This is a genomic window from Nocardia sp. NPDC087230, assembly GCF_044744725.1.
Lineage (GTDB): Bacteria > Actinomycetota > Actinomycetes > Mycobacteriales > Mycobacteriaceae > Nocardia > Nocardia canadensis.
Window position 1 is genome coordinate 56,468 of sequence record NZ_JBIUYV010000010.1, and the last position, 115,343, is coordinate 171,810.

Here is a 115,343-nt window from a genome sequence, read left to right on the forward strand (position 1 = left end):
TGTTCCAGTGCCAGCGAATCCACTTGCGCACCGGCGAATCCCGGGTAGTAGCGGAAGCTGTCGCCGTCGGCGATCGCGGTGGTGAGCGGTTCGTCCAGCGGCGCGGTCTGCATCATCTGCAACCGCACCCGGCGCACCGGCAGCTCGCCGGCCAGTTCGCGGGTGAGCCCGGAGTGGGCGGCGCCGGGGCAGTGCACCACCAGGTCGGCCTGGTGGCGGCGGCCGTGATCGTCGACGACGACGGCGCCGGATCCGGTGTCGAGGACCGAGCGGGCCTCGGTGCCCTCGTGGAAGGCGTAGCGGCCGCTGCCCGCCATATGGGCGCGCAACGCGGGCAGCGCCTGGCGTGATTCCACCGCGGCGTCGGTCGAGCAGTGCAGTCCGGCGAGGTATTTGCCGCGCAGCGCCGGATTGAGCACACGCACCTGGTCGGGGTCGAGCAGGGTGAAGCCGCGCGCCGGTGCGGTGGCGCCCGCGGCGGCCGCCTCGGCGACGGCCAGCTCGGCGGGCGTGCGCACCAGCGTGATCGAGCCGGCGGGACGGAAGCCGACGCCGGCCACCCGGCCACCGATCTCCTCCCACAGCTCCCGCGAGCGCAGGGTCAGCTCCAGCTCCCCCGCCGCCCGGCCGGACACCCAGACCAGGCCGAAGTTGCGCACGGTCGCGCCGCGCGCCTCGCGTTCGCGTTCGAGCTGGACGACCTCGTGGCCACGGGCGATCGCCGCCCAGGCGTGTGCGGTGCCGAGTATCCCTCCACCGATGATGACCAATCGCATGTCAGCGATGATGGCAAATGGTCTAGACCGATAGGTGTTGGCTGCGAGAACGGCAGGTTAAGTTTTGGTATAGACCAATCGAGTAGGCTAGCGGGCATGGAGACACCGCACACGACGCGCGTTCCGAAGGTGTTCCTGGTTCGCACCGAAATCGACGCCATCCTGGCCGATCTCGACGAAGGCGACCCGGTGCCGTCCGAACGCGACCTCGCCACCCGGTTCGGCGTCGCCCGCGAGACGGTGCGCCAAGCCCTGCGAGAGCTGCTGGTGGAGGGCAGGATTCGGCGGCGCGGGCGTGGCACGGTGGTCTCCCGCCCCAAGCTGACCCAGCCGCTGTCGCTGCGCTCCTACACCGAGGGCGCGATCAGTCTCGGCCGCACCCCGGGCCGCATCCTGGTCACCTGGGAGGACGTCGCCGCCGACGCGGAGACCGCCGCCGACCTGGAACTGGAGCCGGGCACGCACGTGATGCACCTGGAACGCGTGCTGCTCGCCGACGGTGAACGCATCGGGCTGGAGAGCACGTACCTGCCACTGCACCGCTTCGGCGGCCTGCGTGGCAGCTACGACCCGACGACGTCGCTGTACGCCGCGATCCGCGCCACCGGCGTGGAACTCGCCGGTGCGCGGGAACGCATCGAAACCGTACTGGCAGCGCCCAGAGAAGCGGGCCTGCTCGAATGCACAACGGCGTTGCCGATGTTGCTGTTGCATCGACGCAGCGTCGATGCCGACGGCGCACCCATCGAACGGGTGCGCTCGCTGTACCGGGGTGACCGCGTCGCCTTCGAGGCGAGGCTGTCACCCGAGCACGAGTAGCCCGTTACTGCTCGGGCAGCCGTCGCCGTCCGCCCGCCACATCGGTGACCAGGTCGGTATAGCCGTCGACGAGTTCGGCGAGGTGGTACCAGTGCTTGTGCGTGCTGTCGCTGCGCGCGCCGTCGAGATCGATGGCCTGGTTCGCGTCGACCCAGCTGCGCGCCATCCGGTCGACCACCGCACCGAGGCTCTCGGTGTGCAGTGACGCGCCGTTGCGGTGCAACGGGATCTCCTGGACGATCCAGTCGTTGATGTCGTCGACGAGTTCGCTGCGACGGCAATCGATTTCGGCGATCAGCGCGGCGTCGCGCACCTGTGCTCGCCGTTCGTGCAGTTCAGCCAGTGCGTGCGCCGACCGCAACAATTCTCGATCTTGAAAACGCCTGCCCTGGAATGCGCACAACAATTGCGGCGCAGTCGGCAGTACCCCCATCACCGGCGCGCTCATCGCAACGCCCCGAATTCACCCGACACCCAAGATTTGTGTACCAACATGATTGGCTCTCGATTCGGTTATCCCGGTCTTCTGTTCGGATTGCTCGCAACCAGGCTAACTGGATCATGCTCGCTCACACTGCGAAACGCAAGATTGCGTTGTCAGCCTTGCGGTAAAGCCGCCCTGACAGAACCGATGGTCACATCCGCACGGCGGCACCGGTTTACGGCGTGTCCGCACGCACGCCGACCTTCGGCTATGCGTCGGAGGCATCGTTCTCGGCCGATCGCGTGACATCGGCGCCGCACAGCGCAATAATGCGATTCACGAAGCGCGCCACAGGCGAAGGGGAACCATGGCAGGCAAGCGCACGACACTGACCGTCCGACTACGCCGGCTCGCCGCGATGTTGCGCGAGTTGCGCGAAACGGCGGGTCTGAGCAAGGAAGATGTCAGCGCTCGCACCGGCATCAACGTGACCACGCTCTATCGCATCGAAATGGCGCAGGCCCGCCCGCAACGCCGCACTCTCGGCGCGATGCTCGACCTGTACCAGGTCACCGAGAAAACGCGAGAAGAAGCGCTCAGCCTGCTCAGCGACGCGCTGAAACCCGGTATGTCGCACGCCTACGAAGGCGCGGTATCCGACGTCTACGCCACCTACATCAACTTCGAGGCGGAAGCCCTGTCGGCCCGCCAGTACCAGACCTCGACGGTGCCCGGCCTGCTGCAGACCTACGAGTACGCGGCCGCCGTCATCGATACCTCCATGCCCCGCCTCGACGCCGCGACCATGGAGAGCCGCGCCAAGGCCAGGATGGACCGCGCGGTCAACCTGTCCAAGGAGGATCCGCTCGAACTGTGGGTCGTGATGGACGAGGCGGCCATCCGCAGGGTCGTCGGCGGGCCCGCCGTGATGGCCGGGCAGCTCGACCGGCTGATCACCGAGACCAAGCGCAAGAACGTGATCCTGCAGATCCTGCCGTTCGACGCGGGCGCCCACCCCGGCATGGCCGGCTCGTTCACCCTGCTCGACTTCCGCAACCCGGTCGACCCCGAACTGGTGTACGTGGAGAGCCTGGCGATCGACACCCTCGTCGAGGGCCATTCCGAGATCCGCCGGTTCGGCGTGATCTTCGACCAGCTGCGCGCGATGGCGCTGAGCCCGCGCGATTCGGCCCTGCTGCTCGCCGACGCGCGCGCCGCGATCGCTCAGTAGCGACTGGCGCGCCGGAACCCGACCGCGGCCGGTAACGCGAACACCGCGATCGCGCCCAGCGACCAGGCCAGCGTCGCCAGCAGCGGGCCCCGCACCGGTCCGCCCAGCGCGAGTCCGCGCATGGTGTCGATCGCGTGGGTGAGCGGATTGTGCTCGACCAGCGGACGCGCCCAGCCGGGATAGGCCCGCAGCGGGACGAACCCGGTGCTGAAGAACATCAGCAGCGACGAGCCCAGCGAGATGACCTCGACCAGCGCGGTTTTCGACGTATGCACCGCCAGCGCGGTGACCATGGTGGCGAAACCGAGACCGTAGAGCAGCGGGATCGCGAACAGGGCGAGGGCGGCGAGCGGCCCCTGGGTGAAGCGGAAACCGAGCACGGTTCCGACAGCGAAGATGGCCAGCGTGCTCAGCGCGATGCGCGCGCACTCGGCCACCACCCGCGACAGCAGGCCCGAGGCACGGTGCACCGGCAGCACCCAGAACCGCGCCAGCAGACCCTCGTCACGCTCCCGGCCCAGGGTCACCGCACCGGCGAGCGACCCCGACATCACCCCGACCAGCGCGAGCATCGGCGCCGAGCCGTAGAGCGCGTCGGCGTCGGCGAAGGCCGAGACCTGGGTGCCCAGCACCGAGTTCAGCATCACCAGCAGCAGCGACGGGAACACCAGCGCCTGCATGACGGTCAGCGGGTCCCGATACCACCGCAACAGCAGGCGCTTGGTCTGGATCGAGGTCTGCGGCAGCAGCATCCGCAGCGATTCGGTGCGCCGGGTGACCATCGGCAGGGCGGCGATGCCGGTCATCCGCGCCGCCGGACCGCGCGCAGCCAGGCCAGGGCACCGCACCCGAGCAGCATCCCCAACGCCCAGGCCAGGCCGGGGCCGAGCGTGGCGAGGTCGACCGTGCCCGCGTCGCCGGTGGAATCGCCCGCCAGCGCCCGCAATCCGGTGACGAACTGCGAGACCGGCTGATTGCGGGCGTAACCCTGGATCCAGCCGGGGAACTGGCTCGCCGGGGCGAAGCCGGTGGAGACCATGCCCAGGATCAGCTGGGGCAGCACCAGGATCTGAGTGGTGGCTTCCGGACTCGTCGTCACGCTGCCGAGCAGATCGGCGCCGCAGCACAGCGCGAGCGCGATCAGCAGCGACAAACCGACGAAACCGACGGTATGCCACCAGGCTCCGTGGAAACGGAAACCGACCAGCGCGCCACTGACCAGGGCGGCGGTCACCGCGACCACCGACCGCTGGGTCGCGGCGGTCATCCTGGCCGCGAACGGCACCCACCGCGGCATCGGCAGCGTGGCCAACCGCAGGTCGAGACCGTCGCGGGCATCGGTGGCCGAGCGGAAGGCGGCGGCGATGGCACAAAACGACACCGCCTGCAGGACGATCATCGGCATCAGGAACTGCGCGTAGCTGCTCAGCCCGTGCCCGTACTCGCTCATGACCAGGTTCAGCGGCACGTAGAAGCCGAGGGTGAAGACCACCGGCGCGAGAATCGCGGTGAGGATCTCCCCGGTCCGCCAGGACGGCCGGATCAGGCGCAGCGACAGCACCCACCATTGAGTGAACGCCGAGCTCGGTGGCCGGTCCCGGCGCATGATCACCGGGTCGGCCGATATCCGCACCCTCCCATCATGAGTGATCCCGTCGGCGGGCGCCGGGGATCCGGGCGCGGTCAGCATGCCGTGCGCCCAGCCGCGGCGGCCGTCGCGAGGACGCGGGCGAGATCGGGCAGCAGGTCGGGGGCGGTCAGCTCGTCCGGAGTGGCGTCGAGCACGAAGCCGGTCACCGCGCCCTCGACATAGCGGTGCCAGTTCCGTACCACGGCTTCGGGAGTCGGCCGTGCGGTACCGTCGGGCTCGCGACCCGCGACACCGACGATGAGGTCACCGGTCAGCACCGAAGGGTGGTGGCCCGCCACCATCCGGGCCGCCGCGTCGGCCGCCTCGGTCAGGCGATCCAGATCGGCGCCGGTCAGTTCTACGGTGCCCGCCAGCGCCCGGACGAGGACCGCGGCGGTCTCCTCGGGCGACAGGCCTGCGGTGTCGGCCTCGACAGCGAGCAGCGGGCCGAAGCGGTACACGAACTCCCCGGCCGTCGCCCGCGGTGGCGGGACGGCCTCGCACGCGGCGGGGTCGGCGTGGAGCACGACGACGTCGACGTGTTCCCCGGCCGCACGCAGCAGCACCGCGATCTCGTGGGCGACGAAACCGCCTGCCGACCAGCCGAGCAGCTGATACGGGCCGTGCGGGGCGATCCCCCGGATCTCGGCGACGGCGCGGGTGGCGGATTCGCGGACGGTGCGCGGCGCCGCGGTCGTGACCGGCGCCTGGATCCCGTAGACGGGGACGCGCGGATCCAGGTGGTCGAGCAGGCCGGCGTAGCTCCAGGCCAAGCCCGCCTCGCCGGCCAGACAGAACAGTGGGGCGCCGTCGACGTGCGGGCCGAGTGGCCGGATCGGCACCATCGACGCAAGGGCCGACGCCCCGGCACGCCGGTCGTCGAAGATGGGCACCGCCGGACACGATTCGGGTTCGTCCGGCGCCCAGACGCAGCCCGGCCGGGTGCCGAAGGGATCGGCGGGAGAGCTCACAACAAAGGATACGTCGTACGAAACCGTCTCCGGCCCACCAGTTTCGGGGGCATCCACCGACCGCTGCCGACCGTACTCAGTGGCACCACGAGCCACGAACGGAACCGATCGCCTACCGGACGCTCGCGGTGTCCGGTAGGCGATCAGGCGAAAGATCTACTGCACGCGCAGGCTGCCGAACAGGCCGTCCTTCTCGTCCTCGGGGCCCGCGGTGAAGTACAGCGCGTTGGCGTCGCCGAGGCTCTCGCCGTTGCCGAACATCAGCGCCCACAGCCCGGCGATCTCGACCGGCTCGGCGTCGCCGTCGCGCAGATAGTCGACGAAGGTGCCGGTGGTGTCGTCGTAGGCCAGCACGCGCCCGAGGCCACCGAAGTTGCCGATCAGCAGCTTGCCCGAGAGCGCGCCGAAGTTCGACGGCGCGATCGCCACGCCCCAGGGCGCGTTGAGCCTGCCGCCGTCGTCGACGATCCGCACGAGCTTGCCCGCGGCGTCGAACTCGGCGACCTTGCCCTTGTCCGGCTTGCCGTTGGCGGCCTTGTCGGCCTCGGCGTCGAGAGATTCCTCCTCGGCCTTGTCGAAGGCCTTGGGGTCCTTCTCGTCCGGCTGGGTGATGGCATAGGACACGAACACCCGGCTGCCCAGGGTGGTGATGTTGAACGGGGCCGGGTCGCCCGGCTTGGCCTTCTTGCCCTTCTCGGGGGTGGCCGGGTCGATCAGGTCACCGGTGGCGAAGGGGTTGGCGAAGCCGGTGGTCGCCACCGGCTGCCAGAACTTGTCGAAGGTGCGGACCTGCGGGTCGGCGCCGAAGTCGGCGGCGAGCAGCTTGTCACCGGACGGCGAGAGCGCGATCCCGAAGAACGCCATGCCCTGCGCCGAACCGTCGAACACCTGGTTCGCGCCGCCGTCGCGGCGCACGATCGCGCCGTCGGGCGCCTGTTCGGTCCAGGCCGAGATCTTGCCGGAGTCGGTGGCGAAGATGAACCGCGACGAACCGCCGAGCGGGACCGGCGTGCCGTCGACATCCACCCACTGGTCGCGCACCGCGAACAGGTCGGAGGTGATCGGGGCCGGGTTGAACGCCACGCCGGTGACCTTGCCGACGCTCTTGTCCGAGGTGTCGGCGTCGGCGCCGGGTACCCCGACGAGCTTGAGCTGATCCTGGAACAGCTTCTGCAGTTTCGGATCCGAAGAGGCGTGCACGTCACCGACGAACTGGTAGGACTTGCCGCCCGCGCCGACCCAGAAGTGCCCGCCCGCGCCCTTGGGGCGATCGGCCAGGCCCCAGGCGTTGACCAGGTCGGGGAAGGTGAACTGGGCGTGGTAGGAATCCTTGTTGGCGGCCAGGTTCGTCTGGCTGTACCGGTTCCCGTCCAGCGCGGCCACATCGTCGCCGGCCTGCTCGGAGCTCGAGCACGCGGCCGCCAGTAGCAGGGCCGCACCGAGAACCACACCTCGCACCAGCCCGGACCGTACCCCGCGGGTACCCCTCACATGTCCGTTCACGTTCTTTCCTTTCGACCTCCGCCGGACGGCGTTCAGGCGAGGCTGACCTTAGCCTGACCCGAGCCCCGGCGTGCCGTGACCGTCTCCTCCAGGGCAGGTCTAGGCTGTCGCCCGTGGTCGAACCCTCCGCCCCCGTCGCCCCTCATCCCGACATCGCCGCCCTGGCCCCGCTGCTCGGCAGCTGGCGCGGACGCGGCCACGGCGAGTACCCGACCATCGAATCCTTCGACTACGTCGAGGAGATCACCTTCGGACATCTCGGCAGGCCGTTCCTCACCTACCGGCAGCGCACGAAGGCCGCCTCCGACGGCAGGCCGCTGCACGCCGAGACCGGCTATCTGCGTTGCCCCGCGCCCGGCCGGGTCGAGCTCGTGCTCGCCCACCCCACCGGCATCACCGAGATCTGCGAGGGCACGATCACCGAAACCGTCGACGGAATCCGCCTCGAATTGAACTCGACGAATATCGGGCTGAGCGGTTCGGCGAAACCGGTTACCGCCCTCGGCCGCTCTTTCCACGTGACCGGAGACACGATCGACTACACGTTGCGAATGGCCGCCGTCGGCGAATCCCTGCAGCACCATCTGGCTGCGACTCTGCAACGCACGTAACATCCTTCGAATTCGGTAATTTACCTCACCAGGGGCGCTGAACTGCGGATTTCGCCTATCGATACCGCGCATTCACCTTTTCATCACGGTCGCGTACCGATTGTGTTCGAACACGCCCGCACATAACGCAACAATTGTGTGTCGCTTGCCTAGGTCTGTTGTTACCCGCGCGGCGGCCGATCTACGGTTCAAGCACCAGCAAACCAACAGACAATCGAAAGGCTGCCCGGGAGAGCACGTCGAAACCCTGAACGAGGGAGACGAAACCATGAGGCGTTCCACCCTGATCTTGACCACTGCCGGGATGATTCTGGGCGGCGCGGCCGCCATCGACCTCCTCGACGGCGCGGGCACCCATGCCGCACCCGAGCCCATTGCCGGGTACAACGTCGTGCACAACACGGCCACTGCCCATTCCGAGAGCAGTTCACTCGCGGTGGTGCGGGGCCTGCTGGCGACCGAGAACGCCGGCGGACCCGGCCACACCGCTGCGGCGCCCGTTCAGTAACCCGGCGGCAGCGCGGCGAACATGTCGCGGGTGACGGCGACCGCGTTGTCGGAGCTGCCACCCTTGACCAGCAGGGTCGCGAAGGCCATGTCCCCGCGGTACCCGACGAACCACGAGTGCGATCCGCCGTCGACCTCGGCTTCGCCGGTCTTGCCGTACACCTCGCCCTGGTCCCTGATCCGTTCGGCGGTGCCGCCCGTGACGACCATGCGCATCATCGTGCGCAGTCCGTCGACCACGTTCCGGTCGATCGCGGGCCGGTCACCGTCGATCCGGGTCGGCCTGCCCGCGATCAGATACGGCACCGGTGCCGAGCCCTGCGCGACCGTCGCCGCCATCACGGCCATGCCGAACGGGCTCACCACGACCCGGCCCTGTCCGATGCCGTCCTCGGCGCGCTGGACGAGTCCCTCGGCGGGCGGCACCGAACCCGACATCGTCGGCAGGCCCTCCACGGTGTAGTCCTGGCCGATGCCGAGCCGGGCCGCGGCGTCGGTCAGCGCGGTGCTGTCCAGCCTGCTGGCCAGCCGGGCGAAGGTGGTGTTGCACGAGCGCTCGTAGGCGGTGGCCATCGGCACGTCGCCGACGGAGAAGAGGTTGTAGTTGGGGATGGTGCGCTCGCCGATGGTGGTGTGGCTCGGACACGGCAGCACGGTCTCGGGCGTGGCGATGCCCGCCGCCATCGCGGCCGAGGCGGTCACCGTCTTGAAGATCGAGCCCGGCGGATACTGACCGCTGGTGGCGACGGGGCCGTCCCGATCGGCCGCCTTGTTCTGGGCCACCGCGAGGATCGCCCCGGTCGACGGACGCAGCACCACCATCATCGTCTGCTCGGTGCGCAGGTCGACCGCGTGCTGCGCGGAGTTCTGCACGAACCGGTCGATGCTCAGCGCGAACGAGGGCGCCGGCTGCGCCGCGACCTCGTGCAGCACATCGAGATCGGCGCCGTTGGCATTGCGGGTCACCACGCTCCACCCCGCCTTGCCGTCGACCTCGGCGATCACCGTCTTGCGCACCTGGGTGAGCAGATCGGGCGCGAACTTGCGGTCGGTGGGCACCATGTCCCACTCCTGGGTCAGGGTGACACCGGGCAGCCCGATCAGTTCGCCGCCGATGGTCTCGGCCTCGTACTCGGTCAGCAGGATCACCGTGGAGGGCCCACCGGATCGGCGGGCCGCGTCCAGGATCGACTGCGGGGTGTAGGCAACCGGATCGATCCGGCTCAGCGCCGCGGCCAAGGCGCCGGCGACCCGATCCGGCTCGGTGGCCGCGGCCGGGTCGAACCGCACCCGCGACACCTTGCCCGGCACCAGCACATCGCTGCCCGCCGACTCGTTGACCCGCGCGCGCGGCGCCGGCGCGGTGCGCAGTTCCAGCGTCTGGGTGTCGCCGAGCTTCGGATGGATGTCGGCGGAGGTCCAGCGCACCAGCCACCGACCGCCGGTGCGGCCCATCTGCAACTCGCCGGTGTATGTCCACTGGCGGCCCTTGGGCAAGGTCCAGGCGTAGGTGTAGTCGACGGTGGCCGTGTCACCACTGACGCGCGCGTCGCCGGTGCGGATCTCGAGCTTCTCGGCCTGCAGCGCCTGCCACGCCGAAGTCAGTGCGGCCGTGGCCTTCTCGGGAGCGGTGGTGAGCTCGGCGGCCGCGGCGAGATCGCGGTCGGCCAGCGCCTCGGCGAAGGCGTCGGCGGCGGGTACCGGTCCCTGCGGGCCTGCGGAGCAGGCGGTGGCCGCCACCGCGAGGGCTGCCACCGCGAACGTGGTTACCATCCGTGTCCTCATCGGCACCGATGGTAGCGGCGACCGGGCAGCAAACCCCGGATGACGGCGCCGTACACGCCCGGATTTCAGTCGACGAGCACCGTGGCGAAGGTCGCGATCTGACGGAAACCCACACGGCTGTAGGCACGTCGGGCGATCCGGTTGTAGTCGTTGACGTACAGGCTGGCCGTACGCCCTGTCGCGACAACGGCATTCGCGACCGTCGCGGTGCCCGCGGTGCCGACGCCCGCCCCGCGGAAGTCCGGATGCACCCACACGCCCTGGATCTGGCCGGTGCGCCGCGACAACGCGCCGATCTCGGCCTTGTAGACGACCTCGCCGTCCTCGAAACGTGCCCAGGCCCTGCCGGATTCGATCAGGCTCTGGATTCGCCGCCGGTAGCCACGGCCGCCGTCGCCCGCGCGCGGGTCGACGCCGACCTCCTCGATGAACATGGCGATCGCGGCGGTCAGGTAGCGGTCGATCTCGTCGGGCCGCACCCGGCGCACCCCCGCGTCCGGGCGGGCCAGCGCGGGCGCGCCGAGCGCGAGCAGCGGCTGATCGGCGCGCAGTTCCCTGGCCGGACCCCACTTGGGCAGCAGCAGCTCCCACAGCGGCAGAGCCAGCTCCTGTCGGCCGACCACCGAGGAACACACCCGCGGCCAGCGCGCCGCCCGCTCGGCGAACGCGCGTAAGGCCTGCTGGTCACCGCGCAGCGGCACCAGATTCGCCCCGGAGAAGCAGAGGGAGTCCGCGGGACCGCCCCGGCTCCACAGCTCACCGAGCCCGGAGCGCGCGTCGAGCCCGAACTCCTGGACCCGGGCCGCGATCATGCACGAGGCCACCGGGTCGGAGTCGAGCACACGCAGCACCTCGCCCAGATCTCGCACGGACACCGGGCGCGCGGGAGGGGTTTTGGACCGTCGCGTCGGCTCCAGCAGACTCCGCACGGCACCAGCCTGCCACGAAAGCACGCGCAGTGGTACGGGTCCGCCGAATCCGACGTCCGACCGTGAGCGACGGAGCTCAGCCCACGGTGACGACCGGCTCACCGCCCGGCTGCTCGCCCATCTCCTCGGCAATGCGCATCGCCTCTTCGATCAGGGTTTCCACGATCTGCGCCTCCGGCACGGTCTTGATGACCTCGCCCTTGACGAAGATCTGGCCCTTGCCGTTGCCCGACGCGACACCGAGGTCGGCCTCGCGCGCCTCACCGGGCCCGTTCACGACGCAGCCCATCACGGCGACGCGCAGCGGCACCTCGAGGCCGTCCAGGCCCGCGGCGACCGCGTCGGCGAGGGTGTACACGTCGACCTGGGCGCGACCGCACGACGGGCAGGACACGATCTCGAGCTTGCGCGGGCGCAGGTTCAGCGACTGCAGGATCTGGCCGCCGACCTTCACCTCCTCGGCGGGCGGGGCCGACAGCGAGACCCGGATGGTGTCGCCGATGCCCTCGCTGAGCAGCGCGCCGAAGGCCACCGCGGACTTGATCGTGCCCTGGAACGCCGGGCCGGCCTCGGTGACGCCGAGGTGCAGCGGGTAGTCGCTGCGCGCGGCCAGCTGCCGGTACGCCTCCACCATGATCACCGGGTCGTTGTGCTTGACCGAGATCTTGATGTCGCCGAAGCCGTGGTCCTCGAACAGGCTCGCCTCCCACAGCGCCGACTCGACCAGCGCCTCGGGGGTGGCCTTGCCGTACTTCTCCAGCATCCGCTTGTCCAGCGAACCGGCGTTGACGCCGATGCGGATCGGGATGCCCGCGGCGCCCGCGGCCTTGGCGACCTCGCCGACCCGGCCGTCGAATTCCTTGATGTTGCCCGGGTTCACCCGGACCGCGGCGCAGCCGGCGTCGATCGCGGCGAAGATGTAGCGCGGCTGGAAGTGGATGTCGGCGATCACCGGGATCTGCGACTTCTTCGCGATCGTGGCGAGGGCGTCGGCGTCCTCCTGGCGCGGGCACGCCACCCGGACGATGTCGCAGCCCGACGCGGTCAGCTCGGCGATCTGCTGCAGCGTCGCGTTGATGTCGTGGGTCTTGGTGGTGGTCATCGACTGCACCGAGATCGGCGAGTCACTGCCAACGCCGACATTGCCCACCTTCAGCTGGCGGGTCTTGCGCCGGGGTGCGAGAACAGCAGCGGGGGCGGCGGGCATCCCCAATCCGATTGTGCTGGTCACGTTCGGCTGCCTTCTTTCGTACGTTTCGTGGATTCGACCGGGGGTGGTGCTGCCGAGCTTAGTCGCGCGGGGTTGCCGCACGCCCTGTGAGGGGCACGACAGCGGTTCGGAGCGATCAGGGCAGACGGATCGGATTGACGATGTCGGCGGCCAGGGTCAGCAGCATGAACGCACCACCGATCACGACCGCCACATACGTCACCGGGAGCAGCTTGAGGTAGTCCACCGGACCGGCCGGGGCCTTGCCGCGCCAGGACCGGATGGTGTCCCTGATCTTCTCGTAGAGCACGACCGCGATGTGCCCGCCGTCCAGCGGCAGCAGCGGCAGCAGGTTGAACGCGCCCAGGAAGAAGTTCAGGCTGGCCAAGACCATGATGAACATGCCCCACAGGCCGCGCTCGGCGGTCTCGCCGCCGATGCGGCTGGCGCCGTAGACGCTGACCGGGGTCTCCGGATCGCGCTCACCGCCGGTGACCGCCTCCCACAGCGCCGTCACCTTCTGCGGCATCTTGGCCAGCGACTTGACCGTCTCGACGAAGAAGTCACCGGTGAACGAGATGGTCGCCGGAATCGCGGCGATCGGGCCGTACTGCTGGGGCTCGGCGTAGTCGGGGCCGACGCCGACCGCGCTGACCTCCCGGCTCGGGCCTTCCTTCGGATAGCGCACGGTGCGCTCCGGCGTCACCGGAACGGTCAGCGTCCGGCCGTCGCGTTCGATCGTGTAGGTGAAGGTGCCGGTCTGCTTCTGCGTCTCGGCCTGGAACTGCGCCCACGTGGTCACGGGCACGCCGTTGACGGCGGTCACCACGTCGCCGCGCCGCAGCCCGGCGCGCTGGGCGGGACCGTCACCGGCGCACGGCTGCATCGTCTGATCGGGATTCTGCTGCGCGACGCAGCTCATCGAGCCCAGCGCGGTGGCCGGGGGCTGCTCGAGCTGCGGCAGGCCCCAACCGACGGCCAGGACCACCAGCAGGATGAACCCGAGCAGGAAGTTCATCGCGATGCCGCCGAACATCACCACCAGGCGCTTCCAGGTCGACTGGCGATACATCGCCCGCTCGACCTCCTCGGCCTCGAGTTCGTCGAGCGCGGTCATGCCCGCGATATCGCAGAAGCCACCCAGCGGCAGCGCCTTGAGGCCGTATTCGGTCTCACCGCGACGGAACGAGAACACCTTGGGCCCGAAGCCGATGAAGTACCGGCGCACCTTCATGCCGGTGGCCTGCGCCGCCCACATGTGCCCGCATTCGTGCAGCGCGATCGAGATCGTGATACCGAGGGCGAACAGTGCGAACCCCAGCGCGAATACCATCTGGCCTCTTTCTCTGGCGGCTGGCGCCGCGGGTTTTCGGCCTCGTGACCTCGCGTCCGAGCAGCGATACTGCGCCTGCGGCGTTCCGTCTCGCTACTCGGACGCGAGGCGGCCGAAAACGTGGTGGTCAGTTCGTCGGTCAGGTCCTGTCAGGACGCGACGATGGTGGCGGCGTACCGACGTGCCCAGCGGTCGGCCGCGAGGACGTCGTCCAGGGTATCGGGTTCCGCGTGCCAGCGATCGGCGGCCTCTACCGCCTGTGTGACGGTGCGCACGATCGCCGGGAAGGTGATCTTGCCGTCGAGGAACGCCTGCACCGCGACCTCGTTGGCGGCGTTGTAGACGGCGGTGACGCTGCCGCCCGCCTCGCCGGCCTGCCTGGCCAGGCGCACGGCGGGAAAGACCTCGTCGTCGACCGGTTCGAAGGTCCAGGTGGACGCGGTGCCGAAATCACAGGCGGCCGCCGCGCCGGGGACCCGGTCGGGCCAGCCCAGGGCCAGGGCGATCGGCAGCTTCATGTCCGGCGGGCTGGCCTGGGCGAGGGTCGAGCCGTCGGTGAAGGTGACCATCGAGTGCACGATCGACTGCGGGTGCACCGTGACATCGATGCGGTCGTAGGGCACCCCGAACAGCAGGTGGGTCTCGATCAGTTCCAGGCCCTTGTTCACCAGCGACGCCGAGTTGAGGGTGTTCATCGGGCCCATCGACCAGGTCGGATGGGTCTTGGCCTCGCTGGGGTTCACCGATTCGAGCATCTCGGCGGTCCAGCCACGGAACGGCCCGCCCGACGCGGTGAGGACCAGCCGGGCGACCTCGTCGGCCCGGCCGCCGCGCAGGCACTGCGCGAGGGCGGAGTGCTCGGAGTCGACCGGGACGATCTGGCCGGGCGCGGCCGCGCGGGTCACCAGGGATCCACCGGCGACCAGGGATTCCTTGTTGGCCAGCGCCAGCCGGGTGCCCGCTTCCAGGGTGGCCAGGGTGGGGCCGAGACCGAGCGCACCGACCAGCGCGTTGAGCACCACGTCGGCCTCGGTGCGGCGCACGAGTTCGGTGGCCGCGTCGGGGCCGCCGAGTTCGAGGTCGAGCGACTGGGCGGCGGCGGGATCGGCGACGGCGACATTGCGGGTGCCGACGGCCGCCATCTGCTCGGCGAGCAACGCGGGATTGCCGCCGCGGGCGGCGAGGCCGACCACCTCGAAGCGGTCGGGGTTGGCGGCGATCACCTCGAGCGCCTGGGTACCGATCGAGCCGGTACTGCCCAGGAGCAGCACCTTCACCCGGTCGGTGGACGTGGACTGGCCGTGTGCGGCACGGGTAGCTGGGTGGGACACGGCCCCATTGTGGCAGGGCTGCTGGCTACGACGGACGGTCGTATGCCACGATATGCTCACTCGCCCAACCAGAACTCGAGCCCTAAGGAGCGATCGTGGCCGCCACGGACCTCGAATCAGTCAGCACCGAGCGCGCCGTCGCCACCAGCGTCGATCCCGCCGAGGTGCCCTCGGCCGCGTGGGGCTGGAGCGGTGAGTCGCGCAAGACCTTCCGCATCGCGGCCTGGGTCGTCGTGGTGATCCTGCTCGGCATGACCTTCGGCAACCACCAGGGCCACATCGAGGACATCTTCCTCATCGGCCTGGCCGGCCTGATCGCGGTGATCCTGGTCATCGACTCGCTGACCCAGCGCATCCCGCGCTAGCTTCCGACTTCACCGACAACGCCTGCGGCAGCGACTTTCTCGCGCCGCGGGCGTTGTCGTGTGCGCGGTGTCAGCGGCCGCGCCGCGCGCCGGTCTTGCGCCCCTTGCCCCCACGAGCGGGTTGCTGCTTGGCCGTCGGCTTCTTCGCGGCGCTCTTGCGCGCGGGCGCGGCCGCCGCCCGCCGTGCCGGCTCCGCCGCGACCGCGCCGCGCGAGCTGTTCGCCGACCGGCCGCGCACGATCCCGACGAACTCCTCGAGCAGTTCGCTGTCGCTGCCCGCGGGCCAGGCCAGCGCGATCTCGGTGAATTCGGTGTCGCTGACCGGCCGGTAGACCAGGTCGCGCCGGTGATGCAGCCGCGCGATCGACTGCGGCACGATCGTCGCGCCGCCGACCGCGGCGACCAGCGCGAGGGTGTCGGCGGCCTGATCGAGATCGGTGCCGTCCTGCAGCCGCTCCTCGGCCAGGTCGGCGGGCGTGATGGTCTCCAGCAGCGAGAGCGCGTCGTCCTTCTGGACGACCGCGACCGGGGTCTCCTGCCACAGCGGGATCGCATTCATCACGGTCCGGTCGATCGGCAGCCGGACGAAGCACAGGTCGACGCGCCCCTCGCGCAGCGCGCTCTCCTGCTCCCCCTGCGCGACCCCGACGACCTCGAGCGGATGGTCCGGCAACCGGTCACCCCAGATCCGCGCCCATTTCGACACGGTGACACCGGGTACGAACCCGACCCGCAGGCTCGCGGGCGCTTCCGGTTTCTGCTCCCGCTCGGCCTGCTCCTGCGCACTGATCAGCGCCCTGGCATGGTTCAGCAGCGCCGCGCCGTCCTCGGTCAGCTGGGTCGGCGACGCCCCCGGCACGAACACCCTGGTACCGAGCTCGTGCTCCAGCTCGATGACGGTGGCGCTCAGGCTCTGCCGGGAGATCCGCAGGCCCTTCGCGGCCCGGGCGAAGTGCAGTTCCTCGGCGACCGCGACGAAGCGACGCAGCCGGGCGAGGTCGATGGAGTCGGCGGCGGTGACATCGAAGTCGCTCATTCTGACCAGAATATGGCACCCGCCGGGCGGCCCCGACCACCGATCACAGGTTCGACAGCACCCACAGCACGGCGATGATCGACCCGACGACGGCGATCAGGATCAGGAAGGTGGTCAGCACCGAGCCCCACCCGCTGCGCGACGGCGCCGGATACGGCATCGGCGGCGGCACCGGGCGCTGCCACCCGGGCGGCGCGACCGGGCGCGGTGCGACGGGCTGGTACGGGGGTACCGGCGGACGGTTCACCGGGTACGGCACCCCCGACCCGCTGACCGGGCTCATCGGCGCCATCCCGACGAACGGCTGCGGATGGGCACCGGAGGTCGGCCGCACCGTCGCCGCGCCACCGGTGCCGGTGCGCAGCGCCCGCTGCACGGCGTCGACGAATTCCTCGCAGGAGGAGAACCGGTCGGCGGGTCGTTTGGCGAGCGCGCGGGCCATCACGGCATCGAGCACCGGCGGCAGCCCGGCGCGGCGCGGGCTGACCGGCGGGGGCGGTGCCTGCAGATGCCCGGTGATGACGGCGGCCGGGCTGGGCGCCTCGTACGGCGCGGTCCCGGTCAGCAGCGAGTACAGCGTGCAGGCCAGCGAGTACTGGTCGGCGCGATGGTCGAGCGGGACGCCGGTGAGCTGTTCGGGCGCGGCGTAGGCGAGCGTGGCGGTGAACGATCCCGTCTCGGTGAGGTGACCGGAATCGTCTCGCAGCCGGGCGATCCCGAAATCGGTGAGGTACACCCGCTCCTGGCTGTTGGATCGGGCCAGCAGGATATTGGCCGGCTTCACATCTCGGTGCAGGACGCCCGCGCGATGCGCGTAGTCGAGCGCGGCGGCGGTCTCGCCGATGATCTGCACCGCCCGGTCCGGCGGCAGCGACCGCGGATCCAGCATGGACGCGTCGACCCCGTCGATGTACTGCATGCTGATCCACAGCTGATCGCCCTCGACGCCGCGGTCGAACACGGTCACGATGTTCGGGTGGTCGAGCTGGGCCACCAGATCGGCCTCCCGCTCGAATCTGGCCCGGATCTCCTTGTCGGAGTACAGCTCCTGGTTCAGCAGCTTGAGCGCGGTCCAGCGCGGCAGCCGGGGATGCCGGGCCAGATACACCGACCCCATCCCACCGCGGCCCAGCTGCCGGTCGATCGTGTATCCGGCGAATACCGTCCCGTCAGAAACCACTCTGACCCCCGAATCTCGCTCGTCGTCCGACGGGTGTGGACCCTACCAAACACCGTTCGCCGCGGTACGGGGTCGCGCGGACACCGGGGTCAGCCGAGCGGGAAGCCCGCGACGTCGGCGATCAGCGTCGGCATGTTCTTCTCCACCGTGTTGCCCGCGAAGGGGGTGTCGTCGGAGCCGCGATAGAACAGCAGCACCCAGCGCGCTCGGGCAGGTTCGGCGAAGGTCGACACGATCGCGGAGCCGACGTACCGGCCGCCGCTGGACCGTTCCCGGCGGTCGTCGGTGCGGGTGCCGGTGGTCGCCTGGCCGTGGTCCTTCGTCTGCTGCCGGAATCGGCCGACGACGTCGGCGGCGGCCTGGGCCGTGGGATAGGTGAAGAACGCGTAGTGGGTGTCACCGACGAAATTGTCGGCGCAGTTCCACTTCGCCTGGTAGCCGTCGAACGTCTTCATCCACTCCTCGCCGTACTTCGACGCCGTGAGGCGGCCCGAGCACAGCCGATCACCGATGACCCGGCCGCTGCTGTACCCGTCGGGCAGCATCTGCGGGAACGCCGCGTGCAGCGCGTCCATGTCCTGGTGTCCGGCGGAGCGGTGCAGGGCGTCGGCGAGCGGGGAGCTGTCGTCTTGCCACACCCAGTAGGTCGCGCCGAGGATCAGGGCCAGCACCGCGAGCAGGACCACCGGCGTCCAGTTGCGCCGTCGCGGCACCGGCCTCGGCCGCCCGGGATAGGGCGCGGGGGCCGCGAACGGTGGCGGGTACCCCGGAGAGCGTTGCGGCACAGCGGGATGCGGCAACGGTGGATGCGCGAACTGCGGCACCGACTGCCCCGCGAACACGGTCGGCTGTGCCCCGGTGCCGCTGAGCGCGCGCCGCGCGGCCGCGACGAACTCCGCGCAGGAGTCGAAACGGTCGGACGGCCGCTTGGCCAGCGCGCGAGCGAGCACGGTGTCCAGCGCGACGGGCAGATCGGGCCGGTGCGCCCGCAGCGACGGCGGCGGCGATTGGAGGTGGCCCTGGATGACCAGCACCGGATTCGTCGCCTCGAACGGAGCGACGCCGGTGAGCATCGAATACAGCGTGCACGCCAGCGAGTACTGATCGGCGCGATGATCCAGATACGCACCGGTCAGCTGTTCGGGCGAGGCGTAGGCGAGCGTGGCGGTGAAGGTGCCGGTCTGGGTCAGGTGGTGCACATCGTCGCGGGGCCGGGCGATCCCGAAGTCGGTCAGCAACACCCGCTCCCGGCCGTCGGTGTCGGCCAGCAGAATATTGGCGGGCTTGACGTCGCGGTGCAGCACGCCGTTGCGGTGCGCGTGATCGAGGGCCGCCGCGGTGCCCTCCACGATGTGCAGCGCCCGCTCGACCGCCACCGGATGTTCGATGGTCGCCGCGTCGACCCCGTCGACGAACTGCATGCTGATCCACAGCCGTCCGTCATCGACACCCCGGTCGTAGACCGTGACGATGTTCGGATGCTCCAACTGCGCCGCCAGATCTGCTTCCCGCTCGAACCTGGCCCGAATCTCGGTGTCGGCGAACAACTCCGCGTTCAGCAGCTTCAGCGCGATCTGCCGGGGCAACCGCGGATGCCGCGCGAGATACACCGATCCCATTCCGCCACGGCCGAGTTGGCGCTCGATGGTGTATCCGGCGAAGATCGCCCCCTCGGAAATCACTGCCTGCCCCCGAATCTCCCGCGTCGATCGACGCGTCAGGACCCTACCAAAACCCGGATTCGAGGCCGACGGGTCGACTCGGCGCTCGGTATTCGGATCACAGTGACGCCTTGGCCAGACGCGCCGCGAGATCGTCGAGCCACCGCTGGTTGTCGCCCTTGGCGGCCGTTCGGTCCGGCCGCCGGTGCGCATCCCGCCGGTCGGCCACCCTCAACCTAGCGCCTGACCACGCGGGATCGGACATCGTGGCGCGGCGGTCGGCGGGTGCCGCGAGATCGCCCTCCGGCGATGCCGGACGACGCTCAGTCTTCGACGCGCACACCCATCGACCGGGCCGTTCCGGCGACGATCCGCATCGCCGCCTCGACGTCGGTCGTGTTCAGGTCGGGCAGTTTGCGGAGTGCGATGCGCCGCAACTGTTCCCGGGTGAGGGCGCCCACCGGTGTGTGGCCGGGCCGGGGTGAGCCGGGTTTGCCGAGTGCCGCGCGGATCAGCGAGGCCGTCGGCGGCGTCTTGAGCCGCATGGTCCAGCGTTTGCGGGCATCGATCGTGATGACGGCGGGGATGATCTCCCCGCGCCGATCGGCCGTCGCCGCGTCGTAGCGGCGTTTGACTTCGAACGGCGGGATGCCGGTGGGGCCGAGCATCTTGCCGAGAACCATGAGGGAGGCATTGCCCGCCTCGAGTTCGAGAGTGACTGTGACAGAGGCTGTTCCGCGCGCCATAGTCAACGATCTCGGATGCGGGCCTCGTTCCGGTTCCGTGCCGATAACGCCTGGGCCGCAACGTGATCGGCACTCCGCCGACAACCCGGTGGCCGGCCTCGGCACGGGCCCGGATCCCGCGGTGCGGCCGGACCGAAGGTGCCCGGGTCTCACCGATGGCGGCGCTGCCGGTCCGGCACGACGAGGCCGATGCCCGTCCGTTGTGACTTCGCGACCGGCACGCGCCCGTGTTCGAGTCGCCCCGCGCGCCGCGGCCTGTCAGGCTGGAGCCGTGAAGCGTGATGTGTCCGCGAGCATGGAGATCACGGTCCACGCCGACGCGGTGCTGCAGTGGCAGATCGCCGTCGCCCGGCAACCCGGCCTCGATCTGATCGAATCCATGACGTGCGTACTCGACGGCGAGTACGTCACGCCCCGCGAGGTGATCGGCCCGCACCATTCCCGCCTCCACGTGCTCGACGCGCAGGCAGGCACGCTGCGGCTGGACTACCAGGCGACGGTGTTCGGCACCGCGATCCCCGCACCGGCCACCGACTACGAGATCGCGCTGTACCGGCGGCCCAGCCGCTACGCCGAGTCGGACAAGCTGCTCGGCTACGCTGCCGCCGAATTCGGTTACGGCATCGTCGATCCGGACATGGCCGCTCGGGTGGCGGCGTGGGTCGGCAGGCGGATCTCCTATGTCCCGGGCAGCAGCGCTCCGATCGACGGCGCGGTGGAGACCCTGCTGTCGGGCACCGGCGTCTGCCGCGACTTCTCCCACCTGGTGGTCGCGCTACTGCGCGCGGTCGGCGTCCCGGCCCGCGTGGCGGCGGTCTACGCCCCCGGCTGCGTGCCGATGGACTTCCACGCCGTCGCCGAGGCCTACGTCGACGGCGCGTGGCGCGCGCTCGACCCGACCTGCCTGGCGCCACGCTCGAGCCTGGTCCGCATCGCCACCGGGCGCGACGCCTCCGACATCGCCTTCCTGGACAACCACGGCGGCGACATCACGCTCAACACGCTGACCGTGAACGCCTTCGTCGACGGCCCACTGCCCTACGACGACTTCACCCAGCCGATCGGCATCGAGTAGTGGATCAGCCCTCGGCGGCGAGCTGGCCGCAGGCGGCCGCGATCTCCTGGCCGCGGGTGTCGCGCACCGTGCACGAGACGCCCTGGGCGATCACCCGGCGCACGAACTCGCGCTCGACCGGCTTCGGGCTGGCGTCCCACTCGCTGCCCGGGGTCGGGTTGAGCGGGATCAGGTTCACGTGCACGAGCGGGCCGAGGGCCTTGTGCAGCTTCTTGCCGAGCATGTCCGCCCGCCACGGCTGATCGTTGACGTCGCGGATCAGCGCGTATTCGATCGACACCCGGCGCCCGGACTTGTCCGCGTAGTACCGAGCGGCGTCGAGCACTTCGGCGATCGACCAGCGGTTGTTCACCGGCACCAGGGTGTCGCGCAGCTCGTCGTCGGGGGTGTGCAGCGACACCGCCAGCCGCACCGACATGTCCTCGTCGGCCAGCTTGCGGATCGCGGGCGCCAGGCCGACGGTCGACACCGTCACCGAGCGCTGCGAGATGCCCAGACCGTCGGGCGCGGGCGAGGTGATCCGGCGGACCGCGTTCACCACGCGCTTGTAGTTGGCCAGCGGCTCGCCCATTCCCATGAACACGATGTTGGACAGCCGGCCCGGACCGCCGTGGACCTCACCGTCGCGCAGCGCGGCGGCCGCGGCGCGCACCTGGTCGACGATCTCGGCGGTCGACAGGTTGCGCGTCAGCCCGGCCTGGCCGGTCGCGCAGAACGGGCACGCCATGCCGCAGCCCGCCTGGCTGGAGATGCACAGCGTATTGCGGTCGGGATAGCGCATGAGCACGCTCTCGAGCAGGGTGCCGTCGTGGGCGCGCCAGAGCGTCTTGCGGGTGTCGCCCTCGTCGCAGGCGAGGTGGCGGACCACCGACAGCAGCGGCGGGAACAGCGTCTCGCCGACCTTCGCGCGCACGTCGGCGGGCAGATCGGTCATCAGCGCCGGGTCGGCCTGCAACCTGCCGTAGTACTGCCGGGCCAGCTGATCGGCGCGGAACTTCGGCAGTCCCAGCTCCTGCACCGCGACCTTGCGTTCGTCCGCGTCGAGGTCGGCGAGGTGACGCGGGGGCATCCCGCGACGCGGGGCATCGAACACGAGGGGCAGGGAGGTGGCCATAATTCCACCATTGTCCCAAACGCGGCAACGGCCCCGGTGGGCGGGCCGCCACGCCGAACGTCGTTATCGAGAAGATGCGTGCACGGGTGATAGCTGTCGGCAATGATCGAACCATGTCCACCAATGCCGAATCAGGGTCGTCACCGGCCGCGCCCGAGCCCGCGGCGCCGACGAGCGAGCAGACCGACACCACTCCGCACCGCAAGGACACGCAGGCTCCGGCCAAGCGCGTCACCCCGAAGGGTGTGCACGGCTCACGCACCGGCTACACCTGGATCGGCCTGCTCGCCGCCGCGATCATCGGCATCGTCCTGCTGATCTTCATCATCCAGAACCTGGACCAGGCGCAGGTCAACCTGCTGTTCTGGGACTTCTCGCTGCCGCTGGGCATCACCGTGCTGCTCTCGGTGATCGCGGGCGCGCTGGTGATGGGACTCGTCGGCGGGGTGCGGATCCTGCAGCTGCGCCACGCCGCGAAGAAGCCCTGACGCTCAGAGCAGCGCGCTGAGCACCAGCCAGGACACGAACGCCGAGGGCAGCATCGAGTCGAGGCGATCCATGATGCCGCCGTGGCCGGGCAGCATCGTGCCCATGTCCTTGATGCCGAGTTCGCGCTTGATCTGCGACTCGATCAGGTCGCCGCAGGTCGCCACGACCACCAAGCCGATACCGAGCACGACGCCGATCATCGAGTTCGCCTCGAGCAGCAGCGTGACGGTCAGCAGACCACCGATGACGCTGAACACCAGCGAACCGCAGAACCCCTCCCACGACTTCTTGGGGCTGATCGCGGGAACCATCGGATGCCTGCCGAACAGCACGCCGGCGACATAGCCGCCGACATCGGAGCACACGACCAGGATCATGAACGTCAGCACCCGCAGGTTGCCGTCGGGTTCGAGCAGCAGCAGTGTCGAGAACGCGGCGAGCAGCGGGATCCAGGTGAGGGTGAACAGGGTGATCGCGGTGTCGCGCAGGAAGTTCTTGGGCGCGGTGCTCAACCCGTGGTCGAACAGCCGCCACACCATGCAGACCAGCGCTGTCGCGGCGAACGCGCCGACCACGCCTTGGGCGCCCCACGGCCAGCCCAGCCAGAACACCGCCTGGCCGCCGACCAGCAGCGGGATCCGCGGGACCAGGACGTCGGCCTCGCGCAGTCGCTTGGCGACCTCCCAGGTCGCCACGCCGACCGCCGCGCCCGCCACCCCGATGAACACCTTGGGGACGAACAGCAGGATCGCGATGAGCGACAGGCCGAGGCCGAGGCCGACCGCCAGCGCCGCGGGCAGGTTACGACCCGCGCGCGACGTCGGCGCCTGCGGCTCGGCAGGCGCCACGTCGTCCGGTGTGCCTGCCGCCGCGGCGGTCTCCTCGACCCGGTCCGGCATCGGCTCCGGTGCCGCTCCGGTGGCGGCGGCGTCTTCGGCCACGATTGTCCCGTCGCTCAACTCGTCGTTCCGTTCATCCCCCGCACGAGCGGGACTGGCGAGATCTGCGCTCAGACCTCGAGCAGTTCGGCTTCCTTGTGCTTGACCAGCTCATCGATCTGGCCCACGTACTTGGCGGTGGTCTTGTCGAGCTCCTTCTCGGCGCGCCCGACCTCGTCCTCACCCGCCTCGCCATCCTTCTGGATCCGGCCGAGTTCGTCCATCGCCTTGCGCCGGACGTTGCGAATCGAGACCTTGGCGTCCTCGCCCTTGCCCTTGGCCATCTTGACCATCTCGCGGCGACGTTCCTCGGTGAGCTGCGGCACCGTGATGCGCAGGATGTCACCGTTGTTGGTCGGGTTCACGCCCAGGTCGGAGTTGCGGATCGCGTTCTCGATCGGGCCGAGCTGGCTCTGCTCGTAGGGCTTGATCACCACCATGCGCGGCTCCGGCACGGTGATGCTCGACATCTGGGTGATCGGCGTCAGCGACCCGTAGTAATCGACCACGACACGGGCGAACATGCCCGGGTTGGCGCGGCCGGTGCGGATGGTTCCGAGGTCGTCCTTCGCCACCGAGACGGCCTTCTCCATCTTCTCCTCGGCATCGAAGAGCGCTTCATCAATCACGACCGGTTCCTCCACAGCGTCGTCATCGTCATCTTCCGCGGTTGCGGGATCAGGACCGAACCAAGGTGCCGATGTGCTCACCGGCGACTGCGCGGGCAATGTTGCCCTTGGTCAACAGATTGAACACCAGAATCGGCATCTGGTTGTCCATGCACAAGCTGAAGGCGGTCGCATCGGCCACCTTCAGCCCCTTCTCGATCACTTCCTTGTGGGTGATCTCGGTGAACATGCTCGCGTTCTCGTCGACGCGGGGGTCGGCGTCGAAGACGCCGTCGACGGCCTTGGCCATCAGCACCACGTCGGCGCCGATCTCGAGCGCGCGCTGGGCGGCGGTGGTGTCGGTGGAGAAGTAGGGCATGCCCATGCCCGCACCGAAGATCACGACGCGGCCCTTCTCCAGGTGCCGCTTGGCCCGCAGCGGGAGGTACGGCTCGGCGACCTGCCCCATGGTGATGGCGGTCTGCACACGCGTGTCCACCCCCTGCTGCTGCAGGAAGTCCTGCAGCGCAAGGCTGTTCATCACGGTGCCGAGCATGCCCATGTAGTCCGAGCGGGCGCGTTCCATGCCGCGCTCCTCCAGCTCGGCGCCGCGGAAGAAGTTGCCGCCACCGATCACCACGGCCACCTGCACGCCGGTCTCGACGATCTCGGCGATCTGCTCGGCCACGGTCTGCACGACATCCGGGTCGAGGCCGACCCCGCCGCCACCGAACATCTCCCCACCCAGCTTCAGCAGCACCCGGTTGTATCCAGGGCGGTCGGTACCCGGGTCGGTCATGGGTGTTCGTCTCCTTCGGCAAGGTCGATATGGGTCGAACTGCGGGCACGCGAATCGGCCACACAGCAAGGCGAAGCGGCATCCATCCTGCCTTATCCGGTTCGCGTCACCGCACAAGACCCCCTTGCGCAACGCGGAGACCCCGGAACCAGGGGCAGGTGCCGTCAGGAATCGGCAAGAGCCCCTCGGGGGCAGACGGACGCTGCTCCCGAGGGGCTCTCGTTCAGGCGGATCAGGCCTGGCCGACCTCGAAGCGGGCGAAGCGGGTCAGGGTGACACCGGCCTCGTCCAGAAGGGCCTTGACGGTCTTCTTCGAGTCGGTGACCGACGCCTGCTCGAGCAGGACGACGTCCTTGAAGAAGCCGTTGACGCGACCCTCGGTGATCTTCGGCAGCGCGGCCTCCGGCTTGCCCTCTTCGCGGGCGGTGGCCTCGGCGACGCGACGCTCGTTCTCGACCAGCTCGGCCGGAACCTCGTCACGGGTGACGTAGCGGGCCTTGAGCGCGGCGACCTGCATGGCGGCGGCGCGGGCGGCCTCGGCGGCGGCATCGCCTTCACCGGTGTACTCGACCAGCACGCCGACGGCGGGCGGCAGGTCCGACGCACGCTTGTGCAGGTAGGTGGCGACCGGGCCCTCGAAGGAGATGACGCGACGCAGTTCCAGCTTCTCGCCGATCTTGGCGGCCAGCGCCTGCACGGCCTCGTCGACGGTGCCGTTGTCGAGCTTGAGCGCCTTGAGGGCGTCGAGGTCGGCCGGCTTGCCTGCGGCGGCAGCGGTGACGACGGCCTCGGCCAGCTCCTGGAACTCCGCGTTCTTGGCGACGAAGTCGGTCTCGGAGTTGATCTCGACCATGACGCCGTCCTTGGCGATGACCAGGCCCTCGGCGGTCGCGCGCTCGGCGCGCTTGCCGACATCCTTGGCGCCCTTGATGCGCAGCACCTCGACGGCCTTGTCGAAATCGCCGTCGGACTCGGCCAGCGCGTTCTTGCAGTCCATCATGCCGGAGCCGGTGAGCTCGCGGAGCCGCTTCACGTCAGCAGCGGTGTAGTTCGCCATCGGGGGCGAGCCTCCTCGTGTGTGGGGTGCTTGGGTGTTTACACCACCTTGCCGACCGCTTCTGAATTCAGAAGGGCCGGCAAGGTGAACGTAGAGCTACCGATCAGCTCAGAAGTCGGCCGGGGTGTGCTGCGCCGGGTCGGCCTTGACCTCGGCCTCGGCCTCGGCGGGCGTCTCGACGGCAGCTTCGGCGGCCGGGGTCGCCTGAGCCAGCAGCTCCTGCTCCCACTCGGCGAGCGGCTCACCGGCGCCGGCCTCGGGCTTCGCGTCGCCGGAAGCCTGGCCCGCGCGGGCCTGCACGCCCTCGGCCACCGCGGAGGCGACGACCTTGGTGAGCAGAGCGGCGGAACGGATCGCGTCGTCGTTACCCGGGATCGGGTAGTCGACCAGGTCGGGATCGCAGTTGGTGTCCAGGATCGCGATGACCGGGATGTTCAGCTTGCGCGCCTCGCCGACGGCGATGTGCTCCTTGTTGGTGTCGACGACCCAGATGGCCGAAGGCACCTTGGCCATGTCGCGGATACCACCGAGGGTGCGGTCCAGCTTGGTCATCTCACGCGTCAGCATGAGGATTTCCTTCTTGGTGCGACCCTCGAAGCCACCGGTCTGCTCCATGGCCTCGAGCTCCTTCAGGCGCTGCAGGCGCTTGTGGACGGTCGAGAAGTTGGTGAGCATGCCACCCAGCCAGCGCTGGTTGACGTAGGGCATCCCGACGCGAGTCGCCTCGGCCGCGATCGACTCCTGGGCCTGCTTCTTGGTGCCGACGAAGAGAACAGTGCCACCGTGGGCGACGGTCTCCTTGACGAACTCGTAGGCCTTGTCGATGTAGGTCAGCGTCTGCTGCAGGTCGATGATGTAGATGCCGTTGCGGTCGGTGAAGATGAACCGCTTCATCTTCGGGTTCCACCGACGAGTCTGGTGCCCGAAGTGCGCGCCGCTGTCGAGCAGCTGCTTCATAGTTACGACAGCCATAGCTCCCGTATCTCTCTTTCGTTGCCGGTTGACGCAGCCGATCGGCGATCGACTGCCCTGGCGCCACCGAAACCGCCGGACCCAGGTCTGCGAGACCGGGACCAGCCGACGATTCCACTGTTCATCCGTTGGAGAACTCGCGCGAACATGCCCTCACGGACTGCCTGCGTATGCGAGCGGCGACCGGATGGACGAGCACGGGTGGCGCGCGAAGTCGGTTCCTGCTGTGCCCAGCACAAACCGCGTTGATCAGTCTACGCGGAGCGGGGCCAGGCCCGAAATCGCCCCCTGACAGCGCCCGCCGAAACAGGTGGTGAAGTGCGCGGTATCCACATCCGGCGAGGTTGTCCCCAGTTGCCGGATCGGAGGTCTGCCCGGGGTGATCTCCCCCGAGAGTAGGGGCATGAACACCTTCCCACGAACCCTGATCTCCACGATTCCGCTGCTCTGCGCCACGGGGGTGCTGGCGGCGCCCGCCGCGGCGCATCCCGGTGCGGAAACGCCCGTCACCCCGGTGTGTGGCGCGGCCGCCGTCGCACCCGAGCGGCACGGGGCGGCGGCGCCTCCGCGTGGTGACGCGCCGCCCGCGCCGGTGCCGGTTCGGGTGACCGTGCGCGATCTGACGACCGCTGCGGGCCCGGCCGGTGATCGCGGGCGGGCGGCGCCCGTGGAGGTGCAGATCGTCGTGCGAGGCGGTGGATCGGCGGCGGAGTTGCCCGCCGCGCTGCGCGATCTGGTGCAGACGTTGATCACGCCACAGCGTGTGCCCGCGCCGCGACCGCATCGTTGAGCTGGTGCGAGCCCCATGCCTGGTGGCGTCTGTCGTCGGAGAGCCAGCGGTGCTGCCGGTTCCGAGTCGGTCGAGCGCTCGACCGAGCCGGGGTGCCCGAGCACATCGCTCGCCCCGGGCGAACCTCCGGGCAGGCGCGAGTTTCGGGTTACCGCGACGCGTGCGGGCGGTGGCGGTCGTCTGTGCGGCGGTGATGGTGGCGGGGCCGGCCTGCGGTGGCGCACCGGCCGCCGGGGCCGAGCAGGGGATGTTCGGGTGGCCGCTGCGGCCGCGGCCGACGGTGGAACGGCGGTTCGACAAGCCGGTGCGGAACTGGCTGCCGGGTCATCGCGGGGTCGATCTGGCGGGCAGCGAGGGACAGCCGGTGCTGGCGGCCGGGGACGGCATCGTCGTGTTCGCCGGTGTGGTGGCGGACAAGCCGGTGGTGTCCATCGACCATCCCGGTGGACTGCGCACCACCTACGAACCGGTGCGGGCACACATCGCCGTGGGGAGCCGGGTGAGCAGGGGCACGCCGATCGGGACCCTGGTGGCCGGACACGAGGGGTGTCCGGCCACCGCGTGCCTGCACTGGGGTGCGCGCCGGGAAGCGAGCGAGCACGCGCGGCGCGAGTACATCGATCCGCTGGGTCTGCTGCACGAGGTGCCGGTCCGGTTGAAACCGCTGGCACCCGCGCTGTGACGAACCACTCGGCCGCACCGGGTTCATCGCGCCCGAACGCGGGACGACAATCGGGGTGTGCCAAAGGAATCAGCGCCCTTCACCTACCCCGAGGTGGGTGCCACCCGTGGCACCTTCCCCGCGGGCTACGACCGGTTCGAGCTGCGGCGCCCGATCGGCCACGGCCGCGCACTGTTCGACCGGACCGCCACCCACATCCTCGCGTTCGGGATCCAGAAGGGCGCCGGTGTCTTCCATCGATCCGATACCGACACCGCGGTGGCGGGAACGGAATTGACGGTGCGCATCGGTCTCGGCCCGGTCGGCATCGTCGCGCCGTGCCGGGTCGTCTACGTGCTGGACGACCCGAACCGCCGCGGCTTCGCCTACGGCACCCTGCCCGGGCATCCCGAGATCGGCGAGGAACTGTTCGCCGTCGAATACGACCCCACCGACGACACGGTGTACGGCCTGGTCACAGCGTTCTCCCGCCCGGGCGCCTGGTACGTGGCGGTCGGCGGACCGGTCGTCCGGCTGATCCAACGCTGGTTCGCCCATCGCTACCTGAAAACCTTGCCTACCAGCGACTGAGCATCACAGCCCGCGCTCGGTGCCGACTTTGTGCCCGCGCTCGGCGCGCGACACGAGGAGATCCACGGCACGGTCGCTCTCGAACGCCCTCGCCCACGAGATCCGTCTCGCTGATCAGTCGATCAGTCCGGTGACCAGCACCCCGGCGACCCCGATGAGCGCCATCATCGCGACAGCGACGGCGGTGGCGGTCACGACATGTCGCCCGGCCTCCACCCGGCCCTGATGGAGCGCGCGACCTCGGAACCATCCGAGAAAGCTCAGCAGCAGGGAGACTGCCGCGGCAACCATCGGCAGCGCGTTCGTCGGCCACCCGTCCGCCGTGACCTCATGGGCGAACAGCAACGCACAGCCGGCTGCGCCCAGGGAAGTCCGCCGCCAGGCCAGTGCCGTGCGTTCCATCGCCAAAGTCGGGGGCGTCACGACAGCAGCACCGCCAGGCAGGCGAGTGCGGCGACGACAGCGACTCCGACCGACAGCACGGGGACCAGGACGGTTCCCGGTAGTGGTCGTCCGGTGCGCATCGCGACGTCTATCCGCTGCCAGTGTCGGAACGCTCCCAGCGCTACCGCGAAGGACATCACCAGGCAGCTCACGGCGATGATGCCGCCGAGTCCGGCCAGGCGGAGCGGCTGGACCAGTGTGTGCACGGCGACGCCACCGGCGAGCAGACCGAGCGCCGTGCGTACCCAGGCCAGGAATGTCCGCTCATTGGCGAGGGTGAATCGATAGTCGAGTTCCTCTTCCCCGTCCTCGGATTCACCCCCGACATCGGGCAATGCCATCGCCGACCACCTCCGAACCCCATCTTGCCGTGCGCGCGCCTACCGGCCGGGCAACGCGCCGACCGCTTCACCTTGGCACCGACCGGGCCGATCGCGACGTGGCGAACTCACCCGTCATCGCGCCAGGTCGTGCAGGCCGGCGAGCGCGCAAGGCCAGGGATCGTCGGCTGGCAAACCGCAGGGCGGACTACCGCACGCCGGGAATCGCCTACTCGCACGGCAGTCGCTCGCCAGTGAGCGTGGGCCTGCGCGACCTCGCCTGCGTTCAGGCGCGGGGATGGGCCTGGTCGTGGACTCGTTTGAGGCGTTCCACGGAGACGTGCGTGTAGAGCTGGGTGGTGGCCATGCTGGCGTGACCGAGGAGTTCCTGGACGACGCGCAGGTCGGCGCCGCCCTCGAGCAGGTGGGTGGCGGCGGTGTGGCGCAGGCCGTGCGGGCCCATGTCCGGAGCACCGGGGATCGCCGAGACGACCTCGTGGACGACGGTGCGGGCCTGGCGCTGGTCCAGGCGGCGGCCGCGCTGACCGAGCAGCAGTGCCCGGCCGGAGTGCTCGTTGGCCAGGGACGGTCGGCCCGCACGGAGCCAGGCGTCGAGTGCGGTGTCGGCGGGGCCGCCGAAGGGCACCGAGCGTTCCTTGTTGCCCTTCCCCAGGACGCGCACGAGAGCACGCTCCCGGTCGATGTCGTCGATGTCGAGGCCGCACAGCTCGCTGACCCGAATGCCGGTGGCGTACAGCATCTCGACGATCAGCCGGTCCCGTAGCGCCATCGGGTCCTGCTGGGCTGCCCCTGATTCCGCCGCGTCCATCGCCTGCACGGCCTGCCTCTGCGCCAGGACCGCGGGCAGTACCCGGTGTGCCTTCGGCGCCCGCAACCGCAGACCCGGGTCGATGGGCAGGCGTCCGGTCTCGGTGAGCCAGGCAGTGAAAGTCCGTGCGGCAGAGGCGCGCCGCGACAGTGTCGTCCGCGCCGCGCCCGACGCCGCCAGCTCGGCCAACCACGACCGCAACAGCGACAGATCCAGTTCCCGCACCGACGAATCCGCCGACCGCGCGTACAGATGTTCCAGCAACGACCGTACGTCCCCGACGTAGGCCCGCACCGTATGCGCCGACCGATTCCGCCCCAACCGCAGATGCCGCCCGAACTCCGTGAGCAGCGCGGTCAGGTCGTCGGGCAACACATCCATTCCCCCACCGTCGCCCGTCCAGCCACCCCACGCAACCCACCACGCCGCGCGACCCAGACCCTCGACCATCCCCGCTCACCGGATACGCACGTGGCGCGGCGCACCGCACGTAGTCTCGCGCTGACTGCCTGCGGTCCGATTGCACAGCGGTCTCCTCGCCGGCAGCGCCCCGTATGTCGCCCCGGCACTCCGTACTTCCGCCCCGGCTCATCCGCGGCACCGGCACCGCGCAGCTCAGGCAGCGTGCGGCACGGTCCCCGGTGCGATCACTATGCGCGGCAACAGCCTGGCAATAGGTGAGATTCCCCCGCGTCGCGCGGCGTGCGGGTGAGGGAGGCGTGTTTGCGGGGCGGAAGGGGCGTGTTTGCGGGGTAAGCCGTAGGTCGGGAGTTCGGCCTGGTCGGAATCCGGTACGCCGCAGTTTCCGTCGCCGAGGGCCACACGAGCCGACCAGGGGCGCACTGCATCGACTGCATGGACGTCTGCGGCCGACACGACCGACTACGCGGACGACCGCGACCGGCTGCGGCTGACGCGCGGGGGACGCGATCTGCGGACACGGTGATCTCGTCTGGTGCGCGAGAGGACGCGATCCGCGCACCCGGCTGTCACGGTGCCGTTGCGCCGTTACATCGCACCGGCGCACAGGGTCTCGGTTGGCGTGCGCCGGTCGAGGCCCCTTCATCTCGACCCCCGGCCTCGGGTGCGGAACCAGCCGTCGGAATCGCACCCGACCAACTCGGCGAGTTCCAGGCCGACCAGGACAGCGCGGACCGTCGCGACGTCGAGGCCGGATTGGTGGGCCAGGTCCACGGGGAGGCGGGAGCCGATGGCGGGGAGGGCCGCGTAGACGTCGGCTTCGGCGCCACGCAGGTGAGCGGCAGGGTCGGGGGTGTCATCGGTGACGGGGAAGCGGAGGGGGCCCGCCTCGTCGATGACGTCTTCGGCGCGGGTGACGAGCACGGCTTCGCCCTCGCGGATCATGCGGTGGCAGCCGACCGAGGACGCGGACCCGACGGGGCCGGGGACCGCCATCGCGGGGCGGCCGAGACGGCGGGCCCATTTCACGGTGTTGCGGGCGCCGCTGCGCAGGCCGGCTTCGACGACGAGGACGCCGTCACCGAGAGTGGCGATGAGCCGGTTGCGGGCCAGGAATCGATGCTTCTGGGCGGTGGTGCCCGGCGGATATTCGCTCAGGACCAGGCCGGTCTCGGCGATGGCGGACAGCAGGCGGTCGTGCTGGGCGGGGTAGGGCCGGTCGACACCACAGGCCAGCACGGCCACGGTCGGGCCGCCGACGGCGAGGGCCGCGCGGTGCGCCGCCGCGTCGATGCCGAAGGCCGCGCCCGAGACGATGGTCCAACCGCGCCCGGCCAGGTCGCAGGCGATCTCGCTCGCCACCTGCACCCCGTAGCCGCTGCTGCAGCGCGAACCGACCACGGCGACAGCGCGTTCGGACGCCGTCCGCAGCGAGAGCGGGCCGCGTGCCCACAGCACCAGCGGCACCGCGCCCTCGCGGTCACGCTCGCTGTCGAGCTGGTCGAGGCCCAGCATCCGCCAGCCGGGCCACTCGTCGTCGTCGGGGGTGATGACCCGCCCGCCCAGCCGCTGTATCGCCGCCAGATCGTCGGCCGCCGTGTCGATCTCCCGCCGAGCCGCCGTCGGGCCACGCAATGCCTCGGGCAGTTCGCATTCGCGCACGGCCCGCGCCGCCTCGCACACCCCGACCGAGGCGATCAGCGCCGACAACGGCGCGCACGGCCCCTGTACCACCCGCGACAGGTATACCCAGGCGAGTCTGCGCTCGTCGACGTCCAACGCCACCGGTGAATTACCGGCCGCCGCGGCACGCGGCCCACTCACTGGGCGCCTCGCTGCCGGAAGTTCAAGGCCGACAGCACGTCCTGCACGCTCGGGATCTCCCCGCAGCGCAGGTCGCAGATCGTCCACGCGACCCGGATCGCCCGATCCGCGCCTCGGGCCGACATCCGCCCCAGCCGCAAGGCCGTCTCGATGGGTGCGATCGACTCCCGAGGCAACCGGAAGCGCTGCCGCAGAACATGTCCCGGCACCTCGGCATTGGTGGCCCAGCCGTCGGCGCTCCAGCGTTGCAGGGCCAGCCCACGGGCCCGAGCGACCCGCGCGGCGACACCGGCGCTGCTCTCGACCTGCGCGTCACCGAACGTCGCTCCCGCCTGACCGTGCATCTGCACCCAGATATCGATGCGATCCAGCAGCGGCCCGGACAGCTTGCCCAGGTAGCGCCGCCGGGCCAGCGGCGCGCAGATGCAGTCGACGTCGCGAGCCGGCGCGCACGGGCAGGGATTGGCCGCGAGCACAAGCTGGAATCGGGCCGGGTAGCGCGCGACACCGTCGCGCCGGGCGATCCGCACCTCGCCTTCCTCGAGCGGAGTGCGCAGTGCCTCCAGCACTTTCGTGCCGATCTCCGCGCATTCGTCGAGGAACAGCACCCCGCGATGTGCCCGGCTCACCGCGCCCGGCCGAGCCATGCCGGAACCACCGCCGATCATGGCGGTGACCGAGGTCGAGTGATGCGGGGCGACGAACGGGGCCAGCGTCATCAGCGGCTGTTCGGCCGACAGCGAACCCGCCATCGAGTGGATCGCGGTGACCTCCAGCGATTCAGCCTCCGACAGGGGTGGCAGCAGACCTGGCAGGCGTTGCGCCAGCATCGTTTTGCCGATCCCGGGCGGCCCGGTCAGCAACAGGTGGTGGCCGCCGGCCGCCGCGACCTCCAATGCCCAGCGGGCCTCGTCCTGACCGACGACATCGCTCAGGTCGCCGCTGGGCGCCTGCGCCCCGGGGACCCTCCCGTCCGGTTCCAGCAGACTGCCTTCACCGCGCAACCAGGCGACCACCGCGCGCAGACTGACCGCGCCGAGCACCTCGATTCCCTCGACAAGCCCGGCCTCGGCCACCGCCGCCGCGGGCACCACCACCGTCGGCACGCCCGCGGTGCGCGCGGCGATCACCGCGGGCAGCACCCCGCGCACCCGTCGCACCCGGCCGTCGAGGGCCAGCTCGCCCAGCAGCACGGTCTTGGCCAGCCGCTCCCCCGGCACCGCACCGGACGCGTCCAGGACCGACACCGCCAGCGCCAGGTCGTAGACGCTGCCCACCTTCGGCAGCGTGGCCGGGGACAAGGCCAGGATCACCCGGCCGTCGGGCCACTTCTCCCCCGTGTTGGCGACCGCCGCGCGCACCCGATTGCGCGATTCCTGCAGCGCCGTGTCGGGCAGGCCGACCAGGTTCACCGAGGGCAGGCCCTGGCCGATATCGGCCTCGATCTCGACCAGTTGACCGTCGACCCCGGTCACCGCCACCGACAACGCGCGACCGAGCGCCATCAGAAGGCTCCGGCCAGGTGGTCGATGACGGGCCGGTGTCCGCGCGGGACCAGCACCGACACCACGTCGAACCGGATCCGCCGCCACGGGCCCTGCTGCTCGGCCAGCCAGAGCAGCGCGAGCCGACGGATCCGCTGCTGTTTGCTGAAGGTGACCGATTCGGCCGGGGTGCCGAACCCCAGGCCCGACCGCGTCTTGACCTCGACGAACGCCGTGACCGTCGGGTCCTGGACGATCAGATCCAGTTCGCCGTAGCGGCATCGCCAGTTGCGGGCGACGATCTCCATCCCCGACTCACGCAAGAACTGCGCGGCGAGCTTCTCCCCGTATGCGCCGAGCGCCTGTTTGTCTGCCACGGGTCGAAGCATGACGATCGACTCCGTCGCGCCCGGTCCGGTGACCTGGGCGAACAACAACTCTGTGGACAACCGCCGACCTGTGGACAACCAGGCCGGCGGTGCGCCGCCTACTCCGGCAGGCGCAGGTCCGGCTTCTCCAGTTCTTCGATGTTCACGTCCTTGAACGTGATCACTCGCACGTGCTTGACGAAGCGCGCCGGACGGTACATGTCCCACACCCACGCATCGCTCATCCGCACTTCGAAGTAGACCTCGCCGTCGGCGTTCTGCGGCCGCAATTCGACAGAATTGGCCAGGTAGAAGCGACGTTCGGTCTCCACCACGTACGAGAACTGGCCGACGATGTCCTTGTACTCGCGGTACAGCGACAGTTCCATCTCGGTTTCGTACTTCTCGAGGTCCTCAGCACTCATCGGGTGGGCCGTCCTCCTTCTAGCAGCGCCGCGTTCATAGTGGACATCATCGCGCATGCGCGGCACGAGTAGCCACTCGGCTACCGCCGGGCACCTCGAGTTCGCGCACATTGCGCCAGGACCGGCGATGTTCGGTGCTCGGTCCGAGCTGCCGGAGCGCGGCGGTGTGCTCGGGCGTGTTGTAGCCCTTGTGCGCCGCGAAACCGTACCCGGGCAGCTGCCCGTCGAGCTCGACCATCATCCGGTCCCTGGTCACCTTGGCCAGAATGCTGGCCGCGGCGATGCATGCCGCGGTGGCGTCGCCGCCGATGACCGGCAGCGACGGCGCGGGCAGCCCGGGGACCTTGAAGCCGTCGGTCAGGATGTAGCCGGGCGTGCGGCCCAGCCCCGCGACGGCCCGGCGCATCCCCTCGATATTGGCGACGTGGATCCCGATCGAGTCGATCTCCCATGCCGGCACCACGACGACGCTGTAGGCCAGCGCCAACCGCTGGACGACCGGGAACAGCTCCTCACGGGCCGCCTCCGTGAGTTTCTTGGAGTCGTCGAGGCCCGACAGCTTGTCGTAGGCCTTGGGCGCCAGCAGGCACGCGGCGACCACCAGCGGTCCGGCGCACGGGCCGCGGCCCGCCTCGTCGACACCGGCCACCGGGCCGAGGCCGCCGCGGATGAGCGCCGCCTCGAGCGTGCGCAGGCCCCCGGCCCGGCGCATCACCACCCGCGGCGGCCAGTTGGTCCGATCCTGCCCCACAGTTCGATTGTCCCCGTGTCTCGTCGCGTGTCAGTTTTCCTGCGCGTTCTGCGTCTTCACCGGCCCCATCCGGCTCGGCGGCCAGATCTTGAACACCGTCTTGCCGCGCACGTTGTCCACTGGCACGGTGCCCTGCAGATCGTCGCTGACGTGGGCGCGCGAATCGGCCGACTCGTTGCGGTTGTCGCCCATCACCCACAGGTTGCCCTCGGGCACCTTCACCGGGCCGAACACCCGGCCCGCCGGGTAGACCGCGTTGGGGCGGTCGGTGAACCAGGGGTAGTCCTTCTTGATGTACGGCTCGTCGAGCGGCTTGCCGTCGACCATCACCCGGCCCTGCGGATCACAGCACTGCACGGTCTGCCCGCCGACGGCGATGACGCGCTTGACCAGATCGTTCTCGTCCGGCGGGACCAGCCCGAAGTAGGACAGGAAGTTCTGCAGCCCGCGCACGACCGTGTTGTCGGAGCGGACCGACTTGTAGTGCCCGTTCCACGACGGCGGGCCGACGAAGACCACGACGTCGCCGGGGCCGGGATCGGAACCGTAGTAACTGATCTTCTCGACATAGATGCGGTCGCCGATCAGCAGCGTGTTCTCCATCGACTGCGACGGAATCACATACGGCCGTCCGACGAAAGTCACCATCAGCGCGGCGATCACAGCCGCGATCACGATCAGAATCGGCAGCTCCTGCCAGAACGGTCGCTGCTTCTTGTCGCCGCGCTTGCGCTCGCGCCGCCCACCTTCGTCGCCCGAATCGGACACCGACACCGACCCACTTTCGTCTGCCACGCCGAACAGAGTAGCCCGGCGCCCCGACCGAAGTCGGAGCGCCGGGCTACCGGAAAATTCTGTGCTGCGAACAGCTACCGCGAGATCAGCGCTTTTCCTTGATCTTGGCGGCCTTACCGCGCAGATCGCGCAGGTAGTACAGCTTGGCGCGACGCACGTCACCGCGGGTCACGACATCGATGTGGTCGATGTTGGGGCTGTGCACCGGGAAGGTGCGCTCGACACCGACACCGAAGGACACCTTGCGGACCGTGAAGGTCTCGCCGATGCCGCCGCCCTGACGCCGGATCACGACGCCCTTGAAGACCTGGATGCGCTCCTTCGAGCCTTCGATGACCTTCACGTGCACGTTCAGGGTGTCGCCCGGACGGAAATCGGGGACATCGCTACGCAGCGACTTCTCGTCGACGAAGTCAAGGGTGTTCATTTTCCACCTTTTCGGATTCTTTGCGCGAACAGAGGAACCTGGCGGCACTGACGCGCTCGACCGGTTCATGCTCAGAACAGGAGTGCTCACGGACACAACTCGGCCGAGGCAACCGGTTCATTGTGCCAGACCAGGCACTCCGGACTGAAATCGGGCGACCCCGGTCACTCGCCCGCGGTGGTGTCGGCCGTGGCCTCGGCCCGGCTGCGCGGGAGCAGATGGGGATGGGGCGGCGGTGCGGGCGGTGCCGCGACCACCCGGCGCGCGAGCTCGGCTTCGGCCGCCGTCTTGGCGTGCTCGACATCGGGCTTGCCCGCGATCAGGTCCTGGATGAAGATCTTCGCGCGGATCACCGGGCGCCGATAGCGCCGTTCCCTGGCGATGGCCCGGTTCATGGTCTTGTGCCGGTTGCCGTAGCGCCAGCGCGCCCACGGCGCGCCCGGCCTGCTGAGCCGGATCGCGCCGATCAGCAGCAGCGGGGTGAAGAACATGCCGAACAGGCCCGTCCAGATCTTGCCCTTGGCGATCACCACCGCCGCCAGTCCCAGATTCAGCAGCAGGGTGCCCAGGACCGCGATGCGGACGCCGATGCCGCGCGACTGCCGGAAGTCGTCGTAGTCGAGGAAGGTCGCCGGTTGCACGCCGAGCAGCAGCAGGCCGGTCACCGCGAGGGCGACGAAGACCGCGTCGACCGAGGTGCGGCCCTGCTCCTCCCAGTAGACGTCACGCAGGTAGAAGATCAGCGCGAACTCGTCGAGCACCAGCGCCGCGCCGACCCCGAACAGGGCGGCGAGCACGCTGGAGGTGACCTGGGTGGAGTCCTCGGCGGTGGCGATCAGCCCGATGCCGGTCAGCAGCACCGTGATGACGCCGAAGACCATGTGGTGGATGTGGGTGTCGCCGGCTTTGACATTGCCCGGCCACCAGCGCACGTTGGCCCGGATCATCCGCACGCTGATCCGGATGACCACGAAACCGAGGATGAACCCCAGCAGGAAGCACAACAGGGGCAGGCGGCCGTGCGCGATCACATCGTCTTCGAGCCACCGTCGCATGCCGCCCGCCCTGTCGTCGAGTTACTTGCCGCCGAATCCCGCCCGGCGCAGCGCGTCGGCCATCGATCCGCTCGGCTCGGCCGCGGGCTTGCGCTGGTTGCCGCCACGCCCCTGTGGGGCCTGGCCACGTCCCTGCGCCTGTCCACGATCCGAGCCCTGACCACGGCCGCCCTGCGGACGACCCTGACCACGGCCCTGGCCGCGCGGTGCGCCGCCACCACGATTGTCCCCCTGGGCCGGCTTTCCGGGCTCGTCGTCGAGCCGCAAACTCAGCCCGATGCGCTGGCGGGCGACGTCGACCTCCAGCACCTTGACCTTCACGACGTCACCGGACTTGACCACCTCACGCGGGTCCTTGACGAAGGTGTGCGACATGGCCGAGACGTGCACGAGACCGTCCTGGTGCACGCCGACGTCGACGAACGCGCCGAACGCGGCCACATTGGTGACGACGCCTTCGAGCACCATCCCCGGTTTCAGGTCGGCGACCTTCTCCACGCCCGCGGCGAACTCGGCGGTCTTGAACTCCGGTCGCGGGTCGCGGCCGGGCTTCTCCAGCTCGGCGATGATGTCGCTGACGGTGGGCACACCGAACTTCTCGTCGGTGAAGTCGGCGGGCCGCAGCGCGCGCAGGGTGCCGGTGTTGCCGATGATCTCGGCCATCGGGCGGCCGGTGTGCTCGAGGATGCGGCGCACCACCGGGTAGGCCTCGGGGTGCACGGCGGAGGTGTCGAGCGGGTCGTCGCCGCCGCGGATGCGCAGGAAGCCCGCGCACTGTTCGAAGGCCTTGGGGCCGAGCCGGGGCACCTCGAGCAGCGCGGTCCGGCTGCGGAAGGGGCCGTTCTGGTCGCGGTGGGCCACAATGCTTTCCGCGACCGAGCCGGAGACACCAGACACGCGCGAGAGCAGCGGCACCGAGGCCGTGTTGACGTCGACGCCGACCGCGTTCACCGCGTCCTCGACCACCGCGCCCAGCGAACGGGCCAGCAGCGTCTCCGAGACGTCGTGCTGGTACTGGCCGACACCGATCGACTTGGGATCGATCTTCACCAGCTCGGCCAGCGGGTCCTGCAGGCGGCGGGCGATGGAGACCGCGCCGCGCAGCGACACGTCCATGTCGGGCAGTTCGGCCGAGGCGTAGGCCGAGGCCGAGTACACCGAGGCGCCCGCCTCCGACACCACGATCTTGGTCGGTTTGTTCTCGGGGATGCGCGAGATCAGTTCGGTGGCCAGGGCATCGGTCTCGCGCGAGGCGGTGCCGTTGCCGATGGCGATGAGCTCCACGCCGAACCGGGCGACCAGCGCGGCGAGCACGGCCAGCGACTTCTCGGTCTGGCCCTGCGGCTTGTGCGGGTAGATGACCTCGGTCGCCACGGCCTTGCCGGTCGAGTCGACCACCGCGACCTTCACGCCGGTGCGGTAGCCGGGGTCCAGGCCCATGGTGGTGCGGGTGCCCGCCGGTGCGGCCAGCAGCAGGTCGCGCAGGTTCGCGGCGAACACGTCCACCGCGTCCTTCTCGGCGGCCTGGCGCAACCGCATCCTGGTGTCGATGCCGAGGCTCACCTGCAGCTTGGTGCGCCAGGCCCAGCGCACGGTGTCGAGCAGCCAGGAGTCGGCCGGGCGGCCCTGGTCGGCGATGCCGAAGGCGACGGCGATGCGGCCCTCGTAGATCGTGCGCTCGCCCGGCGCGGGCTCCTCGGTGTCGGGCTCGAGGTGCAGGGTGAGCACCTCTTCCTTCTCGCCGCGCAGCAGCGCGAGGATCCGGTGCGAGGGCAGCTTGTGGAACGGCTCGCTGAATTCGAAGTAGTCGGCGAACTTGGCGCCCGCTTCCTCCTTGCCCGCGCGGACGGTCGAGGTGACCTGACCGCGGTTCCACATCAGGTCACGCAGCTCGCCGACCAGGTCGGCGTCCTCGGCGAAGCGCTCGACCAGGATCGCGCGGGCGCCCTCGAGCTGTTCGGCGGTGTAGCCGGCCGGATCGGTGGTCGGGTCGCCGATCAGCGCGTCGGCCACCGGCTCGTGCCCGGCCTCACGCGCGATCTGCGCCTTGGTGCGGCGCTTGGGCTTGTACGGCAGGTAGATGTCCTCGAGGCGGGCCTTGGTCTCGGCGAGCATGATCTGCTGATGCAGCGCCGGGTCGAGTTTGCCCTGGCCCCGGATGGATTCGATGATCGCGCCGCGCCGCTCGTCGAGCTCGCGCAGGTAGCCGAGCCGTTCGTCGAGCTGACGCAACTGGGCATCGTCGAGGCCGCCGGTGACCTCCTTGCGGTAGCGCGCGATGAACGGCACCGTCGAACCGCCGTCGAGCAGTTCGACGGCGGCGCGGACCTGGGTCTCGCGCACCCCCAGTTCGTCGGCGATCCGCCTGCCCACGCTGGCGAGGATGGTCGTGCTGTCGGTCGGAGTGCCGTTCGACGTCGAACGGGCGGTCTCGGGCGCTGTCGTCACGACCGCAGAGACTACAGCGCTTCCCCGACACCCGGCCGACTCCCAGGTCAGCGGACCGTCGTCACCTCGGCCTCGTTCGCGGGACGATCCAGCGGTGTATCGGTGCGCTCGCGCAGGAACTTGTCGAACATCGCGGCGACATAGGTGCGCACGAGAAACGCCATCCGATCAGGGTCGATGGTGCCGATGTACCGCGCGGCGAGCGGCCGGGCCGATCCGGGCACCAACCACGGCATGTCGGTGAAGTCGTAGTGGGCCGAATTCGCAATGGCGAGATGGCGTTTCCAACCGGTCGCGGACCGCCAGAAGGCGTCGAGCGAGGGATTGGCGTCGCCGACCTCCTCGATCTGGCTGCTGGTCAGCACCAGCGTCGGTCGGTCGACGCCCTCGGTCACCGCGCGGCCGAAGGCCTCGTCCACCCCGAGCTGGCCGTCCAGATCGACGGCCGCGTCGATGCGCCGGTCCTCGTACATGGCCTCCACCGCGGTGTAGCCACCGGAGGAATGGCCGACGGCACCGACCCGGCCGAGGTCGAGCACCCGGCCCAGATCCGAAGGCAGAGCGTCCCGCTCGGCATCCGGGTTCTCCCCGCTCGCGAGAAGGGTGAGGCTGTCGAGGACGAGGCGGACGTCGAGCAATCTGGCCTCGATGTACTTCGCGCGGATGGCGGTGTCGAAACCGTTCGGCGCGGGCGCGGGGCGCACGATCCGGCCGCCGGGAAACTCGACGGCGGGCCCGGTTTCGTAGGTGTGGTCGACGGTCACGACGACGTAGCCGCGGGAGGCGAGGTCCTCGGCGAGACCGGTCCCGAGGATCCGCGAGACGCCCGCGCCCGGCGTGTACAGCACGACCGGGTAGCTGTCGCCGGTCCGCGCGGGCGCCCCGCGAGCGGCATGGGTCAGCGCGCCGGGGAGATCGATGCCCAGCGTCTGCTCCAGCCCGGGAATCAGCTCGGTCGAGACGTAGTGCCCGCGCGGGTACCGGTCCACCTCCGTCGCCGGATAGAACACCGAGACCATCAGTTCCCTGGCCACGTCGGGCGCGAACGGATCGGGCCGATCCGCGTCTGCCAGATGCAGGGTGGTCGTCCCCACCGGGAACGCACCGGTCGGGCTCGGCAGCACCGCGATCCCCGGGTCGGCGCCCGCGGTTCCCGCACTCGCCGCGACCAGCGCGCAGACCGACATCGCTACCATCGTCGCTCGACGGATCACCGTCTCCCCCACCATCATCGGAGAACCCCGGCTCCCCCGGCGATTCGCCGGACACGCTATCAGCCGGTCGTGCATCCGGCGGCGTGTCACGTCATCTGCCGGGAGAGGCGGGGTCCGGTCGATCAGCCGAGGATGTCCCTGGCCAGCTCGCGCATCTCGGCTTTGCGGATCTTGCCGGTGACCGTCATCGGGAACTCATCGACGACATGGACGTAGCGCGGGATCTTGTAGTGGGCCAGGCGGCCGGTGCAGAAGGCCCGGACTGCGGCGGCGTCGAGCAGCGGCGCGCCCTCGCGCAGCCGGAGCCAGACCATCAATTCCTCGCCGTACTTGTCGTCGGGGACGCCGATCACCTGGGCGTCGACGACGTCGGGGTGGGTGTAGAGGAATTCCTCGATTTCGCGGGGGTAGATGTTCTCGCCGCCGCGGATCACCATGTCCTTGATCCGGCCGGTGACCGAGAGGTAGCCGTCGTCGTCCATGACGCCGATGTCGCCGGTGTGCATCCACCGGGCCGCGTCGATCGCCTCGGCGGTCTTGTCGGGCTGGTCCCAGTAGCCGAGCATCACCGAGTAGCCGCGGGTGCACAGTTCGCCCGCCTCGCCGCGCGGCAGGGTGCGTCCGGTCGCCGGGTCGACCACCTTCACCTCGAGGTGCGGCCCGACCCGGCCGACGGTGGCGGTGCGGCGCTCGATGCTGTCGTCGCTGCGGGTCTGGGTGGACACCGGCGAGGTCTCGGTCATGCCGTAACAGATGGACACCTCGGCCATCCCGAGCTGGTCGATGACCCGTTTCATCACCTCCACCGGGCACGGCGAGCCCGCCATGATGCCGGTGCGCAGGCTCGACAGATCCGGGGTGGCACCGGCGTCGAGCTCGGCCAGCATCGCGATGAACATCGTCGGGACGCCGTAGAGCGAGGTGCAGCGCTCGGCGGCGACGGCGGCCAGGGTCGCCGCCGGGTCGAACGCGGGCGCCGGGATCACCACGGCCGCACCGTGCGAGGTGGCCGCGAGATTGCCCATGACCATGCCGAAGCAGTGGTAGTACGGCACCGGCACGCAGATCCGGTCGAGCTCGGTGTAGCCGCACAGTTCGCCGACGAAGAAGCCGTTGTTGAGGATGTTGTGGTGGCTGAGCGTGGCGCCCTTCGGGAAACCCGTGGTGCCCGAGGTGTATTGGATATTGATCGGGTCGTCGGCCGACAGCGTCGCGGCGATGCCGGCCAGACGCGCGGCATCGGGTTCGGTGGCCGCGACCCGCTGCCACTGCGGCCGCCCGAGGATGAGCACCTGCTCCAGATCGGGACAATTCGGCCGGACCTCGTCGATCATCGCCACATAGTCCGAGGTCTTGAACTCCGGCGCCGCGATCAGCTGGCGGATACCCGCCTGCCGCAGCACGTACTCGAGTTCGCTGGTGCGATAGGCGGGGTTGATATTGACCAGCACCGCGCCCAGTTTCGCCGTGGCGTACTGCACTAGGAACCACTCCGCGCAGTTGGGCGCCCAGATCCCGACCCGGTCGCCGGCGCCGATGCCGAGGTCGGCCAGACCGGTCGCCACGGCGTCGACGGCGACGCCGAGTTCGCGGTAGGTCCAGCGCCGTCCGGTCGGGCGGTCGATCAGCGCGTCGCGGTCCGGGTGGGCGGCCACGGTGCGATCGAGGTTCGCGCCGATGGTGTCGCCGAGCAACGGGGTGTCGGCCAAGCCGTGGGCGTAGCTCAGTTCGGGCATCAGCGGGTCTCCTTGCCGCGCAGCAGGAAACGCTGCACCTTGCCACTCGGTGTCTTGGGCAGGCTCGCCACGTAGTGGACCTGCCGGGGGTAGGCGTGCGCCGCGAACTTGTCCTTGACCAGCCGCTGCAGTTCGGCGGTCAGCTCGTCGTCCCCGGTCGCGCCGTCACGCAGCACGACGAACGCTTCGAGGACCTCGCCGCGCAGCTCGTCGGGCATGCCGACGACGGCGGCCTCGGCGACCTGATCGTGCAGCACCAGCACGCTCTCGACCTCGAACGGGCCGATCCGGTAGCCGGCCATGATGATCACGTCGTCGTCGCGGGAGCTGAAATGGAAGAAGCCGTCGATGTCGCGGGCGCCGACGTCACCGGTGAGGTACCAGCGGCCGTCGGCGGTGAACCGGCTCGCGGTGCGTTCGGGGGCGTCGAGGTAACCGAGGAACCACAGCAGCGGGCTGTGATCGGTGTCGATGGCGACCCGGCCGATCTCGCCGGGCGCGGCCTCGACATCGGCGTCGTCGGACAGGACCGCGCAGGTCCAGCCGGGCAGCTGGGTGCCCATCGACCCGAGCGGGGCGGGCCGGTCGACGTCGGGATGCCAGGCATGACAGATGACCATGCCGTGCTCGGTCTGGCCGTAGTGATCGCGCACCGCGACCCCGAGCGCCCGCTCCGACCAGGCGACGACATCGGGGGTGAGCGGTTCGCCCGCCGACGACGCCCGGCGCAGCGTGATCCCCTCGGGGACGGCGCCCGCGCGCAGCGCCCGGTAGACCGTCGGCGCGGCGGCGAAGTTGGTGACGCCGAAGCGGCGCAGGACGTCGACGGTGAGCGGAGCCGAGAAACCGGCGTGCAGCAGCAGGCTGCGGGTGCCGGTCGCCAGCGGGGCCAGGATCGCGTAGTAGAGCCCGTACGCCCAGCCCGGGTCGGCGGCGTTCCAGTAGACGTCCTCGGGCCGCACGTCCAGGGCGAACTCCTGGTAGGCGTGGAACGACGCCAGCGATCGCACGGGGATCGGGACGCCCTTGGGGGTGCCGGTGGTGCCGCTGGTGAACAGCTGGACCAGCAGGCCGTCACCCCCGACGGCCACCGGGACCGCGCGCGGGTCGTCGGCTCGGTGCGCGGCGAGCAGGTCGGCGAAACGCAGCGCCCCGGGGACATCGGTCTCGCCGACGATGATCGTGCGGCGATCCGGATCGGCGGGGATGTCGGCGCTCACGGCCAGCTTCGCCGCCTGGTCGGCGTCGGCGACGACCACCTTCGTGCGGCTGGCCGCGAGCCGGAAGCCGATCGCGGGCGGCGCGAAGGCGGTGAACAGCGGAACGTGCACCGCGCCGCGCCGCCAGATGCCGAGCAGCGCCACGACCAGATCGGCGGACTTGGCCATCAGTGTCGCGACCCGGTCGCCCGGCTCGACACCGAGCTCGGCCAGCGCCGCGGCGAAGCGGGCCGATCGTTCCCGCAGTTCGCCGTAGGTCAGATCGTGCGCACTCAGATCGGACTCGACGACGGTGAACGCGATCCGCTCGGCCGGATGGCGATCACACAGCAGGTCGGCCGCGGTGGCCTCGGGTCCGTCGTAACACTCGAGCAGGTCGCGCACCCGCGCGTCCAGGTCGGTACTCATCGCAGTTCTCCTCAACACCTGGACCGGGCCGCCAGGTCTTGTCCTAGAATGTGGCACACCTCACGTTCGCCACTACCCCCGAAAAGGGGTGACCGATGCCGGCCACTGCTCTGTTGCGCCCCCGCGACGGCGATGCCCTGCGCGCGGAGATCCGCTGGGTGGCGCGCCGGGCGGACGTCCCGGTGATCTTCGGCGGCGCGGTCGACGAGGACGCCCTGCTGCTCACCGAGTTCGTCGGCACCGTCACCACGGGGCTCCGCGGCCTCACGGTGCTGCGCACGTCCGGGCTCGGCGGCCAGGCTATGGACCTGCGCAGGCCCGCCTCGGTGGCCGACTATCGCGGCGCTTCCACCATCACCCACCACTACGACGGCCCGGTATGCGGCGAGGGGCTGCGCTCGGTGGTCGCGGTGCCGGTCGTGGTGGACGACCGGCCGCGCGCGGTGCTGTACGCGGCCACCCGGGGCGCCGGCCCGATCGGCGATCGCACGACCGAGGTGATCCTGCAGTCGAGCAGACGGCTGGCCGCCGAGATCGCGGTGCGCGACGAGGTGGACCGGCGGGTCAGGATGCTCGCGCTCACGGCGCCCACCCCTGCCGCCGCTCCGGCGGTCACCGAGGAACTGCGCGAGATCCACGCCGAGCTGCGGGCTCTGGCGGCGGCCAGCGGCGACGCGGGGGTGCGTGCGCAACTGTCCGGGGTGTGCGATCGGCTGACGGGAGTGCTGGCGGGTGAGTCGGCGGCGGAGGTGCCCCGGCTGTCGCGACGCGAACTCGACGTCCTCGCCCAGATCGCGCTCGGCTGCACGAATCAGGAAGCGGCGCTGCGGCTCTCACTGGGTGCCGAGACCGTCAAGAGCTATCTGCGGCAGGCGATGACCAAACTCGACGCGCGAACTCGGCACGAAGCGGTGGCGCTGGCTCGGCGCCACGGACTGCTGCCCTGATGTGTGATCGGTCACCCTCGCGGCCGTCCTGACGGCCGGTGCGCGCACCCGCGATCGACGATGCCGCCGAGTACGTCCCCCGGCCCGGGGCTCGCGTCCGGGACGCTTCGGTCCGGGCCGGGCCTCGAATCCTCCAGGGCCGCACGGTCTGTACTGGGCACATGGGCGGCACGGCCGGAGCACACCGCCCGATCGGCCGAGTACCGTTGCGCCGGAAGCCGTTCCGGATGGAACGAGCAATCCTCGCCCTGGACGATGACACAACGAATTACCCCTGCGGATACCCGAATATCTTTGGGACAAAACAATCTCGACGTCGATCCGGCCCGGTAGCGTCGGTCCGATGACGGAGCCTTTCCAATTGGCCGGCGTCTCGCTGGACTGTGACGACCCCGAAACCCTCGCCCGCTTCTATCTCGGGCTGCTCGGTGGCCGCGTGCTGTGGAACGACGTCCACAGCGTCGGAATCCGGCTCCCCTCGGGACTGACGGTCGCCGCGCAACGGGTCGAGGACTACTACCCGCCGCAGTGGCCGGGCAGCGCCGCCGTGCAGCTGGAGCTGGCCGCCGATGCCGACCTGGATCTGTGCGAACAGCACGCGATGGCGATAGGCGCCAAACCAGCTCCGGTGCAACAGGATCCGCGCTGGCGTGTCCTGCTCGACCCGGCGGGGCACCCGTTCTGTATCACCACCCGGGTGGTGCCCGCCTAGCGCGGGAGTTCCGGCTCCGGGAGCAGATCCGGCCTGCGGTCGCGGGTGCGTTCCAGCGCCTGCTCGTGCCGCCAGGCGGCCACCTTGGCGTGATCGCCGGAGAGCAGGATCGGCGGCACGTCCAGGCCGCGCCAGGACACCGGGCGGGTGTAGCTGGGACCCTCGAGCAGTCCGTCGGAGAACGAATCCTCCTGGTGGGACTGCTGATTGCCGAGCACGCCGGGGATCAAGCGCACCACGGCCTCGGTCATCACCAGCACGGCCGCCTCGCCGCCGATGAGCACGTAGTCGCCGATGCTCACCTCCTCGACGCGCACGCGACGGGCGGCGTCGTCGAAGACGCGCTGGTCGATGCCCTCGTAGCGGCCACACGCGAAGACGAGGTGGCGCTCGGTGGACCAGCGCTGCGCGGTGGCCTGGGTGAACGGCACGCCCGCGGGCGTGGGCACGACGAGCAGGGCGTCGTCGGGGCAGACCGCGTCCAGCGCGTCACCCCAGACGGTGGGCTTCATGACCATGCCGGGACCGCCGCCGTAGGGCGAATCGTCGACCGACTTGTGCACGTCGTGCGTCCAGTCACGCAGGTCGTGCACACCGATCGAGATCAGGCCCTTGTCGACGGCCTTGCCGAGCAGCGCGGTACGCAGCGGCTCGAGGTACTCCGGGAAGATCGTGACGACGTCGAGTTGCACGAATTACTCCGGATCGAGCAGGCCCTCGGGCGGATCGATGACCACCAGTCCATCGGCGATCGACACGGTCGGCACGATGGCGGTGACGAAGGGAATGAGAATCTCGCGGCCGTCGTCGGCGGCGCGCACCGACAGCAGTTCGCCCGCGGCCGAATGCAGCACTTCGGTGACCTCGCCGACGACGGTGCCGTCGGTGAGCTCGACCCGCAGGCCCTCGAGCTCGTGGTCGTAGAAGGCGTCCTCGTCCTCGGACGGGGGCAGCGATTCGCTGTCGACGACGAAGAGCATGCCGCGCAGCGCGTCGGCCGCGGTGCGGTCGGCGACGCCGTCGACGAAGACCAGAAGCCGGCCCGAGTGCTCTCGGGCCGACTTCACGGTGTAGTCGCGGGTCGCCGCGGATTTCGGCATCCGGCCGTGCAGGGTGGCACCGGGGGCGAACCGGAGTTCCGGCTCGTCGGTGCGCACCTCGACGACGAGTTCGCCGCGCACGCCGTGCGACTTGGCGACCCTACCTACGACGAGTTCCATCTAGGCGTCGGTGTCGACCACGTCGACCCGGATACCACGGCCACCGATGCCGGCGACCAGGGTGCGCAGCGCGGTCGCGGTACGACCACCGCGTCCGATCACCTTGCCGAGGTCCTCGGGGTGGACGTGCACCTCGACGGTGCGCCCGCGCCGGCCGGTGATCAGCTCGACGCGGACGTCATCGGGGTTGGCGACGATGCCACGAACCAGATGTTCGACGGCATCGGCAACAACGGCAGTCATTACTCGGCAGCCTCAGCGGCGGGGGCCTCGGCGGCCTCCTCGTCCTTCTTGGCGGCCTTCTTCTTGGGGGTGACGGCCTCGGCGACGGGCTCGTTGTCGGCGGCGGCCAGCGCGGCGTTGAACAGGTCCAGCTTGGACGGCTTGGCGGCCTTCACCTTGAGGGTGCCCTCGGTGCCCGGCAGGCCCTTGAACTTCTGCCAGTCGCCGGTGATCTCCAGCAGACGCTGCACGGACTCGGTCGGCTGCGCGCCGACGGACAGCCAGTACGCGACGCGATCGGCATCGATCTCGATCAGCGAAGGCTCTTCCTTCGGGTGGTACTTGCCGATGGCCTCGATGGCCCGGCCGTCACGACGGGTACGGGCGTCGGCGACAACCACGCGGTACTGCGGGTTGCGGATCTTGCCCAGGCGGGTGAGCTTGATGCGAACAGCCATGCTGATCTGCCTCTTTCAGTAGTTTGGTCACCACGCGATTCGGCGACCCGCATGGTCTGCGGGTCCGGTTTCGCGCATGAAGTGCGTGACCGCCGCGCGGTACGTGACCGGAGACGGGCTGACACTGTCCAGGAAGGACGGTTGTTCATTGTGCCAGACCGGCCCACCCCGCTCGAAATCGGCCGTTCCCGCCACCGGTCAGCGGTGGCCGGTCACCGGGTTCGGGGTTTTGACGACCAGACCGCGCAGGACGACCCAGTCGGGGTCGGTGAGCGCGGCCGGAGTGGTGCGGGGGTCGTCGGAGTAGACGACGAAGTCGGCGGGAGCGCCTTCCGCGATGCCGGGGCGACCCAGCCAGGCGCGGGCGTTCCAGGACGCGGCGCCCAGGGCCTCGTGGGGCGACAGACCCGCACCGCCCAGGGCGGCGATCTCGTCGGCGATGCGGCCGTGGCGGATGGAACCGCCCGCGTCGGTGCCCGCGTAGATGGGCACCCCCGCCTCGTGGGCGTTGCCGACCGTGTCGCGGACGCGGCGGTGCAGGTCGCGCATGTGGGCGGCGTAGACGGGGAACTTGCCCGCGCTGTCGGCGATGCCGGGGAAGGTGTCGATATTGATCAGGGTGGGGACCAGGGCGGTGCCGTGGGCGAGCATCAGCTCGATGGTGTCGTCGGTGATGCCGGTGCCGTGCTCGAGGCAGTCGATGCCCGCGTTGATCAGGCCGGGCAGAGCGTCCTCACCGAAGACGTGGGCGGTGACGCGGGCGCCGTTGGCGTGGGCGGCGTCGATCGCCTGCTTCAGGATGTCGTCGCTCCACAGCGGGCGCAGGTCGCCGACGGAGCGGTCGATCCAGTCGCCCACGATCTTGACCCAGCCGTCGCCGAAGCGGGCCTGCTCGGCGACGATCTCCGGCAGGTCGCGTTCGTCGTCGAGCTCGATGCCCAGTTCGCGGATGTAGCGCTTGGGGCGCGCGATGTGGCGGCCCGCGCGGATGATGCGCGGGAGCTCGGCGTGCTCGTCGATGAAGCGGGTGTCGATCGGCGAGCCCGCGTCGCGCAGCAGCAGCGCACCGGCGTCGCGCTCGGTCTCGGCCTGGTCGATCGCGCCCTCGCGGGTCTCGTCGCCGCCGCCGTAGCGGATGCCGACGTGACAGTGGGCGTCGACCAGGCCGGGCACGATCCAGCCGGTGCGGCACAAGGTTTCGGCCCCGGCGACCGGCTCGAAGGTGACGGACCCGTCGACGACCCACAGGTCGCGCTCCTCGTCCCCGGGGAGAACCACACCACGCAGATGCACACGAACCTCCAGACGTCGGCCTGGCCCCCAACCTACCGCTCGGGGGCGGCCGAGGCACTCGCCTCGGGCGCGAGCCCGCTGCCGGTGACTAGCGGCCGAGCGGTTCGTCGAGGAAGACCGTCACCGCGACGATCCGCGGCTCGTCGGCCGCGAAGTCGACGAAGGCCACCCCCTGCGCGGTGCCGATCCGCACACTCGCGCTGACCGTGCGCCCGGCGGCGATCATCTTGTCCCACCGGATGTCTCGCGCGAGCTCGGCGAACCCGGCCGCGTCGACCGGCCGCCCGGCAGGCAGTTCCACCGCCGCCCTGGCCCCGAGCAGGTCCCGCACGCCCGCCGGGTCGCCCGCGGCGGCGGCGCCGAACAGCCTGCCGACGACGCGCTTGCCCGTCGCGCCCACGCCGCGCAGGCCGCGCAGCATGCCCATCGCACCGCCGACGCCCAGCTCGGAGACCAGTTGCGGACCGAGCTTAGTCCCGGCCAGCACCCCGGCCGGGCCGGTGGCCAGCAGCCGCCGGATCATCACCGCCAGCTCCCAGTGCGCGGCCAGGCGCGCGATCCGCCAGCCGTCGGCCGACTCGATCAGGTCGTAGCGCAGGTGCATGGGCACGGTGACGGTGGCGCCGGTCGACATGGTGGTCTCGATGTGCAGGTCGCGCACCACCGTGCGCCCGGCGACCAGGTCGCGCTCGACCCGGAAGGCGATGGTGTTCGGAGCGATGAAGACGTTGTAGAACCGCGAGATCGCCTCGCGGCCGATGTGTTCGCGCGCGCCGTACGGATCGTGCACCGCGGCGTTGTCGACGAACAGGCCGACCCAGGCGTCCTTGTCGTGCGCGGCCACCGCGCGCGGTGAGGCCTGCACGGCCGCCAGCAGGTCTTCCGCGGTCCGATCCAACGGCATGTAGGTCCTCCATAGTCGCGCTGCCCCTGCCCGATCCATGATAGAACGTGTTCTAGTTTTGCGTCGGCGATCGTGCCCGGCGCTCTGTTGGACAAAGGAATCTCGATGGACTGGTACACCGGGAACGCCACCTACGACACGGTGCTGGCCATCGCCTTCGCCTTCGCCGCGTTCGTGATCGTGGGCGGACTGTTCGCGCAGAGTCCCTACGGCCGTTTCGCCTCGACCTCGATCGGCTTCAATCTCAACCCCAAGCTCGGCTGGTGGCTGATGGAACTGCCCGCAACCGTGGTGTTCGCGGTGTTCTACCTCGGCGGGCCCGACCGTTTCGAGCCGGTGCCGCTGGTGCTGGCGGCGATCTGGCTGCTGCACTACGGCAATCGCGGCTGGTTCTTCCCGCTCTCCATCCGGCAGGTGCCGGGCAAGAAGAGCAGCTTCAACTTCTCGGTGGTCGCGGCCGGGGTGTTCGTCACCGCGTTGCACGGCTACCTCAACGGCGCGTTCTTCAGCCACGACTACAAGAACCAGTACGGCACCGCCTGGCTCACCGACCCGCGCTTCCTGATCGGGCTCGTGGTGTACCTGTGCGGCTTCGGCCTGCTGGTCCGGTCGGAGGCGATCGTGCGCAACCTGCGCGACAAGAACAACCCCGGCGCCGCCGAGTACCGCATCCCGCACGGCGGCGGCTTCCGTTTCGTCAGCAGCCCGGCCTACCTGGGCGAACTGATCGCCTGGGCCGGGTTCGCGCTACTCACCTGGTCGCTGGCCGGCGTGGCCATCTTCCTGATCACCGCGGGCAACCTGGTGCCGCGCGCCTTCGCGACGCACCGCTGGTACCGGGAGAAGTTCGTCGACTACCCCCCGACCCGCAAAGCCCTGATCCCCGGCGTGATCTGACAACTCCCCCCGCACAACCCGACCTCGAGGAGGGTTCGCCGCGCAGCGGCGGTCGCGGCCGTCCCCCCCCCCCCCCGCCCGGGGGGCCCCCCCCCCCGCGCCCCCCCCCCCCGCCGCGCCGCGGGGCCGAACGGGGCGCGCCCCGCACGCCCCCCCCCGCAAACCCCAACCCCCTGGCGGGGGGGGGGCTCTGCGGCGGTCGCGGCCGTCCCGCCGATCAGCGGCAGTTGCGCAAGCGACGAAGGAGCAAGCAACTGCCGCCGATCGGCGGGACAGAAGGGGCCGCGACTCGAGCGCACCAGCGCTCGAATTACACAGCTCAGTTCTTGGGGAACTTCAGCTGCGACAGGTCGATACCTTCCAGACCGGGCGGCAGCTGGTCCAGGCCGGGCGGCATCTGCGACAGGTCCATGCCCGGCGGCAGACCGGGCATCCCGGCGGGCATACCGGGGAAACCACCGCGCATCTTCGGCGGGGTCGGGCCGCGACCACCCTTCTTGCCCTTCTTGCCCTTCTTGTTGTTGCCGCGGCGCGCGCCGGGCAGGCCCATCTGACGGCCCATCATGGCCATCATCTTCTTGGCCTCGAAGAAGCGGTCGACGAGCTGGTTGACCTCGGAGACCTGCACGCCCGAGCCGTTGGCGATGCGCAGGCGGCGGGAGGCGTTGATGATCTTCGGGTTGTCGCGCTCGGCGGGGGTCATGCCGCGGATGATGGCCTGCACGCGGTCGAGCTGCTTGTCGTCGACCTGGGCGAGCACGTCCTTCATCTGACCGGCGCCCGGCAGCATGCCGAGCAGGTTGCCGATCGGGCCCATCTTGCGGATGGCCAGCATTTGATCGAGGAAGTCCTCGAGGGTGAGCTCGCCGCTGCCGATCTTGCGGGCGGTCTCCTCGGCCTGCTGGGCGTCGTAGACCTGCTCGGCCTGCTCGATCAGGGTGAGCACGTCACCCATGCCGAGAATGCGCGAGGCCATCCGGTCCGGGTGGAAGACGTCGAAGTCCTCGAGCTTCTCACCGGTGGAGGCGAACATGATCGGCGAACCGGTCACGTTGCGGACCGACAGCGCGGCACCACCGCGCGCGTCGCCGTCGAGCTTGGTGAGCACGACACCGGTGAAGCCGACACCGTCGCGGAACGCCTCGGCGGTGCTGACCGCGTCCTGACCGATCATCGCGTCGAGCACGAACAGGGTCTCGTCGGGCTGCACGGCGTCGCGGATGCCCGCGGCCTGGCGCATCAGCTCGGCGTCGATACCGAGACGGCCCGCGGTGTCGACGATGACCACGTCGTGCTGCTTGGCCTTGGCCTCCTCGACACCGGCGCGGGCGACGCCGACCGGGTCGGCCGCGGAGATGCCGAGCGGGTTCTCGCCGCCGCCCACGGAGGTGCCGGGATGCGGGGCGAACACGGGCACGCCCGCGCGCTCACCGACGACCTGCAGCTGGGTGACCGCGCCGGGACGCTGGAGGTCACAGGCGACCAGCAGCGGCTGATGACCCTGGCCCTTGAGCCATTTGGCGAGCTTGCCGGCGAGGGTGGTCTTACCGGCACCCTGCAAGCCGGCCAGCATGATGACCGTCGGCGGATTCTTGGCGAGATTGAGCCTGCGGGTCTCCCCGCCGAGGATGCCGACGAGCTCCTCGTTGACGATCTTGACGACCTGCTGCGCCGGGTTCAGCGCCGCGGAGACCTCGGCGCCCTTGGCGCGTTCCTTGACGTTGGCGATGAAGCCGCGCACCACGGGCAGCGCGACGTCGGCTTCCAGGAGGGCGAGGCGGATCTCGCGCGCCGTGGCGTCGATGTCGGCCGGTGACAGACGCCCCTTACCGCGCAGATCCTGCAGTGCACCGGTAAGCCGGTCGGACAGGGATTCGAACACCGATCGCGCTCCTGATCTGAAAGGGACGTCTATTGCCCTCCCAGGGTAATGGGTGTTATTCCCGGTGCCGCACGTGCGGTGGCGCGGTGCGCCGCAATTCGTGGTTTTCGATGTTCACCAGGTACACCGCCTCCCGCCCGGTGAGACCCAGTTCACGCGAGAGCGCCTCGATCCGCGCCCACTCGGCATCGGGACTGTCGACGTGCCGGGCGGTCGTGGAGGCGATGGTCATCGCCGCCAGGGCCTGGGCGCCGGTGAGTGTGCGCCCCGGTAGCCACGAAACCACCCACAGGTCACCGCCGACGCAGCGCGCGATATGCGTGGTCGCGTCACTGGTCATCATCGATGCGGAAACGACTTCGATAGCCACGGATCTGCTCCCCTCGAACGAGTGACAGCCAGACCTCTCGAATGCTATAGGTCTGATCTCGACTGATCGGGCAACGCCGACCGTTGACGGGCAACCTGATAGCAATCGGTGGTGAAACCGTGTCCTGACTGTCTCAGTCGGCGCTCGCCTCCGCGGGCGGCGGGGGCGCCGGGAGCGGCACCACGTCCAGGACCGCCTTCTCGATGCGGTCACGCAGCTGCGGGCTGTCGGCGTCACCCAGATCGAGACAGAAGGCGTCGACCACGGCCGACCCCATCGTGACGACCTTGGCCCAGCGGACATTCACCCCAGCCGTGGCGAAGGTGCCCGCCAACCTGCTGAGCAGGCCCACCCGGTCTTCGGCGCGCAGTTCGAGAATCACCAGTCCCGGCGTGCTGGTGGCCGACCAGATCATCCGCGGCTGAGCGCGGGCATAGCGGCCCGGTCCGGCGGCGACCGCCTCGGCCTCGCGCTTGGCGAGCACCTCGGGCAGGTTCAGCGCGCCGGTGGTGGCCCGGATCAGCTCCTGGCGCAGCAGGCCCGCGTCCGGTGGGTCACCGAACTTCGGCGTCACCACGAAGGTGTTGATCGCCGACTCCCCCGCGCTGCCGAGCGAGGCCGACAGCACCCGCAGCGAGTGCAGGGCCAGCACACCCGCGGCGTCGGAGAGCAGGCCGGGCTCGTCGGGCGCGATGACGTTCACCAGGTAGGTGTGCTTGCCCTCGCCCGGTGTGAGGGTGACGTGCACGCCGCCCGCCCGCGCCTTCTCCAGCAGCTCCGGGTCGATCGGTTCCGGCTGCGGCAGCGGCTCCCCCGCCATCACCAGCTTGCAGCGCCGCACCAGGTCACCGATGAGCGAGGCCTTCCAGTCACCCCAGACACCGGGGCCGGTGGCCATCGAGTCGGCCTCGGCGAGCGCGTGCAGCAGTTCGAGCAGACCGACGTCACCGCCGAGCGCGTCGGCGACGAACCGGACGGTCTCCGGATCGGCCAGGTCACGCCGGGTCGCGGTGTCGGGCAGCAGCAGATGGTGGCGCACGATCGCGCTGAGCGTGCGCACGTCCGAGGGCCACAGGCCGAGCCTGCGGCCGATGTGGGTGGCCAGTTCGGCGCCGACGACGCTGTGATCACCCGCCCGGCCCTTGCCGATGTCGTGCAGCAGCGCGCCGAGCGCGAGCAGATCCGGCCGGGCCACCCTGGTGCTGAGCGCGCCCGCGTAGGCGACGGTCTCCATCAGGTGCCGGTCGACGGTCCAGGTGTGCAGGGCGTCGCGCGGCGGCAGGTCACGGACCGCGCCCCACTCGGGGAACAGCCTGCCCCACAGGCCGGTTCGATCCAGCGCCTCGACCGCGTCGATGCTGCCGCGGCCGGCGCCGAGCAGGACCAGCAGGTCGTTGAGCGCGTCCTTGGGCCACGGCTCGCGCAGTTCCGGCGCGTCCTCGGAGAGCCGGTTGAGCGTGGTCGCCGACATCGGCAGCCCGGTCTGCGCCGAGGCGGCGGCGACCCGCAGGATCAGGCCGGGATCGCGCTGTGGCCGCGCGTCCCTGGCCAGCACCACCTCGCCGGAATGCTCGACCACCCCCTCATCGAGTGGTCGGCGCACCGGCATCCGGCGCAGCCTGGCCAGGCCGCGGCGCGGCAGCGCGTTGGCCGCGGTGCGCAGGCCGACATCGGTCGAGTAGCTCACCGTGCGGGCCGAATCGCTCAGCGTGCGGGCCAGATCGAACCGATCGCCGATGCGTAGCGCGGCGCCGATCTCGTCGGCGTCCTGGGCGCGCAGCTGGTCGCGGGCGCGACCGGCGACGCGGTGCAGTTCGGTGCGCACGTCGAGCAGCCTGCGATGGGCCTGCTTCAGGCCGCCGCCGGGGACCTCGGGGCCCAGCCCCGGCATGGCGTCGGTCAGCTGGGCGATGGCAAGCGCGTCGAGCAGCTGGATATCGCGCAGGCCGCCCCGGCCGTTCTTGAGGTCGGGCTCGGCGCGGTGAGCGATCTCGCCGCTGCGCTGCCAGCGCGCGGTGGTCTGGGCGATCAGTTCGTCGAAGCGGGACCGGATGCCGGTCCGCCACTCCCGGCGCACTCCGCCGATGAGCAGATTGGACAGGTCCTCGTCACCGACGATGTGGCGGGCCTCGAGCAGGCCGAGCGCGGCGACCATGTCGTCGGCGGCCACCCGCAGCGCCTGCGGCACGGTGCGGACACTGTGATCGAGCTTGATGTGGGCGTCCCACAGCGGATACCAGAGCTGATCGGCGACCTCCGACACCACGGCCGGGTCGACGTCGTCGTGCAGCAGCACCAGATCCAGATCGGAGAACGGCAGCATCTCGCGACGGCCGAGGCCGCCGACCGCGACGACGGCCAGGCCGCTGTCGGCGGTGATGCCCAGTTCGTTGCCCTTGCTGGTGAGCCACAGTTCGAACAGGTCGACCAGGGCCGCGCGCAGCGATTCCGGATCGAGCCGGGGATTTCGGGGCCCCGCCCCGTCGAGCAGCTGTGCTCTGGCCTTGACCAGGTCGGCCGCCCCGTTGTTCTGAATACCGCCGTTCTGTTGTGCCACAGTCCCACCGCCATTCATGCGGGCGGCCCCGCCCCGACCGGGTCGTACCGGTGGGAGCGGGGCCGCCGCTCGATCGTTTACAACCGTGCGTCGCTACCGAATTACAGAGCGTCGCTTCCGCGTTCGCCGGTGCGGACCCGGATGATGGTGTCCACCGGGGTCACCCACACCTTGCCGTCACCGATCTTCCCGGTGCGCGAGGCCTCGACGATCACCTCGACGACCTTCTCGACCGACGCGTCGTCGACGACGACCTCGACACGAACCTTCGGAACGAAGTCCACCGAGTACTCCGCACCGCGGTAGACCTCGGTGTGGCCCTTCTGCCGGCCGTATCCCTGGACTTCGCTGACGGTCATGCCGAGCACGCCTGCCTGCTCCAGCCCGGTCTTCACGTCTTCGAGCGTGAACGGTTTGACGATTGCCGTAACCAGTTTCATGTTCGTCATGCCTCCTTGACGAGCGAGCGTGCCGTGCCACCCACAGCAGCGAAATCGTAAGCGGTTTCCGCGTGCTCGGACTCGTCCAGGCCCGCCGCCTCGGACTCCTCGCTCGCGCGCAGGCCGATGGTGAACTTGATCGCGTACGCGATCACGGCCGTCACGACCAGCGAGTAGGCCAGGACGGTGAAGGCACCGACAGCCTGCAGCTTCAACTGCTCGACTCCACCACCGTAGAACAGACCCTCGACAGCTGCGGGAGCTTCGGCCGTGGCGACCAGGCCGACCATCAGGGTGCCGACCAGACCACCGACCAGGTGGACGCCGACGACGTCGAGCGAGTCGTCGAAGCCGAAGCGGAACTTCAGGCCGACGGCCAGGGCGCACAGCGCGCCGGAGACGACACCGATGGCCAGCGCGCCGACGACGTTCACCGAGGAACAGGCCGGGGTGATCGCGACCAGACCGGCGACGATGCCCGAGGCCGCGCCGAGGGAGGTCGGGTGACCGTCACGGATCTTCTCCACCAGCAGCCAGGCGAGCATCGCGGCCGCGGTGGCGATGGTGGTGGTGAGGAAGGTGGCACCGGCGATACCGTTGGAGCCGACCGCCGAACCCGCGTTGAAGCCGTACCAGCCGAACCACAGCAGACCGGCGCCGAGCATGACGAACGGCAGGTTGTGCGGACGGAACGGGGACTTCGGCCAGCCCTTGCGCTTACCGAGGATCAGGCACAGGACCAGACCGGCCGCACCGGCGTTGATGTGCACAGCGGTACCACCGGCGAAGTCGATCGCCTTGAGGTTGGTCGCGATCCAGCCGCCGTTCTCGGCGGTGATGCCGTCGAAGGCGAAGACCCAGTGCGCGACGGGGAAGTAGACGATGGTGGCCCAAATTCCGGCAAAGACGAGCCACGAACCGAACTTCAGGCGGTCGGCGACCGCACCCGAGATGAGGGCGACCGTGATGATCGCGAACATGAGCTGGAAGGCGACGAAGACCGACAGCGGGATGGTGCCCGCGAGCGGGATCCCCGCCGGCGTCGCCGGGTCGGTGGTGGCCAGGTACTGGCCGCCGAACACGCCCTTCAGGCCGAAGTACTGGAGCGGGTCACCGAAGAAGTTGCCCTTGTCTTCGCCGAATGCCACTGAGAAGCCGTAGAGACACCACAGGATGGTCACCAGACCCATCGCGGAGATGCTCATCATGATCATGTTCAGCACGTTCTTGCCACGGACCATACCGCCGTAGAAAAACGCCAAGCCCGGCGTCATCAGCAGCACGAGTGCTGACGCGGTCAGCAACCATGCAGTGTCACCGGCATCGGGTGCGCCGATTACGGGAAATGCCACCTTGTGTTCCTCCTCATCTCGGGCCCTGCCGATGACGGCAAAAGGACCTGTACAGAAGGGTCGCCACTCGGTGTTTCATCCGTTGAGCTGTGGTGTTTCACCTGAGTGAACGGATAGCGCGGTTGTGTTGCTTCCACGTTTCGTGCGGTTGGCCACCACTTGTCGCCTCACGGTGAGACCGGTACGAGTGTGCGGTTCGCCCGGCGTTCGCGTGGGGAGGCGGGCACGGCGTTTCCCCTGGAAAACAGCGATGCCCGCCCGATCGCTGGATCGGGCGGGCATCGCCGGCTGACTACGCGGCGCCGCCGAGCAGCGCGTCGACGAAGGCACCGGGCTCGAACGGCGCCAGATCGTCGGCGCCCTCGCCCAGACCGACGAGCTTCACCGGCACGCCCAGCTCGTGCTGCACCTGGAACACGATGCCGCCCTTGGCGGTGCCGTCCAGCTTGGTCAGCACGACGCCGGTGATGTCGACGACATCGGCGAAGACCCGCGCCTGCATCAGGCCGTTCTGGCCGACGGTCGAGTCGAGCACCAGCAGGACCTCGTCGACCTCGGCCTTCTTCTCCACGACGCGCTTGACCTTGCCCAGCTCGTCCATCAGGCCGGTCTTGGTGTGCAGGCGACCCGCGGTATCGATCAGGACCGCGTCGACCCCGCGATCGATGCCGGCGGTGACCGCGTCGAAGGCGACGGCGGCCGGGTCGGCGGCTTCCTTGCCACGCACGGTCTCGGCGCCGACCCGCTCGCCCCAGGTCTGTAGCTGATCGGCGGCGGCGGCGCGGAAGGTGTCGGCGGCGCCGAGCAGCACCCGGCGGCCGTCGGCGACGAGCACCCGGGCCAGCTTGCCGGTGGTGGTGGTCTTGCCGGTGCCGTTGACGCCGACGACCAGCAGGATCGCCGGATGGTCGGCGTGCGGCAACGCGTGAATGGACCGGTCCAGCTCGGGGCGCAGCGCCTCGATCAGCACGTCACGCAGGGTGGCGCGGGCCTGCTCCGGTGTGCGCACGCTGCGCGCGGCCATCTCCTCGCGCAGGCGCTCGACGATCTTCGCGGTGCTCGCGGTGCCGATATCGGCCAGCACCAGGGTGTCCTCGACCTCCTCCCACGAGTCCTCGTCGAGGTCACCACCGCCGAGCAGACCGAGCAGGCTCTTGCCGACCGCGTTCTGTGAACGGGACAGCCTGCCGCGCAGGCGCTCGAGCCGGCCGGAGGTGGGGTCGATCTCCTCGATCGCGGCGGCGACCGCGTCGACCTCGGCGGGCGCGGTCGGGGCGGGGGCCTCGGCGACAGGTTCGGCGGGCGCGGTCTCGGCCGGGGTGGGTTCGGTCTCGGCCGGTGCCGTCTCGACGGGGACGGTGTCGGTGGGCGCGGTCTCGGTGGGCGCGGTCTCGGTGGGCGCGGTCTCGGTGGGCGCGGTCTCGGTCGCGGTGGTGTCCAGGGAGCTCAGGTCGTCCGGGACGACCACGGTCTCGGCGGCCTGGACATCGGCCTCGGGCAGCGGGACGTCGGTGATGCCGCGGCGGGGGGCGTCGCGCGGGACGGCGGCGTCGTCGCCGACGTGCGGCTGCCCCTCGTCGTCGGTGCGCTCCCCCACCGGTTCGGGTCGTGGCAGCGTGGGCGCCGACCCACCCTGACTGAAACTGAATCCGCCGGACGCGGTGTACCCACCGGACCGGTCCGTCAACTCCTTGTCCGGCTCGGGCGGTGCCAGGGAGATCTGGCGCCGCTTGTACAGGACGAAACCCGCGACGAGCGCCACCAACAGCACGGCGGCGATCGCGGCGATCAGGATCCACGCTTGCGAACTCACCCGGCAGAGTCTATTCGGGAGGCGGATCGCGGCACGTCGGCGGCGTCGGCGCGGCGGGTCGGTGACGAGGGACGGAGCGCATCGGCACGCCGGGGAAACACTACAGATTCGTTGTCCTGCGGAACTTCTGGCGCTCGCCCCATAGGATCGGCGACGTGACCGATCGAAACGTGCTTGGGGGGCCGCTGGAAGAGTGCGGCACCGATCCTCTCACGGGCTTCTACCGGGACGGCTGCTGCAGCACCGGTCCGGAGGATCTCGGCAGCCACACCGTGTGCACGGTCGTGACGGCGGAATTCCTGGAGCATCAGGCATCCATCGGCAACGACCTCAGCACTCCCCGTCCGGAGAACAACTTCCCCGGCCTGCAGCCGGGCGACCGCTGGTGTGTGGTGGCGGTGCGCTGGTTGCACGCGCACGAGGACGGCGTCGCCGCACCGGTGGTGCTGGCCGCGACGCACGAGAACGCCCTGGAGGTCATCTCCATGGACATCCTCCGCAAATACGCCGTGGACGTGCCGGACGACGTCAGCGATCTGCTGTAGGCACGGGGTGGCGCCTGCGGTGCGCCTTCTGCCGGCAGGCTGCCGAGCAGTAGCGGGCGGGCCTGCCGGTGGCCGATCGGCGCACCGGTGCGGCGCACACGGGACAGCGCGCAGTTTCGTCACCCGGACGCGTTTCGTCACGATCTGACGGCGCCGGTTCCGTGACGCCCGCCGGGCGGGCGCGCAGGGCGTCGAGGACGAGCACGACAGCGGGCGCGAGCGGCTCGCCCGCGCGTCGATGCCGTTGGATCGCCACGCAGCCGGTGAAGATGTCGAGCACGTCGGCGACGCCGACATCGGCGCGAACAGTGCCCTGCCGCTGGGCGGCGGCGAGCAGGGCGCCCAGCGCCCGATGGAAGCGGTTACCCGCGCCGCGAAGCAGGGCTCGTGGCCAGCCGTCGTCGGATTGCACCAGGTCACAGAGGTCCTTGTTGCCCGGCGTCGTCACGATGACGTGGGTGCACAGCGCGAAGAAGGCCGCGCCGGGGTCGGGATCGGCCAGGTGCTCGGCGGCCAGCGCGGCGAGCCGGTCGACCCGCTGCTGCATCACCGCCTCCAGGAGATCGGTCTTGGTCGGGAAGTGCCGGTGAACGGTGCCCGCGCCGACGCCGGCCCGGCGGGCGACCTCCGCCAGCGAGACGGTGGTGCCGCGTTCGGCGAGCGCGCGCTGCGCGGCGGCCAGCACGAGGGCCCGGTTACGCCGGGCGTCGGCCCGGATGGCCGGTTCCGCGCCGTTGTCGACGGACATTTCGTTACGCCTTCCCTGCACCACACCTGGTCAACCGGGGCGACCCGCCCGTACCGTCCGGAATACGGGTCGACCGACCCGATTATAGGGAACGAAACGGAGCTCATCCGCAATGACTTCAGCACTGCCCGTTCTGATCACCGGCGCGACCGGCAAGCAGGGCGGCGCCACCGCCGGGAAACTGCTGGCCGACGGACACCCGGTCCGCGCCCTCGTCCGCGATCCCGCCGCGCCGGCGGCCCGCGCCCTGGCCGAGGCCGGCGCCGAGCTGGCGATCGGCGATTTCGACGATCCCGCCTCGCTGCGGGCGGCCGCCACCGGGGTCCGGGCCGTATTCCTGGTTCCCCCAGTCGATTACGGCCCGAGCGGCTGGAACGCGGGCGATGAGGGCCGCCGTGGTGTCGCCATGGTCGATGCCGCGCGCGCCGCGGGCACCGACCAGATCGTGTTCACCGGCGTGGCCGCGCTCGGCTCGGCCGACTCGTGGGGCCAGGAGGGCAAACGCCGGATCGAGGACGCGGTCGCCGCGTCCGGCCTGCGCTACACCGTGCTGCGCCCGGTGCGGTTCATGGACAACTACCTCCTGCGGGGATCGCCGGTCGACGGCATCAGGGCGGGCGGGGAACACCGCCACCTGTTCCCCGCCGATCAGCCGCTCCAGATGGTCGCCCTGGCCGACATCGCCGCCTTCGCCGCGCTGGCCTTCGCCGCTCCGGCCGACTGGCACGGCCGGACCCTGGAGCTGGCGAGCGAGGCGATCACCCCGGTCGCGGCCGCCGCGGCCATCGCCGAGGCCACCGGCCGGGCGATCCACTACCGCGAGATCGACGAATCCGAGGCCGAGGCGATCGGCCCCCAACTGGGCAACACCTGGCGATTGATCCGCGAAACCGGCGGCTGGCACGCCGACCTCCCCGCCCTGCGCGCGCTGTACCCGGGCCTCACAACCCTGCGGGAATGGCTGGCCACGGGCGGAGCGGCGAAAATATCGGCCGAGCTCGACGAGCCCGCCCCGACCGCCTGACCACCGCGTCGCCCGCCGCAGCGGTGCGACCAGGCAACAGCGCGCAGCCACGCGGCGTAGCCCCGGCAGCACAGCGCGGATTCCAGCCAGGGTGCCGGTCACCTGACCAGGTCCGCCGAGCCTTGTCACGCCGGGCGGTGGCAGGCCGATACCGCGCGGCTCCCGGTGGCTCGAGCGGGGCTCTCTGCGCACGGTTCAGGCTCCGGCACGCTCGGGCGATGCGGCGCAGTGGAGGGTGGTCTGTCGGGTCTCACCGCATCACCACACCTGGTCGGCGGGTCGTGACGGTGACGTCGTTATCCCGCCAGCGACCGGTTCGGCGGCTTCCTACCGTCGGTCGTTGTGCATGCTGAACCTGTCGCCACGAGGCCGAGAACTCCGCTGCGTGGCTCTGTCGTGTTGTTCATGTCATCGGCTGCCGCGCTGGGGACCTCGGCGCTGTATCCGCTGCAACCCGCGATCGCGGATGTCGCGGACTCGGTGGGCGCGGGGATCGCGGTCGTGGGGACCGCGCTGGCGTGCGGGCCGGTCGGGTATCTGGTAGGGCTCGGGCTGCTGGTCCCGCTGGTCGACCGGTTCTCGCCCGCGCGGCTGCTCGCGGTCCAGTTCGCGGTGCTCGCCGCGGCATTGGCGATGAGCGCGACGGTCGGCCGACCGTGGCAGCTGGGCGTGGTGATCGGCGTGGTCGGGGCGTGTTCGGCGGTGGGCGCCGCGCTCAGTTCGGTGGCGGGACGGCTCGCGTCACCGGATCGGCGCGCGACGATCCTCGGCATCGTGACCGCGGGGATCTCGGCAGGCATCCTGGCCGGGCGCATCGTCGGCGGGTGGCTCGCCGACGAGATCGGCTGGCGTGCGATGCAACTGACGTTCGCGGCCGCCTGCGGGTGCGTCGCGCTCGGCTGCCTGGCCGTGCTGCCGACCGAGCGGGGCACCAGCGATCGCGGCTACCTCCGGACGCTGCGTTCCCTCCCCCGCCTGATGGCACGCGACGACACACTGCGGACCGCGTCGATCCGCGGCGCGCTGTGGTTCTTCGCGTTCTGCGCGGTGTGGAGCGGACTCGCGGTCGCGCTGTCCGAGCCGCCGTTCTCGTATTCGGCGGAACAGATCGGCCTGTACGCCCTGGCAGGGCTGTCGGGCATCGCGGCGACGCGGATCGCGGGCGGATGGACCGATCGCGTCGGCCCCCGGCGGGTCCTGCTGACCGGTCTCGCCCTGGCCGGTGTCGCCGCGATCGTCCTGGGCACCAGCCTGACCGGCACCGTGGTGACGCTGGTCTGCCTCGCGCTGTTCGACGCCGGCCTCTTCGCCGCCCAGGTCGCGAATCAGAGCACCGTGCTCGCCATCGACCCGGCCTCGCCCGCACGCTTCAACAGCGCGTACATGATGGTGTATTTCGTGGGCGGCAGCCTCGGCACCGCCTTCGGCGCGGCCGCGGTCGAGTGGTTCGGCTGGCCCGCGACCGCCACGATCGCGGCACTCGCCATCGGGGTCGCGGCCATCCTCGTCGCGATCGCCCCCCGCGACTCGACTCCGGTCGCACCGTGAGAAGCCCCGCCACGGCGCCGAGCGAATGCCGGTCTCCCCGGCGCCGTCGCGCGCGGATCAGTTCAGCGCGCCGTTGTAATCCGGGAACTTGAAGGTGCGCTCGGCGTGCCCACCGGACAGGTCCGACGGGCTGTTGCCGATATTGGCGACGATCGTGTAGCCCTTGCTCTCGATATCGGCCCTGCTCGCGGTCTTGTACTCGGCCAGTCCGGCATTGCCCGCCGACAGCGTGGTCGGCGCGCTGCCGTACAGCCCGTCGACCGGGTAGCCCACCGAGCTCAGGTTCGCCTGCGAATAGGCGTTGACCAGCGCGGGCCTGCCGGTGACGAAGATGATCGCGGCACCGTTCTGCTTCGCCCAGGTGGCCAGGCCGAGCACCGGCTGGATCGCCGGGATGATCAGCCCCGTGTTGTAGGAGGTCTCGAGCGTCGTGTTGTCGATGTCGAAGACGATCGCGGGCTTGGTCGCGCCGGGCAGCCGGCCGGCGAGATAGGTCTTCGCCTCGGCCACGACGGGTGTGATCTCACCGATCCACTGCGCGTACGGCGGCAGCTCGGACTTGTTGCCCGACAACGACGACGAGCCGCCGCCGGACAGCGACGACGAACCGGTGTCGGCGCCGGCCACGGGCAGTGGGGCGAGGAGCGCGGCCGCGATACCGGCGACCAGCGATGCTGTAACACGTTTCATCCGTCGCACGCTAACAGCGGCCACCATCGGTGAAATGTGTTGCCAATTCACCATCCCGGACAGTGGGACAGCTACGCCGGCGCGCCCACCGGATCGGTATCGGTCACCTCGGCGCGGTTCAACCGCTGCGAGATCACCTGGGTGATGCCGTCACCGCGCATGCTGACGCCGTAGAGCGCGTCGGCGATCTCCATGGTCGGCTTCTGGTGGGTGATGACGATCAGCTGGCTCTTCTCCCGCAACTGCTCGAACAGGCCGATGAGCCTGCGCAGATTGGTGTCGTCGAGCGCCGCCTCGACCTCGTCCATCACATAGAACGGCGACGGCCTGGCCCGGAAGATGCTGACCAGCAACGCGACCGCCGTCAGCGACTTCTCGCCGCCGGAGAGCAGCGACAGGCGCTTGACCTTCTTGCCCGGCGGCCTGGCCTCCACCTCGATGCCGGTGGTGAGCATGTCGGAGGGATCGGTGAGCACCAGCCTGCCCTCGCCGCCGGGGAACAGCTTGGCGAAGACGCCGACGAACTCCCGCTCCACGTCGGCGTAGGCCTCGGTGAACACCTGCAGGATGCGCGCGTCGACCTCGGCGACCACGTCGAGCAGGTCCTTGCGCGCGTTCTTGACGTCCTCGAGCTGGGTGGCGAGGAAGGTGTAGCGCTCCTCGAGCGCCGCGAACTCCTCCAGTGCCAGCGGGTTCACCTTGCCCAGGGTGCTGAGGTCCTTCTCGGCGCGTTTGGCGCGGCGCTCCTGGGTGGCCCGATCGTAGGGCATCGGTTGCGGCGCGCTGACCTGCTCGCCCCGCTCCTTGGCCGCCTCGTACTCCTGCAATTCCAGCGCCGAGGGCGGCAGTGCGACATCGGGTCCGTACTCGGCCACGAGATCGGCCAGCGCGATGCCGAACTGCTCGGAAATGGTCGTCTCGAGCTGTTCGATGCGCAGGGCCGCCTGGGCCTTGGCGACCTCGTCGCGGTGCACGGCGTCGGTGAGCTGGGCCAGCTGCGTGGTCAGCGCCCGCGACCGCTCCTTCACCTGTTCGAGCGCGGCGGCGCATTCGCCGCGGCGCCGGACCAACTCGTCGCGCCGGGCCGCGGCGGCGGCCACGACCTGCTCGAGCTCGCGGGCGATCTCGGCCCCCGACTCCGCGACCGCGGCGGCCACGGCGGCGGCCTGGCGGCGCGCGGCCTGCGCGCGTTCGGCGCGCGCCCTGGCCTCGCGTTCGGCGCGGGCGGCCCGGCGCAGCGAATCCGCCTTGCCGCGTACCGATTCCGCGCGTTCCTCGGCGGTGCGCACGGCCAGCCTGGCCTCGACCTCCATGGTGCGTGCTTCGGCGAGCGCGGCCGCGGCCTCTTCGCGTTCCCGGCCCGCGGTCTCGGTGCCCGCGGCGCCGTAGCTGTCGTCGCCGCCGTCGTGTTCCATCTCGGCGTGGCGCAGGCGGTCCTCGAGCTCGGCGAGGGAGGCCAGCGACTTCTCCCGCGCGGCCTCGGCGTCGGCGCGCTGGGTCGCCAGCCGCTCCCCCTCGGTCTGCGCCGAGCGCGCGGTCTGGCCGACGCGGGCCAGCCGGTCGTAGATCGCCAGCAGCGCCTGATCGGATTCGTGCAGCGCCATCAGCGCGTGATCGGCGGCGTCCTTGCGGTCGGTCTGCTCGGCCAGCGCCCCGGCCAGTGCGGCTTCCAGTTCCTCCGCCCGGCGCTGCGCGGCCACCAATTCGGCGGTGGCGGCGTCGATCTCGGCCTGGACCTCGAGCTGGCTCGGCATCCGCTCCGAACCGCCGACGATCCAGCCCGCGCCGGCCAGATCGCCGTCGCGGGTGACCACCCGCAGTTCCGGGCGCAGCGCGACGAGTTCGGTGGCGGTCGCCAGATCGTCGACGACCACCACGCCCGCGGTGAGCGCCGCCAGCGCGGGCCGCACCGGCTCGGCGCCGTCGACGACCTCGGCGAGCCAGCGCGCCCCCGTCGGCAGGCTGCCGCGTTCGGAGGGCACCAGCCCGGCGGTGGCGAAGACGAAGGCGACCCGGCCGCCGTCGCCGGAGCGCAGTTCGCGCACGGCGGCGTCGGCCGCGGTGGGGGTCTCGGCGGTGATCGCGTCGGCGAGCGGGCCCAGCAGCGCGGCGACCGCGGCTTCGAAACCGCTATCGACCCGCAGCTGCGCCGAGAGCCGGTCACCGAGGCCGCCGACCCCGTGTTCGAGCAGCCAGGCCGCGCCGTCCTTGCGGGCCAGGTTCATGCCGAGCGCTTCGATGCGGGCGCCGAGCCGGGCGACCAGCTTGCTCGCCTCGCGGTCCTGTTCCCGCAGTTCCCGCACGCGTTCGTCGGCCAGCGCCAGGGCGGCGACGGCGTGCTCGTGCTGGGCGTCGAGGCCCTTCTCACCGGCGTCCAGTTCGCCGAGTTCGTCCTGCACCGAGTCGTATTCGACCTGGGCGGCCTCGCCACGATGGCGGGCGTCGGCGATGGCGACCGACAGCCGGGCGATCTCGGCGTCGACCGATTGCGACTTCGTGCGCAGGTTCTCGACCTGGCCGGAGAGCCGGGCCAGCCCCTCGCGCCGGTCGGCGATCGCGCGCACGGCGGCCAGATGCGCCTGCTCGGCGGCCTTGGCCGCGTACTCGCGATCGGCGAGCGCCTCGCGGGCGGCCTCGAGCGTTTCGGTGGCCATCTCGACCGCGTAGCGCAGCTCGGCTTCCTCGGCCTCGATCCGGTCGGCCTCGGCCTCGAGCTGGTCGGGATCGCGGCCGGTGCCGACGGGCGTCTCGGTGTGCAGGTGCCTGGCCCGGTCACCGGCGATGCGGATGGTGGCGTTGACCCGCTCGGCCAGCGCGGACAGCTGGAACCAGGTCTGTGCGGCGGCCTCGGCGCTGGGACTCAGGCGCGAGAGCTGGAACTCCTGCTGCGCGAGCGCGGCATTGGCGGCGTCGAGCTCGGACTGCACGGTGATCTGCTGCTCGCGGGCGTAGGCCTCCTTGCTGAGCTGAGATTCCAGCTCGCCCCGCCGGGTCACCAGATCGTCGGCGGCCAGCCGCAACCGGGCATCGCGCAGGTCGGCCTGCACGGTCTGCGCGCGCCGGGCCACCTCGGCTTGCCTGCCGAGGGGCTTGAGCTGGCGGCGCAGTTCGGTGGTGAGGTCGGTGAGGCGGGCGAGATTGGCTTGCATCGCGTCGAGCTTGCGAACCGCCTTCTCCTTGCGGCGCCGGTGCTTGAGCACGCCCGCGGCCTCTTCGACGAACGCGCGGCGGTCCTCGGGGCGGGACTCCAGGATCGCCGAGAGCTGGCCCTGGCCCACGATGACGTGCATCTCGCGGCCGATACCGGAGTCCGACAGCAGTTCCTGCACGTCCATCAGCCGGCAGCTGCTGCCGTTGATCTCGTACTCGCCCGCGCCGTCGCGGAACATCCGCCGGGTGATCGAGACCTCGGCGTAGTCGATCGGCAGCGCCCCGTCGGAGTTGTCGATCGTCAGCGTCACCTCGGCGCGCCCGAGCGCGGCGCGACCGGTGGTCCCGGCGAAGATGACGTCCTGCATCTTGCCGCCCCGCAACGCCTTGGCACCCTGCTCACCCATCACCCAGGTGAGGGCGTCCACGACATTGGACTTACCGGACCCGTTCGGCCCGACGACGCAGGTGATGCCCGGTTCGAAGCGCAGCGTGGTCGCGGACGCGAAGGACTTGAACCCCTTCAACGTCAAGCTCTTGAGATGCAAGGCTGGCCCGCCTCTCCGCGATTCAGGCCAGACTCGAGCGCGAGAGGGACGGCGCACGCGGCTGGCGGTCGGGTATCGGGTTGCGGTAGCCCGTGCCCGACGAGTTACCCATGTGCTCGCGTGAGCTTACCCGCCGCTACCGGCCGCTCCGCGTCAGTGCGGGCGATCCGGGTTGTGTGGGTCCATGTGCTGGACGTGCTTCATCTGCTTCTGCAGCTGGCGCAGGTGGGTCTGGGTGCCCGGGGACGCTTCCCAGCCGGTGAGGACACGGAAGACCAGCACCGCGCCCCAGGGGCCGATGACCCACATCGGCCAGAAGTAGGTGAGCTCGCCGGCGCTCAACGAGATCAGACCCCAGATGACCACCACGATCAGGCTGACGCCGAGCCAGCTGCCCGCCTCGATGCGCTGCCAGACCGGGATTCGCGGACCCTTCTGCGCGGCGGGCGCGGCGGCCTGCTGCTGCGCGGTCAGCGGCGGCAGATCGGACAGCACGACGGCGAGTTCGTCGCGCGTGGCGGTCGCGTAGACCTTGGCGACGCGCTGGTCGTATTCGGTGAGATCGAGCCTGCCGTCGGCGAGATGGGTGCTCAGCTGCGCGACGATGGCGTTGCGCTCGGCGTCGGACGCGCGTGTGCCTGGGGTGATGTCCATGCCGACATCCTCTCGTTCACCAACCACAGTGGACAGCTGTTCCCAGCCTCCACCCTCCACTGTGTGATGTCAACCGCGGCGACGGTCACAGGATGGCGAACGCCACCACCAGACCCAGGGCGAAGTGCGCGGCCGCGACCACCAGCACCTCGGGGGTGTAGGTGTCGGCGTGCAGGGTACGGCCGATGTCGATGCCGGTGACCTTCTCGATCACACGCACCGAGATCACCTGCGCGATGATGCCGACCAGGCCGTAGACGACCGCGGCGATCAGCCCTTCGGAGAGCTTGTTGACCCCGCCGGTGGCCAGCACCGCGAACACGACGATGAAGGCCATGCTGACCATGCCCGCCGCGGACACGATCAGCGCGTTCGGCTTGCCGGCCACGACCAGGTCGCGCAGCTTGCCGGGCGTGGTCAGGTCGATGGCGAAGAAGCCGATCAGCATCAGCGCGAGACCGATGAGGCAGTACAGGATGATGGCGCCGACGCCTTCACCGAGCGCGCTCCAATAACCCGATTCCAGGGCGAGGGCGGTCATCGTGGTCCTTTCGAACAGTGTTGTGTGGTCACGGGTCAGTCGACGATGCGGTGCGGGACGAAGGCGGCGCCGTCGTCGGTGATCAGGCCCGCCGTCTCCCGGATGCCCAGACCCGCCGCCGTGTCGCCGACGACCCAGGCGCCCAGCACCGGGCGCATGCCGTCGAATTCCGGGAGCGGATCGAGCAATTGGTAGACGAAGCCCTCGGCGCCGTAGACGCCGCCGGTCGCGGTCTCCATGCCGGGACCGACGATGGTCATGTTGGCGCCCTCGCGACCGAGCTTGGGTTTGCGGATGTACTCGGTGAGCTCGTGCGGGCTGTCGAGGTAGGCGGGCAACAGGTTCGGGTGTCCGGGATACATCTCCCAGAGCACGGCCAGCAATGCCTTGTTGCTGAGCAGCGTGGTCCACAGCGGCTCGACCCAGGCGGTGGCGGGCAGGCTCTCGACCACGCGCTTGCCGAAGTCGTCGTCGAGGATCCACTCCCACGGGTACAGCTTGAAGACCGCCTCGATCGGCGCCTCGGCCAGATCGACGAAGCGGTGCAGCTCGGTGTCGAAGCCGACCTCCTCGATCGGCAGCGCGACCGTGTCGAAGCCCGCCTCGGCGGCGGTCTCCTGCATGTAGGCGGTGGTCACGTTGTCCTCGCCGGTCGCGTCGGCGCCCGACCAGGTGAAGTGCAGCTCGGTGCCCGGCAGCACGCCGCGCAGTGCGGTCCAGCGCTCCACCAGCTTCTCGTGCAGCGAATTCCACTGGTCGCCACCGGGGTACACCTGCTGCAGCCAGTGCCACTGGATGATCGCGGCCTCGAGCAGCGAGGTGGGGGTATCGGCGTTGTACTCGAGCAGCTTGGCCGGTCGCCGCGCGTCGTAGCGCAGGTCGAAGCGTCCGTAGACGTAGGGGTCACTGCGCCGCCAGGATTCGGCGATCGGCCCCCAGCTCCATTCGGGCAGCCCGAAATCGGCGTAGCGCTCGGTGAGGACCACGTGTTCGGCCGCGTGCAGGCACATCGACTGCAACAGCTCCACATCGGCTTCCAGCGCGAGGATCTCGTCCATCGAGAACTCGTAGTGCACCGACTCGTCCCAGTACGGACGCGGCTGACCGCTGGCATCGCGGCCGGGCGCGCCGTAGACCAGCCCCTGACTCTCGATGATCTGCTGCCAGCCCGGACGCGGCGTACTCGCCACCCGCCGCACTAGGACCCGCTCCCGCCGGTGGACTTGCTGCCGAGCCCGCCACGCTGGATCGTGGTGCCGCTCTTGGTGGTGACGGTGGCGTTGCGCGGCTTCACCGAGCTGCCGCCGCTGGGCGGCTTGCCGATGGTGGAGGTGCCGCCGTAGTGGTAGCGGTACTGCGGCCAGCCGAGCAGGATCAGGCTGCCCGCGCCACCGTGGCTGGTGTCGCTGCGGAAGTTGGTCTTGCCGTCGCCGCAGTTGTCGTCGGGGACGACGATCTCGTTGCCGTTCTGATCGATCTGCACGCACGAGGCGGTCACCTGATCCGGTGCCGCGATCGCCCGGTAGGCCAGATAGCCACCGCCGACCAGCGCGGCGACACCGACGACGGCGACGCCGCCGATCATCACCCGTTTCCTGGTGCGCCGCTTGGCTTCCGCCGCCTCGGCGGCGGCACGCTGGGCCTGTTCGGCCTGCTTGCGCGCCTTGTCCCGGGCGCGCGCCTCACCGACGGTGGGCGGGCGGGGCTGGGTGAGGCCGGGTTCCTGCCTGGCCATCCGGCCGGGCCGCGGCGCATCGGCGGGCGGTCCGGGCGGCTGCTGCGGCATCGGCGGCCAGCCCGCGCCGGGGTCGGGCGGCGGCCAGCCCGCGCCGGGATCCGGCGGCTGGTGGGGCGAGGGCCCGGAGCCACCCGCGGGCGGTTGATCGGGCGGACCAGGGTTCTGTGTGCTCACCGCTGCCGCCCCCTAGCCCCCGAAGTCACCACTAGCGCTCCTCGAATCCCGTCATGTCGCCCCGCGCGGGCTCCCAGCTTTCCACAACCAGGTCGACCCGGCCAGGTGCATCGCCGGACCGTAGCAGCTCGAGCAGCGTCGCGCCTGCCGATCGCGATCCTTCGGCGACCACGTGCACCCGTCCGTCGCGGTGATTGCGGGCATACCCGGTGAGCCCGAGTTCCAGTGCGCGCGAGCGGGTCCACCAGCGGAAACCCACCCCCTGCACCATCCCGTGCACCCAGGCGCTGAGCCGCTGCGGCGCCTCGCTCATGCCGCGTCCGATGCGCGTGATCGGGGTCGCTGCGTGGGGACACGGCGCTGCCGCCGCCGGGCCGGCCCGCTCATGCGTCGACGGCGAAGTTCAACGTCACCTTCGTGCCCGCCTTGAGCGTGCGGCCCACGGTGCACACCTTGTCGACGGCCCGCTGCACGGTGACCAGTAGTCGCTCGCGCGCGGCCTCGTCCAGCTCGGACAGGTCCAGTTCCAGGACCTCGTCGAGCTGCGGGTACAGCTCGTTCTCGCGGTCGGCGTCGCCGGAGACGCGGATGGTGGCGTCGAAGTCGTCACCGAGGCGGCGCGAGAGCGGCAGGTCCGAGCTGAGACCGGTGCAGGCGGCCAGCGCGATCTTCAGCAGCTCGCCCGGGGTGAACGCGCCTTCGACGCCCTGCGAGGCGATCAGGACCTCCGCGCCCCGATTGCTGCGTCCGGTGTAGGCCCTGGTTCCGGTGCGCTCGACCCACAGCTCGGTCGGTGCGGTGGTCACAGGTGCGTTCTGCTGCTCAGCCATGCCTTGATCCTGCCATTCGCGTCGGGGACGATGCACGCCTGGGAACGCCTGCGCGTGCGGCGGCATTCCGGCGCGTGACCCGGGGCACGCGTCACTCCTGGAAGCGGTACCCCATGCCGGCCTCGGTCAGCAGGTGCCGGGGGTTGGCCGGGTCGTCCTCGAGTTTGCGGCGCAGCTGCGCGAGATAGACCCGCAGGTAGTGGGTCTCGGTGGCGTAGGCGGGTCCCCACACCTCGCGCAGGAGTTCCTTGCGCCCCACCAGTTTTCCGCAATTGCGCACCAGCATCTCGAGCATGCCCCACTCGGTGGGCGTCAGGTGCACCGGCGCGCCCCGCTTGGTGACCTTCTTGGCGACCAGGTCGACGGTGAACGAGTCGGTGACCACCACCGGATCGACGGTGTCGACCTCGGTCGCCCCGCGCCGGACCGCGGCGCGCAGCCGGGCCAGCAGTTCGTCCATGCCGAACGGCTTGGTGACGTAGTCGTCGGCGCCCGCGTCGAGCGCTTCGACCTTGTCGGCGGAATCGGTGCGCGCCGAGAGCACCAGCACCGGCGCCGAGGTCCAGCCGCGCAACCCGGCGAGCACCTCGATGCCGTCCATATCGGGCAGGCCCAGGTCCAGGATCACGACGTCGGGCTGCCGTTCCGCGGCGGCGCGCAACGCGGCGGCACCGTTGCCCGCGGTGATGACCTCGTATCCGCGCACCGACAGGTTGATCCGCAGGGCCCGCACGATCTGCGGCTCGTCGTCGACCACCAGCACCTTGGTGGCGGCCGGAGCCTGGTTCTTGTCCGTCATCACCGTTCCTGGATTGTGGCCGGGCGGCCCGGCCTGATCTGTGGCGACCGCCGATGCGGTCATCGGTCAGTCTCGTCGGGATCGGCCGCGCTGTCATCGTCCGGGACCGGCGCGGCGCCGACCCCGGACGGCAGGTCGACCAGCATGGTCAAGCCGCCGCCGGGGGTCGGTTCGGCGTGGACGTTGCCGCCCATCGCCTCCACGAAACCGCGGACCACCGACAGTCCGAGACCCACTCCGGTGGTGTTGTCCCGATCGCCGAGCCGCTGGAACGGTTCGAACAACTGCTCCTCGGTCCCCGCCGGCACACCGGGGCCGACGTCGACGACCGCGATCGACACCCGGTCCCCGTCGTGTTCGGCGGTCACCCGGACCGGCGTCTCGCGGCCGGAGTGCCGCAGCGCGTTGTCGATCAGGTTGGCCAGCACCCGTTCGAGCAGACCGCTGTCGGCGAGCACGGAGACCTCACCGACCTCCACCTTCACCCGATCCATCGCCGCGCGGCGCAGTCCACGGGTTCCCATCCCGACGCTGACCAGCGCGCGATGGACCGCCTCGTCCATGTACACCCGTCGCAGCTGCGGGGTGACGACGCCGACGGCCAGCCGCGAGGAGTCGAGCAGGTTGCCGACCAGCGCGGTCAGCTGGTCGACCGATTCCTCGATCGCCTCGAGCAGCTCACCGGTGTCCTCGGCCGAGAACTCGATATCGTCGCTGCGCAGACTGGACACGGCCGCCTTCGCCCCGGCCAGCGGGGTCCGCAGGTCGTGGCTGACCGCCGACAGCAGGGCCCGGCGCAACCGGTCGGCCTCGAGCAGCGCCGCCGCGGCGCTGGCCTCCTCGGCCAGCGCGGCCTGGCGCACCAGCCCGACCGCCTGATTGGCGACGGCGTTGAGCACCGGCCGCTCCGTGGAATTGATCCGGCGGCCCGCCAGCAGCAGATGGCTCTGCGCGTCCCCCGCCTCGATGACGGTGTCGGCGTGCGACGGCCGGGTCGGCGGCTCGGTGCCCACCGAGGCGACGACCTGGTCCCCGGATCGCAGGCTCACCGCGCGCTGGCCGTAGGTCTCGCGGACCTGTTCGAGCAGATTGGGCAGGTCGGCGCCGTGCAGCACGGATCCGGCGAACATCGTCAGCAGTTCGGCCTCGCGGGAAGCCTTGCGCGCCTGCAGCGTCCGCTTCGCGGCCACATCCACCAGGGCCGCGACGGCGACCGCGACGATGAGCAGCACCACCACGGTCACGAAGTTGTCCGGCTCGGCGATGGTGAAGCTGTAGCGCGGGTCGGTGAAATACCAGTTCAGCAGCAGCCCGGACAGCAGGGCCGAGAGTCCGGCGGGTACCACGCCGCCGAACAGCGCCACCGCGACGACACCGACGAAGAACACGGCGCTGAGCCCGCCCAGCTGTAACCAGCCGTCGAGGAGCACCCCACAGATCAGGCTCACCAGCACCGGCACCACGACCGCGGCCAGCCACGCGCTGACCGGGCGCCGCGGGCGCAGCCAGTGCCTGCGCAGGCCGCGATTGGCTTCCTCGTGGGTCACCATGTGGACATCGATCTTGCCCGAGCGCTGCACCACGGTGGAGCCGATGCCCTCGTCGAGCATGCGTGCCCAGCGCGAGCGTCGTGAGGTGCCCAGCACCAGCTGAGTGGCGTTCACCTCGCGCGCGAACTCGAGCAGCGCGGTGGGCACATCGTCGCCGGTCACGGTGTGCAGCGAGGCGCCCAGACCCGCGGCGAGTTCACGCAGTTTGGCCATCCGCTCGGTCGACACCCCGGCCAGCCCGTCCCCGCGCACCACGTGCACCACCACCAGGTCGGCGCTGGACTTGGACGCGATCCGGCCGGCCCGGCGCACCACGGTCTCCGATTCGGGACCGCCGGTCACCGCGACGACCACGCGCTCGCGCGCCTCCCACAGCTCGGTGATCTTGTGGTCGGCCCGGTACTTGGCCAGCGCCGCGTCCACCTGGTCGGCCAGCCACAGCAGCGCGAGTTCGCGCAACGCGGTCAGGTTGCCGGGGCGGAAGTAGTTGCGCAGCGCCGCGTCGACCTTGTCGGCGGCATACACATTGCCGTGGGAAAGCCTGCGCCGCAACGCCTCCGGCGTCAGGTCGACGAGCTCTACCTGGTCCGCGGTGCGGACGACGGCATCGGGCACCGTCTCGCGCTGCTCGATACCGGTGATCTGCTGGACCACGTCGTTGAGACTCTCGAGGTGCTGCACATTGACCGTCGAGATGACATCGATGCCCGCGTCCAGCAACTGCTCCACGTCCTGCCAGCGCTTCTCGTGCACGCTGCCCGGCGCGTTCGTGTGCGCCAACTCGTCGACGAGCACCACCGCGGGCCGGCGAGCCAGCACGGCGTCGACGTCGAGCTCGGGCAGGTGCGTCCCCCGGTACTCGATCAGTTTCGCCGGAATCCGCTCGATGCCATCGAGCAGTTCGGCGGTCTTCTTCCGGCCGTGCGTCTCCACGACGGCCGCGACCACATCGCGGCCGCGTTCCAGCCGCCGATGCGCCTCGCCGAGCATGGCGTAGGTCTTGCCGACGCCCGGCGCAGCACCGAGGTAGATGCGCAGCTGTCCGCGTTTCACCGGTCCATCATCGCGGGTCGACGCGCCGGGGCCTGCGGGCGCACCGGCAACACACCGACGGTCACCATCGGTGCGTGTGAGGTGTTGAGCCGGCCGAGCACCCGGATCAGCAGCAGCGATGCGACGAAACCGAAGATCACCGCAAGGGTCACAACAGACACCGCGATCTCTCTTTCCGTGAACACAGGGGCCGGCGGTGCCCTTCGCCCGCCGGTGCACACCCTTTGTAGTCGCGCGAGTACGGCCTGATCTCGATCTTTACGGTGTGTTGACGGCTATCGGCCCTGCCTTGACGGCATCCTCACGCCCTTCCCCGGGCGACGCGTCAACATTTCGCAAAGGCCGTGCCGCCCGGCGCTAAGGAGTCGTAAGGAAACCACGCCGAGCCCTGATCCGGCGTTTCACTCACCTAGGCGCTTCACCTCGGAGCGCAAGGAGGTCGGAAATGTCTGTCGTGGTGTTCACGGTGCTCACCGTGGCGATCTTCGCGCTGCTGGGCGTGGTCCAGCGGGGGGTGGAGAAGCTGTGATCGCGAACCTTGTCGGTCTGGTTCTGGCCGTCCTCGTCGCCGTGTACATGGTCGCGGCGCTGCTCTTTCCCGAGAGGTTCTAGGTGAACACGACAACAGCGGGGATCGCCTTCGTGGCGGCCCTGGTCATCACGCTGGCCCTGGTGCATGTGCCGCTCGGCGACTACATGTACCGGGTCTACAGCAGCGACAAGCACTCCCGCGCCGAGCGGCTGATCTACCGTGCCATCGGCGCGAAACCCGAGGTCGAGCAGACCTGGCCGGTCTATGCCCGCAGTGTGCTGGCATTCTCGGCGGTGGGCATCCTGTTCCTGTTCTTCTTCCAGCTGGTGCAGGGCGCGCTGCCGCTGCATCTGAACGACCCCGGCACCGAGATGACCCCGGCGCTGGCCTGGAACACCGCCGTCAGCTTCGTCACCAACACGAACTGGCAGAACTACTCCGGCGAGTCGACCCAGGGCCACCTCGTGCAGATGGCCGGGCTGGCGGTGCAGAACTTCGTCTCCGCGGCCGTCGGCATGGCGGTGGCGATCGCGCTGGTGCGCGGCTTCGCCCGGCGCCACACCGGTGAGCTCGGCAACTTCTGGGTCGACCTGGTACGCGGCACCCTGCGGATCCTGCTGCCGATCGCGTTCGTCTTCGCGATCGTGCTGATCGCCGGCGGTGTCATCCAGAACTTCCACGTACACGATCAGGTCGCCCAGACCCTCGGCGGCGCCGAGCAGACGCTGACCGGCGGCCCGGTCGCGAGCCAGGAAGTCATCAAGGAACTCGGCACCAACGGCGGCGGCTTCTACAACGCCAACGCGGCGCATCCGTTCGAGAACGCGAGCACCTGGACGAATTTCCTGGAGATCTTCCTGCTGATGGTGATCGCGTTCTCGCTGCCGCGCACATTCGGCCGGATGGTCGGCAGCACCAAGCAGGGCTACGCGATCGTCGCGGTGATGGGCACCATCGCGCTCACCAGCATCACGCTGACCAACCTGTTCCAGCTCCAGCACCACGGCACGGTGCCGACCGCGATCGGCGCGTCCATGGAGGGCGTGGAAACCCGTTTCGGCGTGGCGAATTCGGCGACCTTCGCCGGCGCGACCACCCTCACCTCGACCGGCGCGGTGAACTCGTTCCACGATTCCTACACCAGCCTCGGCGGCCTGATGACGATGTTCAACATGCAACTGGGCGAGGTCGCGCCCGGTGGTGTCGGCTCCGGTCTCTACGGCATGCTGATCCTCGCCGTGATCACGGTGTTCGTGGCGGGCCTGATGGTCGGCCGCACGCCGGAGTACCTCGGCAAGAAGATCACGCCGCGCGAGATCAAGCTGGCCGCTTCCTATTTCCTGGTGAGTCCGCTGATCGTGCTGATCGGCACCGCGATCGCGATGGCACTGCCCGGCCAGCGGGCCGGCATGCTCAACAGCGGCCCGCACGGCCTCTCGGAAGTGCTCTACGCCTTCACCTCCGCGGCCAACAACAACGGTTCCGCCTTCGCCGGACTCACCGGCAACACCGAGTGGTTCAACACCGCGCTCGGCCTGGCCATGGTGTTCGGGCGGTTCCTGCCGATCATCTTCGTCCTGGCGCTGGCCGGTTCGCTGGCCCAGCAGGGCACCACTCCCGCGTCGATCGGCACGCTGCCGACGCACCGGCCGCAGTTCGTCGGCATGGTCGTCGGTGTGACGGTGATCCTGGTCGCGCTCACCTTCCTGCCCGCCCTCGCGCTCGGGCCGCTCGCCGAAGGAATTCACTGAGATGACAAGTCCTACCCTCGAAACACCGGCCGCGCCGCGGCCCGAACACCGGACCAAGGGCGTACAGAAGGGCGTCCTGGATCCGAAGCTGCTGCTCACTTCCCTGCCGGACGCGCTGCGCAAACTCGATCCGCGCACGCTGTGGAAGAACCCCGTCATGCTGATCGTCGAGATCGGCGCGGCGTGGTCGACCATCCTGGCGATCGCCGATCCGAGCTTCTTCGCCTGGGCGATCGTGGTGTGGCTGTGGCTCACCGTGGTCTTCGCCAACCTGGCCGAGGCCGTCGCGGAGGGCCGCGGCAAGGCCCAGGCCGACACGCTGCGCAAGGCCAAGACCGACACCGTCGCGCGCAGGCTGGCCGACTGGACCCCCGGTGGCCGCATCGTCGAGGAACGGGTCGCCGCGACCGAACTGCGCCGCGGTGACGTCGTCGTGGTCGAGGCCGGTCAGGTCATCCCCGGTGACGGTGACGTCGTCGAAGGCATCGCCTCGGTCGACGAATCGGCCATCACCGGCGAATCCGCCCCGGTCATCCGCGAATCCGGCGGTGACCGGTCGGCCGTCACCGGCGGCACCACGGTGCTCTCGGACCGGATCGTCGTGCGGATCACCCAGGAGCCCGGCGCCAGCTTCATCGACAAGATGATCGCGCTCGTCGAAGGCGCCAGCCGCCAGAAGACCCCGAACGAGATCGCGCTCAACATCCTGCTGGCCGCGCTCACGATCATCTTCGTCTTCGCGGTCACCACGCTGCAGCCGCTGGCGATCTTCGCCAAGTCGAACAACCCCGGCGTGCCGGATACTTCGGCGCTGGACGCGCACGGCATCACCGGCATCGTGATGGTCTCGTTGCTGGTCTGCCTCATCCCGACCACCATCGGCGCGCTGCTCTCGGCCATCGGCATCGCCGGGATGGACCGCCTCGTGCAGCGCAATGTGCTGGCCATGTCGGGCCGCGCGGTCGAAGCGGCGGGCGATGTGAACACGCTGCTGCTCGACAAGACCGGCACCATCACCCTCGGCAACCGGCAGGCGGCCGCATTCGTCCCGATGCCGGGCATTCTCGACGACGAACTCGCCGACGCCGCCCAGCTGTCGAGCCTGGCCGACGAGACGCCGGAGGGGCGGTCGATCGTCGTGTTCGCCAAGCAGACGTTCGACAAGCGGGAACGTTCCGCGGGCGAGCTGCCCGGTGCCACCTGGGTGGAGTTCACCGCGCAGACCCGCATGTCGGGTGTCGACCTCGCCGATGGGCACCAGCTGCGCAAGGGGGCAGCGGGTGCGGTGATCGAATGGGTTCGGGCCCAGGGTGGTTCGGTCCCCAGCGACGCCACGGCGATCGTCGACGGCATCTCGGCCTCGGGCGGCACGCCGCTGGTGGTCGGTGAGGTCAAGGACGGCACCCCGCGGCTGCTCGGTGTCATCCATCTCAAGGACGTCGTCAAGCAGGGCATGCGGGAACGCTTCGACGAGATGCGCCGCATGGGCATTCGCACGGTGATGATCACCGGCGACAACCCGCTCACCGCGAAGGCGATCGCCGACGAAGCGGGGGTGGACGACTACCTCGCCGAGGCGACGCCGGAGGACAAGCTCGCCCTGATCAAGAAGGAGCAGGACGGCGGCCGCCTGGTCGCGATGACCGGCGACGGCACCAACGACGCTCCCGCGCTGGCCCAGGCCGACGTGGGCGTGGCGATGAACACCGGCACCTCGGCCGCCAAAGAGGCGGGCAACATGGTCGATCTCGATTCGGACCCGACCAAACTGATCGAGATCGTGGAGATCGGCAAGCAGCTGCTGATCACCCGCGGCGCGCTCACCACGTTCTCCATCGCCAATGACATCGCCAAGTACTTCGCGATCATTCCCGCGTTGTTCGTGGCGCTGTTCCCCGGCCTGGACGCGCTGAACATCATGCGCCTGGCCAGCCCGCAGTCGGCGATCCTGTCCGCGGTCATCTTCAACGCGATCATCATCGTGGCGCTCATCCCGCTGGCGCTGCGCGGTGTCGACTACCGGCCGAGCGATGCCTCGACCCTGTTGAGCCGCAACCTGACGATCTACGGCCTGGGCGGCATCATCGCGCCGTTCCTCGGCATCAAGATCATCGACCTGCTCGTCCAACTCCTCCCCGGGATGTCCTGAAATGCGTATGTCAACCTGGATCCGCCAGCACCTGGCCGCCCTGCGCGCCCTGCTCGTGCTGACCGCGATCACCGGAATCGTGTACCCCGTCGCGGTTTTCGCGGTCGCGCAACTGCCGGGACTCCACGACAATGCCGACGGCTCACTGATCGAGCGGGACGGAAAGCTGGTGGGCTCCAGCCTGATCGGGCAGTCGTTCACCGACGCCGACGGCAAGGCCATGGTGCAGTACTTCCAGAGCCGCCCGTCGGCCGCGGGCGACGGCTACGACCCGCTGGCCACCGCCGCGAGCAATCTGGGTCCCGAGGACATCGTCGACACCGCCGCCCGCACCAGCCTGCTCACCACCGTGTGCACCCGATCGAAGGAGGTCGGCGACCGTGAGGGGGTCGACGGCGCCCGCCAGTTCTGCACGAAAGACGGTGTCGGCGCGGTGCTCTCGGTGATCGGTCCGCGCGATGCCGACGGCGATGTGTCGCGACCGGTGCAGGTCGTCAGCGTCAACGAGCTCTGCCCGGCGCGGCCGTTCCTGGCCACGTTCCGCGGCGTCACCGTGGAATGCGCGCAGGAAGGCGAGGACTACTCGGTCGGCCGGATCATCCCGATCCTCGGCGACGCCCCGGCCGAAGCGGCGGTCCCCGCCGACGCGGTCACCGCGAGCGGCAGCGGCCTGGACCCGCACATCTCCCCCGCGTACGCGGCCATCCAGGTCGAGCGGGTGGCGAAGGCGCGCGGCCTCACCGGCGATCAGGTGCGTGATCTGGTCGCGGCGCACACCGCCGGGCGCACGCTCGGGTTCCTCGGCGAGCCCCGGGTGAATGTCGTCGAGCTCAATCTCGCTCTGGACGAACGGTTTCCCGTCCGCGGCTGAGTCCTGAGCAGGGGCCGGACCCACCACGGGTCCGGCCCCTGTGCCGTCCTAGGACTGCTCGTCGGTGATCAGCGCCCATCCTTCGGGCAAGCCGGTCACGGTCACCGCCGACCCGCAGACCTCGACATCGACGGTGACGTCACCGAGCCGGAACTCCGAGAGCCGCACACACCCCCACGCCTGCGGCACCTGCGGCCGCACGGTCAGGGTCTTGGCGGGCACATCGGGGTCGAGCCCGAGGAACGAGCGCACCAGCAGCAGCGGCGCGGCACTGGCCCACGCCTGCGGCGAACACGAGGTGGGATAGGGCACCGGCGACGCGAAGCGGGCACGCGGGAAACCACAGAACAACTCGGGCAGCCTGCCGTCGAACGCGGCGGCGGCGTCGAGCAATCCGGCCGACAGCTTCGTCGCCAATGCCACCGCGCCCGGCACGTGCTGGTACCGCATCAACCCGGCGACCGCGATCGCCGTGTCGTGCGGCCACACCGAACCGCAGTGATAACTCATCGGGTTGTAGGCGCCCATGGTCGAGGCCAGCGTGCGGAGACCGAACCCCGAATCCATCTCGGCCTTGGCCAGATTCGCGATCAGGCTCTCGGCGTGTTCGTCGGTGGCGATCCCCGACCACAGGCAGTGCGCCGCGTTGCTGGTGAGCGCGTCGACCTGCCGCTTGCTGCCGTCCAGGGCCACCGCGTACCAACCGCACTGAGGTAGCCAGAACTGCTCGGCGAACTTGGTTCGTAGCTCGGCGGCCCGCTCGCGCATCCGCGTCGCCATCGCGGGATCGTCGAACTGATCGGCCAGCTCCGCCCGGGCCAGATACGCCGCGTACACGTACCCCTGCACCTCGCACAGCGCGATCGGGGCCTGCGCGATATGCCCCGCGGCGTCGTTGATCCCGTCGAAGCTGTCCTTCCAGCCCTGGTTGATCAGCCCGCGATCGGTGGCGCGCACGTACTCGACGAACCCGTCGTCGTCGCGGTCGCCGAAATCGGTGATCCAGCCGATCGCGGCATCGGCCGCGGGCAGCAGGGTCGCGATCGAGGCCGGGTCGGCGCCCCAGCGCAGGCACTCGGCCAGCAGCATCACGAACAGCGGTGTGGCGTCGACGGTGCCGTAGTAGATCTGCCCGCCGAGCACCTGACCGACCGAGGGGCCGCGCCGCATCTCGTGCATGATCCGGCCCGGTTCCTCCTCCACCAGCGGATCGACCGTCTGGCCCTGCAATTCGGCCAGCTGCTGCAGCGTGCCCAGGGCCAGGTCGGTCTCCAGCGGCAGCGACATCCATGCCGTGAGCAGCGAGTCCCGGCCGAACAGCGTCATGAACCAGGGCGCGCCCGCGGCGACGAACGGTCTGCCCGTGCCGGAATCGGTGTGGATCTGCAACGCGCCCAGGTCGCTCTCGGTGCGGCGCAGGATCTGGTTGAGCAACCCGGAATCGGCGCTGATGTCGGTGGCGGTGGCCCGCCAGGCCTGGATCTTGCGTACCGGTTCGCTGGCCCGGTAGCGCTCACCGGGGGTGCCCTGGGTCTGCGGGCGCTGCGCGGCACCCGCCGGTTGCGCGGTGATCTCGGTCTGCCAGCGGCCACCCGCGGGCACGACGACGCGCCAGATCATGGTGCCGGGCAGCACCATCGGCTCGACCGTCGAGGTGAGCGCGAGCCCGCGCGACAGGTCGGCCCGGTCGTGCAGCAGCAGTTCGCCGTCGGAGGTCGTCATCTCCGCGCGGCGCCCGCCCATCCGGCCTTCCTTCACCGAGAACAGGTCGACGAAATCGGCGTCGACGTGCAGTTCGAGCACCACCGCCGTGGCCTCGCGGCTCATGTTCTCCAGGGTGATCAGCTCGTGCATGCCCTCGGCGACGAGCCGGTCGCGCACGACCAGCAGGGTGCTGTCGGCACGACCTTGCTGCGGCGGCCTGCGCAGCACGAACCGCCCTGCGAAGGCCTCCGGGCTGAGGACCGACAGCGGCTCCGGCCGCTTACCGTCGATCATCAGCTCCCAGCGCGAGATCACCCGCGCGTCACGGAAGAACAGGCCCTGCGGCTTGCCGGGCTCGATGTCACCGAGCCGGTCGGACAGGCAGAAGGTGCCGCCTTCGACCAGGGTGACGTTGCCGCCGTTGCCGCCGAGCCCCGCGGGTTCCCCCGCGTTGAGCGGGCTCGGCGACGACGCGTTGTTCAGGCTCATCCGCGCCCACTCACCGCCGCCCCGACCGGTATCGGCATCGTGAAGGCGTTGCCGTAGCCGATCGTGGTGCGGGCCAGCAGTTGCCGGTACACCTGCTCATAGCCGCCACCGAGGGTGTCGGCGCCGAAATTCGCTTCCACGTGCGCCCGGCAGGCCGCCGGATCGAACGTCGCGACCTCGGCGATGGCGGCGGGCAGTTCGTCCGGTTCCTCGCAGATGCGCCCGGTGACACCGTCGACCACGACCTCGGCCACGGCACCACCGCGCAACGCGACCACCGGCGTTCCGCAGACCATCGACTCGATCATCACCATGCCGAACGGCTCCTCCCAGCGAATGGGGAACAGCAGACACCGTGCTCCGGACAACAGTTTACGCTTGGCCGCCGCGTCGGCGAGGCCGAACACATGATCGGCGTCGGTCAGCCGCGGTCGCACGTATTCCTCGAAATAGGCCTTTTCCGGCGGCTCGGAACACTTGCCCGCCAGGATGAGCGGGATGCCCGCCGCGTGCGCGGCGTCGAGTGCCAGATGCGGCCCCTTGTCCATGGTGAAGCGGCCGAGGAACAGCGCGTAGTCCTGCTTCTCGGTCACGAACGGCCACTGGTCCGGCCGCAGCGCGTTGTGCACCCGGCCCGCCCACGGCAGTTCGGGCGCGAGTTCGCGCTGCCGGTCGCTGATCGCGACGAGCGAGCATTCCTCGCCCAATTCGCGGTAGTAGCGGTAGCAGTCGTCCTGCACCGGCCCGTGCACGGTGACCACCGTCGGCAGGCCCAGATTGGCGTACGCCGGGGCGTTGAGCGGGCCGGCGAAGGTGTGATCGTGCACCAGGTCGATGCCTTGGGTCTCGGCCAGACGCTCGATCGCGCGGCGCACGCGCAGCGCGTGCACCACCTCGGGGAACGGATCGCCGAGTCGTTCCGGGACGATCCGGTCCCACAGCGGGACGAAATCCGCCTTGGTACCCGGCTCGCCCGCGCCGAACAGGGTGACGTGATGGCCGCGCTCACACAGCGAGTCGACCAGATCGGCGACTACGGCCTCGACGCCGCCGTAGGCCTTCGGGGGGACGTCGAAATACGGTGGAACCACCATCGCGATCCGCAGTGGGCCGCCGTTGTGCTCGATCGAATAGAGATCGGACGTGGAGAGCCCGGTCGGCGACATTGCCGACGTATCTGCACTCATGACCTTCCTTCCAGGGACACAACCTCGCAACACTTGCGCGAACAAGAGATGGCCGCCTCGGCGGGGGTGGAGACGAGAGCTTCACCGCCGTCCATGGGGCATGGTTGGCCTGGCCAGACGGGGAGCACACCACGCGGGTGCCCGGCTGAACAGAGGGGCCGTAGTGGAACGTACCCCGCTACCGGGGAGTAAACCAGCGGGTTGCTGGCAAATCGTGTCGGCGAATGCCCAACGAGACAGGAGATTACGCCGTCAGAGGCGGTCTACGGCGTACAGAATTTCGGTTCGACCGGGTCGACGCACGGGATGTTGCCGAACTCGGTCATGGTGAGCCTGGCCTTACCCCGCGTCAGATAGTCCAAGAACTGCGCGACCAGCGAATCACCGGCGATCGGACCGTGCGTGTAGGCGTACTCCACGCCCGTGAACCGGTAGGCACCGGACCGGATGGTCTCGGGCGTCGGGCTCACCCCGTCGATCGCGACCGCCCTGGTCTCCGCCCCGACCGCCGAGGTCTCCAGATATCCCACCGCGCCAGGGATTTTGGCAACAAACGTAGCCACTTCGTCGGTGACGTCGACCTCGCACTGCTCGCCGCCCGCGGCCATGCCGATGCAGCTGGTGTAGCGGAACACCTTGCGGTGGTCCTCGAGCAGTCGCGATTCCAGTGCCCGACGAGTGCCCGAGCCCGCGGTCCGGTCGATCAGGACCACCGGCAGATCGGGACCGCCGATCTGGCTCCAGTTCTTGATGTTTCCCCGGTACAGGTCCCGGATCTGCTGGGTCGAGAGGTCTTTCAGGCCGACGCCCGGGTGCACGACCAACGAGAACGACCCACGTGCCAGCGGTAGCTCGGTGAGCGCCTCGAACGAGGTGCCCTTGGCGCCGTCGCCGATCGCGAGCAGGTCCGGGGTCGGACCCGCCTTGGTGATCGTGCGCAGACCGGGTTCGGTCCCGGCGAAATCGAAGCTGAATCGCGCTCCGGTGCAGGTCTTCTCGTAGTTGTGCGCGGCCTTGCGGATCATCGGGGCCATCGCGGTGGAACCGACGACGCGCAACTCACCCGCGGCGCAGTCGCGCGGCGGCGGATCACCGCGCAGCACGGTGGCCAGCAACTGCACCATCACCACCAGGGCGAGGAACACGCTCAGGCCGAGCAGCGCGGGCTCGCGGCCGGAGCGGCTGGTGGTCTCGACGAACCGGCCGCCCTTGAGGCCGCCCGCCTTGGTCACCACCTTCGCCGCGTTGATGTCCTGCGGATCGGGCGCCGGACCCGACAGCACCGCCAGCACCTTGTAGTGCTCGCCGCGCTCGAGCCGTTCGCTCGGCAGCACGATCCGCGCGGCATTGTCCGCGCCCACCGTGGAGGCCAGCTCGCGCAGGGCGTCGCTGAGCGCGGTGACCGACTGCCCGGTCCGGGTGACCCGCTCGGTGACCTCGAGCGCCCGGATCGTGTGGTGCGGGAACAGCAGTCGCGGGCTCTCCCCGGCGTAGTCGTCGGCCTCGATCACCGTGGAGCCGTAGTTCTCGATGCGGATCAGCACCACCGACACCGGCTCCGCCGCCGAGTTGCCCCCGGTGGCACCGCTGTGGGGGTCGGCGAGCTGGATCCGGCTGGCGGGGGTGTTCATCTGCACGCGGTAGCCGAGGCGCTTGCGACCGACGAAGACGAACTCCCGCAGGAACGCGGCCGTCGCCACGAACAGACCGAGTGCCGACAGCACGATCTCGATCGGGAACTCGCCCATCGGCTCCCCTCCCCCACACCCCGGATACCTGTAACCGACTGTCTATCAGGTCGATCCGCCACCACGGCGTCCGGCGCCGGTTGTTCGGCGAGTCTTCATCCGGTGGTCGTCGCGCACCAGCTCAGCAGCTCGTCGACCGCCCAGGTGTTGATCACCCGCTCGGCCGGAACGCCGTTGGCCAGCGCGCGCTCGCACCCGTATCCCTGCCACGCCAACTGGCCGGGGGCGTGGGCGTCGGTGTCGATACTGAAATGGCAGCCCATCTCCACGGCCAGGTCGATCAACCGCCCGGGCGGGTCACGGCGTTCGGGGCGGCTGTTGATCTCGACGGCGGTGCCGTACTTGCGGCAGGCCTCGAAGACGAGTTCGGCGTCGAAGCTGGACTCGGGGCGGGTGCCGCGACCGCCTTCGACGAGCCGGCCGGTGCAGTGGCCGAGGACGTCGACATTCGGGTTCGCCACGGCGTAGACCATGCGCTTGGTCATGGTGGCGCTGTCGTCGCGCAGATGTGAATGCACGCTGGCGACAACGATATCGAGGCGTTCCAACAGCTCGGCGCGCTGGTCGAGGGTGCCGTCGTCGAGGATGTCGACCTCGATGCCGGTGAGGATGCGAAACGGCGCCAGCTGCTCCTGGAGGCCGGCGATCACGTCGAGCTGGCGCAGCAGACGGTCGGCGGACAGACCGTTGGCGACCTTGAGCCGCGGCGAGTGATCGGTCAACGCACAGTATTCGTGGCCGAGCGCGGCGGCCACGCCCATCATCTCCGCGATCGGGCTACCGCCGTCGGACCAGTCCGAATGGGTGTGCAGGTCACCGCGCAGCAGGGTGCGCAGCGGATCACCGGCCGGGGCGATGGGGCGGGCGGCCCCGCGCAGCTCGGCCAGGTAGTCGGGAACCGCACCGGCGCAGGCCTGTTCGATGACGGCGGCGGTCTTGGGGCCGATGCCGGGCAGGTCCCGCCAGCTGTGCTCGCTCGCGCGGGTCGCCCGCTCGGACTCCGAGAGTTCGTCGACGATGTCGGCGGCACGGCGATACGCCTTCACCCGATGGGTCTCGGCGCGCGATCGCTCGAGCCAGAAACCGATCTCGCGCAGCGCCGCCACCGGGCCCGGACCCGCCGCCGACATCGGCGCTACCCGATCCGGCCGTACTTGAGGAAGGCGACACCATCGGCGTACACGCGACTGGTGATCACCCGGAAGCGTTCCGGCTCGGGCAGTTTCGCGCCACCGCCGAACAGCGGACGGCCGGTGCCGAGCACCACCGGATGCAGCTTGAGGAACACCTGGTCGATCTCGGGCAGCAGCGTCTGCGCCAGCTCACCGCCGCCGCACAGCCAGATTCCCAGCCCCGACTCCCGTTTGAGCTCGCGCACGGCGGCGATCGGGTCGGCGGTGATCAGCTCGACCCCGGGCGCCGGCGGCTCGGGCAGCGTCGTGGACACCACGAACTGGCGCAGGTGCTCGTAGGGGCTGGCGGTGCCGGTGCGCACCCCGAAGTCATGGGTCTTGCGGCCCATGATCACGGTGTCGAAGTAGACATTGCCCGCCGCGATGCCGCGTGCCTCGCGCACCTTGGTCGGCAGGGTCTCGGGATACTGCGAGATGATCGCGGGCCCGTGGTCGCCGCCCACCGGGAAGAAGTCCAGGGTCCCGTCCTCGGCGGCGATGAATCCGTCGATCGTCGATGCCACGAAATAGGTCAGCTTGCGCATAACGTCCTCCTGCACGGACCCGGTCCGATACGACCTGTCAGGAGAAACGGTAGCGTGCCCGGATCAGCGACGGCGAGGCTTCCGCTGACACTTCGGGCAGGAAAACGACGAGCGATTCATGAATTGTTCGCGGATCAGCAGCGCGCCACACCGGTCACACGGCTCGTTCGCACGGCCGTAAGCGGCCAGCGACCGGGAGAAATAGCCGGATTCGCCGTTCACGTTCACATACAGCGCGTCGAAGGAGGTACCGCCGACGGCCAGCGCCTCGTTCATGACCGCGCCGACGCCCTCGAGCAGCCGGCGCACCACCGGCCGGGTGAGCTCGGCGGCCACCCGGGTACCGTGCAGACCGGTCCGCCACAGCGCCTCGTCGGCGTAGATGTTGCCGATGCCCGACACCACGGTCTGATCGAGCAGCACCCGCTTGATCTCGGTGTTCTTGGCTCGGATCGCCGCCACCACGGCCTCGGCGTCGAAGCGCGGATCCAGCGGATCGCGGGCGATGTGGGCGACGGAGTCCGGGACCACGGTGCCGTCGACCTCGACGAGATCGGCCAGCGCCCAGCCGCCGAAGGTGCGCTGGTCGACGAACCGCAGCTCACTACCGTCCCCGAGGACAGCGCGGATGTGGGCGTGCTTCTCGACCGGGGCGCCCGCGGGCTGCACGAGCATCTGCCCGCTCATGCCCAGATGGACGACCAAGGCGGTGTCCGGCTCGTCGAAGGTGAGCCACAGGTACTTGCCGCGGCGCTGCGCGCCCTCGATCTTCAGACCGGTGAGCCGGGCCGCCAGATCGGCGCCGCCCGCCACGTGCCTGCGCACGGCCCGGGGATGGGTGACGGTGACGGCATCGATCGCCCGGCCGACCGCGTGATCGGCCAAACCGCGCCGCACCACCTCGACTTCGGGCAGTTCGGGCACGGGTCAGGCTTCGTCGGAGGATTCGGCGGAGGTTTCGGCGGTGAGTGCCTTGTAGGCGGTGCCCGCGGCCTTCTGCTCGGCTTCCTTCTTGGAGCGGCCGACGCCCTGCCCGTACGGACGACCGGCGATCACCGTGGTCGCGGTGAACTCCTTGTTGTGGTCCGGGCCGGTGGAGGTGATCTCGTAATTGGGCACGCCGAGGCCACGCTCGGCGGTGAGCTCCTGCAGGCTGGTCTTCCAGTCGAGGCCGGCGCCCATGCGGGGGCCGCGCTCGAGCAGTTCGGCGAACAGGCGCAACACGACGCCACGGGCCACCTCGATGCCGTGCTCGAGATGCACGGCGCCGAGCAGGGACTCCATGCCGTCGGCGAGGATGCTCGGCTTGTCACGGCCGCCGGTGAGCTCTTCGCCCTTGCCGAGCAGCAGGTACTGACCGAGTCCGCCGTCACCGAGACCACGCGCCACCTCGGCGAGCGCGTGCATGTTCACCACGCTGGCGCGCAGCTTCGCGAGCTCGCCCTCGGACTTCTCGGGGTGCTCGGTGTAGAGGCGCTCGGTGATGCTCAGACCGAGAACCGAGTCGCCGAGGAACTCGAGGCGCTCGTTGGTCGGCAAACCACCGTTCTCGTACGCGTACGACCGGTGCGTCAGCGCGAGGCGCAGAAGCTCCGGTCGTACGTCGACACCGAGTGCGGTGAGCAGGCTGGCGTGATCTGCCGAGCCCGCGGTGTCTTTGCTGGCTGTCACGAATCAGACAGCAGCAGTGACCTGGCGGCCCTTGTAGGTGCCGCAGGACGGGCACGCGATGTGCGGGAGGGTCTTCTCACCGCAGGCACGGTTCGGGCAGGTGACCAGGGTCGGCGCGACGGCCTTCCACTGGCTGCGCCGCGACCGGGTGTTGGAACGGGACATCCGGCGCTTGGGAACAGCCACGGCTACTTCTCCTCTGTGTTTTCGCTGGCCACGTGGGCATCGTTTGCCACGGGAGCGGATCGGTCTGGGGTGGTGGAACCCTCAGCGGGGTCGCCGGTGCCGGGCGCCTCTGCGGCGAAACTCGCCAACTTGGCCCAGCGAGGGTCCAGTATCTCATGCCCGTGATCAGGACCCGCAATCGCCATCCGCACACCGCACTCGGGGCACAGGCCCGCGCAGTCCGGGGTGCACAGCGGCTGCAGCGGAAGCTCCAGCCCGATGGCGTCGAGGATCACCGGCTCGAGGTCGATGAGGTCGTCTTCCATGCGGTAGACCTCGTCGTCCTCGGTCGTCTGCTCGGTGGTGCTGTCCGGATACGCGAACAGCTCCGTCAGACGAATCTCGACCTGGTCGTCGAACGGTTCCAGGCAGCGCGAGCACTCCCCCACCGTCGGCCCGGACGCCGTGCCGGTGACCAGCACACCCTCCGAGACGGCCTGCAACTGCAGGTCGAGTTCCACCGCGGCGTCGGCCGGGATGGCGATCAGATCCAGACCCAGCCGCTCATGGTCGGTGACGGTGCGACGCAGCTCCCGCATGGTCCCCGGCCGACGGCCGAGGCTGCGGACGTCCAGCACGAAGCCCGCGTCGGACACAGGACCACTGGTCTTGTGCGGACGCGACGGCGAACCGGAAGCGGCGGGCATCACTGACTCACTTACTTCTGAGGGGATTTGGGCAACCACTCAACAGTACGGCAGGACCCCGTCGGAACTCAAAACGCGGGAGTGCGGTCAGCGCCGGTGCTCGGCGGCGTATTCCGGGTATTCGGCCGCCTGACCGCCGCGCATCTGCTGGCGACCGCGGGTGATCGTGCGCCGCGTGGTGCTCAGCGTCTCCTCCATCGCGGCGAGCCTGCCACCGAAATCGGCCATCTGCTCGTCGACGTAGTCGTCGCATTCGGCGCGGACCCGGTCGGCCTCGGCCTGGGCGTCGTCGATCAGGCGCGCCGACTCGGCGTGCGCGGCCCGCACGACCTCGGTCTGGGCGACCAGCCGGGCCTGCTCGGCCTTGCCGTCGGCGACCGAGCGCTCGTAGGAGTCCTTGCCCGCCTGGATGGCCCGGTCGGCGTCGATCTGGGCGCGGCTGGTGAGTTCGTCGTACTCGGCGTTGCCGTCGGCGATCACCTGCTCGGCCTCGGCCTGCGCGGTCGCGACCAGGCGATCGGCGTGCGTGGTGGCCTCGGCGACCATCCGGTCGGCGTGCGCCTTGGCGTCGGCGAGGATGCGGTCGGCCTCGGCGCGGGCGTTCTCGATGGTGGTACGCGCCTGGTCGTTGGCCGAGGTGATGGTGGCCTCGGCGCCGGTGCGGGCGTCGCCGACGATCTTGTCGCGATGATCGAGGACGTCCTGGGCGTCGTCGAGCTCACCGGGCAGGGCGTCGCGGACGTCGTCGAGCAGTTCGAGGACATCGCCGCGCGGCACGATGCAGCTGCGAGTCGGCGGGATGCCGCGCGCCTCTTCGACGATGGCGACCAGTTCGTCGAGTGCTTCGAATACGCGATACATGCTCACTACCCTCCTGCTTGCTCACGGCGAAACCACTACCGCCGTGGCCCAGTGTGCCCGTCGGCGGCGCGTGTTCCGAATGTCGTCGCGGTGTGTCGCGAGAGTGTCCTAGATCGCACAGATATCAAGTGGAGTGAATCCCTCCACTTCCGCTACCATCGGTAGGCACGACAACGCCGTCCGCCGGGAAGCACTGCACGTTTATTGCTGTTGTACTCCTCGACGCTCGTTCATTGCGATCGGAGTCGACCATGACCGTCCTCGAAACACCGAGACCTTCGGTGTCCCACGTCGCGGGCATGTTCACACCCTGGATCGGAACGTTCCCCGCCGTTCCCGCCGCTACACCCGCCCCCGCGGTGCGCCCGCAGGTCGACCGAACCCTCACCTACCTGCGCGGCGACCGCGCGCTCCCCCAGCTCATCCGCTTCGCCCTGGTCGGCGGCTCCAGCAATATCGCCTACGTGCTGCTGTTCTTCGCCATGCACGGCGTCGGCCCGCTGATCGCCAATGTCGCCGGCTCGGTGGTCAGCACCGTGATCGCCAACGAACTGCACCGCCAGCTCACCTTCCACGCCGCCGACCGGGTCACCTGGTTCACGGCGCAATGGGAAGGCGGCGGGCTGGCGCTGCTCGGTCTCGGCATCACGACGGCGGGCCTGGCCGCTCTCGGCGTGTGGGCGCCCGGCCTGGGTGACAGCGTGCAGGCACTCGCCGTCCTCGCCATCACCGCCGCGGTCGGCGGCATGCGGTTCCTGGCTCTGCGCGGCCTGGTCTTCTAGCCGCGACGCTCGGCCAGGCGGTCGAGCAGGCGCTTGTGCACCGCGGGCGGGAGCATGTCGCTGACGTCGCCACCGTAGGCCGCGACTTCCTTCACCAGGGAGCTGGACAGGAAGCTCAGCGACGGGTTGGTGGCGATGAAGAAGGTGTCGACACCGGCCAGCTTGTGGTTCATCTGGGCCATCTGGAGCTCGTAGCCGAAGTCGCCCGCGTCGCGCAGACCCTTGACGATCGCGCCGACGCCCTCCTGCTTGGCGAAGTCGACCAGCAGACCCTGCCAGGACGCCACGCGCACATTGGGCAGATGGGCGACCGACTCGCGCAGCAGTTCGATGCGCTCGTCGACGGTGAACATGCCCTGCTTCTTGGGGTTCACCATCACGGTGACGATCACCTCGTCGAACTGCGCGGCCGCGCGAGCGAACACGTCGAGGTGACCGTTGGTGACCGGGTCGAAGGAGCCGGGGCACAGTGCTGCAGCCATGGTTCAGACGCTAGCACCGAATTCGGCGAGCTCGATTCTGGTCTCCCCGTACTTGCGGATCTTCAGCGGCGCATAGCCTGCGGGCCAGGCGATTTCGGGTGAGCGGATGGACCGCTCGACGATCACCAGCGCGTCGGGCGCGAGCCAGCCGTTGGCCGCCAGCGCGGTGAGGTCGGCGATCACGTCCTCGGTGCTCACGTCGTACGGCGGGTCGGAGAAGACCACGTCGTAGGGACTCGGCGCGGCGTGCGCCAGCACCGAGCCGACCGTGCCCAGGCGCAGTTCCGCGCCGGGCAGGCCGAGTTCGGCGATATTGGCGCGCACGACCGCGGCCGCCTTGCGGTCGGCCTCGACGAGCAGGGCGTGGGCGGCGCCGCGCGAGAGCGCTTCCAGTCCGAGCGCGCCCGAACCGGCGTACAGGTCCACCACCCGCGCGCCGTCCAGATCCAGGCGCGCGTCGATCGCGCTGAACAGGGCCTCGCGGACCCGGTCCGAGGTGGGCCGGGTCCCGGCGGGCGGCACCTTCAGCCGCCGCCCGCCCGCCGTGCCCGCGACGATGCGCGTCATTCCGACTCGCGCGCAGCCAGTTCCACCAGCAGATCGCCGCCCTCGACCTGCTGCACCTTGGCGGTCGCGATCCGGCCGACGATGCCGGCGCGCGGCGCGGTGATCGCCGCCTCCATCTTCATCGCCTCGATGGTGCCGACGGTGTCGCCCGCGTGGATCTCGTCGCCCTCCGACACCGCCAGCGTGACGACACCGGCGAACGGCGCCGCGATGTGGCCGGGGTTGTTCTTGTCGGCCTTCTCCGCAGCCGGCACCTCGGAGGCGATCGAGCGGTCCCGCACCGCGACCGGGCGCAGCTGCCCGTTCATGATGCACATGACCGTGCGCATGCCCTTCTCGTCCGGCTCGGAGATCGCCTCCAGCCCGATGAGCAGCGTGACGCCCTTCTCCAGCTGGACGCGGTGCTCCTCGCCGCGGCGCAGACCGTAGAAGAACTGGTTCTCCGACAGGCCGGTGGTGTCGCCGTACTTCTCCCGGTGCGCCTGGAACTCGGCGGTCGGGCCGGGGAACAGCAGGCGGTTGAGGGTGTCGCGACGCTCTTGGGAGGTGCCGTCGAGCCCGGCCTGGTCGGCCGCGGTCAGCGGGGTCTCCGGCTTGGGCTCGTTGCGCCCGGCCAGCGCCTTGCTGCGGAACGGCTCGGGCCAGCCACCGGCGGGCTCGCCGAGTTCGCCGCGCAGGAAGCCGATCACCGAGTCGGGGATGTCGTAGCGGCCCGGATCGGCGGCGAAGTCCTCGATGTCGACACCGGTGCCGACCAGCGCCAGCGCCAGGTCACCGACGACCTTCGACGACGGGGTCACCTTGATCAGGCGGCCCAGCAGCCGGTCGGCCGCGGCGTACTTGGCCTCGACCTCCTCGAACCGGTCGCCCAGGCCCAGCGCGATCGCCTGCTGGCGCAGGTTCGACAGCTGACCGCCCGGGATCTCGTGGGTGTACACGCGCCCGGTCGGCGCGGGCAGACCCGACTCGAACGGCGCGTAGACCTTGCGCAGCGCCTCCCAGTACGGCTCCAGATCGCACACGTTCTGCAGGTTCAGGCCGGTGTCGTGCTCGGTGTGCGCGGTGGCCGCGACGATGGCCGACAGCGCGGGCTGGGAGGTCGTGCCCGCCATCGCGGCCGAGGCACCGTCGACCGCGTCGGCGCCGGCCTGCCAGGCGGCCAGGTAGGTCGCCAGCTGACCGCCGGGGGTGTCGTGGGTGTGCACGTGCACCGGCAGATCGAAGTTGCCGCGCAGCGCGGTGACCAGCTTCGCCGCCGCGGGCGCGCGCAGCAGGCCCGCCATGTCCTTGATCGCGAGCACGTGCGCGCCCGCGTCGACGATCTGCTCGGCCAGCTTCAGGTAGTAGTCGAGGGTGTAGAGCGACTCGTTCGGGTCGAGCAGGTCGCCGGTGTAGCTGAGCGCGACTTCGGCGATGGCCGTGTTCGTTTCGCGCACGGCGTCGATGGCCGGGCGCATCTGGTCGACATTGTTGAGCGCGTCGAAGATGCGGAAGATGTCGATGCCGGTGGTCGCGGCCTCGGAGACGAACGCGCGGGTGACCTGTTCCGGGTACGGCGTGTAGCCGACGGTGTTGCGGCCGCGCAGCAGCATCTGCAGACAGATGTTGGGCACGGCCTCGCGCAGGGCGGCCAGCCGCTCCCACGGGTCCTCGTGCAGGAAGCGCAGCGCCACATCGTAGGTCGCGCCGCCCCACGCCTCGATCGAGAGCAGTTCCGGGGTCAGCCGGGCGACGTGCCCGGCGACACCGAGCAGGCCGTTGGTGCGCACCCGCGTCGCCAGCAGCGACTGGTGTGCGTCGCGGAAGGTGGTGTCGGTGACGCCGAGGGCCTTCTGCTCGCGCAGGGCGCGGGCGAAGCCCTCGGGGCCGAGGGCGAGCAGGCGCTGACGCGAGCCGTCCGGCGGCGGCAGCGTCAGGTCGACGGCGGGCAGCTTGTCGTACGGGTACACGGTGGTCGGGCGGTCGCCGTGCGGCTTGTTGACGGTGACGTCGGCCAGGTAGCTCAGGATCTTGGTGCCACGGTCGGCCGAGCCGCGCGAGGTCAGCAGCTCGGGCCGCTCGTCGATGAACGAGGTGGTGACCCGGCCCGCCTGGAAGTCGGGGTCGTCGAGCACCGAGAGCAGGAACGGGATGTTGGTCGTGACGCCACGGATGCGGAACTCGGCCAGCGCGCGCCGGGCACGGGCGGCCGCGGCGGGCAGGTCGCGGCCACGGCAGGTCAGCTTGACCAGCATCGAGTCGAAGTAGGCGCCGATCTCCGCGCCCAGGTTCGCGCCGCCGTCGAGGCGGATGCCCGCGCCGCCGGGGGTGCGGTAGGCGGTGATGCGGCCGGTGTCGGGGCGGAAGCCGTTGGCCGGGTCCTCGGTGGTGATGCGGCACTGCAGCGCGGCGCCCCGGATCGACACCGTGTCCTGGCTCAGGCCCAGATCGGCCAGGGTCTCCCCGGCGGCGATCCGCAGCTGTGACTGCACGAGGTCGACGTCGGTGATCTCCTCGGTGACCGTGTGCTCGACCTGGATGCGCGGGTTCATCTCGATGAACACGTGCTTGCCGCGCTCGTCGAGCAGGAACTCCACGGTGCCCGCGTTGCTGTAACCGATCTGGCGGGCGAAGGCCACCGCGTCGGCGCAGATGCGTTCGCGCAGTGCGGGATCCAGGTTCGGCGCGGGCGCGAGCTCGATCACCTTCTGGTGGCGGCGCTGCAGCGAGCAGTCGCGCTCGAACAGGTGCATGACATTGCCGTGCTGGTCGGCCAGGATCTGCACCTCGATGTGGCGCGGATTCACCACGGCCTGCTCGAGGAACACGGTCGGGTCACCGAAGGCCGACTCGGCCTCGCGCGAGGCCGCCTCGATCGACTCGCGCAGTTGCTCGGGCGCGGCGACCCGGCGCATGCCGCGACCACCACCACCGGCGACGGCCTTGACGAAGATCGGGTACTCGAACTCCTGGGCGGCGGCCAGCAGGGCGTCGATGTCGGCGGAGGGTTCGCTGGACTTCAGCACCGGCAGGCCGGCGGCCTTGGCGGCGGCGATGGCGGTGGCCTTGTTGCCCGCCATCTCCAGGACGGCGGCCGAGGGGCCGATGAACGTGATGCCCTCGCGCTCGCAGGCGGCCGCGAGGTCGGGGTTCTCCGACAGGAAGCCGTAGCCGGGGTAGATGGCGTCGGCGCCCGCGCTCTTGGCCGCGTCGATGATCGCCTCGATGGACAGGTACGCCCGGACCGGGTGCCCTTCCTCGCCGATCTGATACGACTCGGCCGCCTTCAGCCGATGGACGGAGTTGCGGTCCTCATGGGGGAACACCGCGACCGTTCCGATGCCGAGTTCGTATGCCGCGCGGAAGGCGCGAATGGCGATCTCACCACGATTGGCGACCAAGACTTTCGAGAACATTGGACCACGGTACCCGGACGCGACCGCAGGACCGTCACGCAAGGTGGCTTCGCAGCAATCTTCACATCGCACACCCGCCCACCTGCGAAGTTGCGTTCATCGGGCCGTCACATCTCACCGTGGCGGACGCCCGGCGGTGCGCCGCCGAAGCGCAGGTCACGCGGGCCACGCGCGCCGGGGTGGTCGCGACGGTACGCGCCGAGGCCCTATGCTGGGCGACGCAGCTGGTTCGCCTGCGCGGTGGAAGAGTCGGAGCCCCGACCTCCCGCGCCGGTGTCGAAGCCCGGGCACTGTGTGCCGGGTGAAGAGGGAACCCGGTGGGAATCCGGGACTGTCCCGCAGCGGTATGCAGGAACGACCGCCGTCATCAGCACTGGGCACGACGCCCGGGAAGCGACGGCCAGTAGGTCGGTCGATCACACGGCCGGTGCCCGCGAGTCCGAAGACCTGCCGACTGTGCCGGATACGCCGTATCCGGCGGCCACCGCCTCGTGGATCGGGCGCGCGGACCACCTGTGCCGGCCTGTCGTGTCTCGCGACGGGTCCCGGAGGTGTCTTCCTCGCCCGCGAAAGGCGTCGGCTCTCCCCGCACGACACTGGAGAATCTCCGTGACTGTTTCGCACTCTCCGTTCACCGCAACGGTTCTCGGCCTACCGCGGGTCGGCCCGCGCCGGGAACTCAAGCGCGCCATCGAGTCCTACTGGGCAGGTCGGCTCGACGCCGAGGACCTGCACGCCGTCGGCCGCATGCTGCGCACCGTGCAGTTCGCCGCGCTCCACGCGGCCGGCCTGGATTCGGTGCCCGTCGGCACCTTCTCCTACTACGACCAGATGCTCGACACCGCCGTCCTGCTCGGTGCGCTGCCGCATCGGGTGACCGACATCGCCGACCCGCTGGACCGCTATTTCGCGGCCGCACGCGGGACCGACACGGTCACGCCGCTGGAGATGACCAAGTGGTTCGACACCAACTACCACTACCTGGTGCCCGAGATCGACGCGGCCACCGTGTTCACGCTGCACCCGGACAAGCTGCTGACCGAACTCGCCGAGGCCATCGCGCTCGGCGTGCCGGCCCGGCCGGTGGTGATCGGCCCGCTGACCTTCCTGAAGCTCGCCAAGTCCGCCGACGGCGCGGCGCTGGACCGGCTGCCGGAACTGGTGCCGCTGTACCTGGACCTGCTGGCACGCCTGGCCGAGGCGGGCGCGCGGTGGGTGCAGATCGATGAGCCGGTGCTGGTCACCGACCTGACCGCGGCCGAGATCGGGCTCGTGCGCGAGACCTACACCGCGCTGTCGGCCGCGCCGGACCGGCCCGCGCTCCTGGTCGCCACCTACTTCGGGCACCCCGACGGCGCGCTGGCGGCAGTGGCGGACACCGGCATCGAGGGTGTCGCCCTCGATCTCACCGCGGGCATCGAGGTGTCCGCGATCGCCGCCGTCCCGGCGCTGGCGGGCAAGCTGCTGGTCGCCGGTGTCGTCGACGGCCGCAACATCTGGCGCACCGACCTCGACGCCGCGCTCGACACGCTCGGCGCCCTGGGCACCGGCGTGGCGGTCTCGACCTCGTGCTCCCTGCTGCATGTGCCGTACTCGCTGACCCCGGAGACCGGGCTCGACGACCGGCTTCGCTCGTGGCTGGCATTCGGCGCCGAAAAGGTCGGCGAGGTGCGGGTTCTCGCGACCGCCCTGGCCGAGGGCGCCGCCGCGGTCGGCGACGAGCTGGCCGCGGCGCGCGCCGCCGCCGAGACCAGGCGCACCGACCCGCGCCTGCACGACGACCGGGTCCGCGCCCGCCTGGCCGCCCTCGACGAGGACGACCTGACCCGCTCCCCCGCCGACGAGCGCAGGGCGGCGCAGCGCGCTCACCTCGACCTGCCGGTGCTGCCGACCACCACGATAGGCTCCTACCCGCAGACCTCGGCCATCCGCCTGGCCCGCGCCGCGCTGCGCACCGGCGAGATCGATGCGGCCGAATACGAGCGCCGGATGCGGGCCGAGATCGCCGACGTGATCGCCCTGCAGGAGAAGCTCGGCCTGGACGTGCTGGTGCACGGCGAGCCGGAACGCAACGACATGGTCCAGTACTTCGCCGAGCTCCTCGACGGCTTCGCCACCACCGAGGCGGGCTGGGTGCAGTCCTACGGCACCCGCTGTGTGCGCCCACCGATCCTGTTCGGCGACGTCGCGCGGCCCGCGCCGATGACGCTGTCGTGGATCGGCTACGCCCAGTCGCTGACCGCCAAGCCGGTCAAGGGCATGCTGACCGGTCCGGTGACGATCCTGGCGTGGTCGTTCGTCCGCGACGATCAGCCGCAGGCCGACTCGGCTCGTCAGGTCGCGCTGGCGATCCGGGACGAATTGGTGGATCTGGAGGCCCAGGGCGCCCGGATCATCCAGGTCGACGAGCCCGCCCTGCGCGAGCTGCTGCCGCTGCGCGCGGCCGATCAGCCCGCCTACCTGCGCTGGTCGGTGGACGCGTTCCGGCTGGCCACCGCCGGTGTCGCCGACACCACCCAGGTGCACACGCACCTGTGCTATTCGGAGTTCGGCGAGGTGATCTCGGCGATCGCGGGCCTGGACGCCGATGTCACCTCGATCGAGGCGGCCCGCTCGCACATGGAGGTTCTCGACGACCTGAACGCGGCCGGTTTCGCGCTCGGGGTCGGCCCCGGCGTCTACGACATCCACTCGCCCCGGGTGCCCTCGGTCGAGGAGCTCACCGCCGCACTGTCGGCCGCGCTGGCGGCCGTACCGGCCGAACGACTCTGGGTGAACCCGGACTGCGGTCTCAAGACGCGTGGCCCGGTGGAGGTCGAGGCGTCGCTGCGCAACCTGGTGACGGCGGCCGCCGCGCTGCGCTGAACACAGCACCGCCCCGGACGGGTGATCCGTCCGGGGCGGTGGTGCCGGTCCGCGGCGTCGGCGATGCGGTGCCGACGCGGACCGGTCAGTGACGCGTGGGCACCGGACGCTGGTCGACGCCGCGATACTCCGACAGCGGCCGGATCAGCGCGTTCGCGGCCGACTGCTCGGCGACGTGCGCGGTCCAGCCGGTGATCCGGCTCATCACGAAGATGGGCGTGAACATCTCGATGTCGAAGCCCATCAGGTAGTAGGCGGGCCCGGCGGGGAAGTCGAGATTCGGTGCGATACCGGTCTTCTCGGCCATGGCCGCGGCGAGCGCGTCGTACATTCGCACCCACCGCTGTCCGCCGGTGACCGCGGCCACCTCGTCGAGGGCGGCCTTCATCGTCGGCACCCGCGAGTCGCCGTTGCGGTAGACGCGGTGGCCGAAGCCCATCACCTTGCGCCGCGCGGCCAGCGTCTCGCCGACCCAGGCCGCGGCCCGAGCGGGGTCACCGATCTCGAGCATGGTGTGCATGACCGCCTCGTTGGCGCCGCCGTGCAGCCTGCCCTTCAACGCGCCGATGGCCGCGGTGATCGCGCTGTACAGGTCCGAGCCGGTGGAGGTCACCACCCGGGCGGCGAAGGTGGAGGCGTTGAAACCGTGCTCGGCGTAGAGGATCAGCGAGATCTCGAACGCCCGCACGATCCGCGGCGCGGGCACCTCGCCGAAGCACATGTACAGGAAGTTCTCGGCGAACCCGAGCTGGGAATGCGGGGCGATCGGGTCGAGCCCGCGCCGCCTGCGCATCGCGGCCGCGATCACCGTGGGCAGCAGCGCGGTCAATCGCAGTGCGGCGGCGAGTCTTTCCCGTTCGCCCACGCTCTCGGCGGCGGCGTCCTCGGTGCCGAGGTAGCTGACGACCGTGCGCACCACATCCATTGGATGACAGGTGTCGGGCATCTTCTCCACCAGCGCCAGCACCGACCGGTCGATCCGGCGCTGCGCGCGTTCGCGCTGGCACAGCTGTTGCAGCTGCCCGTCGTCGGGCAGCTCGCCGTGCCAGAGCAGGTAAACGACCTCCTCGAAGGTGCAGCGCGCGGCCAGATCCTGCACGGGATAGCCGCGGTAGGTCAGCGAGTTGGTCTCGGCGACCACCTTGGAGATGCTCGTCGTGTCGACCACCACCCCCGCCAGCCCCTTGGCGATGGGCCGCGGTGCCGTCTGTCCACTGGTCATGGTCACTCACCCACCGTGAAATCGAAGATGCCGGAGTCGAATTCGTTGTAGCGCTGGTAGCCCAGCAGTTCGTAGAGCCGCGACCGGTGCTGCATGCGACCCAGCAGCGCCGCTTGAGTACCGGCCGTGGCGATCTCGCGCAGGCCGTCCTCGATCGCGCCCATCGCCAGCCGCAGCGTGGTGACCGGGTAGATCACCGCGTTGTAGCCGAGATCGGTCAAGGTCGCGGCCGACAGCAGCGGGGTCTTGCCGAACTCGGTCATGTTGGCCAGCAGTGGGACATCCACGGCAGCCCGGAACCTCGCGAACTCGGCCTCCTCGACCAGCGCCTCGGTGAAGATCAGGTCGGCGCCCGCGTCGGCGTAGGCCTTGGCCCGCTCGATCGCCGCGTCGAGTCCCTCGATGGCGCGCGCGTCGGTGCGGGCACAGATCACGAAGCCGGGATCGCGGCGCACCGCGACGGCGGCCCGAATCCGGCGCACCATCGCCGCGGTCTCGACCACCGCCTTGCCGTCGAGATGACCGCACCGTTTCGGATTGACCTGATCCTCGAGGTGACAGCCGGCCAGGCCTGCGTCCTCGAGCAGGGCCACCGTGCGGGCGGCGTTCATCGGTTCGCCGAAGCCGGTGTCCGCGTCGACGAGGACCGGCAGTTCGGTGGCGCGCGCGATCTGGCGACCGCGTTCGACGACCTCGGTGAGGGTGGTCAGGCCGATGTCGGGCAGCGCCAGCTCGGCCGACACCACCGCACCGGAGACGTACACGCCGTCGAATCCGATCTCCTGGATCAGCGTGGCCACCAGCGGATTCACCGCGCCCGGCAACCGCTGCAACTGTCCGGAGGCCAGGCCGGCCCGGAACGCGGCGCGTTTGCGCGCCGGGCTGGTGTGCGCGGCGAGCAGTCCCGAAACATTCATCAGAACAGTCCTTCCCGCGCGGCGGGGAGCACCTCGAACAGGACCGGGTCGACCGCGAAGCTGAGCTGGTCCAGCTCGCCCGCGGCCAGCTCCGGGGTCCGCTGCGCGGCGTCGAGGAAGCGCTCCTGCTCGTCCGGCGCGACGACGCCGTCGGCGAGGACGCGGAACTTCTCGAGGTACTGCGCGCGGGCGAACGGCCGCGCGCCCAGCGGATGCGCGTCGGCCACCGCGAGCTCGTCGACGACGACGGTGCCGTCGTCGAGGGTGACCACGGCCCTGGCGCCGAAGGCCTTCTCCGCCGGGTCGGTCGCGTGATAGCGGCGCGTCCACTCCGGGTCCTCGACGGTGGAGATCTTGCGCCACAGCGCGATGGTGTCGGGCCTGCGCGCGCGCTCGGGTGCGTAAGAGCGCTCGTGATGCCAGGTGCCGTCCTGCAGGGCGACCGCGAAGATATAGGGCAGCGAGTGGTCGAGGGTCTCGCGGCTGGCGTGCGGGTCGAACTTCTGCGGGTCACCGGACCCGGTGCCGATCACGTAGTGGGTGTGATGGCTGGTGTGCAGCACGATCGAGGTGATGCGGGCGGTGTCGGCGATCCGCTCGCGCAGCCTGCGCGCCAGGTCGATCGGGGCCTGGCTCTGGTATTCGGCCGAGTGCTCCTTGGTGTAGCTGTCCAGGATCGCGCGCTTGGCCTCGCCGGGGCCCGGCAGCGGCACCCGATATTCGGCGTCGGCGCCGCCGAGCAGCCAGGCGATGACGCCGTCGGCGCCCTCCCAGATCGGGGCGGGCGCGCCCTCCCCGCGCATCGCGCGGTCGACCGCCTCGACCGCCATCTTGCCCGCGAAGGCCGGCGCGTAGGCCTTCCAGCTGGAGATCTCGCCCTTGCGGGACTGCCGGGTCGCGGTGGTGGTGTGCAGCGCCTGGCCGACCGCCTGATAGATGGTCTCGGCGTCGAGACCGAGCAGCGTGCCGATGCCCGCCGCGGCCGACGGGCCGAGATGGGCGACATGGTCGATCTTGTGCTCGTGCAGGCAGATCGCGCGCACGAGGTCGATCTGGATCTCGTAGCCGGTCGCCAGGCCGCGGATCAGCTCGGCGCCGCTGCGCCCGGTGTGCTGGGCGACGGCCAGGATCGGCGGGATGTTGTCGCCGGGATGGGAGTACTCGGCGGCCAGGAAGGTGTCGTGGAAGTCGAGTTCGCGGACCGCGACACCGTTGGCCAGCGCCGCCCACTCCGGGGAAAAGCGCTGCGCGCCCGCCAGTCCGAACACGGTGGCGCCGTGTCGGCGTGCGCCCACGGGCAGCGGATGGGCGCTCGCCTGCGCTCTGGCCGTCCGCACCGGGCCGCGCAGGACCGAGGCCGCGGCCACCGCCGCGTTGTCGATGATCCGGTTGACGATCATGTCGGTGACCTCGCCTGACACCGGCACCGGGTCGGTGGCCACCTCCGCCACCAGCGTGGCCAGGTGCTGCGCGCGGGGGAACTCCTCGGCGGCGCCGACACTGCGAACGAGATGGGTTTTCACTGATCCTCCGATTCCAGCTGGTCGATCCCAGCCACAATTCGCACGCTACGCACCGCGAACCGCTCGGAGAACATGCTGAACAAGCGTATTTTTGTGTGCGACACTCGATGAATCAGCGAACGTTGCGAAGGCTGGACGGTAAGGTCGGGGACGTGATATCCGATCGCCACGGACCCCGGATCCGACCTAACGGTCTCTTCGCACGTTACGCACCGGTAGTCACAGGTAAAATCCCTTGCAGGACTGGGCTTCTCCCCAGACAATCACGATTTCGAGCGAACATTGCAAACCCGGCGAGTTAGGATCTCCGGCGTGCGGAAGATGTACGCGGGGGCCAGGCTACGACGGCTGCGTGAAGAACGACGGATGACTCAGGCGGCGCTCGCGAAATCGCTGGATCTCTCGCCCAGTTATCTCAACCAGCTCGAACGCGACCAGCGCCCGCTCACCATTCCCGTTCTGCTGAAACTGAACTCGACCTTCGATCTGGATGTGCAGTTCTTCGCCGCCGACTCCGACGCGCGGCTGGTCTCGGATCTGCACGAAGTGCTCGTGGAAGCCGCGGGCGGCGGTGACACCGCGCCGATCACCGAGGTCGAGGAACTCGCGACCCGGCTGCCGGAGGTGGCCCGCATCGTCATCGCCATGCACCGGCGCCTGCGCGCGGCCACCGATCAGCTCGACCTGCTGTCCTCGCGGGTGGACACGCCCAGCGGCGCGCCGGGCACACCCATGCCCTACGAGGACGTACGCGACTTCTTCTACGACCACCGCAACCACATCTCCACCCTCGACCACGCCGCCGAGCAGCTGTTCGAGGAGTCGGGGCTGAGCATCGGCTCGCTGGATCGGCAGCTGGCCAGGATCGCGGAGGAACGCGCAGGCGTGACCGTGCTGGTCCGCGGCGACGGCGCCGACCCGACCATTCCCAAGCGCCACTACGATCCCGACACCCGCACGCTCACCCTGGCGCGGCGGCTGCGCCCCGGACAGCGTGCCTTCCAGATCGCCACCACCCTGGGCCTGCTGCTCTACGGGCGCGAGATCGACAACGTCCTCGCCGAATCACGGGCACTCACCGGTGAGTCCCGCACCCTGGCCAGGGTCGGGCTGGCCAACTACTTCGCGGGCGCGCTGATCCTGCCCTACGGCCGGTTCCTGCGGTCGGCGGAGGAACTGCGCTACGACGTCGACCTGCTCGCGCTGCGGTTCGAGGTCGGCTTCGAGACGGTGTGCCACCGGCTGAGCACCCTGCAGCGACAGGGCCAGCGCGGGGTGCCGTTCTTCCTGGTACGCACCGACCGGGCGGGCAACATCTCGAAACGGCAGTCCGCCACCGCGTTCCATTTCTCCCGGGTCGGCGGCAGCTGCCCGCTGTGGGTCACCCACGAGGCGTTCGCGCACCCGGGCCGCATCCTCACCCAGATCTCGGAGATGCCCGACGGGCGCCGCTACCTGTGGATCGCCCGGACCACCCCGGCATCCGCGCAGGGCTATGGCACCGCGGCGAAGAACTTCGTCATCGGGCTCGGCTGCGATATCGAATACGCCGACCGGCTGGTCTACTCCCAGGGCCTGCAACTGGACGACCCGCAGGTGGCGGTGCCGATCGGGGCGGGCTGCAAGGTGTGCGAGCGGCCCGCGTGCCCGCAGCGCGCGTTCCCGCAGATCGGGCGGCCACTCGCGGTGGCCGAGCACACCAGCACCGATCTGCCGTATCCGCGCCTGCCGCGCTGAGCGTCAGGACTTCGCGAGGTATTCGATGCGTTCGCCGTCGACGGCGGCGTCCATCATCCCCGCCAGCCCGGGATGCTTCACCAGGCCGGGGTCGTCGGCGACGACCTGCCTGGCCAGCTCCTGGGCGGCGGTGATCACCTCGAGATCGTCGAGCAGCGACAGCAGCCGCAGCGACCGGGCGGTGCCGGACTGCGCCGCGCCGAGCACATCGCCCTCGCGGCGCTGGCGCAGGTCGAGCACCGAGAGTTCGAAGCCGTCGGTGGTCGCGGCCACCGCCTCCAGCCGGGCCATCGCGGTGCCGCCGGGCGCGGCATCGGTGATCAGCAGACACAGGCCGGGATGCTTGCCACGGCCGATCCGCCCGCGCAGCTGGTGCAGCTGACTCACGCCGAACCGGTCGGCGTCGACGATCACCATCACCGTCGCGTTCGGCACGTCGACACCGACCTCGACGACCGTGGTGCACACCAGGACATCGATGGCGCCGTCGTTGAACTGACGCATCACCTGGTCCTTCTCGTCCGACGGCAGGCGGCCGTGCAGCAGCCCGACCCGCACGCCGGACAGCGCGCCCGCGCTCAGCGTCTCGTACATCTCGACCGCGGCCTGGGTGGTCGGGCCCTCCTTCTCCTCCGCGGATTTCTTGCCCTTGGCGGGCGGGGCGTCGGGGTCCTCGCCGATGCGCGAGCACACCACATACGCCTGTCTGCCCGCGCCGACCTCTTCGAGAATGCGCTCCCAGGCGCGGTCCACCCAGCCCGGATGCAGCTTGCGCGGCACCACCTTCGACACGATCGGTGAACGGCCCCTGGGCAATTGGGTGAGGGTGGAGGTCTCCAGATCACCGAGCGTGGTCATCGCGATGGTGCGCGGAATCGGCGTGGCGGTCATGACCAGCAGGTGCGGGCTGACGCCGTCCTTGGCCTTGGCACGCAGGGCATCGCGCTGTTCGACGCCGAAGCGGTGCTGTTCGTCGACGACCACCAGGCCGAGGTCGAAGAACTCCACCGCGTCCTGGATCAGCGCATGCGTCCCGATGACCAAGCCGGCTTCACCGGTCATCGCGTCCAGCAGCGCCGCCTTCTTCGCCGCTACCGACATCGAGCCGGTGAGCAGCACCACCTTCGTGGATTGTTCGGCCGCGCCGAGTTCCCCGGCGGTGCCGAGATCACCGAGCATCGCCCGCAGCGACCGGTAGTGCTGGGCGGCGAGCACTTCCGTCGGCGCGAGCAGCGCGCACTGGCGGCCCGCGTCGACCGCCTGCAGCATCGCGTGCAGGGCGACGATGGTCTTGCCCGAGCCCACCTCGCCCTGCAACAGGCGGTGCATCGGGCGGGTGCGCGACAGGTCGGCGGAGATCTCGTCGATCACCTGCTGCTGGCCCTCGGTCAGCTCGAACGGCAGCCGCTCGTCGAAGGCGGCGGCGATGCCGTCGGTGCGCGGCGGGCACGCCGGGGCGGTGCGGCCCTCGACCTCGTGCCTGCGCTCGGCCAGCACCAGCTGCAGGGCCAGCGCCTCGTCGAAACGCAGCCGGTCCCTGGCCTTCTCGATATCGAGCTTGTGTTCGGGCAGGTGGATCAGGCGCAGCGCGTCGGAGACCTCGAGCAGGTGGCGTTCCTCGCGCAGGTCGGCGGGCAGCGGGTCCTCGATCGGGTCGAGCTGGTCGAGCACCTGGCGAATGCAGGCCAGCAGATCCCAGCTCTGCACCTTCGCCGTCGCCGGGTACACCGGCACGAACTCGCGCTCGAAGAACGACGCGTCCACTCCCCCAGCGCCTTTCGCGCTCTGCGCCAGTCCGCGCAGCGCGCCGCTGCCGCGTACGGAGGTCAGCTCCTCGACACCGGCCTCGGCCTTGTCGGGCAGGATCAGATAGTCCGGGTGCGAGAGGTTCCAGCGGTCGGGGCGCCACCAGTGCACGGTGCCCGACATCATCGCTCGCACCCCCTCTTTCACCAGGTAGCGCACCTTGTCACCGTTGAAGAAGGTGGCCTCGATCGGGCGGGTGGCGCCGGTGTCGAGCTGCACCTTGAGCAGCGAGCCGCGCCGGTTCTTCATCGGGCGCAGTTCGGTTTTGGTGATCCGGCCGATGACGGTGATGTGCGCGCTCTCCTCCGGTTCCTCCTCGGTGAGCGGCTGTCCCTGGGTGGCGTAGCGGACGGGATAGTGACGCAACAGGTCCTCGACCGTGGTCATGTCGAACGCCTCGGTCAGCCGGTCGGCCGCCTTCACCCCGAGCACGTGGTCGAGCCGGTCACTCAACGTCGCCATCACTCGACCCCTATCTGCACCAGATCCGCTTGCTGCCCACCGGAATACACCACGACCTCGACACCGGGGAAACCGGCTGTCACGTGCTCGGCCAGGACCGCGCCCAGTTCGGGGCCCGCGTCGGCGCCCATCAGCAGTGTCACCAATTCGCCACCGAGACCGAGCATCCGGTCCAGCAGGATACGACCGGCGCCGACCACGTCGGGGTCGATGACCACCACGTCGTGGCCGACCAGGCCGAGTCCGTCACCGGGCGAGCACATGCCGACCATGGTCAGCGCGCGTACCCGGGCCGGGCGCAGCGCGCCCCAGCGGGTGGTCGCGGCCGCCTCCGACATCGCGAACGCGTCGTCCACGGCGATCCGGCCGCGATCGTGGACCGCGAGCGCGGCCAGGCCCTGCACCATCGACGCGCTCGGCAGCAGCAGGACGTCACGTGACCCGTCACGGGCGGCGACACCGGCGGCCACGAGTTCCTGCGCGGGCAGCGCGCCGTTGGGCAGGACGAGGACTTCCCGGTTCGGCATCGCGCGGATCGCGGTGAGCAGGGCGGTCGTGTCGAGCTGGCGGTCACCGCGCAGCACCACCGCGCCCGCGTCCTCGAACAGGCGGGCGGCCGCGGCGCCGGAGGCCACCGCCAGGATGCCCCGGTCGGCGGGCACCGGGGGGCCGGCGCGGTGCCGACCGTCGCCGTTGGTCGCCGGCGCGCCATCGCGGGCGGCGTCGAGCGCGACGTGTTCGGCGTGTCCGCCGTGGGGCGCGGTCACCGCGAAGCTCTCGATGCGGATGCCGGTCACGGTGCCGATCGCCAGTCCGGCTTCGATCGCCGCGCCCGCGTCGCGGCAGTGCACATGCGCCGACCAGGTGCTGTCCCCGTCGCCGACCACGACGACCGAGTCACCGAGCACGGCGAGCCGGTCGCGCAATCCCGACGCGGCGGCCTCGTCCGTGTCGGCGATCACGTACATGACCTCGAAGTGGGGATCCGGGAAGTCGCGGTGGTCGTCCCAGGAGTCGGCGGGGCGCGTCGGCTCCGAATCGGCGGTTCGGGGAGGCGCCTGCCCGGACGGATGCTCTCGGCCATCGACGGGTCGGCGGGCGTCGGATCGGCCGCCATCGGATCGGTTGGCGTCGGGCCGGTTGGCGCCGGATCGGCTGTCGGCGGGCGGGCCGTCGTCGACGCCAGGCCACCGCCGGGTCGCGCTCTGCCCGTCGGCCCGCAAGTAGCTGTCCCTGGCCGGGGCTTGCCCGCAGATCCGTCGCACCAGGCAATCGAGCAACACCAGCAGTCCCCTGGCACCGGCATCGACGACGCCCGCCGCCCGCAGGACGCCCAGCTGCGCCGGCGTCTCGTTGAGCGCACGCGCGGCGCCCTCGGCTGCCGACTGCGCGACGGAGATCAGCGAGACTTCCGCCGAGGCGTCGGCCGCGACGGCGGCCCGGTCGAGCACCGTCAGAATCGTGCCCTCGACCGGAGCGCTGAGTCCGGTGCGCACGAGCACCGCGGCCCGCCGCAGGGCCGTCCGCAACCGTTCCCCGGTCAGCGGACCCCCGACCACCGCCTCGGCGATCCCACGCAACACCTGCGACAGAATGATCCCCGAGTTCCCCCGCGCACCTGTGGTCGCTCCGCGCGCGAGCGCCTGCGCGACGAGATGGGCCGAAGGGCCGCCGCCGGTCTCCGTAGCTCCCGTGCCCATGCCGACGTCCATGCCGACCGCGCCGAGTCCGACGCCCTCGGCACCCGCCCCGGGGTCTATACCCCCAATGCCGCCTGCGCCAGGGTCCACCCCCGCGATAGCGCCCGCGCCAGGATCGACACCCGCGACACCACCCGCACCGGGCTCCACACCCGCGAGGCCGACTCGATCGGCGGCGAGACCGGCAGGTGTCGCGTCCGGGATCGCGCGCTCGGCGGCGGCGACGGCGGCGCGCATCGTGGCGAGCAGATTGGTTCCGGTGTCGGAGTCGGCGATGGGGAACACATTGAGCGCGTCGATCTCGGCGCGGCGGAGTTCCAGATCGGTGCGGCAGGCCCTGGCCCAGTCCAGCAGCTCGGCGCCGTCCAGCGCCTCCCGCACGTGCGACACCGTCACCTCGCTCACCGTTGGCGGCGCCCGCCCGCCGGGCACCGCACGCCAGGTTAGCGCCAGCGACCGACAGGGGTATGCTGACCGCGGACGGGCCCGTCATCCGGGCCGTGCCCGGCGTGTCGACCGGGACACCCGGTTTGGAAGTTCACGGCCCGGCCAGCTACCCTTGCAGGGTTGCCTCGTGCGGCCGATCCCGGTCTGCGCTGGCCGACGCGAGTCGGCAAGGCATTTGACGACATCAGTTTCCGGTTCAGCGGGCATACGTGCGCCGCTGTCCGCTTATGACATGAAGGAGCTCGCGACATGGCTGCCGTTTGCGACGTCTGCGCCAAGGGCCCCGGTTTCGGGAAGTCGGTCTCGCACTCGCACCGGCGCACCAACCGTCGCTGGAACCCGAACATCCAGACCGTGCGTGCGCAGGTTGCCCCTGGCAACACCCGCCGGATGAACGTGTGCACCTCCTGCCTGAAGGCGGGCAAGGTCGTCCGCGGCTGATTCTCAGCCCGTACATTCTGCCGACAGCGCCCCGGCGCCCCTCGTGGGTGATCCGGGGCTTTGTCGTCGGTGGGGGTCGACGTGACTGACTGGCGCCTCGCGTCGCTGACCGCCGAGCGGGTCACCGCGCTCGCCGCCTGTCATATCGCGAGCTGGCGCGAGGCCTACGACGTCCTGGTGCCGGGCCATGTACTGTCCGGGTTCGATCTCGAACGCTCCGCGCTCACCTGGGAGCGCCGCCGCACCGACGGAACACACCGCCTGCCGATCGCGCTGTCCGGCGACCGGCTGATCGGCTTCGCCTCGGCGACCGAATTCGAACTGGAAGCGCTGTATGTCCGCGCCGCCTGGCACGGCACCGGCGTCGCCGACGCGCTGATCGAAGCCGCCGCTCCCGGCTCACCGTGCACACTGTGGGTCTTCGGCGACTATCCGCGTGCCCACGCCTTCTATCGCAGGCACGGCTTCGCCGACACCGGAGTGCGCCGGGTCGACCCCTTCACCCTGCTGCCCGAACAGTGGTGGCGACGCGGCTCTCGCTAGGGTGACGCCATGAGTACCACCGAACCGGTCACCGCCGTCACTGTCGTCGACGGCGTCCTGCAGCTGCCGATCGCCACCGCCGCCGCGGGCACTTCGATGAATTTCGACCTGATCAACGCGGGCACCGAGGCCCTGCGCGCGCTCGATCCCGAGGTCGGCGCTGTGCTGCTGACCGGCACCGGCGCCAACTTCTGCGCGGGCGGCAACGTCCACCACTTCGCCGGCGCCGAGGACCGTGGCGCCTACCTGCACCAGCTCGCCTCCGAACTGCACGACTTCGTGCGCGCGCTGGCCGCGACGCCGGTTCCGGTCGTGGCCTCGGTGCACGGCTGGGCCGCAGGCGCCGGCATGAGCCTGGTGTGCGCCGCCGACATCGCGATCGGTGGCCCCTCGACCAAGCTGCGCCCCGCCTACCCGGGCATCGGCCTGAGCCCCGACGGCGGCATGTCCTGGCTGCTGCCCCGCATCGTCGGCACGAGCCGGGCCGCCGAGATCCTGCTCACCGACGCCGTCCTCGGCGCCGACGAGGCCGTGCGCCTGGGCATTCTGAGCCGCACCGTCGCCGACGACGAGGTCCGCGCCGAGGCACTGCGCGTGGCCCAGAGTTTCGTCACCGGCCCCCGCGCCACCTACGCGGCCATGAAAAAGCTGCTGGCCCAGTCGCCGACGGCGACACTGGACCAGCAGCTCGATGCCGAACGCGACAGCATCTCCGCCGCCGCGAACAGCAGCACCGGCACCGAAGGCGTCGACGCCTTCGTCGCCAAGCGCAAGCCGAACTACCTGGGCCTCACCTGATCATCGAAGGTTTCGGCCGCCTCGCCGCCGAGGGGCGGGACGTAACGCCGAAGGCGCAGTCTCGCCCCTCGGCGGCGAGGTCACGAGGCCGAAACCCCGCGGCGCCAGCCGCCTACTAGCACTGCGCGCCGAGGGCGCTGAAGGTGTTCTGCAGCAGGCAGGTCACCTTCGCGTTCACGCCCGAGGAGATGGTGGAGGTGCCGGTGGAGGTCCATTCCTCACCGATCTGGGTAGTGGCCACCGGCGCGGCCTCCTCGTTGTAGGGCTCGAGTGCCAGGCCCGCCGCGTTGGCCGAGGCGGCGCCCGCGGTCAGGGCGGCGGCGACGGCGGCGGTCGCGACGGCGGCGCGAACGGTCGTGATGTGCATCGGGTTGTGCTCCTTCATCATTTTCTTCTGGTGCGGGCGACGCCCCGGGTCAGGGCAGCCGCCAGTCGACGGGTTCGGCTCCGAGTTCGTCGAGCAGTTCGTTGACCCGGGAGAAGGGCCGCGAACCGAAGAATCCGCGCGAGGCCGACAAGGGTGAGGGGTGGGCCGATTCGATGTAGGGGATCTCGGCCTCGGTCAGCGTCGGCTTGAGCGAGCCCGCGTCGCGTCCCCACAGCACGGCGACCAGCGGCTCGTCGCGGGCGACCAGCGCCCGGATGGCCTGCTCGGTGACCGCTTCCCAGCCCTTGCCGCGATGCGAGGCGGGCGTGCCGGGCGTCACGGTGAGCACCCGGTTCAGCAGCAGCACACCCTGATCCGACCACGGGCTCAGGTCACCGCAGCTGGGCGTATCGAAGCCGAGGTCCTTGGTGTACTCGGCGAAGATGTTGGACAGGCTGCGCGGCACCGGCGAGACCTCAGGGGCGACAGAGAAACTCAGACCCATCGCGTGGCCCGGCGTCGGGTAGGGATCCTGGCCGACGATCAGCACGCGCACGGCGTCGAACGGACGGCGGAACGCGCGTAGCACGTTCTCCCCGGCGGGCAGATAGCCCCGGCCCGCGGCGTTCTCGGCACGCAGGAATTCGCCCATCTCGCTGATCCGGTCGGCCACCGGCTCCAGTGCCCGGGCCCAGCCCGGATCGATGATCTCCGACAGTGGTTTGGCACCCATGACCGCACAACCTATCGGTTCCGGCCGCCGGGCGTGGCGTCCGCCCCACGGAACGATTCCCAGCCGGTGCCGCCGGTCGGCGCGGCACCGTCCACGGTGACGCCGCTGCCTGCGGTGACGACGCCGATCGGCCGCCAGCCCGGCGGCAACGCGGTGCCCGCGGGCCAGGTGCCCGCGAAGGCGTGATCCTCGCCGCCGGCCAGAATCCATTGCGCCGCATCGACATCGAGCAGTACGGCGAGCGCGGCCAGGTCGGGGTCGGCCAGCGCCGCGCTGTGCACGTCGATCGCCACGCCCGAGGCAGTCGCGAGATGGCCGAGGTCGGCGAGCAACCCGTCGGAGACGTCGGTGAGCGCGGTCGGCGTCGCACCACCGGCGACATCGAGCACCGCGGCGTAGGGCGGTTGCGGAACCCGATGCGTCGCAAGGGCGTGCGCGAAAGCCGGGTCGGAAGTGTCGGCGTCGCCGGACAATACGGCCAGTCCGGCGCCGGACCAGCCGAGTTCGCCCGCCACCGCGACGATGTCACCGACGGTCGCGCCCGAGCGGGTCAGCGCCGCCCGGCCGCCCAGGTCACCGAACGCGGTCACCGAGACGACCAGCTGGTCACTGCGCACCAGGTCGCCGCCCGCGATGGACCCGCCCGCGCGGCTCGCCTCGGCCCACATGCCGTCGGCGATGCCGGTCACCACCGGCACCGGGGTGTCGGCCGGGCAGCCGAGCGCGACGACGAAGGCCGTCGGGCGCGCGCCCATGGCGACGATGTCGGCGGCGTTCTGCGCGATGGCCTTGCGACCGATGTCCTGCGGCGCCGACCAGTCGCGGCGGAAGTGCCTGCCCTCGACCAGCATGTCGGTACTCACCACGAACCGCCCGTCGGGCGCGGCGACCAGCGCGGCGTCGTCACCGGGGCCGAGCAGCACCTGCGGTCCCTGCTCCCGGTTCGCGGTGATCCGGTCGATCAGGGCGAACTCGCCCAGCTCACGCACCGTCTGCGGACGGCTGTCCTCGCTGATGACCGGCCCCTTCCCAGTGTGCTGCTGACCGACGAAATCGCCCCGACGGTACCCTTTCGGAGGCGATCGGACACAACGGAAAGGACCGGACGGTTATGGCGGCGGATTCGTCGGACCCGACAGCGGCGGACGACCGGGACGGCAAGTCTTCGGGCGCGGACGCCCCCGACACCGCGGCTGCGGCGACGACCGACCCGTCCGCGACCGGCTCGGCTGCCGCGTCGACGACGGACGAGCCCGATGCCGACGCGTCGACCCCCTACTCCCCCGCGCTGATCGCCACCGCGGTCGCCCTGCCGGTCATCCTGATCGTCGGCGTCCTCGTCGCGGCCTTCATCGCCCTGCGCGCCCCCGTCGAACGTGAGCCCCTCGCCCTCGGCCCGGTCCCGGCCCCGGCGGCCGACGGCCCGGCCTGCCAGGCCCTGCTGCCCGCCCTGCCCGCCGACCTGGGCGACTACACCAAGTCGACTCTGGTCGAGCCGGCGCCGCCCGCGACCCGCGCCTGGCAGCACCCCGACGGCGGCGAGCCGATCGTGCTGCGCTGCGGTCTGGATCGGCCGCTCGAATTCAACCGCGCGTCCCCGCTGACGGTGGTCGACGGTGTGAAGTGGTTCCAGGTCCGCGACGAGGTCGGCAAGGTCGGCACCTGGTTCGCCGTCGACCGCGAGACCTACATCGCCCTGACCGTCCCCGACGGGTCGGGCGCGGGCTCCATCCAGACGGTATCCGAGGTCATCACCGCGAATCTGCCCGCCCGCGAACCCACCCCGGGCGAGCTCTAGTTCGGAGCCTCGATACTCCGAGACGCGCGACCACCACGTTTTCGGCCGCCTCGCCGCCGAGGGGCGAGACGAAACGCCGAAGGCGCAGTATCGCCCCTCGGCGGCGAGGTCACGAGGCCGAAAACCCGCGGCACCAGCCGCCGAAAACTCAGCGCAGGCCGGTGCCGCGCGCCACGGCGGTGTCGATCAGGGTCGAGACGAGCGCCGGGTAGTCGACACCGGTCGCCTCCCACATCCGCGGGTACTGCGAGATCGGGGTGAAGCCGGGCATGGTGTTGATCTCGTTGATCACCGGGCCGTCGGCGGTGACGAAGAAGTCGACCCGGGCCAGGCCCTGGCAGTCCAACGCGCGGAAGGCACGCACCGACAGCTCGCGGATCTGGTCGGCGACCGCGTCGTCGAGCTTGGCGGGGACGTCGAATTCGCAGACGTCGTCGAGGTATTTGGTGGCGAAGTCGTAGAACTCCGGGGCCGCGGCGTCGGCGTCGGGCATCCGGATCTCGGAGACGACGCTGGCCCGCACCTGCCCGTCGGCGAATTCCAGCACGCCGCACTCGACTTCGCGGCCGACGATGCCCGCTTCGACGATCACCTTCGGATCGTGTTCACGCGCGGCCGCGACCGCGGCGTCCAGATCGGCCCAGTCGGTGATCTTGGTGATGCCGATCGACGATCCGCCGCGAGCCGGCTTCACGAACGCGGGCAGGCCGAGGCGCGCGCGCTCGTCCTCGGTCAGCGTCGCCGTGCCGGGCCGCAACACCACCTGCACGCCGACGGGCAGACCCTCGGCGGCCAGCAATTTCTTGGTGAACTCCTTGTCCATGCCCGCGGCACTGGCCAGCACGCCCGCCCCCACATAGGGGACGCCGGCTAACTCGAGCATGCCCTGGAGCGTGCCGTCCTCGCCGAACGGACCGTGCAGGATCGGGAACACCACATCGACGCCGCCCAGGGCGGCGGTGGGATCGTCGAGCGCGACCAGCGCGCCGCCCCGGCCCGGATCGGCGGCCAGGGTGAGCGCGGTGCCCGCCGCGTCGACCGCGGGCAGCGCGTCATGGCTGAGTTCGAGCGCGCCGAGGCCCTCGGCCAGCACCCAGCTGCCGGTGGTGGTGATGCCGATCGGCACCGCCTCGTAGCGCTCGGGATCGAGGTTGCGCAGCACACTGCTCGCCGACACACACGAGACGGCGTGCTCGCTGCTGCGCCCGCCGAAAACCACGGCCACCCTGATCCGATT

109 protein-coding genes and 1 riboswitch (2 of these 110 running past the window's edge) are annotated in these 115,343 nt (G+C 70.2%); of the genes, 27 read left to right on the forward strand and 82 right to left on the reverse strand.

Annotation, left to right across the window (positions count from 1 at the left end):
* A protein-coding gene (locus tag ACIO52_RS26940; RefSeq protein ID WP_342800412.1) for a TIGR03364 family FAD-dependent oxidoreductase crosses the window boundary here: on the reverse strand, positions 1–776 show its 5' portion. 352 nt of this gene lie to the left of the window's left edge; only the first 776 of its 1,128 coding nucleotides appear in the window; its start codon is at positions 774–776; the stop codon falls past the left edge of the window.
* Between the two features lie 96 nt (positions 777–872).
* On the opposite strand from ACIO52_RS26940, the gene ACIO52_RS26945 reads away from it, so the two are divergent.
* Positions 873–1,595, forward strand: a complete 723-nt coding sequence (locus ACIO52_RS26945; protein WP_316575556.1) for a GntR family transcriptional regulator — start codon at positions 873–875, stop codon at positions 1,593–1,595.
* 4 nt (positions 1,596–1,599) lie between these two features.
* Here the strand turns inward: ACIO52_RS26945 and ACIO52_RS26950 are convergent, their stop codons facing one another.
* Positions 1,600–1,959, reverse strand: coding sequence for a DUF4254 domain-containing protein (locus ACIO52_RS26950; RefSeq protein ID WP_019048160.1), 360 nt, complete (start codon positions 1,957–1,959; stop codon positions 1,600–1,602).
* A gap of 427 nt (positions 1,960–2,386) precedes the next feature.
* On the opposite strand from ACIO52_RS26950, the gene ACIO52_RS26955 reads away from it, so the two are divergent.
* Entirely contained in the window at positions 2,387–3,250 is an 864-nt protein-coding gene (locus tag ACIO52_RS26955) for a helix-turn-helix transcriptional regulator (protein WP_218718479.1), read from the forward strand.
* Here ACIO52_RS26955 and ACIO52_RS26960 read toward each other — a convergent pair.
* From ACIO52_RS26960 to ACIO52_RS26975, 4 genes are all read right to left on the reverse strand, one after another.
* Positions 3,244–4,056, reverse strand: a complete 813-nt coding sequence (locus tag ACIO52_RS26960; RefSeq protein WP_402647786.1) for an ABC transporter permease — start codon at positions 4,054–4,056, stop codon at positions 3,244–3,246. The two genes, ACIO52_RS26955 and ACIO52_RS26960, sit on opposite strands and share 7 nt — an antisense overlap.
* Positions 4,053–4,883 (reverse strand): ABC transporter permease, encoded by an 831-nt coding sequence (locus tag ACIO52_RS26965; RefSeq protein WP_402647789.1) that lies wholly within the window; start codon positions 4,881–4,883, stop codon positions 4,053–4,055. The genes ACIO52_RS26960 and ACIO52_RS26965 overlap by 4 nt, the downstream gene beginning before the upstream one ends.
* Positions 4,884–4,933: 50 nt before the next feature.
* Entirely contained in the window at positions 4,934–5,851 is a 918-nt protein-coding gene (locus ACIO52_RS26970) for a thioesterase domain-containing protein (RefSeq protein ID WP_402647792.1), read from the reverse strand.
* 156 nt (positions 5,852–6,007) lie between these two features.
* The gene (locus ACIO52_RS26975) at positions 6,008–7,312 is read right to left on the reverse strand and encodes a TIGR03118 family protein (protein ID WP_218718505.1); all 1,305 of its coding nucleotides are present in this window, start codon (positions 7,310–7,312) and stop codon (positions 6,008–6,010) included.
* A 155-nt stretch (positions 7,313–7,467) separates the two neighbouring features.
* Here ACIO52_RS26975 and ACIO52_RS26980 point away from each other — a divergent pair, with 155 nt between their 5' ends.
* Both ACIO52_RS26980 and ACIO52_RS26985 read left to right on the forward strand, forming a co-directional pair.
* Complete coding sequence (locus ACIO52_RS26980) at positions 7,468–7,965, forward strand: peroxynitrite isomerase (protein ID WP_218718482.1); 498 nt, start codon at positions 7,468–7,470, stop codon at positions 7,963–7,965.
* Between the two features lie 268 nt (positions 7,966–8,233).
* Positions 8,234–8,473, forward strand: coding sequence for a hypothetical protein (locus ACIO52_RS26985; RefSeq protein WP_218718483.1), 240 nt, complete (start codon positions 8,234–8,236; stop codon positions 8,471–8,473).
* On the opposite strand, the gene ACIO52_RS26990 is transcribed toward ACIO52_RS26985, so the two are convergent.
* From ACIO52_RS26990 to dxr, 5 genes are all read right to left on the reverse strand, one after another.
* Positions 8,467–10,245, reverse strand: coding sequence for a penicillin-binding transpeptidase domain-containing protein (locus ACIO52_RS26990; protein ID WP_255587731.1), 1,779 nt, complete (start codon positions 10,243–10,245; stop codon positions 8,467–8,469). The genes ACIO52_RS26985 and ACIO52_RS26990 overlap by 7 nt on opposite strands.
* A 77-nt stretch (positions 10,246–10,322) precedes the next feature.
* The gene (locus tag ACIO52_RS26995) at positions 10,323–11,186 is read right to left on the reverse strand and encodes a GNAT family N-acetyltransferase (RefSeq protein ID WP_218718485.1); all 864 of its coding nucleotides are present in this window, start codon (positions 11,184–11,186) and stop codon (positions 10,323–10,325) included.
* A gap of 76 nt (positions 11,187–11,262) precedes the next feature.
* The gene (ispG, locus tag ACIO52_RS27000) at positions 11,263–12,417 is read right to left on the reverse strand and encodes a flavodoxin-dependent (E)-4-hydroxy-3-methylbut-2-enyl-diphosphate synthase (protein WP_218718486.1); all 1,155 of its coding nucleotides are present in this window, start codon (positions 12,415–12,417) and stop codon (positions 11,263–11,265) included.
* Positions 12,418–12,532: 115 nt separating this feature from the next.
* Positions 12,533–13,729, reverse strand: a complete 1,197-nt coding sequence (locus ACIO52_RS27005) for an RIP metalloprotease (protein ID WP_218718487.1) — start codon at positions 13,727–13,729, stop codon at positions 12,533–12,535.
* Between the two features lie 149 nt (positions 13,730–13,878).
* On the reverse strand, positions 13,879–15,060 hold the full coding sequence (gene dxr / locus ACIO52_RS27010) for a 1-deoxy-D-xylulose-5-phosphate reductoisomerase (protein ID WP_316575559.1): 1,182 nt from the start codon (positions 15,058–15,060) through the stop codon (positions 13,879–13,881).
* Positions 15,061–15,155: 95 nt separating this feature from the next.
* On the opposite strand from dxr, the gene ACIO52_RS27015 reads away from it, so the two are divergent.
* Positions 15,156–15,425, forward strand: coding sequence for a DUF2631 domain-containing protein (locus ACIO52_RS27015; protein WP_218718488.1), 270 nt, complete (start codon positions 15,156–15,158; stop codon positions 15,423–15,425).
* 70 nt (positions 15,426–15,495) lie between these two features.
* Here the strand turns inward: ACIO52_RS27015 and ACIO52_RS27020 are convergent, their stop codons facing one another.
* The 4 genes from ACIO52_RS27020 to ACIO52_RS27035 form a co-directional block, all read right to left on the reverse strand.
* Complete coding sequence (locus ACIO52_RS27020; RefSeq protein WP_218718489.1) at positions 15,496–16,461, reverse strand: LysR family transcriptional regulator; 966 nt, start codon at positions 16,459–16,461, stop codon at positions 15,496–15,498.
* A gap of 43 nt (positions 16,462–16,504) precedes the next feature.
* A complete protein-coding gene (locus ACIO52_RS27025; protein WP_218718490.1) occupies positions 16,505–17,641 on the reverse strand; it encodes a serine/threonine-protein kinase in 1,137 nt (378 codons plus the stop codon).
* Positions 17,642–17,730: 89 nt separating this feature from the next.
* Entirely contained in the window at positions 17,731–19,323 is a 1,593-nt protein-coding gene (locus ACIO52_RS27030) for a serine/threonine-protein kinase (RefSeq protein WP_402647801.1), read from the reverse strand.
* Positions 19,324–19,625: 302 nt separating this feature from the next.
* Positions 19,626–20,048, reverse strand: a complete 423-nt coding sequence (locus ACIO52_RS27035; protein ID WP_218718492.1) for an uL11 family ribosomal protein — start codon at positions 20,046–20,048, stop codon at positions 19,626–19,628.
* A gap of 271 nt (positions 20,049–20,319) precedes the next feature.
* Between ACIO52_RS27035 and ACIO52_RS27040 the strand changes: the two genes are divergently transcribed.
* The gene (locus tag ACIO52_RS27040) at positions 20,320–21,123 is read left to right on the forward strand and encodes a transglutaminase family protein (RefSeq protein ID WP_316575562.1); all 804 of its coding nucleotides are present in this window, start codon (positions 20,320–20,322) and stop codon (positions 21,121–21,123) included.
* Between the two features lie 4 nt (positions 21,124–21,127).
* Here ACIO52_RS27040 and rlmN read toward each other — a convergent pair whose 3' ends face one another.
* Positions 21,128–22,237: a 23S rRNA (adenine(2503)-C(2))-methyltransferase RlmN gene (gene rlmN, locus ACIO52_RS27045; RefSeq protein WP_342802114.1), complete on the reverse strand. Its 1,110-nt coding sequence runs from the start codon at positions 22,235–22,237 to the stop codon at positions 21,128–21,130.
* Between the two features lie 113 nt (positions 22,238–22,350).
* On the opposite strand from rlmN, the gene ACIO52_RS27050 reads away from it, so the two are divergent.
* Complete coding sequence (locus tag ACIO52_RS27050) at positions 22,351–22,725, forward strand: lipopolysaccharide assembly protein LapA domain-containing protein (RefSeq protein ID WP_316575564.1); 375 nt, start codon at positions 22,351–22,353, stop codon at positions 22,723–22,725.
* Positions 22,726–22,728: 3 nt separating this feature from the next.
* On the opposite strand, the gene ACIO52_RS27055 is transcribed toward ACIO52_RS27050, so the two are convergent.
* The 5 genes from ACIO52_RS27055 to rpsB all read right to left on the reverse strand — a co-directional run bounded on the left by ACIO52_RS27055 (position 22,729) and on the right by rpsB (position 27,100).
* Complete coding sequence (locus ACIO52_RS27055) at positions 22,729–23,625, reverse strand: phosphatidate cytidylyltransferase (RefSeq protein WP_218718507.1); 897 nt, start codon at positions 23,623–23,625, stop codon at positions 22,729–22,731.
* A gap of 110 nt (positions 23,626–23,735) precedes the next feature.
* Complete coding sequence (gene frr, locus ACIO52_RS27060; protein WP_030202900.1) at positions 23,736–24,293, reverse strand: ribosome recycling factor; 558 nt, start codon at positions 24,291–24,293, stop codon at positions 23,736–23,738.
* 49 nt (positions 24,294–24,342) lie between these two features.
* The gene (gene pyrH, locus ACIO52_RS27065) at positions 24,343–25,071 is read right to left on the reverse strand and encodes a UMP kinase (protein ID WP_218718496.1); all 729 of its coding nucleotides are present in this window, start codon (positions 25,069–25,071) and stop codon (positions 24,343–24,345) included.
* A 232-nt stretch (positions 25,072–25,303) separates the two neighbouring features.
* Entirely contained in the window at positions 25,304–26,128 is an 825-nt protein-coding gene (tsf, locus tag ACIO52_RS27070; RefSeq protein ID WP_218718497.1) for a translation elongation factor Ts, read from the reverse strand.
* Positions 26,129–26,236: 108 nt separating this feature from the next.
* Positions 26,237–27,100 (reverse strand): 30S ribosomal protein S2, encoded by an 864-nt coding sequence (gene rpsB, locus ACIO52_RS27075; protein WP_189024364.1) that lies wholly within the window; start codon positions 27,098–27,100, stop codon positions 26,237–26,239.
* Positions 27,101–27,503: 403 nt separating this feature from the next.
* On the opposite strand from rpsB, the gene ACIO52_RS27080 reads away from it, so the two are divergent.
* From ACIO52_RS27080 to ACIO52_RS27090, 3 genes are all read left to right on the forward strand, one after another.
* Entirely contained in the window at positions 27,504–27,890 is a 387-nt protein-coding gene (locus ACIO52_RS27080; protein WP_402647809.1) for a hypothetical protein, read from the forward strand.
* 193 nt (positions 27,891–28,083) lie between these two features.
* Positions 28,084–28,572 (forward strand): M23 family metallopeptidase, encoded by a 489-nt coding sequence (locus tag ACIO52_RS27085; protein WP_316575567.1) that lies wholly within the window; start codon positions 28,084–28,086, stop codon positions 28,570–28,572.
* A 57-nt stretch (positions 28,573–28,629) separates the two neighbouring features.
* Complete coding sequence (locus ACIO52_RS27090; protein WP_402647811.1) at positions 28,630–29,142, forward strand: DUF1990 family protein; 513 nt, start codon at positions 28,630–28,632, stop codon at positions 29,140–29,142.
* A 114-nt stretch (positions 29,143–29,256) separates the two neighbouring features.
* On the opposite strand, the gene ACIO52_RS27095 is transcribed toward ACIO52_RS27090, so the two are convergent.
* The 15 genes from ACIO52_RS27095 to ACIO52_RS27165 all read right to left on the reverse strand — a co-directional run bounded on the left by ACIO52_RS27095 (position 29,257) and on the right by ACIO52_RS27165 (position 45,310).
* Positions 29,257–29,565, reverse strand: a complete 309-nt coding sequence (locus ACIO52_RS27095) for a DUF202 domain-containing protein (RefSeq protein WP_402647814.1) — start codon at positions 29,563–29,565, stop codon at positions 29,257–29,259.
* Positions 29,562–29,927: a YidH family protein gene (locus tag ACIO52_RS27100; protein WP_218716840.1), complete on the reverse strand. Its 366-nt coding sequence runs from the start codon at positions 29,925–29,927 to the stop codon at positions 29,562–29,564. Before ACIO52_RS27100 ends, ACIO52_RS27095 begins: the two co-directional genes overlap by 4 nt.
* 265 nt (positions 29,928–30,192) lie before the next feature.
* Entirely contained in the window at positions 30,193–31,116 is a 924-nt protein-coding gene (locus tag ACIO52_RS27105; protein ID WP_218716839.1) for a tyrosine recombinase XerC, read from the reverse strand.
* 681 nt (positions 31,117–31,797) lie between these two features.
* On the reverse strand, positions 31,798–32,940 hold the full coding sequence (gene dprA / locus ACIO52_RS27110) for a DNA-processing protein DprA (protein ID WP_402647818.1): 1,143 nt from the start codon (positions 32,938–32,940) through the stop codon (positions 31,798–31,800).
* Between the two features lie 35 nt (positions 32,941–32,975).
* Positions 32,976–34,484, reverse strand: coding sequence for a YifB family Mg chelatase-like AAA ATPase (locus tag ACIO52_RS27115; protein WP_218716838.1), 1,509 nt, complete (start codon positions 34,482–34,484; stop codon positions 32,976–32,978).
* A complete protein-coding gene (locus tag ACIO52_RS27120; protein WP_218716837.1) occupies positions 34,484–34,840 on the reverse strand; it encodes a YraN family protein in 357 nt (118 codons plus the stop codon). Before ACIO52_RS27120 ends, ACIO52_RS27115 begins: the two co-directional genes overlap by 1 nt.
* Before the next feature lie 110 nt (positions 34,841–34,950).
* The gene (locus ACIO52_RS27125) at positions 34,951–35,256 is read right to left on the reverse strand and encodes a DUF2469 domain-containing protein (protein WP_011210678.1); all 306 of its coding nucleotides are present in this window, start codon (positions 35,254–35,256) and stop codon (positions 34,951–34,953) included.
* 46 nt (positions 35,257–35,302) lie between these two features.
* Positions 35,303–36,007 (reverse strand): ribonuclease HII, encoded by a 705-nt coding sequence (locus tag ACIO52_RS27130; protein ID WP_308248379.1) that lies wholly within the window; start codon positions 36,005–36,007, stop codon positions 35,303–35,305.
* Positions 36,008–36,037: 30 nt separating this feature from the next.
* Positions 36,038–36,802: a signal peptidase I gene (gene lepB, locus ACIO52_RS27135; protein WP_374104830.1), complete on the reverse strand. Its 765-nt coding sequence runs from the start codon at positions 36,800–36,802 to the stop codon at positions 36,038–36,040.
* A gap of 85 nt (positions 36,803–36,887) precedes the next feature.
* Positions 36,888–37,229 carry a 50S ribosomal protein L19 gene (rplS, locus tag ACIO52_RS27140; RefSeq protein WP_019048201.1) on the reverse strand — a complete coding sequence of 114 codons (342 nt, stop codon included), beginning with the start codon at positions 37,227–37,229 and terminating at the stop codon, positions 36,888–36,890.
* Positions 37,230–37,393: 164 nt separating this feature from the next.
* Positions 37,394–38,284: a hypothetical protein gene (locus ACIO52_RS27145; protein WP_218716836.1), complete on the reverse strand. Its 891-nt coding sequence runs from the start codon at positions 38,282–38,284 to the stop codon at positions 37,394–37,396.
* Between the two features lie 21 nt (positions 38,285–38,305).
* Complete coding sequence (locus ACIO52_RS27150; RefSeq protein ID WP_218716835.1) at positions 38,306–40,732, reverse strand: Tex family protein; 2,427 nt, start codon at positions 40,730–40,732, stop codon at positions 38,306–38,308.
* 47 nt (positions 40,733–40,779) lie between these two features.
* Entirely contained in the window at positions 40,780–41,928 is a 1,149-nt protein-coding gene (locus ACIO52_RS27155) for an alpha/beta hydrolase family protein (RefSeq protein WP_402647825.1), read from the reverse strand.
* A 140-nt stretch (positions 41,929–42,068) separates the two neighbouring features.
* Positions 42,069–43,682, reverse strand: coding sequence for an AMP-binding protein (locus ACIO52_RS27160; RefSeq protein WP_402647828.1), 1,614 nt, complete (start codon positions 43,680–43,682; stop codon positions 42,069–42,071).
* A complete protein-coding gene (locus ACIO52_RS27165; protein WP_402647831.1) occupies positions 43,682–45,310 on the reverse strand; it encodes an AMP-binding protein in 1,629 nt (542 codons plus the stop codon). The genes ACIO52_RS27160 and ACIO52_RS27165 overlap by 1 nt, the downstream gene beginning before the upstream one ends.
* A 95-nt stretch (positions 45,311–45,405) precedes the next feature.
* Between ACIO52_RS27165 and ACIO52_RS27170 the strand changes: the two genes are divergently transcribed.
* Both ACIO52_RS27170 and ACIO52_RS27175 read left to right on the forward strand, forming a co-directional pair.
* Positions 45,406–46,257, forward strand: coding sequence for a LuxR C-terminal-related transcriptional regulator (locus ACIO52_RS27170; protein ID WP_218716831.1), 852 nt, complete (start codon positions 45,406–45,408; stop codon positions 46,255–46,257).
* Between the two features lie 343 nt (positions 46,258–46,600).
* A complete protein-coding gene (locus ACIO52_RS27175; protein ID WP_218716830.1) occupies positions 46,601–46,969 on the forward strand; it encodes a VOC family protein in 369 nt (122 codons plus the stop codon).
* Here ACIO52_RS27175 and trmD read toward each other — a convergent pair.
* The 6 genes from trmD to ACIO52_RS27205 form a co-directional block, all read right to left on the reverse strand.
* Positions 46,966–47,661, reverse strand: coding sequence for a tRNA (guanosine(37)-N1)-methyltransferase TrmD (trmD, locus tag ACIO52_RS27180; RefSeq protein WP_218716829.1), 696 nt, complete (start codon positions 47,659–47,661; stop codon positions 46,966–46,968). The genes ACIO52_RS27175 and trmD overlap by 4 nt on opposite strands.
* A 3-nt stretch (positions 47,662–47,664) precedes the next feature.
* A complete protein-coding gene (gene rimM, locus ACIO52_RS27185) occupies positions 47,665–48,189 on the reverse strand; it encodes a ribosome maturation factor RimM (RefSeq protein ID WP_218716828.1) in 525 nt (174 codons plus the stop codon).
* Complete coding sequence (locus ACIO52_RS27190) at positions 48,190–48,432, reverse strand: RNA-binding protein (RefSeq protein ID WP_019048210.1); 243 nt, start codon at positions 48,430–48,432, stop codon at positions 48,190–48,192.
* A complete protein-coding gene (gene rpsP / locus ACIO52_RS27195) occupies positions 48,432–48,869 on the reverse strand; it encodes a 30S ribosomal protein S16 (RefSeq protein WP_218716827.1) in 438 nt (145 codons plus the stop codon). The genes ACIO52_RS27190 and rpsP overlap by 1 nt, the downstream gene beginning before the upstream one ends.
* A 198-nt stretch (positions 48,870–49,067) precedes the next feature.
* Positions 49,068–50,162: an amidohydrolase family protein gene (locus ACIO52_RS27200; protein ID WP_402647837.1), complete on the reverse strand. Its 1,095-nt coding sequence runs from the start codon at positions 50,160–50,162 to the stop codon at positions 49,068–49,070.
* 88 nt (positions 50,163–50,250) lie between these two features.
* Positions 50,251–51,066 carry a nuclear transport factor 2 family protein gene (locus ACIO52_RS27205; RefSeq protein WP_218716825.1) on the reverse strand — a complete coding sequence of 272 codons (816 nt, stop codon included), beginning with the start codon at positions 51,064–51,066 and terminating at the stop codon, positions 50,251–50,253.
* Between the two features lie 105 nt (positions 51,067–51,171).
* Between ACIO52_RS27205 and ACIO52_RS27210 the strand changes: the two genes are divergently transcribed.
* Complete coding sequence (locus ACIO52_RS27210) at positions 51,172–51,963, forward strand: methyltransferase (protein WP_218716824.1); 792 nt, start codon at positions 51,172–51,174, stop codon at positions 51,961–51,963.
* Positions 51,964–52,282: 319 nt separating this feature from the next.
* Here the strand turns inward: ACIO52_RS27210 and ffh are convergent, their stop codons facing one another.
* The 6 genes from ffh to ftsY all read right to left on the reverse strand — a co-directional run bounded on the left by ffh (position 52,283) and on the right by ftsY (position 60,377).
* A complete protein-coding gene (gene ffh, locus ACIO52_RS27215) occupies positions 52,283–53,845 on the reverse strand; it encodes a signal recognition particle protein (protein ID WP_218716823.1) in 1,563 nt (520 codons plus the stop codon).
* Positions 53,846–53,900: 55 nt separating this feature from the next.
* The gene (locus tag ACIO52_RS27220; protein ID WP_308248378.1) at positions 53,901–54,215 is read right to left on the reverse strand and encodes a hypothetical protein; all 315 of its coding nucleotides are present in this window, start codon (positions 54,213–54,215) and stop codon (positions 53,901–53,903) included.
* 133 nt (positions 54,216–54,348) lie between these two features.
* Positions 54,349–56,790 carry a [protein-PII] uridylyltransferase gene (locus ACIO52_RS27225; protein WP_402647841.1) on the reverse strand — a complete coding sequence of 814 codons (2,442 nt, stop codon included), beginning with the start codon at positions 56,788–56,790 and terminating at the stop codon, positions 54,349–54,351.
* 83 nt (positions 56,791–56,873) lie between these two features.
* Positions 56,874–57,212 (reverse strand): P-II family nitrogen regulator, encoded by a 339-nt coding sequence (locus tag ACIO52_RS27230; RefSeq protein WP_110036141.1) that lies wholly within the window; start codon positions 57,210–57,212, stop codon positions 56,874–56,876.
* A 5-nt stretch (positions 57,213–57,217) separates the two neighbouring features.
* A complete protein-coding gene (locus tag ACIO52_RS27235; protein ID WP_218716821.1) occupies positions 57,218–58,564 on the reverse strand; it encodes an ammonium transporter in 1,347 nt (448 codons plus the stop codon).
* A 292-nt stretch (positions 58,565–58,856) separates the two neighbouring features.
* Positions 58,857–60,377: a signal recognition particle-docking protein FtsY gene (gene ftsY / locus ACIO52_RS27240; RefSeq protein WP_402647845.1), complete on the reverse strand. Its 1,521-nt coding sequence runs from the start codon at positions 60,375–60,377 to the stop codon at positions 58,857–58,859.
* A 155-nt stretch (positions 60,378–60,532) separates the two neighbouring features.
* On the opposite strand from ftsY, the gene ACIO52_RS27245 reads away from it, so the two are divergent.
* Positions 60,533–60,922, forward strand: a complete 390-nt coding sequence (locus tag ACIO52_RS27245; RefSeq protein ID WP_019048221.1) for a DUF2237 family protein — start codon at positions 60,533–60,535, stop codon at positions 60,920–60,922.
* Here ACIO52_RS27245 and ACIO52_RS27250 read toward each other — a convergent pair.
* Entirely contained in the window at positions 60,906–61,670 is a 765-nt protein-coding gene (locus tag ACIO52_RS27250; protein ID WP_402647848.1) for a TetR/AcrR family transcriptional regulator, read from the reverse strand. The genes ACIO52_RS27245 and ACIO52_RS27250 overlap by 17 nt on opposite strands.
* Positions 61,671–61,782: 112 nt before the next feature.
* On the opposite strand from ACIO52_RS27250, the gene ACIO52_RS27255 reads away from it, so the two are divergent.
* On the forward strand, positions 61,783–62,694 hold the full coding sequence (locus tag ACIO52_RS27255; RefSeq protein WP_402647851.1) for an NmrA family NAD(P)-binding protein: 912 nt from the start codon (positions 61,783–61,785) through the stop codon (positions 62,692–62,694).
* Between the two features lie 405 nt (positions 62,695–63,099).
* On the forward strand, positions 63,100–64,242 hold the full coding sequence (locus tag ACIO52_RS27260) for an MFS transporter (protein WP_402647854.1): 1,143 nt from the start codon (positions 63,100–63,102) through the stop codon (positions 64,240–64,242).
* 57 nt (positions 64,243–64,299) lie between these two features.
* Here the strand turns inward: ACIO52_RS27260 and ACIO52_RS27265 are convergent, their stop codons facing one another.
* The 11 genes from ACIO52_RS27265 to ACIO52_RS27315 form a co-directional block, all read right to left on the reverse strand.
* Positions 64,300–64,932: an HAD family acid phosphatase gene (locus tag ACIO52_RS27265; RefSeq protein WP_402647857.1), complete on the reverse strand. Its 633-nt coding sequence runs from the start codon at positions 64,930–64,932 to the stop codon at positions 64,300–64,302.
* A 71-nt stretch (positions 64,933–65,003) separates the two neighbouring features.
* A complete protein-coding gene (gene smc, locus ACIO52_RS27270) occupies positions 65,004–68,630 on the reverse strand; it encodes a chromosome segregation protein SMC (RefSeq protein ID WP_402647860.1) in 3,627 nt (1,208 codons plus the stop codon).
* Positions 68,631–68,783: 153 nt separating this feature from the next.
* Positions 68,784–69,284 carry a DUF1707 domain-containing protein gene (locus tag ACIO52_RS27275; RefSeq protein ID WP_316575585.1) on the reverse strand — a complete coding sequence of 167 codons (501 nt, stop codon included), beginning with the start codon at positions 69,282–69,284 and terminating at the stop codon, positions 68,784–68,786.
* An 85-nt stretch (positions 69,285–69,369) separates the two neighbouring features.
* A complete protein-coding gene (locus tag ACIO52_RS27280; RefSeq protein ID WP_218719275.1) occupies positions 69,370–69,825 on the reverse strand; it encodes a DUF350 domain-containing protein in 456 nt (151 codons plus the stop codon).
* 35 nt (positions 69,826–69,860) lie between these two features.
* Positions 69,861–71,024, reverse strand: a complete 1,164-nt coding sequence (locus ACIO52_RS27285; protein WP_342802319.1) for a glutathionylspermidine synthase family protein — start codon at positions 71,022–71,024, stop codon at positions 69,861–69,863.
* Entirely contained in the window at positions 71,024–71,560 is a 537-nt protein-coding gene (locus ACIO52_RS27290; protein ID WP_218719290.1) for a hypothetical protein, read from the reverse strand. Before ACIO52_RS27290 ends, ACIO52_RS27285 begins: the two co-directional genes overlap by 1 nt.
* A 208-nt stretch (positions 71,561–71,768) precedes the next feature.
* Complete coding sequence (locus ACIO52_RS27295; protein ID WP_218719273.1) at positions 71,769–72,050, reverse strand: acylphosphatase; 282 nt, start codon at positions 72,048–72,050, stop codon at positions 71,769–71,771.
* A gap of 70 nt (positions 72,051–72,120) precedes the next feature.
* Positions 72,121–72,567: an OsmC family protein gene (locus ACIO52_RS27300; RefSeq protein WP_218719272.1), complete on the reverse strand. Its 447-nt coding sequence runs from the start codon at positions 72,565–72,567 to the stop codon at positions 72,121–72,123.
* Between the two features lie 91 nt (positions 72,568–72,658).
* Positions 72,659–73,366: a response regulator gene (locus tag ACIO52_RS27305; protein WP_402647866.1), complete on the reverse strand. Its 708-nt coding sequence runs from the start codon at positions 73,364–73,366 to the stop codon at positions 72,659–72,661.
* 59 nt (positions 73,367–73,425) lie between these two features.
* On the reverse strand, positions 73,426–75,969 hold the full coding sequence (locus ACIO52_RS27310; protein WP_316575587.1) for a sensor histidine kinase KdpD: 2,544 nt from the start codon (positions 75,967–75,969) through the stop codon (positions 73,426–73,428).
* Positions 75,966–76,130, reverse strand: a complete 165-nt coding sequence (locus ACIO52_RS27315) for a hypothetical protein (RefSeq protein WP_218719269.1) — start codon at positions 76,128–76,130, stop codon at positions 75,966–75,968. Before ACIO52_RS27315 ends, ACIO52_RS27310 begins: the two co-directional genes overlap by 4 nt.
* 364 nt (positions 76,131–76,494) lie before the next feature.
* Between ACIO52_RS27315 and ACIO52_RS27320 the strand changes: the two genes are divergently transcribed.
* The 4 genes from ACIO52_RS27320 to ACIO52_RS27335 are packed head-to-tail and all read left to right on the forward strand — an operon-like array spanning position 76,495 to position 81,272.
* Positions 76,495–76,581: a potassium-transporting ATPase subunit F gene (locus ACIO52_RS27320; protein ID WP_218719288.1), complete on the forward strand. Its 87-nt coding sequence runs from the start codon at positions 76,495–76,497 to the stop codon at positions 76,579–76,581.
* Complete coding sequence (gene kdpA / locus ACIO52_RS27325) at positions 76,582–78,252, forward strand: potassium-transporting ATPase subunit KdpA (protein WP_316575589.1); 1,671 nt, start codon at positions 76,582–76,584, stop codon at positions 78,250–78,252.
* Position 78,253: 1 nt separating this feature from the next.
* The gene (kdpB, locus tag ACIO52_RS27330) at positions 78,254–80,401 is read left to right on the forward strand and encodes a potassium-transporting ATPase subunit KdpB (protein ID WP_402647871.1); all 2,148 of its coding nucleotides are present in this window, start codon (positions 78,254–78,256) and stop codon (positions 80,399–80,401) included.
* Position 80,402: 1 nt separating this feature from the next.
* Entirely contained in the window at positions 80,403–81,272 is an 870-nt protein-coding gene (locus ACIO52_RS27335; RefSeq protein WP_342801602.1) for a potassium-transporting ATPase subunit C, read from the forward strand.
* Between the two features lie 48 nt (positions 81,273–81,320).
* Here the strand turns inward: ACIO52_RS27335 and ACIO52_RS27340 are convergent, their stop codons facing one another.
* The 10 genes from ACIO52_RS27340 to ACIO52_RS27385 all read right to left on the reverse strand — a co-directional run bounded on the left by ACIO52_RS27340 (position 81,321) and on the right by ACIO52_RS27385 (position 91,521).
* On the reverse strand, positions 81,321–83,465 hold the full coding sequence (locus tag ACIO52_RS27340; protein WP_218719265.1) for a glycogen debranching N-terminal domain-containing protein: 2,145 nt from the start codon (positions 83,463–83,465) through the stop codon (positions 81,321–81,323).
* Complete coding sequence (locus ACIO52_RS27345; RefSeq protein WP_342801605.1) at positions 83,462–84,631, reverse strand: glycosyltransferase family 4 protein; 1,170 nt, start codon at positions 84,629–84,631, stop codon at positions 83,462–83,464. The genes ACIO52_RS27340 and ACIO52_RS27345 overlap by 4 nt, the downstream gene beginning before the upstream one ends.
* A gap of 284 nt (positions 84,632–84,915) precedes the next feature.
* Complete coding sequence (locus ACIO52_RS27350; protein WP_402647874.1) at positions 84,916–86,400, reverse strand: PstS family phosphate ABC transporter substrate-binding protein; 1,485 nt, start codon at positions 86,398–86,400, stop codon at positions 84,916–84,918.
* 95 nt (positions 86,401–86,495) lie between these two features.
* Positions 86,496–87,530 (reverse strand): PHP domain-containing protein, encoded by a 1,035-nt coding sequence (locus ACIO52_RS27355; protein WP_402647877.1) that lies wholly within the window; start codon positions 87,528–87,530, stop codon positions 86,496–86,498.
* A 5-nt stretch (positions 87,531–87,535) separates the two neighbouring features.
* Positions 87,536–88,117 (reverse strand): dihydrofolate reductase family protein, encoded by a 582-nt coding sequence (locus ACIO52_RS27360; RefSeq protein ID WP_218719262.1) that lies wholly within the window; start codon positions 88,115–88,117, stop codon positions 87,536–87,538.
* A gap of 63 nt (positions 88,118–88,180) precedes the next feature.
* Complete coding sequence (gene mutM, locus ACIO52_RS27365; RefSeq protein ID WP_402647880.1) at positions 88,181–89,041, reverse strand: bifunctional DNA-formamidopyrimidine glycosylase/DNA-(apurinic or apyrimidinic site) lyase; 861 nt, start codon at positions 89,039–89,041, stop codon at positions 88,181–88,183.
* A gap of 3 nt (positions 89,042–89,044) precedes the next feature.
* Positions 89,045–89,788, reverse strand: a complete 744-nt coding sequence (gene rnc / locus ACIO52_RS27370; protein ID WP_402647884.1) for a ribonuclease III — start codon at positions 89,786–89,788, stop codon at positions 89,045–89,047.
* Positions 89,789–89,791: 3 nt separating this feature from the next.
* A complete protein-coding gene (rpmF, locus tag ACIO52_RS27375; protein ID WP_022565580.1) occupies positions 89,792–89,974 on the reverse strand; it encodes a 50S ribosomal protein L32 in 183 nt (60 codons plus the stop codon).
* Between the two features lie 2 nt (positions 89,975–89,976).
* A complete protein-coding gene (locus tag ACIO52_RS27380; protein WP_316575597.1) occupies positions 89,977–90,660 on the reverse strand; it encodes a DUF177 domain-containing protein in 684 nt (227 codons plus the stop codon).
* Positions 90,661–90,747: 87 nt separating this feature from the next.
* Positions 90,748–91,521: a DivIVA domain-containing protein gene (locus ACIO52_RS27385; protein ID WP_402647887.1), complete on the reverse strand. Its 774-nt coding sequence runs from the start codon at positions 91,519–91,521 to the stop codon at positions 90,748–90,750.
* A gap of 251 nt (positions 91,522–91,772) precedes the next feature.
* On the opposite strand from ACIO52_RS27385, the gene ACIO52_RS27390 reads away from it, so the two are divergent.
* Positions 91,773–92,303 (forward strand): GtrA family protein, encoded by a 531-nt coding sequence (locus ACIO52_RS27390; RefSeq protein ID WP_316575599.1) that lies wholly within the window; start codon positions 91,773–91,775, stop codon positions 92,301–92,303.
* Here the strand turns inward: ACIO52_RS27390 and coaD are convergent.
* Genes coaD through ACIO52_RS27405 form a run of 3 tightly spaced genes read right to left on the reverse strand, consistent with a single transcriptional unit; the run spans position 92,300 to position 96,747 of the window.
* A complete protein-coding gene (gene coaD / locus ACIO52_RS27395) occupies positions 92,300–92,785 on the reverse strand; it encodes a pantetheine-phosphate adenylyltransferase (protein ID WP_218719257.1) in 486 nt (161 codons plus the stop codon). The genes ACIO52_RS27390 and coaD overlap by 4 nt on opposite strands.
* 3 nt (positions 92,786–92,788) lie before the next feature.
* Positions 92,789–93,352 (reverse strand): 16S rRNA (guanine(966)-N(2))-methyltransferase RsmD, encoded by a 564-nt coding sequence (gene rsmD / locus ACIO52_RS27400; RefSeq protein ID WP_218719256.1) that lies wholly within the window; start codon positions 93,350–93,352, stop codon positions 92,789–92,791.
* Positions 93,349–96,747, reverse strand: coding sequence for a pyruvate carboxylase (locus ACIO52_RS27405; protein WP_218719255.1), 3,399 nt, complete (start codon positions 96,745–96,747; stop codon positions 93,349–93,351). Before ACIO52_RS27405 ends, rsmD begins: the two co-directional genes overlap by 4 nt.
* 260 nt (positions 96,748–97,007) lie before the next feature.
* A riboswitch (cobalamin riboswitch) is annotated at positions 97,008–97,217 on the forward strand.
* 139 nt (positions 97,218–97,356) lie between these two features.
* Between ACIO52_RS27405 and metE the strand changes: the two genes are divergently transcribed.
* A complete protein-coding gene (gene metE / locus ACIO52_RS27410) occupies positions 97,357–99,612 on the forward strand; it encodes a 5-methyltetrahydropteroyltriglutamate--homocysteine S-methyltransferase (protein ID WP_402647892.1) in 2,256 nt (751 codons plus the stop codon).
* A gap of 85 nt (positions 99,613–99,697) precedes the next feature.
* Here the strand turns inward: metE and ACIO52_RS27415 are convergent, their stop codons facing one another.
* Genes ACIO52_RS27415 through ACIO52_RS27425 form a run of 3 tightly spaced genes read right to left on the reverse strand, consistent with a single transcriptional unit; the run spans position 99,698 to position 103,274 of the window.
* A complete protein-coding gene (locus tag ACIO52_RS27415; protein WP_316575602.1) occupies positions 99,698–100,834 on the reverse strand; it encodes a bifunctional 2-methylcitrate synthase/citrate synthase in 1,137 nt (378 codons plus the stop codon).
* A 2-nt stretch (positions 100,835–100,836) separates the two neighbouring features.
* Entirely contained in the window at positions 100,837–101,751 is a 915-nt protein-coding gene (gene prpB, locus ACIO52_RS27420; RefSeq protein WP_218719252.1) for a methylisocitrate lyase, read from the reverse strand.
* A complete protein-coding gene (locus ACIO52_RS27425) occupies positions 101,751–103,274 on the reverse strand; it encodes an MmgE/PrpD family protein (RefSeq protein WP_218719251.1) in 1,524 nt (507 codons plus the stop codon). Before ACIO52_RS27425 ends, prpB begins: the two co-directional genes overlap by 1 nt.
* A 312-nt stretch (positions 103,275–103,586) precedes the next feature.
* Here ACIO52_RS27425 and ACIO52_RS27430 point away from each other — a divergent pair, with 312 nt between their 5' ends.
* Positions 103,587–105,011, forward strand: a complete 1,425-nt coding sequence (locus ACIO52_RS27430; protein WP_218719250.1) for a short-chain fatty acyl-CoA regulator family protein — start codon at positions 103,587–103,589, stop codon at positions 105,009–105,011.
* Between the two features lie 3 nt (positions 105,012–105,014).
* Here ACIO52_RS27430 and recG read toward each other — a convergent pair whose 3' ends face one another.
* Together recG and ACIO52_RS27440 are read right to left on the reverse strand one after the other, a co-directional pair.
* Entirely contained in the window at positions 105,015–107,279 is a 2,265-nt protein-coding gene (gene recG, locus ACIO52_RS27435) for an ATP-dependent DNA helicase RecG (RefSeq protein WP_402647896.1), read from the reverse strand.
* The gene (locus ACIO52_RS27440; RefSeq protein WP_402647899.1) at positions 107,279–109,384 is read right to left on the reverse strand and encodes a DAK2 domain-containing protein; all 2,106 of its coding nucleotides are present in this window, start codon (positions 109,382–109,384) and stop codon (positions 107,279–107,281) included. The genes recG and ACIO52_RS27440 overlap by 1 nt, the downstream gene beginning before the upstream one ends.
* 291 nt (positions 109,385–109,675) lie before the next feature.
* Between ACIO52_RS27440 and rpmB the strand changes: the two genes are divergently transcribed.
* The 3 genes from rpmB to ACIO52_RS27455 all read left to right on the forward strand — a co-directional run bounded on the left by rpmB (position 109,676) and on the right by ACIO52_RS27455 (position 111,208).
* Positions 109,676–109,867 carry a 50S ribosomal protein L28 gene (gene rpmB / locus ACIO52_RS27445; RefSeq protein ID WP_011210730.1) on the forward strand — a complete coding sequence of 64 codons (192 nt, stop codon included), beginning with the start codon at positions 109,676–109,678 and terminating at the stop codon, positions 109,865–109,867.
* Positions 109,868–109,948: 81 nt separating this feature from the next.
* Positions 109,949–110,410 (forward strand): GNAT family N-acetyltransferase, encoded by a 462-nt coding sequence (locus ACIO52_RS27450; RefSeq protein WP_402647902.1) that lies wholly within the window; start codon positions 109,949–109,951, stop codon positions 110,408–110,410.
* Between the two features lie 9 nt (positions 110,411–110,419).
* Positions 110,420–111,208, forward strand: a complete 789-nt coding sequence (locus tag ACIO52_RS27455; RefSeq protein ID WP_316575605.1) for an enoyl-CoA hydratase-related protein — start codon at positions 110,420–110,422, stop codon at positions 111,206–111,208.
* Between the two features lie 115 nt (positions 111,209–111,323).
* Here ACIO52_RS27455 and ACIO52_RS27460 read toward each other — a convergent pair whose 3' ends face one another.
* The 3 genes from ACIO52_RS27460 to ACIO52_RS27470 are packed head-to-tail and all read right to left on the reverse strand — an operon-like array spanning position 111,324 to position 113,324.
* The gene (locus ACIO52_RS27460) at positions 111,324–111,575 is read right to left on the reverse strand and encodes a hypothetical protein (protein WP_255587987.1); all 252 of its coding nucleotides are present in this window, start codon (positions 111,573–111,575) and stop codon (positions 111,324–111,326) included.
* A 49-nt stretch (positions 111,576–111,624) separates the two neighbouring features.
* Positions 111,625–112,308, reverse strand: coding sequence for a uracil-DNA glycosylase (locus ACIO52_RS27465; RefSeq protein ID WP_218719245.1), 684 nt, complete (start codon positions 112,306–112,308; stop codon positions 111,625–111,627).
* Positions 112,309–112,319: 11 nt separating this feature from the next.
* Positions 112,320–113,324: a thiamine-phosphate kinase gene (locus ACIO52_RS27470; RefSeq protein ID WP_342800734.1), complete on the reverse strand. Its 1,005-nt coding sequence runs from the start codon at positions 113,322–113,324 to the stop codon at positions 112,320–112,322.
* Positions 113,325–113,419: 95 nt separating this feature from the next.
* Between ACIO52_RS27470 and ACIO52_RS27475 the strand changes: the two genes are divergently transcribed.
* Entirely contained in the window at positions 113,420–114,106 is a 687-nt protein-coding gene (locus ACIO52_RS27475; RefSeq protein ID WP_402647906.1) for a DUF3515 domain-containing protein, read from the forward strand.
* Positions 114,107–114,254: 148 nt separating this feature from the next.
* Here ACIO52_RS27475 and ACIO52_RS27480 read toward each other — a convergent pair whose 3' ends face one another.
* Positions 114,255–115,343, reverse strand: the 3' portion of a protein-coding gene (locus ACIO52_RS27480) for a D-alanine--D-alanine ligase family protein (protein WP_218719244.1). 6 nt of this gene lie beyond the right edge of the window; 1,089 of the gene's 1,095 nt are visible here — the last part of the coding sequence; its start codon lies off the right edge, out of view — the gene reads right to left on this strand; the stop codon is at positions 114,255–114,257.

Coding starts and splice junctions, on each gene's coding strand:
- ACIO52_RS26945 (WP_316575556.1), top strand. CDS start 873: ATGGAGACACCGCACACGACGCGCGTTCCGAAGGTGTTCCTGGTTCGC.
- ACIO52_RS26955 (WP_218718479.1), top strand. CDS start 2,387: ATGGCAGGCAAGCGCACGACACTGACCGTCCGACTACGCCGGCTCGCC.
- ACIO52_RS26960 (WP_402647786.1), bottom strand. CDS start 4,056: ATGACCGGCATCGCCGCCCTGCCGATGGTCACCCGGCGCACCGAATCG.
- ACIO52_RS26985 (WP_218718483.1), top strand. CDS start 8,234: ATGAGGCGTTCCACCCTGATCTTGACCACTGCCGGGATGATTCTGGGC.
- ACIO52_RS26990 (WP_255587731.1), bottom strand. CDS start 10,245: ATGGTAACCACGTTCGCGGTGGCAGCCCTCGCGGTGGCGGCCACCGCC.
- ACIO52_RS27005 (WP_218718487.1), bottom strand. CDS start 13,729: ATGGTATTCGCGCTGGGGTTCGCACTGTTCGCCCTCGGTATCACGATC.
- ACIO52_RS27020 (WP_218718489.1), bottom strand. CDS start 16,461: ATGAGCGACTTCGATGTCACCGCCGCCGACTCCATCGACCTCGCCCGG.
- ACIO52_RS27035 (WP_218718492.1), bottom strand. CDS start 20,048: ATGGCGCGCGGAACAGCCTCTGTCACAGTCACTCTCGAACTCGAGGCG.
- rlmN (WP_342802114.1), bottom strand. CDS start 22,237: ATGGCCACCTCCCTGCCCCTCGTGTTCGATGCCCCGCGTCGCGGGATG.
- ACIO52_RS27050 (WP_316575564.1), top strand. CDS start 22,351: ATGTCCACCAATGCCGAATCAGGGTCGTCACCGGCCGCGCCCGAGCCC.
- ACIO52_RS27055 (WP_218718507.1), bottom strand. CDS start 23,625: ATGCCGGACCGGGTCGAGGAGACCGCCGCGGCGGCAGGCACACCGGAC.
- pyrH (WP_218718496.1), bottom strand. CDS start 25,071: ATGACCGACCCGGGTACCGACCGCCCTGGATACAACCGGGTGCTGCTG.
- tsf (WP_218718497.1), bottom strand. CDS start 26,128: ATGGCGAACTACACCGCTGCTGACGTGAAGCGGCTCCGCGAGCTCACC.
- rpsB (WP_189024364.1), bottom strand. CDS start 27,100: ATGGCTGTCGTAACTATGAAGCAGCTGCTCGACAGCGGCGCGCACTTC.
- ACIO52_RS27080 (WP_402647809.1), top strand. CDS start 27,504: ATGAACACCTTCCCACGAACCCTGATCTCCACGATTCCGCTGCTCTGC.
- ACIO52_RS27085 (WP_316575567.1), top strand. CDS start 28,084: ATGGTGGCGGGGCCGGCCTGCGGTGGCGCACCGGCCGCCGGGGCCGAG.
- ACIO52_RS27100 (WP_218716840.1), bottom strand. CDS start 29,927: ATGGCATTGCCCGATGTCGGGGGTGAATCCGAGGACGGGGAAGAGGAA.
- ACIO52_RS27105 (WP_218716839.1), bottom strand. CDS start 31,116: ATGGATGTGTTGCCCGACGACCTGACCGCGCTGCTCACGGAGTTCGGG.
- ACIO52_RS27115 (WP_218716838.1), bottom strand. CDS start 34,484: ATGGCGCTCGGTCGCGCGTTGTCGGTGGCGGTGACCGGGGTCGACGGT.
- ACIO52_RS27125 (WP_011210678.1), bottom strand. CDS start 35,256: ATGAGTGCTGAGGACCTCGAGAAGTACGAAACCGAGATGGAACTGTCG.
- rplS (WP_019048201.1), bottom strand. CDS start 37,229: ATGAACACCCTTGACTTCGTCGACGAGAAGTCGCTGCGTAGCGATGTC.
- ACIO52_RS27145 (WP_218716836.1), bottom strand. CDS start 38,284: ATGCGACGGTGGCTCGAAGACGATGTGATCGCGCACGGCCGCCTGCCC.
- ACIO52_RS27155 (WP_402647825.1), bottom strand. CDS start 41,928: ATGGTAGCGATGTCGGTCTGCGCGCTGGTCGCGGCGAGTGCGGGAACC.
- ACIO52_RS27160 (WP_402647828.1), bottom strand. CDS start 43,682: ATGCCCGAACTGAGCTACGCCCACGGCTTGGCCGACACCCCGTTGCTC.
- ACIO52_RS27165 (WP_402647831.1), bottom strand. CDS start 45,310: ATGAGTACCGACCTGGACGCGCGGGTGCGCGACCTGCTCGAGTGTTAC.
- ACIO52_RS27170 (WP_218716831.1), top strand. CDS start 45,406: ATGCCGGCCACTGCTCTGTTGCGCCCCCGCGACGGCGATGCCCTGCGC.
- ACIO52_RS27175 (WP_218716830.1), top strand. CDS start 46,601: ATGACGGAGCCTTTCCAATTGGCCGGCGTCTCGCTGGACTGTGACGAC.
- rimM (WP_218716828.1), bottom strand. CDS start 48,189: ATGGAACTCGTCGTAGGTAGGGTCGCCAAGTCGCACGGCGTGCGCGGC.
- ACIO52_RS27190 (WP_019048210.1), bottom strand. CDS start 48,432: ATGACTGCCGTTGTTGCCGATGCCGTCGAACATCTGGTTCGTGGCATC.
- rpsP (WP_218716827.1), bottom strand. CDS start 48,869: ATGGCTGTTCGCATCAAGCTCACCCGCCTGGGCAAGATCCGCAACCCG.
- ACIO52_RS27205 (WP_218716825.1), bottom strand. CDS start 51,066: ATGCCGTTGGATCGGACCGCGGAAGACCTGCTGGCGGCCGTGCAGGCC.
- ACIO52_RS27210 (WP_218716824.1), top strand. CDS start 51,172: ATGGACTGGTACACCGGGAACGCCACCTACGACACGGTGCTGGCCATC.
- ACIO52_RS27225 (WP_402647841.1), bottom strand. CDS start 56,790: ATGAATGGCGGTGGGACTGTGGCACAACAGAACGGCGGTATTCAGAAC.
- ACIO52_RS27230 (WP_110036141.1), bottom strand. CDS start 57,212: ATGAAACTGGTTACGGCAATCGTCAAACCGTTCACGCTCGAAGACGTG.
- ACIO52_RS27250 (WP_402647848.1), bottom strand. CDS start 61,670: ATGTCCGTCGACAACGGCGCGGAACCGGCCATCCGGGCCGACGCCCGG.
- ACIO52_RS27255 (WP_402647851.1), top strand. CDS start 61,783: ATGACTTCAGCACTGCCCGTTCTGATCACCGGCGCGACCGGCAAGCAG.
- ACIO52_RS27260 (WP_402647854.1), top strand. CDS start 63,100: ATGTCATCGGCTGCCGCGCTGGGGACCTCGGCGCTGTATCCGCTGCAA.
- ACIO52_RS27265 (WP_402647857.1), bottom strand. CDS start 64,932: ATGAAACGTGTTACAGCATCGCTGGTCGCCGGTATCGCGGCCGCGCTC.
- ACIO52_RS27275 (WP_316575585.1), bottom strand. CDS start 69,284: ATGGACATCACCCCAGGCACACGCGCGTCCGACGCCGAGCGCAACGCC.
- ACIO52_RS27280 (WP_218719275.1), bottom strand. CDS start 69,825: ATGACCGCCCTCGCCCTGGAATCGGGTTATTGGAGCGCGCTCGGTGAA.
- ACIO52_RS27290 (WP_218719290.1), bottom strand. CDS start 71,560: ATGGCCAGGCAGGAACCCGGCCTCACCCAGCCCCGCCCGCCCACCGTC.
- ACIO52_RS27295 (WP_218719273.1), bottom strand. CDS start 72,050: ATGAGCGAGGCGCCGCAGCGGCTCAGCGCCTGGGTGCACGGGATGGTG.
- ACIO52_RS27300 (WP_218719272.1), bottom strand. CDS start 72,567: ATGGCTGAGCAGCAGAACGCACCTGTGACCACCGCACCGACCGAGCTG.
- ACIO52_RS27305 (WP_402647866.1), bottom strand. CDS start 73,366: ATGACGGACAAGAACCAGGCTCCGGCCGCCACCAAGGTGCTGGTGGTC.
- kdpB (WP_402647871.1), top strand. CDS start 78,254: ATGACAAGTCCTACCCTCGAAACACCGGCCGCGCCGCGGCCCGAACAC.
- ACIO52_RS27335 (WP_342801602.1), top strand. CDS start 80,403: ATGCGTATGTCAACCTGGATCCGCCAGCACCTGGCCGCCCTGCGCGCC.
- ACIO52_RS27340 (WP_218719265.1), bottom strand. CDS start 83,465: ATGAGCCTGAACAACGCGTCGTCGCCGAGCCCGCTCAACGCGGGGGAA.
- ACIO52_RS27345 (WP_342801605.1), bottom strand. CDS start 84,631: ATGTCGCCGACCGGGCTCTCCACGTCCGATCTCTATTCGATCGAGCAC.
- ACIO52_RS27350 (WP_402647874.1), bottom strand. CDS start 86,400: ATGGGCGAGTTCCCGATCGAGATCGTGCTGTCGGCACTCGGTCTGTTC.
- ACIO52_RS27355 (WP_402647877.1), bottom strand. CDS start 87,530: ATGTCGGCGGCGGGTCCGGGCCCGGTGGCGGCGCTGCGCGAGATCGGT.
- ACIO52_RS27360 (WP_218719262.1), bottom strand. CDS start 88,117: ATGCGCAAGCTGACCTATTTCGTGGCATCGACGATCGACGGATTCATC.
- ACIO52_RS27380 (WP_316575597.1), bottom strand. CDS start 90,660: ATGCCCGCCGCTTCCGGTTCGCCGTCGCGTCCGCACAAGACCAGTGGT.
- ACIO52_RS27385 (WP_402647887.1), bottom strand. CDS start 91,521: ATGTATCGCGTATTCGAAGCACTCGACGAACTGGTCGCCATCGTCGAA.
- ACIO52_RS27390 (WP_316575599.1), top strand. CDS start 91,773: ATGACCGTCCTCGAAACACCGAGACCTTCGGTGTCCCACGTCGCGGGC.
- coaD (WP_218719257.1), bottom strand. CDS start 92,785: ATGGCTGCAGCACTGTGCCCCGGCTCCTTCGACCCGGTCACCAACGGT.
- rsmD (WP_218719256.1), bottom strand. CDS start 93,352: ATGACGCGCATCGTCGCGGGCACGGCGGGCGGGCGGCGGCTGAAGGTG.
- ACIO52_RS27405 (WP_218719255.1), bottom strand. CDS start 96,747: ATGTTCTCGAAAGTCTTGGTCGCCAATCGTGGTGAGATCGCCATTCGC.
- ACIO52_RS27415 (WP_316575602.1), bottom strand. CDS start 100,834: ATGACCAGTGGACAGACGGCACCGCGGCCCATCGCCAAGGGGCTGGCG.
- prpB (WP_218719252.1), bottom strand. CDS start 101,751: ATGAATGTTTCGGGACTGCTCGCCGCGCACACCAGCCCGGCGCGCAAA.
- recG (WP_402647896.1), bottom strand. CDS start 107,279: ATGGCGACGTTGAGTGACCGGCTCGACCACGTGCTCGGGGTGAAGGCG.
- rpmB (WP_011210730.1), top strand. CDS start 109,676: ATGGCTGCCGTTTGCGACGTCTGCGCCAAGGGCCCCGGTTTCGGGAAG.
- ACIO52_RS27455 (WP_316575605.1), top strand. CDS start 110,420: ATGAGTACCACCGAACCGGTCACCGCCGTCACTGTCGTCGACGGCGTC.
- ACIO52_RS27460 (WP_255587987.1), bottom strand. CDS start 111,575: ATGCACATCACGACCGTTCGCGCCGCCGTCGCGACCGCCGCCGTCGCC.
- ACIO52_RS27465 (WP_218719245.1), bottom strand. CDS start 112,308: ATGGGTGCCAAACCACTGTCGGAGATCATCGATCCGGGCTGGGCCCGG.
- ACIO52_RS27475 (WP_402647906.1), top strand. CDS start 113,420: ATGGCGGCGGATTCGTCGGACCCGACAGCGGCGGACGACCGGGACGGC.